At 60.2% G+C, this 115,343-nt stretch carries 97 protein-coding genes, 1 tRNA gene and 11 pseudogenes (2 of these 109 only partly in view); 47 read left to right on the forward strand and 62 right to left on the reverse strand.

The features are described from left to right. The 11 genes and pseudogenes from AAFG07_RS34465 to sfnG form a co-directional block, all read right to left on the reverse strand. Positions 1-1,214: the 5' portion of a bifunctional class I SAM-dependent methyltransferase/DEAD/DEAH box helicase gene (locus AAFG07_RS34465; protein ID WP_342729330.1), read on the reverse strand. 3,109 nt of this gene lie to the left of the window's left edge; 1,214 of the gene's 4,323 nt are visible here — the first part of the coding sequence; the start codon lies at positions 1,212-1,214; its stop codon lies off the left edge, out of view. 183 nt (positions 1,215-1,397) lie between these two features. After that, the gene (locus AAFG07_RS34470; protein ID WP_342724144.1) at positions 1,398-3,515 is read right to left on the reverse strand and encodes a ParB/RepB/Spo0J family partition protein; all 2,118 of its coding nucleotides are present in this window, start codon (positions 3,513-3,515) and stop codon (positions 1,398-1,400) included. Between the two features lie 109 nt (positions 3,516-3,624). After that, entirely contained in the window at positions 3,625-4,581 is a 957-nt protein-coding gene (locus tag AAFG07_RS34475; protein WP_342724145.1) for a zincin-like metallopeptidase domain-containing protein, read from the reverse strand. 825 nt (positions 4,582-5,406) lie between these two features. Continuing rightward, a pseudogene (locus AAFG07_RS34480) lies at positions 5,407-5,565 on the reverse strand (thermonuclease family protein); the annotation flags it as partial. Between the two features lie 61 nt (positions 5,566-5,626). Next, entirely contained in the window at positions 5,627-6,823 is a 1,197-nt protein-coding gene (locus AAFG07_RS34485; RefSeq protein WP_342724146.1) for an acyl-CoA dehydrogenase family protein, read from the reverse strand. Between the two features lie 22 nt (positions 6,824-6,845). Continuing rightward, positions 6,846-7,634: an ABC transporter ATP-binding protein gene (locus tag AAFG07_RS34490; RefSeq protein WP_342724147.1), complete on the reverse strand. Its 789-nt coding sequence runs from the start codon at positions 7,632-7,634 to the stop codon at positions 6,846-6,848. 60 nt (positions 7,635-7,694) lie between these two features. Next, positions 7,695-9,032, reverse strand: coding sequence for an ABC transporter substrate-binding protein (locus AAFG07_RS34495; protein ID WP_342729331.1), 1,338 nt, complete (start codon positions 9,030-9,032; stop codon positions 7,695-7,697). Between the two features lie 21 nt (positions 9,033-9,053). Further along, positions 9,054-10,094, reverse strand: coding sequence for a branched-chain amino acid ABC transporter permease (locus AAFG07_RS34500; RefSeq protein WP_342724148.1), 1,041 nt, complete (start codon positions 10,092-10,094; stop codon positions 9,054-9,056). Positions 10,095-10,097: 3 nt separating this feature from the next. Continuing rightward, positions 10,098-10,988, reverse strand: coding sequence for a branched-chain amino acid ABC transporter permease (locus tag AAFG07_RS34505; RefSeq protein WP_342724149.1), 891 nt, complete (start codon positions 10,986-10,988; stop codon positions 10,098-10,100). Beyond that, on the reverse strand, positions 10,988-11,905 hold the full coding sequence (locus AAFG07_RS34510) for an ABC transporter ATP-binding protein (protein WP_342724150.1): 918 nt from the start codon (positions 11,903-11,905) through the stop codon (positions 10,988-10,990). The genes AAFG07_RS34505 and AAFG07_RS34510 overlap by 1 nt, the downstream gene beginning before the upstream one ends. Positions 11,906-11,921: 16 nt before the next feature. Next, a complete protein-coding gene (gene sfnG / locus AAFG07_RS34515) occupies positions 11,922-13,022 on the reverse strand; it encodes a dimethylsulfone monooxygenase SfnG (RefSeq protein WP_342724151.1) in 1,101 nt (366 codons plus the stop codon). Positions 13,023-14,335: 1,313 nt separating this feature from the next. Here sfnG and AAFG07_RS34520 point away from each other — a divergent pair. The 3 genes from AAFG07_RS34520 (at position 14,336) to AAFG07_RS34530 (ending at position 16,977) form a co-directional block, all read left to right on the forward strand. Beyond that, positions 14,336-14,590: a helix-turn-helix domain-containing protein gene (locus AAFG07_RS34520; RefSeq protein WP_342724152.1), complete on the forward strand. Its 255-nt coding sequence runs from the start codon at positions 14,336-14,338 to the stop codon at positions 14,588-14,590. Beyond that, entirely contained in the window at positions 14,590-15,900 is a 1,311-nt protein-coding gene (locus AAFG07_RS34525; protein ID WP_342724153.1) for a type II toxin-antitoxin system HipA family toxin, read from the forward strand. The genes AAFG07_RS34520 and AAFG07_RS34525 overlap by 1 nt, the downstream gene beginning before the upstream one ends. A gap of 513 nt (positions 15,901-16,413) precedes the next feature. Then, on the forward strand, positions 16,414-16,977 hold the full coding sequence (locus AAFG07_RS34530; protein ID WP_342724154.1) for a hypothetical protein: 564 nt from the start codon (positions 16,414-16,416) through the stop codon (positions 16,975-16,977). 335 nt (positions 16,978-17,312) lie between these two features. Here AAFG07_RS34530 and AAFG07_RS34535 read toward each other — a convergent pair whose 3' ends face one another. Beyond that, on the reverse strand, positions 17,313-18,221 hold the full coding sequence (locus AAFG07_RS34535) for a tyrosine-type recombinase/integrase (RefSeq protein ID WP_342724155.1): 909 nt from the start codon (positions 18,219-18,221) through the stop codon (positions 17,313-17,315). Positions 18,222-18,358: 137 nt separating this feature from the next. On the opposite strand from AAFG07_RS34535, the gene AAFG07_RS34540 reads away from it, so the two are divergent. Next, positions 18,359-19,498, forward strand: a complete 1,140-nt coding sequence (locus AAFG07_RS34540; RefSeq protein ID WP_342724156.1) for a hypothetical protein — start codon at positions 18,359-18,361, stop codon at positions 19,496-19,498. Here AAFG07_RS34540 and AAFG07_RS34545 read toward each other — a convergent pair. From AAFG07_RS34545 to AAFG07_RS34560, 4 genes are all read right to left on the reverse strand, one after another. Next, entirely contained in the window at positions 19,475-20,992 is a 1,518-nt protein-coding gene (locus AAFG07_RS34545; protein ID WP_342724157.1) for a pentapeptide repeat-containing protein, read from the reverse strand. The genes AAFG07_RS34540 and AAFG07_RS34545 overlap by 24 nt on opposite strands. Positions 20,993-21,248: 256 nt before the next feature. After that, positions 21,249-22,420 (reverse strand): IS3 family transposase gene (locus AAFG07_RS34550; RefSeq protein WP_342724158.1). Its coding sequence is split into 2 segments (ribosomal slippage): positions 21,249-22,135 and positions 22,135-22,420, totalling 1,173 coding nucleotides; the frame shifts between segments, so codons are not numbered across the junction. 27 nt (positions 22,421-22,447) lie between these two features. Continuing rightward, positions 22,448-23,338 carry an AAA family ATPase gene (locus AAFG07_RS34555; protein ID WP_342724159.1) on the reverse strand — a complete coding sequence of 297 codons (891 nt, stop codon included), beginning with the start codon at positions 23,336-23,338 and terminating at the stop codon, positions 22,448-22,450. Between the two features lie 633 nt (positions 23,339-23,971). After that, positions 23,972-24,811 carry a hypothetical protein gene (locus tag AAFG07_RS34560; protein ID WP_342724160.1) on the reverse strand — a complete coding sequence of 280 codons (840 nt, stop codon included), beginning with the start codon at positions 24,809-24,811 and terminating at the stop codon, positions 23,972-23,974. Between the two features lie 114 nt (positions 24,812-24,925). Between AAFG07_RS34560 and AAFG07_RS34565 the strand changes: the two genes are divergently transcribed. Then, positions 24,926-25,819 carry a hypothetical protein gene (locus tag AAFG07_RS34565; RefSeq protein ID WP_342724161.1) on the forward strand — a complete coding sequence of 298 codons (894 nt, stop codon included), beginning with the start codon at positions 24,926-24,928 and terminating at the stop codon, positions 25,817-25,819. A 5-nt stretch (positions 25,820-25,824) separates the two neighbouring features. Beyond that, complete coding sequence (locus AAFG07_RS34570; protein WP_342724162.1) at positions 25,825-27,183, forward strand: M20 family metallopeptidase; 1,359 nt, start codon at positions 25,825-25,827, stop codon at positions 27,181-27,183. Positions 27,184-27,707: 524 nt separating this feature from the next. On the opposite strand, the gene AAFG07_RS34575 is transcribed toward AAFG07_RS34570, so the two are convergent. From AAFG07_RS34575 to AAFG07_RS34585, 3 genes are read right to left on the reverse strand one after another with little or no spacing between them, the layout of a single operon-like run. Beyond that, on the reverse strand, positions 27,708-28,244 hold the full coding sequence (locus tag AAFG07_RS34575; RefSeq protein ID WP_342724163.1) for a hypothetical protein: 537 nt from the start codon (positions 28,242-28,244) through the stop codon (positions 27,708-27,710). Further along, the gene (locus AAFG07_RS34580) at positions 28,237-28,686 is read right to left on the reverse strand and encodes a hypothetical protein (protein ID WP_342724165.1); all 450 of its coding nucleotides are present in this window, start codon (positions 28,684-28,686) and stop codon (positions 28,237-28,239) included. The genes AAFG07_RS34575 and AAFG07_RS34580 overlap by 8 nt, the downstream gene beginning before the upstream one ends. 45 nt (positions 28,687-28,731) lie before the next feature. Then, positions 28,732-29,601, reverse strand: a complete 870-nt coding sequence (locus AAFG07_RS34585) for a S1/P1 nuclease (protein ID WP_342724166.1) — start codon at positions 29,599-29,601, stop codon at positions 28,732-28,734. A 217-nt stretch (positions 29,602-29,818) separates the two neighbouring features. Between AAFG07_RS34585 and AAFG07_RS34590 the strand changes: the two genes are divergently transcribed. Beyond that, a complete protein-coding gene (locus tag AAFG07_RS34590) occupies positions 29,819-30,592 on the forward strand; it encodes an HAD family acid phosphatase (RefSeq protein WP_342724167.1) in 774 nt (257 codons plus the stop codon). A 71-nt stretch (positions 30,593-30,663) separates the two neighbouring features. Then, on the forward strand, positions 30,664-31,305 hold the full coding sequence (locus AAFG07_RS34595) for an SGNH/GDSL hydrolase family protein (protein WP_342724168.1): 642 nt from the start codon (positions 30,664-30,666) through the stop codon (positions 31,303-31,305). A gap of 430 nt (positions 31,306-31,735) precedes the next feature. Here AAFG07_RS34595 and AAFG07_RS34600 read toward each other — a convergent pair whose 3' ends face one another. Next, positions 31,736-32,080, reverse strand: a complete 345-nt coding sequence (locus tag AAFG07_RS34600; RefSeq protein ID WP_342724169.1) for a hypothetical protein — start codon at positions 32,078-32,080, stop codon at positions 31,736-31,738. 904 nt (positions 32,081-32,984) lie between these two features. Between AAFG07_RS34600 and AAFG07_RS34605 the strand changes: the two genes are divergently transcribed. From AAFG07_RS34605 to AAFG07_RS34615, 3 genes and pseudogenes are all read left to right on the forward strand, one after another. Next, positions 32,985-33,338, forward strand: a complete 354-nt coding sequence (locus AAFG07_RS34605) for a type II toxin-antitoxin system RelE/ParE family toxin (RefSeq protein ID WP_342724170.1) — start codon at positions 32,985-32,987, stop codon at positions 33,336-33,338. 47 nt (positions 33,339-33,385) lie between these two features. Beyond that, positions 33,386-34,233, forward strand: a pseudogene (locus AAFG07_RS34610) (IS110 family transposase); the annotation flags it as partial. Between the two features lie 5 nt (positions 34,234-34,238). Next, positions 34,239-34,550: a hypothetical protein gene (locus tag AAFG07_RS34615; RefSeq protein ID WP_342724171.1), complete on the forward strand. Its 312-nt coding sequence runs from the start codon at positions 34,239-34,241 to the stop codon at positions 34,548-34,550. A gap of 182 nt (positions 34,551-34,732) precedes the next feature. Here AAFG07_RS34615 and AAFG07_RS34620 read toward each other — a convergent pair whose 3' ends face one another. Beyond that, on the reverse strand, positions 34,733-35,065 hold the full coding sequence (locus AAFG07_RS34620) for a hypothetical protein (protein ID WP_342724172.1): 333 nt from the start codon (positions 35,063-35,065) through the stop codon (positions 34,733-34,735). Continuing rightward, on the reverse strand, positions 35,062-37,581 hold the full coding sequence (locus AAFG07_RS34625) for an MBL fold metallo-hydrolase (protein ID WP_342724174.1): 2,520 nt from the start codon (positions 37,579-37,581) through the stop codon (positions 35,062-35,064). Before AAFG07_RS34625 ends, AAFG07_RS34620 begins: the two co-directional genes overlap by 4 nt. 504 nt (positions 37,582-38,085) lie before the next feature. Here AAFG07_RS34625 and AAFG07_RS34630 point away from each other — a divergent pair. Together AAFG07_RS34630 and AAFG07_RS34635 are read left to right on the forward strand one after the other, a co-directional pair. After that, positions 38,086-39,075 (forward strand): patatin-like phospholipase family protein, encoded by a 990-nt coding sequence (locus AAFG07_RS34630; RefSeq protein ID WP_342724175.1) that lies wholly within the window; start codon positions 38,086-38,088, stop codon positions 39,073-39,075. Positions 39,076-39,083: 8 nt separating this feature from the next. After that, positions 39,084-40,145: a DUF2252 family protein gene (locus AAFG07_RS34635; protein WP_342724176.1), complete on the forward strand. Its 1,062-nt coding sequence runs from the start codon at positions 39,084-39,086 to the stop codon at positions 40,143-40,145. A 40-nt stretch (positions 40,146-40,185) separates the two neighbouring features. Here the strand turns inward: AAFG07_RS34635 and AAFG07_RS34640 are convergent. Continuing rightward, positions 40,186-40,281: pseudogene (locus AAFG07_RS34640) on the reverse strand (antirestriction protein ArdC); the annotation flags it as partial. A gap of 582 nt (positions 40,282-40,863) precedes the next feature. On the opposite strand from AAFG07_RS34640, the gene AAFG07_RS34645 reads away from it, so the two are divergent. Beyond that, entirely contained in the window at positions 40,864-41,367 is a 504-nt protein-coding gene (locus AAFG07_RS34645; RefSeq protein WP_342724177.1) for a hypothetical protein, read from the forward strand. Between the two features lie 70 nt (positions 41,368-41,437). Here AAFG07_RS34645 and AAFG07_RS34650 read toward each other — a convergent pair whose 3' ends face one another. Next, positions 41,438-42,358 carry a WYL domain-containing protein gene (locus AAFG07_RS34650; RefSeq protein WP_342724178.1) on the reverse strand — a complete coding sequence of 307 codons (921 nt, stop codon included), beginning with the start codon at positions 42,356-42,358 and terminating at the stop codon, positions 41,438-41,440. Positions 42,359-42,502: 144 nt separating this feature from the next. Between AAFG07_RS34650 and AAFG07_RS34655 the strand changes: the two genes are divergently transcribed. The 5 genes from AAFG07_RS34655 to AAFG07_RS34675 all read left to right on the forward strand — a co-directional run bounded on the left by AAFG07_RS34655 (position 42,503) and on the right by AAFG07_RS34675 (position 48,321). Further along, positions 42,503-43,741, forward strand: a complete 1,239-nt coding sequence (locus AAFG07_RS34655; RefSeq protein ID WP_342724179.1) for a metallohydrolase — start codon at positions 42,503-42,505, stop codon at positions 43,739-43,741. A gap of 15 nt (positions 43,742-43,756) precedes the next feature. Beyond that, the gene (locus tag AAFG07_RS34660) at positions 43,757-46,033 is read left to right on the forward strand and encodes a ThiF family adenylyltransferase (RefSeq protein WP_342724180.1); all 2,277 of its coding nucleotides are present in this window, start codon (positions 43,757-43,759) and stop codon (positions 46,031-46,033) included. Continuing rightward, a complete protein-coding gene (locus AAFG07_RS34665; protein ID WP_342724181.1) occupies positions 46,030-46,677 on the forward strand; it encodes a hypothetical protein in 648 nt (215 codons plus the stop codon). The genes AAFG07_RS34660 and AAFG07_RS34665 overlap by 4 nt, the downstream gene beginning before the upstream one ends. Before the next feature lie 47 nt (positions 46,678-46,724). Next, on the forward strand, positions 46,725-47,759 hold the full coding sequence (locus AAFG07_RS34670) for a hypothetical protein (protein WP_342724182.1): 1,035 nt from the start codon (positions 46,725-46,727) through the stop codon (positions 47,757-47,759). 343 nt (positions 47,760-48,102) lie between these two features. Then, positions 48,103-48,321, forward strand: a complete 219-nt coding sequence (locus tag AAFG07_RS34675; RefSeq protein WP_342724183.1) for a hypothetical protein — start codon at positions 48,103-48,105, stop codon at positions 48,319-48,321. A 391-nt stretch (positions 48,322-48,712) separates the two neighbouring features. Here the strand turns inward: AAFG07_RS34675 and AAFG07_RS34680 are convergent, their stop codons facing one another. Together AAFG07_RS34680 and AAFG07_RS34685 are read right to left on the reverse strand one after the other, a co-directional pair. Beyond that, positions 48,713-49,960 carry an HNH endonuclease gene (locus tag AAFG07_RS34680; RefSeq protein ID WP_342724184.1) on the reverse strand — a complete coding sequence of 416 codons (1,248 nt, stop codon included), beginning with the start codon at positions 49,958-49,960 and terminating at the stop codon, positions 48,713-48,715. 59 nt (positions 49,961-50,019) lie between these two features. Beyond that, on the reverse strand, positions 50,020-51,555 hold the full coding sequence (locus AAFG07_RS34685) for a Fic family protein (protein WP_342724185.1): 1,536 nt from the start codon (positions 51,553-51,555) through the stop codon (positions 50,020-50,022). Between the two features lie 296 nt (positions 51,556-51,851). On the opposite strand from AAFG07_RS34685, the gene AAFG07_RS34690 reads away from it, so the two are divergent. From AAFG07_RS34690 to AAFG07_RS34705, 4 genes are read left to right on the forward strand one after another with little or no spacing between them, the layout of a single operon-like run. Beyond that, a complete protein-coding gene (locus AAFG07_RS34690; RefSeq protein ID WP_342724186.1) occupies positions 51,852-52,196 on the forward strand; it encodes a hypothetical protein in 345 nt (114 codons plus the stop codon). Next, positions 52,189-53,331 (forward strand): HigA family addiction module antitoxin, encoded by a 1,143-nt coding sequence (locus AAFG07_RS34695; protein WP_342724187.1) that lies wholly within the window; start codon positions 52,189-52,191, stop codon positions 53,329-53,331. Before AAFG07_RS34690 ends, AAFG07_RS34695 begins: the two co-directional genes overlap by 8 nt. Further along, entirely contained in the window at positions 53,331-53,915 is a 585-nt protein-coding gene (locus AAFG07_RS34700; RefSeq protein WP_342724188.1) for a hypothetical protein, read from the forward strand. The genes AAFG07_RS34695 and AAFG07_RS34700 overlap by 1 nt, the downstream gene beginning before the upstream one ends. A 23-nt stretch (positions 53,916-53,938) precedes the next feature. Next, complete coding sequence (locus tag AAFG07_RS34705) at positions 53,939-55,078, forward strand: hypothetical protein (RefSeq protein WP_342724189.1); 1,140 nt, start codon at positions 53,939-53,941, stop codon at positions 55,076-55,078. Between the two features lie 1,650 nt (positions 55,079-56,728). Here AAFG07_RS34705 and AAFG07_RS34710 read toward each other — a convergent pair. Then, positions 56,729-57,103 carry a hypothetical protein gene (locus AAFG07_RS34710; RefSeq protein WP_342724190.1) on the reverse strand — a complete coding sequence of 125 codons (375 nt, stop codon included), beginning with the start codon at positions 57,101-57,103 and terminating at the stop codon, positions 56,729-56,731. 342 nt (positions 57,104-57,445) lie between these two features. Here AAFG07_RS34710 and AAFG07_RS34715 point away from each other — a divergent pair, with 342 nt between their 5' ends. The 4 genes from AAFG07_RS34715 (at position 57,446) to AAFG07_RS34730 (ending at position 61,639) form a co-directional block, all read left to right on the forward strand. Then, on the forward strand, positions 57,446-58,642 hold the full coding sequence (locus AAFG07_RS34715) for a Fic/DOC family N-terminal domain-containing protein (RefSeq protein ID WP_342724191.1): 1,197 nt from the start codon (positions 57,446-57,448) through the stop codon (positions 58,640-58,642). Positions 58,643-58,745: 103 nt separating this feature from the next. Further along, positions 58,746-59,528: a hypothetical protein gene (locus tag AAFG07_RS34720; protein ID WP_342724192.1), complete on the forward strand. Its 783-nt coding sequence runs from the start codon at positions 58,746-58,748 to the stop codon at positions 59,526-59,528. An 824-nt stretch (positions 59,529-60,352) separates the two neighbouring features. Next, positions 60,353-60,586, forward strand: coding sequence for a hypothetical protein (locus AAFG07_RS34725; protein WP_342724193.1), 234 nt, complete (start codon positions 60,353-60,355; stop codon positions 60,584-60,586). Positions 60,587-60,625: 39 nt separating this feature from the next. Then, complete coding sequence (locus tag AAFG07_RS34730) at positions 60,626-61,639, forward strand: hypothetical protein (RefSeq protein ID WP_342724194.1); 1,014 nt, start codon at positions 60,626-60,628, stop codon at positions 61,637-61,639. Here AAFG07_RS34730 and AAFG07_RS34735 read toward each other — a convergent pair. Further along, complete coding sequence (locus AAFG07_RS34735; protein ID WP_342724195.1) at positions 61,555-61,881, reverse strand: inorganic diphosphatase; 327 nt, start codon at positions 61,879-61,881, stop codon at positions 61,555-61,557. The two genes, AAFG07_RS34730 and AAFG07_RS34735, sit on opposite strands and share 85 nt — an antisense overlap. Positions 61,882-62,313: 432 nt before the next feature. Then, positions 62,314-62,673, reverse strand: a complete 360-nt coding sequence (locus tag AAFG07_RS34740) for a Fic family protein (protein ID WP_342729332.1) — start codon at positions 62,671-62,673, stop codon at positions 62,314-62,316. A gap of 112 nt (positions 62,674-62,785) precedes the next feature. On the opposite strand from AAFG07_RS34740, the pseudogene AAFG07_RS34745 reads away from it, so the two are divergent. Further along, positions 62,786-63,208 (forward strand): annotated as a pseudogene (locus AAFG07_RS34745) (site-specific integrase); the annotation flags it as partial. A gap of 116 nt (positions 63,209-63,324) precedes the next feature. Here AAFG07_RS34745 and AAFG07_RS34750 read toward each other — a convergent pair. The 4 genes and pseudogenes from AAFG07_RS34750 to AAFG07_RS34765 all read right to left on the reverse strand — a co-directional run. After that, a pseudogene (locus tag AAFG07_RS34750) lies at positions 63,325-63,552 on the reverse strand (TrbC/VirB2 family protein); the annotation flags it as partial. Between the two features lie 72 nt (positions 63,553-63,624). Continuing rightward, positions 63,625-64,172 (reverse strand): annotated as a pseudogene (locus AAFG07_RS34755) (ATPase, T2SS/T4P/T4SS family); the annotation flags it as partial. Beyond that, on the reverse strand, positions 64,173-66,134 hold the full coding sequence (locus AAFG07_RS34760; protein WP_342724196.1) for an EAL domain-containing protein: 1,962 nt from the start codon (positions 66,132-66,134) through the stop codon (positions 64,173-64,175). Between the two features lie 473 nt (positions 66,135-66,607). Then, positions 66,608-66,883 (reverse strand): annotated as a pseudogene (locus tag AAFG07_RS34765) (CopG family transcriptional regulator); the annotation flags it as partial. A 246-nt stretch (positions 66,884-67,129) separates the two neighbouring features. On the opposite strand from AAFG07_RS34765, the gene AAFG07_RS34770 reads away from it, so the two are divergent. From AAFG07_RS34770 to AAFG07_RS34785, 4 genes are all read left to right on the forward strand, one after another. After that, positions 67,130-69,298, forward strand: coding sequence for a phage infection protein (locus AAFG07_RS34770; protein ID WP_342724197.1), 2,169 nt, complete (start codon positions 67,130-67,132; stop codon positions 69,296-69,298). 62 nt (positions 69,299-69,360) lie between these two features. After that, a complete protein-coding gene (locus AAFG07_RS34775; protein ID WP_342724198.1) occupies positions 69,361-69,732 on the forward strand; it encodes a type II toxin-antitoxin system RelE/ParE family toxin in 372 nt (123 codons plus the stop codon). Then, positions 69,729-70,070 carry a helix-turn-helix transcriptional regulator gene (locus AAFG07_RS34780; protein WP_342724199.1) on the forward strand — a complete coding sequence of 114 codons (342 nt, stop codon included), beginning with the start codon at positions 69,729-69,731 and terminating at the stop codon, positions 70,068-70,070. The genes AAFG07_RS34775 and AAFG07_RS34780 overlap by 4 nt, the downstream gene beginning before the upstream one ends. A gap of 20 nt (positions 70,071-70,090) precedes the next feature. Then, on the forward strand, positions 70,091-71,404 hold the full coding sequence (locus tag AAFG07_RS34785) for a DUF2130 domain-containing protein (protein WP_342724200.1): 1,314 nt from the start codon (positions 70,091-70,093) through the stop codon (positions 71,402-71,404). A 235-nt stretch (positions 71,405-71,639) separates the two neighbouring features. Here AAFG07_RS34785 and AAFG07_RS34790 read toward each other — a convergent pair whose 3' ends face one another. Further along, on the reverse strand, positions 71,640-72,122 hold the full coding sequence (locus AAFG07_RS34790) for a hypothetical protein (protein WP_342724201.1): 483 nt from the start codon (positions 72,120-72,122) through the stop codon (positions 71,640-71,642). A 78-nt stretch (positions 72,123-72,200) separates the two neighbouring features. On the opposite strand from AAFG07_RS34790, the gene AAFG07_RS34795 reads away from it, so the two are divergent. Continuing rightward, entirely contained in the window at positions 72,201-72,410 is a 210-nt protein-coding gene (locus AAFG07_RS34795) for a hypothetical protein (RefSeq protein ID WP_342724202.1), read from the forward strand. Here the strand turns inward: AAFG07_RS34795 and AAFG07_RS34800 are convergent. The 4 genes and pseudogenes from AAFG07_RS34800 to AAFG07_RS34815 all read right to left on the reverse strand — a co-directional run bounded on the left by AAFG07_RS34800 (position 72,367) and on the right by AAFG07_RS34815 (position 74,431). Continuing rightward, positions 72,367-72,627, reverse strand: a complete 261-nt coding sequence (locus AAFG07_RS34800) for a hypothetical protein (protein WP_342724203.1) — start codon at positions 72,625-72,627, stop codon at positions 72,367-72,369. The genes AAFG07_RS34795 and AAFG07_RS34800 overlap by 44 nt on opposite strands. Positions 72,628-72,693: 66 nt before the next feature. Next, a pseudogene (locus AAFG07_RS34805) lies at positions 72,694-72,918 on the reverse strand (integrase core domain-containing protein); the annotation flags it as partial. A 69-nt stretch (positions 72,919-72,987) separates the two neighbouring features. Next, complete coding sequence (locus AAFG07_RS34810; protein WP_342724204.1) at positions 72,988-73,629, reverse strand: hypothetical protein; 642 nt, start codon at positions 73,627-73,629, stop codon at positions 72,988-72,990. Positions 73,630-74,044: 415 nt separating this feature from the next. Continuing rightward, on the reverse strand, positions 74,045-74,431 hold the full coding sequence (locus tag AAFG07_RS34815; RefSeq protein WP_342724205.1) for a hypothetical protein: 387 nt from the start codon (positions 74,429-74,431) through the stop codon (positions 74,045-74,047). A 528-nt stretch (positions 74,432-74,959) separates the two neighbouring features. On the opposite strand from AAFG07_RS34815, the gene AAFG07_RS34820 reads away from it, so the two are divergent. Both AAFG07_RS34820 and AAFG07_RS34825 read left to right on the forward strand, forming a co-directional pair. Next, positions 74,960-75,868, forward strand: a complete 909-nt coding sequence (locus AAFG07_RS34820) for a hypothetical protein (RefSeq protein ID WP_342724206.1) — start codon at positions 74,960-74,962, stop codon at positions 75,866-75,868. A gap of 444 nt (positions 75,869-76,312) precedes the next feature. Then, the gene (locus tag AAFG07_RS34825; protein WP_342724207.1) at positions 76,313-77,506 is read left to right on the forward strand and encodes an amino acid aminotransferase; all 1,194 of its coding nucleotides are present in this window, start codon (positions 76,313-76,315) and stop codon (positions 77,504-77,506) included. Positions 77,507-77,790: 284 nt separating this feature from the next. On the opposite strand, the gene AAFG07_RS34830 is transcribed toward AAFG07_RS34825, so the two are convergent. Beyond that, positions 77,791-77,967 (reverse strand): hypothetical protein, encoded by a 177-nt coding sequence (locus AAFG07_RS34830; protein ID WP_342724208.1) that lies wholly within the window; start codon positions 77,965-77,967, stop codon positions 77,791-77,793. A gap of 294 nt (positions 77,968-78,261) precedes the next feature. On the opposite strand from AAFG07_RS34830, the pseudogene AAFG07_RS34835 reads away from it, so the two are divergent. Beyond that, positions 78,262-78,669: pseudogene (locus AAFG07_RS34835) on the forward strand (transposase); the annotation flags it as partial. A 176-nt stretch (positions 78,670-78,845) separates the two neighbouring features. Here AAFG07_RS34835 and AAFG07_RS34840 read toward each other — a convergent pair. After that, positions 78,846-79,277: pseudogene (locus tag AAFG07_RS34840) on the reverse strand (TrlF family ATPase); the annotation flags it as partial. Positions 79,278-79,397: 120 nt separating this feature from the next. On the opposite strand from AAFG07_RS34840, the gene AAFG07_RS34845 reads away from it, so the two are divergent. Beyond that, on the forward strand, positions 79,398-80,558 hold the full coding sequence (locus tag AAFG07_RS34845) for a hypothetical protein (protein ID WP_342724209.1): 1,161 nt from the start codon (positions 79,398-79,400) through the stop codon (positions 80,556-80,558). Between the two features lie 39 nt (positions 80,559-80,597). Here the strand turns inward: AAFG07_RS34845 and AAFG07_RS34850 are convergent, their stop codons facing one another. The 3 genes from AAFG07_RS34850 to AAFG07_RS34860 form a co-directional block, all read right to left on the reverse strand. Beyond that, entirely contained in the window at positions 80,598-81,677 is a 1,080-nt protein-coding gene (locus AAFG07_RS34850) for a DUF3616 domain-containing protein (protein WP_342724210.1), read from the reverse strand. Positions 81,678-81,697: 20 nt separating this feature from the next. Beyond that, complete coding sequence (locus AAFG07_RS34855; RefSeq protein ID WP_342724211.1) at positions 81,698-82,807, reverse strand: hypothetical protein; 1,110 nt, start codon at positions 82,805-82,807, stop codon at positions 81,698-81,700. 84 nt (positions 82,808-82,891) lie between these two features. After that, positions 82,892-83,635: a hypothetical protein gene (locus tag AAFG07_RS34860; protein WP_342724212.1), complete on the reverse strand. Its 744-nt coding sequence runs from the start codon at positions 83,633-83,635 to the stop codon at positions 82,892-82,894. Positions 83,636-83,909: 274 nt separating this feature from the next. Between AAFG07_RS34860 and AAFG07_RS34865 the strand changes: the two are divergent. Continuing rightward, positions 83,910-84,620 (forward strand): annotated as a pseudogene (locus AAFG07_RS34865) (IS481 family transposase); the annotation flags it as partial. A gap of 31 nt (positions 84,621-84,651) precedes the next feature. On the opposite strand, the gene AAFG07_RS34870 reads toward AAFG07_RS34865, so the two are convergent. Beyond that, complete coding sequence (locus AAFG07_RS34870; protein ID WP_342724213.1) at positions 84,652-85,353, reverse strand: GDSL-type esterase/lipase family protein; 702 nt, start codon at positions 85,351-85,353, stop codon at positions 84,652-84,654. A 99-nt stretch (positions 85,354-85,452) separates the two neighbouring features. On the opposite strand from AAFG07_RS34870, the gene AAFG07_RS34875 reads away from it, so the two are divergent. Further along, the gene (locus tag AAFG07_RS34875; RefSeq protein WP_342724214.1) at positions 85,453-86,712 is read left to right on the forward strand and encodes an endonuclease/exonuclease/phosphatase family protein; all 1,260 of its coding nucleotides are present in this window, start codon (positions 85,453-85,455) and stop codon (positions 86,710-86,712) included. Positions 86,713-87,650: 938 nt separating this feature from the next. Here AAFG07_RS34875 and AAFG07_RS34880 read toward each other — a convergent pair. Beyond that, positions 87,651-87,725: transfer RNA gene (locus tag AAFG07_RS34880), tRNA-Glu, on the reverse strand. A 504-nt stretch (positions 87,726-88,229) separates the two neighbouring features. Between AAFG07_RS34880 and AAFG07_RS34885 the strand changes: the two genes are divergently transcribed. Together AAFG07_RS34885 and AAFG07_RS34890 are read left to right on the forward strand one after the other, a co-directional pair. Then, positions 88,230-88,682 carry a (2Fe-2S)-binding protein gene (locus AAFG07_RS34885; RefSeq protein ID WP_092124185.1) on the forward strand — a complete coding sequence of 151 codons (453 nt, stop codon included), beginning with the start codon at positions 88,230-88,232 and terminating at the stop codon, positions 88,680-88,682. A gap of 1 nt (position 88,683) precedes the next feature. Continuing rightward, positions 88,684-91,011 (forward strand): molybdopterin cofactor-binding domain-containing protein, encoded by a 2,328-nt coding sequence (locus AAFG07_RS34890; RefSeq protein ID WP_342724215.1) that lies wholly within the window; start codon positions 88,684-88,686, stop codon positions 91,009-91,011. Between the two features lie 289 nt (positions 91,012-91,300). Here AAFG07_RS34890 and AAFG07_RS34895 read toward each other — a convergent pair whose 3' ends face one another. The 3 genes from AAFG07_RS34895 to AAFG07_RS34905 all read right to left on the reverse strand — a co-directional run bounded on the left by AAFG07_RS34895 (position 91,301) and on the right by AAFG07_RS34905 (position 94,201). Continuing rightward, positions 91,301-93,031 (reverse strand): methanol/ethanol family PQQ-dependent dehydrogenase, encoded by a 1,731-nt coding sequence (locus AAFG07_RS34895; RefSeq protein WP_342724216.1) that lies wholly within the window; start codon positions 93,029-93,031, stop codon positions 91,301-91,303. Between the two features lie 60 nt (positions 93,032-93,091). Continuing rightward, the gene (locus tag AAFG07_RS34900) at positions 93,092-93,739 is read right to left on the reverse strand and encodes a Rieske 2Fe-2S domain-containing protein (RefSeq protein WP_342724217.1); all 648 of its coding nucleotides are present in this window, start codon (positions 93,737-93,739) and stop codon (positions 93,092-93,094) included. 126 nt (positions 93,740-93,865) lie between these two features. After that, entirely contained in the window at positions 93,866-94,201 is a 336-nt protein-coding gene (locus AAFG07_RS34905; RefSeq protein ID WP_050402671.1) for a hypothetical protein, read from the reverse strand. Positions 94,202-94,264: 63 nt separating this feature from the next. On the opposite strand from AAFG07_RS34905, the gene AAFG07_RS34910 reads away from it, so the two are divergent. Together AAFG07_RS34910 and rpoH are read left to right on the forward strand one after the other, a co-directional pair. After that, the gene (locus tag AAFG07_RS34910) at positions 94,265-95,245 is read left to right on the forward strand and encodes an RluA family pseudouridine synthase (RefSeq protein WP_342729333.1); all 981 of its coding nucleotides are present in this window, start codon (positions 94,265-94,267) and stop codon (positions 95,243-95,245) included. A gap of 217 nt (positions 95,246-95,462) precedes the next feature. Continuing rightward, positions 95,463-96,359 (forward strand): RNA polymerase sigma factor RpoH, encoded by an 897-nt coding sequence (gene rpoH, locus AAFG07_RS34915; protein ID WP_021077401.1) that lies wholly within the window; start codon positions 95,463-95,465, stop codon positions 96,357-96,359. 184 nt (positions 96,360-96,543) lie between these two features. Here rpoH and AAFG07_RS34920 read toward each other — a convergent pair whose 3' ends face one another. Beyond that, positions 96,544-96,786 (reverse strand): hypothetical protein, encoded by a 243-nt coding sequence (locus AAFG07_RS34920; protein ID WP_342724218.1) that lies wholly within the window; start codon positions 96,784-96,786, stop codon positions 96,544-96,546. 1,314 nt (positions 96,787-98,100) lie between these two features. Here AAFG07_RS34920 and AAFG07_RS34925 point away from each other — a divergent pair. After that, positions 98,101-98,274, forward strand: coding sequence for an OmpA family protein (locus tag AAFG07_RS34925; protein ID WP_342724219.1), 174 nt, complete (start codon positions 98,101-98,103; stop codon positions 98,272-98,274). Between the two features lie 216 nt (positions 98,275-98,490). Here the strand turns inward: AAFG07_RS34925 and AAFG07_RS34930 are convergent, their stop codons facing one another. The 4 genes from AAFG07_RS34930 to AAFG07_RS34945 all read right to left on the reverse strand — a co-directional run bounded on the left by AAFG07_RS34930 (position 98,491) and on the right by AAFG07_RS34945 (position 102,539). Then, complete coding sequence (locus AAFG07_RS34930; RefSeq protein ID WP_342724220.1) at positions 98,491-99,675, reverse strand: helix-turn-helix transcriptional regulator; 1,185 nt, start codon at positions 99,673-99,675, stop codon at positions 98,491-98,493. Further along, the gene (locus AAFG07_RS34935; protein ID WP_342724221.1) at positions 99,659-100,513 is read right to left on the reverse strand and encodes an arylamine N-acetyltransferase; all 855 of its coding nucleotides are present in this window, start codon (positions 100,511-100,513) and stop codon (positions 99,659-99,661) included. Before AAFG07_RS34935 ends, AAFG07_RS34930 begins: the two co-directional genes overlap by 17 nt. Before the next feature lie 80 nt (positions 100,514-100,593). After that, positions 100,594-101,913 (reverse strand): nucleotide disphospho-sugar-binding domain-containing protein, encoded by a 1,320-nt coding sequence (locus AAFG07_RS34940; RefSeq protein WP_342724222.1) that lies wholly within the window; start codon positions 101,911-101,913, stop codon positions 100,594-100,596. Next, a complete protein-coding gene (locus tag AAFG07_RS34945) occupies positions 101,910-102,539 on the reverse strand; it encodes a TetR/AcrR family transcriptional regulator (RefSeq protein WP_342724223.1) in 630 nt (209 codons plus the stop codon). Before AAFG07_RS34945 ends, AAFG07_RS34940 begins: the two co-directional genes overlap by 4 nt. A 584-nt stretch (positions 102,540-103,123) precedes the next feature. Between AAFG07_RS34945 and AAFG07_RS34950 the strand changes: the two genes are divergently transcribed. Continuing rightward, positions 103,124-103,276, forward strand: a complete 153-nt coding sequence (locus tag AAFG07_RS34950) for a hypothetical protein (RefSeq protein WP_342724224.1) — start codon at positions 103,124-103,126, stop codon at positions 103,274-103,276. Between the two features lie 115 nt (positions 103,277-103,391). On the opposite strand, the gene AAFG07_RS34955 is transcribed toward AAFG07_RS34950, so the two are convergent. From AAFG07_RS34955 to AAFG07_RS34975, 5 genes are all read right to left on the reverse strand, one after another. Next, the gene (locus tag AAFG07_RS34955) at positions 103,392-104,252 is read right to left on the reverse strand and encodes a L,D-transpeptidase (protein WP_342724225.1); all 861 of its coding nucleotides are present in this window, start codon (positions 104,250-104,252) and stop codon (positions 103,392-103,394) included. A 483-nt stretch (positions 104,253-104,735) separates the two neighbouring features. Next, the gene (locus AAFG07_RS34960) at positions 104,736-105,353 is read right to left on the reverse strand and encodes a peptidoglycan recognition family protein (protein ID WP_342724226.1); all 618 of its coding nucleotides are present in this window, start codon (positions 105,351-105,353) and stop codon (positions 104,736-104,738) included. A gap of 50 nt (positions 105,354-105,403) precedes the next feature. Continuing rightward, complete coding sequence (locus AAFG07_RS34965; protein ID WP_342724227.1) at positions 105,404-106,618, reverse strand: GGDEF domain-containing protein; 1,215 nt, start codon at positions 106,616-106,618, stop codon at positions 105,404-105,406. Between the two features lie 638 nt (positions 106,619-107,256). Next, a complete protein-coding gene (locus tag AAFG07_RS34970) occupies positions 107,257-107,868 on the reverse strand; it encodes a LysE family translocator (protein ID WP_342724228.1) in 612 nt (203 codons plus the stop codon). 136 nt (positions 107,869-108,004) lie between these two features. Further along, the gene (locus tag AAFG07_RS34975) at positions 108,005-108,406 is read right to left on the reverse strand and encodes a response regulator (protein WP_342724229.1); all 402 of its coding nucleotides are present in this window, start codon (positions 108,404-108,406) and stop codon (positions 108,005-108,007) included. A 157-nt stretch (positions 108,407-108,563) separates the two neighbouring features. Between AAFG07_RS34975 and AAFG07_RS34980 the strand changes: the two genes are divergently transcribed. Then, on the forward strand, positions 108,564-109,445 hold the full coding sequence (locus tag AAFG07_RS34980) for an SDR family NAD(P)-dependent oxidoreductase (protein ID WP_342724230.1): 882 nt from the start codon (positions 108,564-108,566) through the stop codon (positions 109,443-109,445). 223 nt (positions 109,446-109,668) lie between these two features. Here AAFG07_RS34980 and AAFG07_RS34985 read toward each other — a convergent pair whose 3' ends face one another. From AAFG07_RS34985 to AAFG07_RS35000, 4 genes are all read right to left on the reverse strand, one after another. Further along, positions 109,669-110,517 (reverse strand): FRG domain-containing protein, encoded by an 849-nt coding sequence (locus tag AAFG07_RS34985; protein WP_342724231.1) that lies wholly within the window; start codon positions 110,515-110,517, stop codon positions 109,669-109,671. A 169-nt stretch (positions 110,518-110,686) separates the two neighbouring features. Beyond that, positions 110,687-111,493, reverse strand: a complete 807-nt coding sequence (locus tag AAFG07_RS34990) for a lytic murein transglycosylase (RefSeq protein ID WP_342724232.1) — start codon at positions 111,491-111,493, stop codon at positions 110,687-110,689. 84 nt (positions 111,494-111,577) lie between these two features. Further along, a complete protein-coding gene (locus AAFG07_RS34995; protein WP_342724233.1) occupies positions 111,578-112,471 on the reverse strand; it encodes a DUF4231 domain-containing protein in 894 nt (297 codons plus the stop codon). 270 nt (positions 112,472-112,741) lie between these two features. Further along, positions 112,742-113,152, reverse strand: a complete 411-nt coding sequence (locus tag AAFG07_RS35000) for an ester cyclase (RefSeq protein WP_342724234.1) — start codon at positions 113,150-113,152, stop codon at positions 112,742-112,744. Positions 113,153-113,678: 526 nt separating this feature from the next. On the opposite strand from AAFG07_RS35000, the gene AAFG07_RS35005 reads away from it, so the two are divergent. Next, positions 113,679-115,343, forward strand: the 5' portion of a protein-coding gene (locus AAFG07_RS35005; RefSeq protein WP_342724235.1) for a CHAT domain-containing tetratricopeptide repeat protein. Its footprint extends 1,185 nt past the window's final position; the window shows 1,665 of its 2,850 coding nt (coding positions 1-1,665); its start codon is at positions 113,679-113,681; the stop codon falls past the right edge of the window.

Here is a 115,343-nt window from a genome sequence, read left to right on the forward strand (position 1 = left end):
TGCAACGCATATTCCTCATAAAGCGCATCGGTCAGGCGGGCGCCTTCCGGCGGCGACCATTCGATCGTTTCGTACGCAAGCTCTACGCGTTCTGGTGCTGTGCCTTCGGAGGTGGACGATGAGCGTGGTGCAAAGGCACCAGCCGATCGTGACATCGCAGGGCGCTTAATGACGTCAACCAGAACCGGCGTGGAGACAGGCTCCCGCGGAGGCACATGCTGGGTCACCCAATCAAGCAAGGTGGCGACATCGCCTGCGTTGCCTTTCGAGGCGGGAAAGACCTTCGGATCTGAGGCAGGCAGCTTATCGATCACCAGCAGCCTTGTGTCCGTCTGAGTTCCGTGCCTGGCGTAGACGGCGCCGTCGATCGCGGCAGAAAGCACCACCCGCCCACGGTCCTGAAGCCGAACAAAGGCGTCTCGCCATGCCGGATTGTCCGGCGCGAAGGTTGCCCCGGTGATGGCGACGAGACGTCCGCCGTCGCAAAGGCGAGCCAAGGCTGACCCGATGTGCCGGAGAGCCGCGTCCGCCATCCGTTGGTCGACATTTGGCATCGCCGAGAACGGCGGATTCATCAGGACGACGCTCGGTACGACACTCGCATCGAGATGATCATCGATCTGGGCCGCGTCGAACCGGGTGACTTTACCGTTGGCGAAGAGATGATCGAGCAGCCGCGCACGGGACTCGGCCAACTCGTTCAACGTCAGAGCGCCGCCCGCGAGCTCGGCAAAGATGGCGAGCAAGCCCGTCCCCGCAGAGGGCTCCAGAACGCGGTCGCCGGACGTAATGCCGGCCGCGGTGCATGCGGCCAGCCCGAGCGGGATCGGCGTTGAGAATTGCTGAAACGCCTGACTATCTTCGGAACGGCGCGCATGTGTCGGCAGGCAGCTCACGATTTTCGTGAGCATTGGCAGCATCGCGGCCGTCGAGCCAGCCTTGGCGCGCATGGCCGGGCCAAACTTGCGAAGGAACAGAACGGTTGCCGCCTCGCAGACGTCATAGGCGGTCTTCCAATTCCAGGCGCCGGCCGCGTCTGAGGCGCCGAAGGCAGCCTCCATTGCGCGGCGCAGGACGCCGGCTTCGATGCGCCGGCCGCGTTCCAGCTCGTTCAAGAGCTGTCGGGCGGCCCTGATGGCGGCGGAGGTGATGCTTGCAGCGGCACGCATCGAGAGCGGTGCGGCGGAGGCGCCGCCGGCGAGAGATTCGGGCATGGCAGGATTTCTTTCGGAGAGCGGGAATGGGCGAACCATCAGGCGCTCTCCTTGATCCCGACGGCTCAAACCCCTCCCGGCCCGGCTCTCCCTCTGAGCCCTCGGCCATAAGAATGGGGACCGGCGCTGCACACCGGTCCCCAAGCAACTGCGGGCTGGCCGGAGCCATCCCGCTCTCTTATGTCACTCGGCCGCGTCGAGCTGTTCCGGCTCGTCGTCACCGGCATTCTCCCGATTCTCGGCGTCGCCAAGGAATTCGGGCAGCGGGTCCGCTTCACCCTCCTCTTCCGCCAGCGATACGGTAGCGTCGGTGAGACGCAGCGGCTCCGGCAACCAGCCCGAACCATCGAGAAGACGCTCGGCCTCCTTGGCCATGTCGGCCTTCTTCAGGTGCTCGATCAACTGCGCAGAAGATTCGTCCCTTGCTTCCCGCACGGCCTCCAGAATGCGAGGCTTGGTGACCCGACCGAGATAGTTGTCAACGGTCGGTCTCCAGCCAGCTCGAACCATGTCGAAGTCGACGGCGCGCGCCAGCACATCGGCCTGATCGAGACGGGTCTGAACGCCATGGGCGGAGATGCGGCCCTGATTGGTGCGGTTGGCCGGCTCATGGACGGCATTGACCGCAAATGACGCACAATGAGCGAACAGCGACGCTTGTGCATCACCGTCGAGGGCGGTGAGCGCATCCCAGAGATCGTTCTCGCCCTGTGGCAATCGTGCCTTCCAGGACTCGTGCCGTGCCTCGACGGCCTTCGCGGACGCGCTTTCCCTCAGGCCCGGGGCTTGAGCGGGGAAGGTCGGCGTACGAAGTCCGATCTCAAGGCAGCTTCCGGATGACGCGAACCGGTAAAAGGCCGTCAGCACGAAGTTGTGCAATACTGCCTGGAACGCGATCGCTGGACTTTCTGCCAGCGCATCCCGCAACGCCAGCGTACGATGCGCCGTCAGCTCGGTAATCAATCGATCGGGCAATGGCCTTGTCACATCGTCATCATCCCCGTCGGATTCGACCGGGCTACCCGCGACCGAGACCACGGTGCGCGGACCGGAAGCACCGACCTCGCGTCCCTCGGTCGATGACGTATCGGCGCTCCGGCTGACGTCAGGATCGGTTGCCGGAAGGTCGTCCTCTGGCCGGACGTAACCGCGGTCCACTGAGAGGCGTCCTTCGGAATCGATACTGACGAAGACGCCAGCGCGGACAATCTCCGCCGGATCGTAGAGCACCGACCTATCTTCGAACGCCATCAGTGCCGCCTCGATTTCGCCGAGACGCTGATCGACCTCGTCGGGCAACTCATCGGCATGCTGGTAATCGGATTCAAGCTTGGCGTGCTCGGCGTTGAGAGCGTCGATGGTGGCATTTTCCTCAGGTGAGAGATCGACAGGTTTGCCCTCGATTTCTCGCAGACCATCAGTGTGACCGTAGGGAAAATCGCGCGCCACCGAGATCCACTTCCAGCCTTCCGCGGCAACCGTCTCGGCTTCGGCCTTGAGTTTTTCTGTCACCAGGCGGTCGAGCAAGGCGACGTCTTGGAGCCAGCCGCCATTATCGTGCTCGAACAGGTCCCGCAAAACGCCGCCGCCAGCCTGCTCATAAGCATCCAGCCCAACGAACTGCGCGCGGCGATCGGACGCGCGCACGGCATTTTCGGTCAGCATTCGCCGGATCTGATAGGGCTCGTCATAGCCAGATCGGCTGACGTTCTCCCAGACCTGCTCCTGTCTGGCGTGGTCGGCTGTAACAGAGAAGGCCATGAGCTGCTCCAGGGTCATGCCATCTTCGGCATAGACGTCGTGCAGCTTTGGCGACACGGACGCCAGCCGGAGTCGTTGCTTCACGACGGCCGGCGTCACGAAGTGCCGAGCAGCGATATCCTCCTCGGACAACCCGACGCCACTCAAGGTCTGGAAGGCTCGGAACTGATCGAGCGGATGAAGCCCTATCCGCTCGTCGTTCTCGGCGAGCGAGTCGTCTTCAGCGATGCCCCCCTCACGCACGACACAAGGAACGGCCTGCGTCTTCGCCATGCGCTTTTGCTTCACAAGAAGTTCCAGCGCGCGAAAGCGCCTGCCGCCGGCCGGCACCTCGAACATGCCGGTTTCATTGCCTTCCTTGTCCACAACCGCTCGCACGCTGAGACTTTGCAGGAGCGTACGCTGCGCGATACTTTCGGCGAGTTGCTCGATCGAAACCCCCGCCTTGACGCTCCGAACGTTCGACTGGCTGAGCACCAGCTTGTTGAACGGAATGTCGCGCGAGGGCGACAGGGTGATCTTCTGGACAGACTTCGTCATGTCGATTCTCCACGACGGGCGGCCGGGAGCCTCTCTCTCGGCCTCCAACCCGTCGCGAAAGACCGCGGCTCCCCTCTCACTCTCTTTTTCGAGGTGACCGGCGAGAACTTCACGCCGCCTCCTGCTCCGCCCCCTCCGTCGTCGTGTCGACAACGGATCCCGGCAGGAATCCAAGAAGATAATCCGCAACCTTGCTGGCCTGTGATGCGGCACGCACAATCGCCCGATTGTCCTCTCGCAGCACGTCCAGCCAGCAACCGATATAGTCCGCATGCCGCACCGTCGGCGCAATACCAAGCGAGGCGCAACTGAACGCCGACGATATCTCTGCGACGAGTTCCTCGAAGGCGTACTTCCTGGTGCCGTAGCTGCCCGACAAGTCACGGTTGAGACGCGACGGATGGCCGCTGGCATGCGCCAACTCGTGCAAGGCCGTTCGATGCCAGTTGATCGGCTCGAAATAGGCTTGCGGCGGCGGCACCTGCACATAGTCTTCTGCTGGTACATAGCAAGCGCGGTTGCCGCCGATCCGGAAGTTGATACCGGTTGCCTTGATGAGCTTTTCGACCCGCGGCTCGATCAGACCTGGCGGCGGGGGCGGCGCCGTCATCGCGACCTCCGGAGGCAGATTGTCGCACTGATCGGTATTAAAGACCGTGAAGCGCTTGAGGAATGGAATGGCCTGCGCTTCGTCACCTGTTTCGCTCGCTCGCCGCTTTTCCTCGGCCGGTACAAAGCGGTCGGCATAGACGACGGTCGTGCCGCGCTCACCCTTGCGGACGTGGCCGCCGAGCGACAGCGCCTGGCGGAACGTAAGCCAGCTCTGACCTGTAAATCCGCGTTCGGTGGCAGCGCCCCAAAGAATTAGAACGTTGATGCCGCTATATTGACGACCGGTCGTGGCGCTCTTCGGCATGGCCAGGGACGCGTTCGCCGCCGAGGTACCCCAAGGCTGCACCCACGGCACTCGGCCGGCCTCAAGTTCGCGGATGATCTTGCTGGTGATCTCATCATAAAGGCTCGTCCGGTCTTCACCGGTGCGCCGTTGAAGATAGCGTCTCGACATCGCGAGTCTCCGCGACGGGCGCCGCAAGCCTCTCTCGCAGCCCATAACCCGTCACGTCAAAACCCGCGCGGCACTCTTACTCTCAGCCTCCAAGGGAGAGAATGCGAAATCTGCGACGCAGCCCGCCTACCGTCCGATTCTTCATGGGATTTGGCCTTGATAGGTGCCGAGGGCCGCAGGCCCCGGCCAGGCGTGCGCCAACGGCGCATCGCCTCAAGGATATGGCACCCGCAGGAGCGTGAGCATAGCGACGCCGAAGGCGGCACGCGGGACCGAGTGCAGCGACGAGACCGGTTAAGAGGGTACCCGGGAACGGGGCAGTGATAGCGACGCCGTCATACTTGATGACGGCGGGACCCTTTCACGAGTGCCCCCGGCGAGGAGCTCCGCAGTCCTGCGCGAGGGATCAAAGCCGGACGGCCCAGACGCAAAGCGGCTGGGTTCACGAGAGCCCGATGCGGCGGCAGCCGCACGCGCACAAGCGGACGAATCCTCCAGTCAAAGAGTCTAAACTTCCTCGCGCGCGTTCGTCTGCGCGTCATAGATCCTGATCTGAAGCCTGGGAAAACGTCTCTTGAGTTCTTCTCCACCTGCCCTGGCGCCGTCTCTGGTCGCAAATTCGGTTTTGAGTCGACCGTCAACTTCAAGCGCGTAACCAGAGGTCGGCAGTTTACGGGTAGCTGCAACCATGTCATTCCCATCATTCAGTGAGGTGGCTGGAAATGATGGGTAGCGTGAGTCGCCCAACCCACGCCAGAGCCGCCTGCGAAACTGTGGTGATCGGCCATCGGACGTTTGTGGATTGACACCCGACAGTCGACTCCATCAAGGACGGGCATTTGCATCGTCCGAACAGGCGGACGGGTTTCCGCTTGCCCGGATGCATGCACGATAGAGCCAGGGCTCGACGTAGCTGCCCTCCCAGAGTCCCTGGCCGGTACGCTCAGCTTCGCGCTGAGCTTCGTGATATCTGCCTTTTGAGTATTACGAGGGATCGCCACAATCTTGGGTGCGGCCGATGCCGGCAAAGGCACGCAATTTCGACTTATTCTCCGCCCTCGTAGAACAGTTCCAACGGCAGGCCGACCAGCGCCTTGCCGATCCAGTCGCGCGCGATGACATTGGACGGCCCCATCGCGATCGCCGCGCGCGCGTCGCGATAGGCACGCTCGATCGGGCCGCGGTGATAACCATACCCGCCCGTCACCGTCAGCGCCGCCGCCGCAACCTTATTGGCGACCTCAGCGGCGTGCACCTTGAATTCGGTCAACGGAATCAGGATTTCGCTTTGCGGCTTGCCGGCGCGCCAGAGCGCGTCGAGCTTGCCTGCGAGCTCGTTGCGCCACGGCCGCAGCGTCTCGACCAGCACCTTGGCAGCGCCGAGCTCCTGGCGGATCGCCTGATAGTCGGAAAGGCTCTTGTTCCTGTCCTTGTGCACGAAGCTCGTGGTGTGGGCGACCGCCGCGTTTAGCGCGCCGCGGGCGACGCCTTCCCAGACCGCCCCGAGCCCGATCAGATAGACCGGCGAAACGCCGTCATAGATGATTTCCTTGCCCTGCCCTTCGGCGCCGAGCCGGTCGCGTTGCGGCACAAGCACATTGCTGTAGCGGATCGGGCCCGAATGATTGGCGCGCACGCCGAGCGCATCCCAGGGACGGGACTCGATGCCCTCCGCGTTGCCATCGACGATGAAGAAGATGATGTCGGCCTGGTCCTTGGCGCCAGGCGTGCGGGTCTGCACCACATAATAGTCCGCCTGGCCCGAGCTCGTCGTGAACGATTTCTCCGCATTGACGCGATAGTCGTCGCCGTCGCGCGACGATTCCGAGAGATTGTACCACCAGTGACCGCCGGTGGCGCGCTCGCTGGTCGAGTAGGTGCCGAGCAGGCTGTCGCTACTGGCCTTCAGCCAGCGTTCCTTCTGATCGGTGTTGCCAAACAGGTTGATGGTCTGCGCCGCGCCGACATGCATGACATAGACGAGGCCGGTGGATGCATCGGCCTGCCCGATCCGGTAGGCAGCCTCGGCAAAATCCGAATGGCCGAGGCCGAGCCCGCCGAACTGAGGCTCGTTCAGCACGCCGGTCCAGCCGGCTTCGGCAAGCGCGCGCAGATTCTCGCGCGGAAAGCGGCTCTCGCGGTCGTTGCGGTCGGCATTCACTTTCACCGTCGCATCGATGGCGGCATCAAGCCTGGCGTATACGTCGTCGTCGATCTTGCGTGCGAGATTGTCGTTGGCCATGGTCATTCTCTCCGGGTTGCAGTCATGCGACAGCCTCTGTCGGCTGCCTCCGGCTCTGATCGCCTTGAGACGATCCGCCGAGATAATGTGTCTTGATGTCGGCGCGCTGGCGCAGCTCGGTGGCCGCGCCGGCCAGCACGCTGCGGCCGTTCTCGAGCACCACCGCGTAATCGGAAAAGCGCAGCGCCACCGTCGAGTTCTGCTCGGCGACCAGGATCGACAGCCCCTGCTCGCTGTTGAGCTGCTTGAGCGCGCGAAAAATTCCCTCGACGACCAGTGGCGCCAGACCCATCGATGGCTCGTCCAGCACCAGAAGCCGCGGACGCGACATCAAGGCCCGGCCGATCGCCGTCATCTGCTGTTCGCCGCCCGAGGTCAGACCGGCGAGCGAGCGGCGATGCTGCTTCAGGTGTGGGAACAGCGCGTAGATGCGGTCGAGATCCGCTGCTATCTCCGCCCGCCGCGCATCGCGCCCCATCGCGCCGGTGATGAGATTTTCTTCCACCGTCAGCGAGGCGAAGCAATGCCGCCCCTCGAGCACCGGCACCAGACCGGCGCGCACCAGCGTCGCCGCCGAGGTGCCCGCGGCGTCGCGGCCGTCGAAGACGATGCGGCCCGCGGTGATCTGGCCGCGGCGGGCGGCGAGCAGCGCCGAGACCGCCTGCAGCGTGGTCGATTTGCCGGCGCCGTTGGCGCCGAGCACGGCGACGATCTCGCCGCGCTGCACGGCGAACGATACGTCGCTGACCGCGGCGATCGCGTGATTATAGGTGGCGGCCAGTCGCTCGACTAAGAGCAGGGTTTCATTCATCTGTTGATCCCTGGCGTTGCAGGCGCGGGAGCCAAAAGCGCTCCCGCGCCTGTCGCAACATCAGTTGCTGACCGCTTCGTCGCCGGAGGTCCGCACCTTGATGCCATGCTCCTTGGCATAGGCGGCCGCGGACTTTTCGATGATCGGGCGCAGGAAGGCCCAGTCCGGCGCGATCCAGCCCGAGACCACCTTCCATTTGCCGCCGTCCCACTGCTGGAACGTGACGCGGCCGTCGCCTTCATGATTGTCCCAGGTGACGTTGATCGAATGGAACAGATCCTTGGCGCCGAGCGCCTCGACCCGCGCTGGATCGAGCTGGAGGTGCTCAAAACCCCAGCGCACCTCGTCACCGGTCAAAGTGCGCTTGCCGAACTTCGCCTGCGCGATCCGGATCGCCTCGACATTGAGGATGCCGTTCACGATGCCGAGATTGTGGTAGACGCTGCCGATCCGCTTCTTGTCGTCGAGATTGCCCTTGCCGGCGCCGTAGACCGTCTTGATCACCTCCTGCAGCACCGGATATTGCTCGCCGGAGGCCTGCGTGGTGATCGCGATATAGCCCTTGGCGGCGTCGCCGGCCGGGATCACGTCTTCCTCGGAATTGGACCAGACGTTGCCGATGATATGGTCGGCGGGAAAGCCGACCTTCTGCGCGGTCTTCAACGCCACCGGGTTCATCACGCCCCAGCCGCGCAGCACCACGTAGTCAGGCTTCGCGCGCCGGATCGACAGCCATTGCGACTGCTGCTCGTTGCCGGGATGCGGCACCTCGATCTGCTCCAGGCTGAACTGATACTTGTCGGCCAAGAGCTTGTAGATCGGGATGGTCTCCTTGCCATAGGGCGAGCCGTGATAGAGCACGACGAGCTTCTTGCCCTTCAGCTTGTCGACCCCGCCCTCGCGGCTCGCAATGTAGTTCACGATTCCCGAGGTCTCGCTGTAGGGATTGAGCAGCAGCGGGAAGACGTAGGGAAACACGCGGCCGTCGGTCGAATCGGTGCGGCCGTGATTGATGGTGATCAGCGGCACCTTGTCCCTGGTGATACGATCGATCATGGCGTAGGCGATGCCGACCGACAGCGGATTCCAGGCGGCGACGCCGGGCCTGCCCTTCAGCCGCTCATAGACCTCGACGCCGCGCTCGACCTCGTACTGGGTCTCCCCTTCGTCCCAGGTCAGCTTGACGCCGTTGACGCCGCCATCGCGGATGTTGATCAGATTGAGATAGTCGATGAACCCGCCGAAGAAGCCGGTGCCGCCGGCCGCATAGGGGCCGACCCGGTAGCTTTGCAGGGGGAAGAACTGCTCGTCGGCCCGGGCCGCCGGTAGCCCGGCCAGCACCGAGGCAACCGCCGCGGCGAAAGCAAATTTCAGAACTCTCGACTTAATCATCGTCAGCTTCTCCAGTGGTGCGAAATGTCATGTGTTCCGAGCGGCGACTTGCCGCGTGAGGGCGGTCCAAAACCGGTCCCAGAGCGCGATCAGGCCGCGCGGTTCGGCAATCAGGAACGCGATGATCAGCGCGCCGACGACGATGCGCTGGCTCATCTCCAGAACGCCGGAATCGAACACGCCGCCGAGCAGGGCCGCGCCGGCGCGCGACAGGATCAGCGGAAACACCACGATGAAGGCGGCGCCGAGAAACGCGCCGCGCAGCGAGGCCAATCCGCCGATGATGATGATGAACAGGATCTGGAACGAGTGATCGAGATTGAAGCCGGCCGGCTCGACCGTGCGCAGATAGGCGAAGGCCCACAACACCCCCGCGATACCGATCAGGAACGAGGAGACGCCGAAGGCCAGCAGCTTGGTGCGCAACAGCGGCACGCCGATCACCTTGGCGGCGAGCTCATGATCGCGCACCGCGACGAAGTTGCGGCCGCTCTGTGAGCGCAATAACCGCAAGGTCAGGAAGGTCGCTGCTGTCACGACACTCAGCGAGAACACATAGCGGCCGGCCGGGCTGGTGAACGACAAACCAGCCACGTGCAGGACCGGGGCATCGATCACGCCGGACGGATTGTCGTTGGAGAACCAGCCGAACTTCGTGAGCGCCCATTGCACGAAGAATTGTGCGGCCAGGGTCGAGACCGCGAGGTAGAATCCTCGCAGCCGCAGGCTGGGCAGTCCGAACACGATGCCGATCGCGGCCGCGATGAGGCCGGCGAGCACCAGATCGACGAGCAGCGGCAGTTCGGGCAGCCGGAGGTGGAGATTGTAGGTGGCATAGGCGCCGACCGCGAGGAAGGCGGCGGAGCCCAGCGACACCTGGCCGGCATAGCCGGTGAGAACGTTGAGCCCGACCGCGGCGAGCGCCAGCGCCAGAAACGGCGTCAACACCGCATCCAGCAGGTAGTCGGAGCCAAAGAACGGGATGACGCCAAAGGCGATCACGGCTGCGACGGCAATCGCGATGGTCTCTACGCCGGCGCGCTGTGCTGTCGAGGTTGCTGCGCGCATCGCCTAGACCCTCTCGACCAGCTTCTGCCCGAACAGCCCCGACGGCCGGACCAGCAGCAGCACCAGCGCCACGACATAGGCGGCCCAGGCCTCGATGCCGCCGCCGAACAGCGGCCCGACATAGACTTCGGCGAGTTTCTCGATGGCGCCGATCAGAAGACCGCCGATGATCGCGCCGGCAATTGAATCGAAGCCGCCAAGCACCAGCACCGGCAGCGCCTTCAGCACCACGAGCGACAGCGAGAACTGCACGCCGAGACGCGCACCCCACAACAATCCGGCGACCAGCGCGACGACGCCGGAAGCCGTCCAGACGGTGGCCCAGACCCGCGGCAGCCGCAGGCCGACGGCGAGCGCCGCGAACGGATCTTCGGCGACCGCACGGAACGAGAGCCCGGCTCGCGTGTAACGGAAGAACAGCGAGAACAGCGCCACCAGGCTTCCCGCGACCACTGCTGCGAACAGGTCGAACCGGCTGATGAAGACACCGGCAATATCCAGCGGCACGTCGCTGATCCCGATGTCGAGGCCGTGAACCTGGGTGCCCCACAACAGCTGCGCGGCGCCCTCGATCACGTAGGACAGCCCGAGGGTTGCCATGAACAGAGTGATCGGCGGCTGGTTGATCAGCGGCCGCAGCACCGTGCGCTCGACGGTCACGCCGAGCACCACCATGATCGCCAGGGTGATCAGGAACGCAAGCGGAAACGAGAGGCCGCGCTCGACCAGGCTGACGAAGGTCAGCGCCGCGAACAGCAGCATGGCGCCCTGCGCAAAGTTGAGCACGCCCGAGGTCTTGTAGATCAGCACGAAGCCGATCGCGACCAGCGAGTACATCACTCCCGACAGCAGACCGCCGACCAGCACCTCGATCAGAAACTGATAATCGAACATCAGACCGCGAGCTCCGTGACGTCCTGATGCGCAACACCGAGATAGGCGTCGATCACCGCCTGGTCGGACCTCACCTCGTCGGGCGTGCCGTCGGCGATCTTGCGGCCGTTGTCGAGCACCGCGATTCGGTCCGACAGTCCCATCACCACGGCGATGTCATGCTCGATCAGCACGATGGTGGCGCCATAGCTGTCGCGCGCATTGCGCACGTGCTCGGACAGTTCGCGCTTCTCGCTCAAGGTGACGCCCGCGAACGGCTCGTCGAGCAACAACAAGGTCGGCCGCGCGACCAGCGCCCGCGCCAGTTCGACCCGCTTCTGCAAGCCGTAGGGCAAGCTTCCGGCGGCGCGCTCACGGACGTCGCCTAAGTGCAGGAAGCCAATGACATCCTCGGCGGCGGCGCGGTTCTCCGCCTCGATCCGGCGCGCCAGCGGCGAGCCGATGATCTGGCGCAGGAAACCGGCGCGGACGCGGTGCGCGAGCCCCATCAGGACATTGTCGAACACCGACAGCCCCTTGAAGATCGCAAGATTCTGGAACGTGCGCGCGACGCCGTGCGCGGCGAGATGTGCCGTCGGCACGTGGACAAATGCGCGCTCGCCGAGCCAGACCCGGCCGCGATCGGGACGGTAGAGCCCGCTGATGACGTTGAGCAGCGAGCTCTTGCCGGCTCCATTGGGCCCGATGACCGCGCGGATCTCTCCCGGTGCGACCGCAAGATCGACGTCGCGCAGCGCCGCGACGCCGCCGAATGCGAGCGAGATTTCGTTCAGCGCCAGCACCGGCCGTACCGCGCGATCGCCGGCCTGCGCGAGCACCCGTGTGGGGGCATCGGCAATCGCCGTTGCGCGCGCCTTCCCTTGCGCCGGAGCAGCCTCCAGCGCAAGGACACCGGTATTCGTCGCCACCGCGGTCACGTCGCCAGCCTCCCTATCACTCGGCAGCCTGGGCGTGCGCCGCGGTTTTCGCCTCCAGCGCGCGAACCAGCGGAATGACGCGACGGCCGAAATACTCGACCTCTTCCTGGAAATGCAGGAAGCCGAGCAGCACGAGGTCGACGCCGACCTGCTTCAGCGCGACGATGCGCTCGGCGATCTGCTCCGGCGTGCCGATCAGATTGGTCTTGAAGCCGTCATTGTATTGGACAAGGTCCTCGAAGCTCGATTTCGCCCAATTGCCCTGGCCTTCCGGCGAGGCCTTGCCGGCATTCTTCACCTCATGGCCGAAGGCATTGACCGCCTCCGGATCGGCCTTGACGATGATCTCGTCCAGCACGGCGCGCGCTTCGGCCTCGCTCTCGCGCGCGATCGCAAAGGCGTTGACGCCGATCTTGACCGAGTGATTATTGGCGCGCGCCTTGGCCCTGATATCGTCGACCTGCTTCTTGATCTCCTCGACCGAATTGCCGTTGGTGAAGTACCAGTCCGACACCCGCGCGGCCATGTCGCGCGCCGCGCGCGAGCTGCCGCCCTGAAAAATCTCGGGCAAGGGATGGGCCGGCTTCGGCTTCAGCGTGTAATCGGTGAAGCGGTAGAAATCGCCACGGAAGCTGAAATTGTCCTGCGTCCAGATTCCGCGCAGCGCACGGATGAATTCTTCCGAGCGGCGGTAGCGCTCGTCGTGGTCGAGCCAGGACTCGCCGATCGCCGTGAACTCGCCGCGGAACCAGCCGCTGACGATGTTGACGGCGACACGGCCCTCGGTGAGCTGGCTGATGGTCGCGATCTGCTTGGCCGCCACCGCCGGATTCCAGGGCCCAGGCAGCAGTGCCGCGATCACCTTCAGTTTCGTGGTCGCCGCGAGCAAGGCGTGGCTGAACGCGACCGGCTCATGCTGGAATTCGGCGCCATAGCCGGCGGTGAAGCGGATCTGGCTCAGTGCATAGTCGAAGCCGCTCGCTTCCGCGATCTGCGCCAGGCGGCGGTTGTAGTCGATGTCCCATCCGGTTCGCTGCTCGATCTTGCTGATGACCAATCCGCCGGAGACGTTGGGCACCCAGTAGGCGAATTTGATCTGATCATGGCTGGCGGTCATTGCAATTACCTCAAATGTTGGACGTGGAGGACGTGACGAGGCAGCACGAAGCGTTCGCGCGGCGCCGGGCCAGCGGGTTACGAAGCGGCTCATGCGGGCCGCCGGCGGATCTTGAATTACGGGAAGGTTGGCGCGATCAGCGTCCCTGATCCGCGCCGGCACGCGCTCGGAGCGTCAACAACACGCCGTGCGGCACGACGTCAGCGGCGCGACGCGGGTTCGAGATCGGTCAAACAGGTCAGTGCAAGTCATCCGCATTCCCCTCGCAAGCACCATCCGGCGAGCAATCAATATTTTCAGAGAAAGCAGAGACGAGCGAGTCCAAGGCAAACTCTTTTTCGGCGATTCCGGGAAAGCGGTATTCTTTTGTTGACGCAAAACGCATCGTTTGATGCTGAGCGGCCGAATTTCTATCCGTATCGGCGCGCCTATGCGGCGAGATCATGCGGCTTGCAGTAACATGCCGGCCCCCCTGAGATGAAGGAGAGGATAGTTCTGATGTTCGAAACGATTCTTTCCTGCACGCCGGACAGCGTAGATGTAAAATCACACGGCAGCGCGTGTCATCTTAGAGATTTATCTCTTGTGACGGCTCGACTGCGCTCAGCCAGGAAAATTGCGGAAACCAACCGGACCGGACTCGCGTCAATGACATGGAGATGGCGTGCCAAGCTTGCGCCCTGGCGTCGCTCGCCGTGACCTGATGACCAAGAGATCGCAAGCGCGTCTATCAAAGTAAGCGCTTTTGAAGCGGAGCGCGAAAACGGCGCCAAGACAAGCTGCCCTTTCAACGATCGTGATTTTCTCCGATAAGCTTGAGAAACACCGCCTGCCAGACTTCCGACGACGCCCCGATCGTGGATTTGCGTCAACATGAATGGTCCTTCTTGGATATCTTATCGCTCGAGGAGTTCTCCTTGACCTCTTTGCCCGGGATAGGCCGCTTGAACTGCGACGCTCGTCGACATTCGCCCCAAACGATCGGCTGACTTTTTCTTGGAGGCCGGCTCGTTTCGAGTTTCGAGAGATTTGGAGCCAGCAAATTCGCTAAAGCTTCTTCATTTGGAAATGTCGGGCGATCGACCATGGGGGGCGGCGACGGCGCTATCGAGGCGCCCGTGCGCGTTGATTGCGGACGCCCTCTTCAACTTTCACGTCGGCGGCTTTGGGAACAGTTCCCCCTTCAGCCGGAGGCCGCCGTATCCGCGATCGCGTATATAACGGATTTATACGCGATTGCGCATAGGCGCTGTTTATACGCGAATATTGATGATTTATGCGCGATTGCGCATGTCTTGTCCAAGAGGCGGGGGATGACCCAACAAATCGCACGAACAGAAAGGCAGCTCGGCGCCATCCTGCGCCGGGCTCGCAAAAAGGCCGGGCTGACGCAATCCGATCTCGGGAAAGTCATACATCTGCGCCAGGCGACGGTGTCCCGGCTCGAAGGAGGGGCACCGGCCATTCAACTGCACACCGTCATGGCAGCATTGGCCGCGCTTGATTTTGAGCTGGTCGTTCGCCCGCGGAGCAAAGCCAGTGCAGCCGATATCGAGGATATCTTCTGATGGCCCGTCCGCGAGCCAAGGAGCCGTTGAACGTGTTCGTGAACGGACGCCAGGCAGGGGTACTCAACCGCGAGTCCAGCGGGGCTATCGATTTCCGATACGATCCAGCCTGGCTCGCCTGGCAATCGACGTTCCCGATTTCGCTGTCATTGCCGCTCCGTGAAGATCGGTACATCGGCGCAGTGGTGACCGGTGTCTTCGACAATCTATTGCCGGATAGCGAGCAAATGCGCAGGCGTGTTGCGGAGCGCGTCGGAGCCAATGGTACCGACGCCTACAGCATGCTTTCGTCCCTCGGCCACGACTGCGTTGGCGCGCTCCAATTCTTGCCGGAAGGCATCGATCCGGGCCGGGCGGGAACGACCGATGGCACATATGTGAGCGATGAGGACGTTAGCAAACTCATTCAAAACCTGGCCACAGCGCCGCTTGGCCTCGGCGAGGACGAGGATTTTCGTATCTCGCTGGCTGGCGCTCAAGAAAAGACGGCTCTGCTGCGCCGAAGCGGCAAATGGTACAAACCGTCCGGGACAACGGCGACAACCCATATTCTGAAGCCGCAGATCGGTCGCTTACCAAATGGGGTTGATCTCTCAAACGGCGTCGAGAACGAATATTTCTGTCTCAAGCTGATCAAGGCGCTTGGCATACCGGCTGCCAATGCAGAGATTGCCGACTTCGGCGGCCGACGCACACTCATCGTCGAGCGCTTTGACCGCCGCTGGACTCAGGACAAACGTTTGCTCCGGCTTCCGCAAGAAGACTGCTGCCAAGCGCTTTCCGTCCCGCCGACCCGAAAATCTCAATCCGACGGCGGTCCCGGCGTGAAGGAAATCTTTGATCTGCTAAAAGGCAGCGATTATCCCGCTGAAGATATCGCGGTCTTCATGCGCGCGGGGATCGTATTTTGGTTGATCGGCGCGACGGATGCCCACGGCAAAAACTTCAGCGTCTTCCTTCATCCCGGCGGACGTTTCCGTCTCACGCCCCTTTATGACGTGTTGAGTGCGCAGCCGAGCCACGATGCAAAGCAAATCCAACCCAAGGCACTTAAACTCGCCATGTCGGTCGGCAAGAGCCGCCACCATACCGTAAATGAGATGCGGCCGCGGCACTTCATCCAGACGGCAGAAATGTCGGGCGTCGGGATCGCTGTCGTGCGCACGATTTTTGATGATCTAGCCACGACATTCGAGGCGAACTTCCAGGAGGTCGTCAAAGCTTTGCCTACAGGCTTCCCGAGAAACCTCACGGAATCGATCCGGATCGCGGCTCTGCACCGCATCAAACTCATCAACGAAGCAAACTAGGCTGGCCGACTGCCGGTCGATGGCCGCCCGCTCTATGGTGATGCGCTGGCCGAAGCTGGCGTGCGTCTGGGGATCCCAGAACATGAAAGCCGTTCGCAGGTTGTTGGCGAGACGGTTCAGATATCGGCCGCCGGGATCCAGTTGATCCGGTCGGGCCAAGATCGCCGACACCGGCAGCGGGTCACTTCGGCGACCATGCGAGCGATTCCAGAGCTCTCAGAAATGCCGAGAGGTGCTCTATGCCTCCGAAGATCGGGCTGTCGTCTGCGCCGAACGGCGCGGCGAGGCTCGGGCATGTGCGATGATGCGGCACAGATCGGATCTCGTAAAGATAGCTTGGGCTTCAAGCCGATCGTCTGTCTAGCCGTCGACGGCGCGCCGTAATCGATTCTTTGGTAGGCATCCGACCTGCCGCGCGGATCGGCGCTATGATCGTCCTCGCGACACCGGTGCGTTGAGAGCTGAGATGGACGCCCGAGCCCTCGAGCGCAACGCGGTTAGCCAACGTCTCACATGACGCGCTCACAGATAGACGGCTTGATGCACAATCGCGGTCACGACATTCACGCATCGATCTTGCTCGGCACCGCAGGCATTCCGATCGCCAAGGCAGCGCCCAATGAGGGCAGCGATACGGCACTCGTTGCCGCCCGTATGGCGATCGAACTGCCGGCCCGTTACCTGGATATCGCTAACAAGCCTGTTGTCATTTCGGTCACGCAATTCCTCGCCGACGGCAATGCGGGCAACGTTATCACCGCGGATGCCGATGTCAGCGGCACCATTCGCAGCTTCGAGAATATCTCCCTGGGCGAGAACGGCGAGCCCTCACTTGAGGAAAAGCTCGATCAGCTAGTCTCGCGAATGGCATCGGAGGCGGCCGTAAATTACGACTGGGCGGTCCGACCGGGTGCGCCGGCGACACGAAACGACCCTGCGCTGTTCGAGCAGATCATCGCGCCTCTCGGGCGGACATGGCCTGGGATGCTCGATACGCCCTGGGCGTGGCATGTTCTCGGAAGCTTTCTCATATTATACCGGCGTCATGCCCGCCCTGTACTTCTCCATCGGAGTTAGCAAGGACGGACGCGGACTCGCGGTGGTGCATACAAAGGAGTTCGACGCGCACCCCGATAGTTTCGCCCACGGGCTTCGTCTCATGACGACGTTGGCAGTTATTGGGACGACCGACAAAATGGACTGGTAGTAGACAACCGGAAGATAGCCTCTAAAGATGAGCCGCGGGTGTATTATTGCGGTTTCACCCCCATCACTGCGCGCCCACCGGCGCGGCGAAAGTGGAAGCAGTGCTTCGCCGAAACCCAATGACGAACGCCCATGATCTGGCGCTTCAACATAGCCCACACACTTTCAATCGTCTGGCGACTACATCTCCTCCGCGCTGCGATGGGCTATGCTACCAGATTGGCCAGTACATCAGCCCTTTCCAAACTAGCCCTTAACGCTTCATCTGACACATGGGTATAAATTTCGGTCGTCGATATGCTTGAATGTCCAAGTAGCTTTTGAACGAACCGAATATCAACGCCACGCTCGATCAATAGAGTTGCGGCCGTATGGCGTAACATGTGCGGCGTGATACGGCGTCTGTTGCTTGATACTTCAGAATAACGACGAAGCGCTCTTCGAACCGATTGGGGTCTCATCGGCCGCTTAAGTCGGTTCAAGAACAGATGCGCAACCTTGATCGGCTCTTTCGCGCGACACTCCAGCAACTGCAAGATCTCAGACTGAAGCACCGCATCGGAGACATAGACATGCCGGTCTCTCGCTCCCTTGCCGCAAATCCTGACGCGCGTTCCTTCCGGGGCGACATCAGAAATGCGTATCTTGCAAAGCTCACCCACTCTTATGCCGGTTGCGATCATTAGGCGAGCCGCGATTAGAACCGGCCTGATGGACGTGCTGACCTTCCCGCCCGTGCTTGCCAAGCTTGACAATACGCCTCGAACTTCTGAGCGCGAGAGACAACGGGGCAGTCCCTTGCGGCGCGGAAGTTCTAGACGCCAGCCATGAAACGGATCTGCCGCCCGGGCCAGGGTGGCCGTCCGTCGAAAGAATGTACGCAGACAAGCGAAGCGTCGACGTGCAGTTGAAATCGAAAGCCTTCGACGCTCCAACAGATCGGTGAGATAAGCGCCGAGATCTGCACTGACTATTGAGGACACCGAACGATCGACACCCAAGAAGCGATGAAAATCGTTCAGATCCGCAGCATAGGCTTCAAGGCTGTGCGTGGACAGCTGCCGTTCGATCGCACAATACCGCAAGTAGTCGGTAACTGCTGAGCTGATCAGCATCAGAAGTACACTCCATTACCCAATTCAGCCAGTCTCTATCGCAAAGACGGCCCGAATTGGCATGGGCTCAAACTCCTTCATGGTAAACGCGATCACAATTTGCGGCTGAAAGGCACATAACTCGGAATTATTGCTTTTTGACCAGCGCTTTTCGGGTCCAAGAAAACGCATTCCTCGATGAGCTCAATGATCTTGTCGAAGAATACGCTCGCAATCATCGTCGAGAACCAACCGACGTATCCCATTGGGATCCGTCTCCCGAATTCGTGCAAACAGTTAGGGCAGCTCTGCCGTTCCCCAAAACGATGGACCCCATCCCGTACAGGTACTCGTATCACCTGCTGACCAAATCGGCGGTGCTCAGAAAGTTGGGGTTGGATTCGAACGAAGTCGGCGCGTTGTTCACCGAGAACGGATCGGAGTCAATTTCATCCGTTTCCAACGCTCTCAAGCTCACGGGGGTGACGGATGTGCATATTCTTGATCCGAGCTATTTCACGACTCATCACAACCTGAGCCGGCTTGGAATCCGTGTCCACCGCACAACGCGAGCGCGGCTTGATGATACACTTGGCGCTCTGCGTAACCTTCCTCCGACTCCTGATCATGCCATCTGGGTTACGGATCCGATCTACAATACCGGCGTCTATCTGCCGGAAGAATTCATTGACGCGTTAGTCGTCAAAGCGAACGAGGGCACAAAGGTGGTCGTCGATGAGACGCTTTCAATTTTTCCAGGACGGTTGGCGAAAGCCATGGGTCCATCCCATCAATTTTTCGGAATTTATACGCCTCATAAGGCGATTTGTGTGAATGGAATGAAATTCTCTATCGTCGTGTTCCGGAAAGCGCTAGAGAGTTCGTTCGAAGATTGGGCCGACGTCTTGTCCGGTGGACTCGGTATCTCCTCGCTCGCTGCGGTCGAGCATTTTCTATCCGATGACTACGACCAATACCGAAAGGCATTCCTCGAGGCGATCGATCCAGTCAGAAAATGGCATACCGAGCTGGTCGCGAGCTTCGGACATAGAGTAGCCTTGGATAAATCCTCAACCGGACATTTTGCGACAGTCTACTTCCGCAACATAAGCGCCTCCCTCGGCACATCAATCGATTTTTTGAGATCCGTCATTGAGCATACAGGCACATTCTTCATTCCCGGAAACAGGAGTGGATTCAGCCCGGACTTGGGATTTTGCTTCCGGATAAACCTCTCCAGGGATTCCTTGCAATTTCGGGGAGCCCTTCAGCGCCTATATCGTCACCTGGCCAATTGAGCGGTTCGCTTCCTGGTCTATTTCGACGCGCAGCAGTTTCGGCGTGAATTGTTCCAGGTCAGAGATAATGCGCTTGGACTGCGAATTTGACGCGAGCTCGAGATACTTCTGCAACTCGCGCGTTACGGTCGGTGACGAAGCGGCGATAGGTTGGAGCGCGCGCCGCCGGATGGCGGCAGGCAAGTGCGGGGAGAAAAGTATCTTCGCGCGAGCTCTGATGTAGATAACGCGCTCCACTATTCTTTCGATCATCGAGAGACAGATGAGAACACTGCTCAAGGTTGCCACCGAAAGTGACAGCATCTCAATATACGAACCTGACCTTGCTTCTATGAGTCTCGGTGCAAATCCGGGAAGCACGCCGCTCCGATGGAGACCGCCAAGCCAATCGCTGAAGGAAATCGATGGCTCGGTATCGAATACGAAAGAGACCAGCAGCTCCTCTGAAGGCGACATGCTCTCCAGCGGCTCTAACAACGCCTCCATTGCGGCAAGCTCGGCGTGCTCGGCATCCTTCAACGCGTGAATCAGTATTTTTACAGCATCGCCAATGTGGCGGCGAGCACCTTCCGCTATGCTACAGACTGTCTCCAGTCCTCGCGCAATCGATAGGAACGGCAGTCGCGACTGCCGCGACAATAGCTCGACAACACGACTAAGAAACTTCAGTTCATCAGCGCCGACCGCGCGTCGGCCATTCGGCTCGCCGGCAAGACTAGAGAAAGCCAATTCAAGCGAATCTATGGGTGTCAAGAGGCCAAAATTCAAACTCAGCATCGCTGCTAGGAAAGGCCAGTGACGGGCCTCGTAAGTTGTACGAAGATCTCTGACGAGGCCAGCGCCACTCGAGTGCTCCAAAGCAGCGCCTCGCCAGACAAGCGTCAATGCATCGAGGTTGTCCGTCGACAAGCCGAAGGTCAGTCCCACAGATTCGGCATTGAAGCCACACCTGTCGAATCCGCATTCTATAAAGAGGTGATACTGCGAAGTGCAGTCGGAAAGATCGGTTCGCTCGAAGCGAGTTCTCTCGAAGCGACAATGCAAAAGGGTAGCCCTGTGAAAACTGCAGTTGACCAGGGCCGTCTCTTCGAGGTCGTTTTCCTCGAAGGTCTGCAATTCGAAGACGCACTCGCGAAATTCGCAGCTGCTGTAGCGACTGGACCTGACGGATCCCTGTTGGAACGAACAACCTTCGAACACAGTCTGAACTGCATCAACGGAACGGAAGTCCGCGACGCTGAAATCGCAATTCGAGAATATGCAAGACTCGAAGACAGCCGCCTCGAAATCCGACCGGCTGAAATCGCATCCTCGGAAGCTGCAATCCCGGAATAGCGTTCCCGAAAAAAGAGACTGTCGGGCGGTGCGTCCCTCTAGGCTGACGCCGATGAGAGTTTCGCCGGTAAAGTCGCTCTTGTCGTCCCATTTCGAAAGGATATCCGCGTTCGAACGCGTCGCAGCCCGAAGCTCATTATCGTTCTTCTGAACTACCATAATTCCGAGTTATGTGCTGTTAGAGATGCCGAATTGGCCGCTCCGAAAGCCCTGATACTAGTAATCCGCGAAGAAAAGGCAATAGAACAACCGCTGGTAAATGGGAATTGTCTCCTCCTCGGGACTAGACCAATGAACGTCTGGGTTGAGCCGCCAAGTCTCGGGCTGCCCTTCGCGCGCCACAGGTCGCAGCCTTACCGGGCCAACAGCAAGATCTCTCACCGGGCCTGATCTTCCCCCAAAACAGTGGACAGGGTTAAGCTGTTTTTAGCTCCATTTCGATCGGGGCGATATATCCGATGGCGGAGTGGAGACGGATCCGATTGTAGAAGCCCTCGATGAAGGTGAAGATGTCGCGCTGGGCCTCGGCGCGGGTCTCGTATTGGCGATGATGAACGAGCTCGGTCTTCAGGGTATGGAAGAAGCTTTCCATCGGGGCATTGTCGTAGCAGTCGGCCTTGCGGCTCATCGATGCGGTGATGCCGGCGGTCGACAGGACCGCGCGATAGTCCTGTGAGGCGTACTGCACGCCGCGATCGGAATGATGGATCAATCCGGCCTCCGGCCGCTGCTGGCGGATCGCCATGGTCAAGGCGGACGAGGCGAGTTCGACCTGCATGTGATCGCGCATCGCCCAGCCGACGATTTTGCGGCTGAAGAGGTCCATGATGGCTGCCAGATAGAGCCAGCCCTCTGCCGTCGGAATGTAGGTGATATCGGCGAGCCAGATTAGGTTCGGAGCCGCAGCTGCAAAGTGACGTTCGATGAGGTTCGACGCGATCGGCATGCCATGACGGCTGTCGGTGGTCCGAACGCGACGCGGTGCTGCCATGATGGCGCGGATGCCGTGCCGATGCATCAAGCGTTCGATCCGGCCACGACTGACGCCACCTCCCTGCGCCCGCATCGCGGCATGGATGCGTGGGCTGCCATAGCGGCCGCCGCTGTCCTGATGGACCTGTCGGATCGAAGCCAGGAGCGCAGTATTAGTGGTTGTACGGGCGCTCGCCGGCCGCTCCCGCCAAGCGTAATAGCCGGCCGCCGAGACCCCGAGCACAGCGCACATCAGCCGCACCGGATAGGCATCGCGATGGTCCTCGATGAAGCGGAAGCTCATGTCCGTGTTCCGGCAAAGATCGCGATCGACTTTTTTAGAATGTCCCGTTCCATGCGCAGCCGCTCGTTCTCCTCGCGCAGCCGGGCGATCTCGGCAGCCTGGTCCGCCGGCATCGGCGCCGCCTGCGTCGCGGGGCGCCGCGTCGCCGATGCCGGCACATGCCGCAGCTTCTCCACCCAGCGCCGCAATACCGAGTCGCGCAGACCGAGTTCCTTGCCGACCGACGTGATCGACCGACCACTCGAGACCACCAGTTCAGCGGCCTGCCGCTTGTACTCCTCGGTAAACGACCGACGTTGACGCTCTTGCATCCGACACCTCTTGGCTCTCAGAGCCTACTACAGGTGTCCACTCATTCGGAGGAGGTTCAACCAGCTCGCCTCCTCACGCAGGATCTTTACGAGTTCTGCCCTTGCCTCGCCTCCCTCGGCGGCTTTCGCTGCATCGACGCAACTCGAGGGATCGATCTCCTCGAACGTTCGGCCCTCACAGAGGGGTCTGAGCAGTTCAATGCCGCTGAGGGCGGAATGCGCCTTCGCAAGCATCGTTGTTTCGGCTTCTGCCGGATCGTAGGCGTCTCCGACGAGCGCCGTGTAGGCCTCCCTGATGTTGCCTCGGGCGCGCTGGACGGACACGGCCGCGCTGTTCTGCTTGGCTTCCTTGCTGGCGACACCAAAGTGATTGTTGAATGCCCTCGTGTTTGTCAGCGAGGCCAACCCCTGTCGCAGCGACGAATAACGCTTCAGGCCTAGCAGCCCGGCGAACGACCGGCCGCGCTTCTGCGGCGCAAAATCGATAAAGTCCTGAAATGTCTTTCCATCGAGAAGGACGAATTCGGGATTGAGGTCCGCCAGAATCGCATGTCCGTCTGCACCTGCACTAGCCGCAACGGTTCGCCCGCCGTCCGCATCGTGCCGGACAGTCACATCGACCTCGGCGCCGCCGCTGGCAGGCACAAGAGTCAGGGTGATCGTTCCCACACCACCCGTATGGAAGCGATTGAGATAGTAGGACGAGCCTTTTTCGGCCGCGGGCAGTTCGTCGAGCTTGGGGATGCGACCGGTAATCGCGTAGACCACCGCGTCAAAGATTGATGTCTTTCCCACCCCGTTCGGTGCGGATACTGAATTGACGCAGTCGGGCTTGAGTTTAAGAACGAGGGGGGCACCCTCGTTGTTGATGCCGCGAAAGCCTTCGATCGAGATTTTCTGAAGATGCCAGCCGCTCATCGCACAGTGCTCTCCTCGGAGAGGAGGTCGTCCCGTGGGGTTCGACTGGCGCGGTCGCTGCGTATAGCGCGTCCAGGAGCGCATCCTGATCGAGGACGATTTCCAGGCTGAGCTTTGAAAGTGCCCCGGACAGCACGTCCGCCAGAGCATCGTCGATTCGTTTGAGCGCGGTCGAGAGCGACGAGATGTTTTGATCGACTGTTTTGCTGTCATCGATCTCGACCGCAATTTCGCTATTAGCCACTATAGTCCCCCAGCAAATGATCTTCCGTCATCCCTAGTCGATGCCGAACCAAGTTTTCTTTGTCGCCGCTTCGATGTCGCGCAAATGGTATGGATTTGATCTCTACTCAAGACGAGTAGCGCGTTATCTACATCGTAGACAGCGCATGTTGCGTACGTTCCGTACAGAATCGATTCTGAGCGGCTTCATCGCTCGCGCGAGCCATCTTCCTTGCGGCCAGGTGTCGCCGTTCTGGCATGCGACAATAGGTCGAGAATCCGCGGAGCGCCTTCGAAATACAAGCGTCGTCGAGCCCACATAGTGCCCTGCTCGAGTGACGGTAACGCTCCACCTTGTCTCGGCTCGCGGCTGTTAGCCCGCTTTGCCGATCGCCCGAGAACTCGAAAAGCTCATTTTCCAGACCTGACAATCTGGACCTCGAGCTTGCACGCATTAGCCTTGAGCTCGAGCAAGATGGGCCTACAGAAACCGCTCGGGGCTTCGAGCATCATCTGTTCGCCGGTGGACCGAGTTCCCTGGAAAACATATCGTCCTTGCGCTGCTTCCAGGGGCCGTTTTTCGGAGTTCGCCATCAAGTACCCGTAGTTCTTGTCATGGCAACCGCGGACGCCGGCATCTAGGTCAGGTAGCTTTCCGGCACAGGCGAACTGCCAGGCTATCTCATCGCCGGATCGCGGTTGATAGTTCGAGCCATCGTCCGCTTGTATCGTGGTCTGGATGGATGTGTCCCCTCCGAACACGACCGAAAAGCGGGCGCCGTTGGGGTCTTGACGCACAGCCGGCCTTACCGATCGCCCGGAGACAATCCGTTTCAACGAGACGACCAGATGCTCGATAGCCTCATCGCGGGCAGGCGCCATAACAAGCACAAGCGCGGCCTGCTGGTCGAGCTCAGCTTGGAGCAGCGTGGCGAGTTTTTGCCGCTCCGCGATCGAGCGAGGATACCCGGCATTTCCCAGATAGTCCGTCCACGTCTGCCCGAGAGTTTTGCCGCCGGGATAGTCCGCTCGGTCAAATGCGCTTGGCCCGAAGTCCGAGACAAACTTCTCTCGGGCAGCGGACAGGGCGGCTAACAGCTGCTGCGCAACCTCTATTTTGGACGATTGAGACTGGACCGCGGGGTTGGCGGACTGTGCAAGGATGGGGCGTTCAGCGGAAAGGAAGATTGCGCCTGTCAGACTTAGACAACAGAGAGATCTTTTAAAGAAAGAGACGAAAAGAATGTTCAAGCAAGCCTCCCAAACACCTTAACCCGAACCACAACCTATGATTAGATAAAATGGGGCGCGCACCCAATTTGCACCCGGCAAAAGCTTACCGCAACCATTAATTGCAGAAATATTATGATCGAAGAGATTGGCGCTTTTTTAAATGCCATACCAGCGGCGGCGGCGAGCCCTCTGGCCCTTATCGCGTATCTGGCAACGGTGCTCGCCTGGACACTGATTGCGTGGCGGGTGAAGCGTTTCCAAATCCTTATGGACAAAATCGAGAAGCTGAAGGAGGAGGATCGGCTGGAGGCGATACGCATTGAAACGGGTCGCATCGTTCCAAAGGGAATGACCGCCGAGCAGTATTTGCGCTCGCGTATTCATTTCTTCATGTTCGCGGGGTTCCTTGCTTTCTGCGCCACCGCGGCTTTTGTTGCCTCCATGGCTCTCATTCGTGTGTACGAGCAGAAGGCTCGTGCAGACGGATACATCAACGAAATACTTGGTCAGCCCGCCTCGTCAACGCTTGAAGCCCCTTCACCTTACAAGAGTGCGATCAACACACTGAGCAACGGCCGAACCATGATCGCGGAGGCACAGGACGAGTTAAAACCTAAAGCAGATCTCGACCGGATAGTTGGCGAGCTGCGGCTGCAACATTTCTCAGGGGATCAAATCAATGATCGGCTCAGCGAGATTGCTGGAACGGCACGGCTGAAACGGGCTAACCAGAAGCTGAACGAGGTCGCAAGCAGGCTCGAGGCGATCTATGAGAAGCTCGCAAATTGCTTTCGAGCAGCGGAATGTAGGCCTGGCGATCAATTCGGGCGAATGTGCAATGCAGTCAAAAGCATCCTTGGCACCATCGACGAGATTAATACGGCAGCGATTGCGATCCCGGGTGTCAATTTCAATGCATCCGGAACGGTTGCGACATTCGGCGGCGGATCGATGGACATTGATTTCACCAATGTGGCTACGCCGAACGTAGCCTATCTGGCGACAGTGGTTTGCGATCAACGTTAGCCCGAGTGGATCGGCTCGTCGCGACTGGAACGAAACTCGACGAACCATTTCGTCCTCTTATGGAGGGGGCACCGGTGCAAAGAACAACGATCATTGGACTCGGCCTGCTGGCGCTTCTTGGCTGCACACCGGCAACCGCCGCAGATTTGTCGACCACAATCGCATCGATGACCGAACCCGCACAGGGCGCCTACACGTTCCTGCATGAGCATCCCGAACTCGGAAAGAAGGAATTCAAGGCGCAAACTTATCTTGAGGATGCGCTGAAGCAATTTGGATTCACCGAGTTTATCGCCTCGACCGAGGCACCGACGGCCGTGATCGCAATTCTTGATAGCGGCAGGCCGGGCCCAACTATTGCGTTGAGAGCTGAGATGGACGCCCGCCCCCTCGAGCGCAACGCGGTCGAGCCAACGTCTCACATGCCGCGCTCACAGATAGACGGCTTGATGCACAATTGCGGTCACGACATTCACGCATCGATCTTGCTCGGCACCGCAGGCATTCTGATCGCCAACAAGGAGCGTTTTTCAGGAAAGATTGTCTTCTTGTTCCAGCCGGCGGAGGAAACTCCGGGTGGGGCCGATGACATCGTGCACGAGAAGATCCTCGAGCGCCTCGGGGTCAAAGCCATCTTCGCCGAGCATGTCGCGCCCGGCATGCCGATCGGGACCATCGGCATCGCGCCAGACTTTGCTCTGGCCGGGAGCAACTACTTTCATCTCAAGATCAAGGGCAGGGGATCGCATGCGGCAGCGCCCAATGAGGGCAGCGATACGCCGCTCGTTGCCGCCCGTATGGCGATCGAGCTGTCCGAATATCCGGCCCGTCACCTGGATATCGCTAACAAGCCTGTTGTCATTTCGGTCACGCAATTCCTCGCCGACGGCAATGCGGGTAACGTTATCCCCGCGGATGCCGATGTCAGCGGCACCATTCGCAGCTTCGAGAATATCTCCCTGGGCGAGAACGGCGAGCCATCACTTGAGCAAAAGCTCGATCTGCTAGTCTCGCGAATGGCATCGGAGGCGGGAGTAAATTACGACTGGGCGGTCCGACCGGGTGCGCCGGCGACACGAAACGACCCTGCGCTGTTCGAGCAAATCATCGCGCCTCTCGGGCGGACATGGCCTGGGATGCTCGATACGCACCCTGGGCGTGGCATGTTCTCGGAAGATTTCTCATATTATACCGGCGTCATGCCCGCCCTGTACTTCTCCATTGGAGTTAGCAAGGACGGACGCGGACTCGCGGGGGTGCATACAAAGGAGTTCGACGCGCACCCCGATATTTTCGCCCACGGGCTTCGTCTCATGACGACGTTGGCAGTTATCGGGACCGCCGGCAAAATGGACTGGCAGTAGGCAACCGGAAGACGCCTCAAGATCAGCCGCGGGTGTATTCTTGCGGTTTCATCACCCTATCATTGTGCTGGCGTGTCGATATTGGAAGGATTAAAGCTCGCTGTCCTATTGGTTGCCGCCGGTTCACGAACCGCTTTCATATGGTCCTTGTAACTTCTCTCTTCAGGCCAGCACACGTGGGAACGTCTGCAGTCGCGGTGGCCCGTCGACAAATCTAGATGCGTCTTAGATAGCGGACGGATCCATAACGTTGTGGGAATGGGGCTGTGCGTCGCCCTGCTCGAAACCGGGGCTGGCAAGCGCGGGGGCAAAGTAACGGCCGCGTGAGATTTTCCCAGAGATTGTCGCGCTGCAAGCACTTGTCGGACCGGTCAAAAGAATCTTTCGGCTGCCACAGAACATCCTTGGCATCCTGGTCTCAGCCAAGTCGTGTATATCCCCGGCAAACTGGTTTCTTGCAATAGCGTAGCGCCGCGCGGATCACGGCGCTGGCGTAGTCGTCACCCACTCGAAAGTGAGGCGATCTAGCGTCCAAGGCCCCGCGAGATGAGGGTACCGACCACAATCTGTTGGTTGATCTCAGCCTGCACCTGGCGGAACTTTGCCAACGTCATCTCGACGCTGGCGTTCTCCACGATGGCGGCAGTTTGACCAAACGAGTCGGCAAAGGCTTGCAGCATATCGCTCTGATCGGATGCAGGAGTAGCCTTGAAGGGACCGAGAAATTGGAGCAGCAATTGCTGCTCAGGCGCCTGAAGCCGAGACATGTCAAAAGGCTTTCCCCTTAATATCGGCGCTGCACGCGAATATTCTTCCCGGCTTGCGCGGAACTCCGAGACCGACTTGGCGAATAATTGTTTCGCCTCGCCCGTGGATCGCTTTTCGAGCTGTGCCATGCCAGCGTAGAAGCTCTCATGTCCCGTGAAGGCATGGGCCGCAGCCGACCGCGTCGTCTCTTCAGCCTGGCCTCCGTACGCATTGCCAATAAACTCAGCCCTCGCGGACGTCGTGCCCTGAAGGAGGAGAACGACGCCAGCAACAACTAGCGATTGTCTACGCATGGCAATCACTCCGTCTTATGCGCGCGAGCGTCTGGAACGGCCCGTCGGACTTATCGGGCAGACGCTTGCTGATCTGGGGTAGCCTGACAAGAATGCAAAAATCAGCGATTAGGCTCCTGCGGAATTCCGCAGAGACATACTCCGAATTTCTATCGACAAGCATGGAGTTGTAGAAATTGAGAAGAACCCCGATCTGCGAAGACAACTTCGCACGATCCTTAGCGTCCAGATTGGAAATGTCATCTGCCTGCGCCGAAACAAGGGCGCTAGGATTGTCGGCAAGAAACTTCAGAATATCGCGCGATTCCTTGTAAACACCCTGCTCGGTCGTGAAGACGAGCGTGCGGTTCGCCTCGCGAATTTGGTACCCGGTAAAGAAAAGACCGGCCACGGTCAGACCGACACCAGCCAGCTTTAGATATGCTTCCATGTCCATGGGCATCGTAATTTACCCCCGCGAGCTTCGTACAGCGTACCGTCGATCCGCTTACTGGTTCAACGCGTCATCCAGGATCGCCCTCAGCCGCGCCGCTCCTTTGAGCAGCTGGCTGTCCAAATCCGCCTTTGCCGAGGTGGGATAATCGTTGTTGATGGTCACAGGGTGATCTTTGTCATTTTGCACCGGCGTTCCGGGCGGTAGCCACTGATATGCCTTGATGCCGATCGCATGCGTATCGTTGGCCCAGCCGGCGACCTTTGCCTCGTCGTATGGAGGGGCGTCGACGGTTGGCAGCGGCGTGGTGTCGAGGGCGTCGGCGTAGCCGCCCCAAGAGTAGGCTTGAAGATCGACGAGCGAGTCGTCCCACATGCTGTGGAAGGTGGAAGACCTCGTGTAGTCGGAGCCATCGGAACGTTTCGCCTGCAAAGTCACGTATAGCTTGTTGCCACCTTCGTCAGCGGTCCGTTCGCTGGCATGTAAGGGCTGATCGACATCGCCCGCGAGATGTACAACAAGCTTCAACGCTAGAACGCGCTCTTCTTTCGAAAGCGACTTGTCCTTCAGCATCGTGATGGCGGCCGGAAGGCCTTTGACGATGCATGTACCCTTACCATTCTTCTCGAGGCAATCGACCGCAGCATCATAGTTCGGATGCGCGACGTCGATATCGACGAAATGCCATCGATACGTTTGCTTGCCGGCGGGCGTGAACTTGTAGTCATCCGCCCAAACCGAGATGGAGGCCAAGGACGTTTCGCCGATCAAGGCCTTGACGTTCGCGAGAGCTGTGGGGCTGAGATGGCGCTGCGCCAGTTCGGCGATAATGGAGTGACCAAGCTGGCCCCACGCGTGGGCGGGGCTTGCAAAGCCTGCGATGGCGACGCTCAGGAGAGAAAGGGCAATACGGGACGACTTCACGGGGCAATCTCCGCGCTGAAGCAATAATGCAATACAACTATCAAACGACCATAGCGCGATGTCTATATGAAGCAATATGACGAGGGGCCACCTTACTCGAAATTTTTTAAACATACACCTTCTGATAGAGTAGATTTTTGGAATGAACGGCGTACCCTGTCGTCACTTGCACCGGTCGGCGTACGGTCGCGTCCGTTGCGAAACACAGGAGCAATAGGTGACCCTTGCTGCGTTTCATCCGTGCTTCGCGACCTTTTCGCGCCACTTTCTGATCACTGCCGGGTTTGCCCTTTCCGCGCACTGGGCAACGCCGGATGCGCAGGCGCGGGATTGGGACTGTGCCAAAAAACATACGATTGATCCGTTGCAACCGACCAATATCGGTCAACTCAAGGACGTGCTGCGGGAATACCGGTATTGTGGCGGCTATGACAAGGAATTCGCCAGCGTCATCAGCAAGGCGAAGGACGAGCTTCAAAAGCAGGCTTCGCAAACCCAGAACCCGGCTCTCGTTCTCGACATCGACGAAACATCGCTTTCAAACTGGCTCGAGATCGAGTTGGACGATTTCGCCTTCATCCCGGGCGGCACTTGCACGCTAGAAACCGGAGCAGCCTGTGGGGACACGGCATGGGAACTCAGCGCTCGCGCAGAAGCCCTGGCGCCGACGCTTGATCTCTTCAACACGGCAAAGTCACTCAACGTAACGATATTCTTCATTACCGGTCGTTCCGACCGCCCCGATCTACGGGCCGCGACAATCCAGAATCTTAAGCAGGCTACTTACGACGGTTGGAAAGAGCTATTCATGCGGCCGATATCGTCCCCGGGTGCAAATGTCACCGAATACAAAACCCGGATGCGGGCTCACATTGAGGACGACTTGCAATACCACATCATAGTCAATGTGGGAGACCAGCAAAGCGACCTCAGTGGCGCACATACGGGTCAAGCGTTTAAAGTGCCGAATCCCTTCTATTTCATACCATAGCAATAGCGATGACTGATTTGGACTGCCATACACCCCAGGACTTGTGCCAACTCGGGGGCGAGCTTAATCACATGCGCGCCGCGCTCCAGGAGGCCGCCGACGTCAACATCGTCGCGATCGGCTCTTCGTCGACCAAAGGCGAAGGTGCCAAGGACGAGGCGAGCAGCTATCCCGGCAGGCTATGTGCCGCCTTTGCTGCCCGATTTGCTCGACCGATAATTCACGTGCTCAATCGCGGGGTCGATGGCGAGGAAGCCGGGAACGAGGAAGCACGGTTCGACAAGGACGTGTTTCCCCATAACCCGCCGCTCGTCATCTGGCAGGTCGGCACCAATGGGGCCTGGAAGGAAAAGGATTACGTTCTGGCCGATGTGCGGGATGCCATTCTCCGGGGCCTCGATCGACTCGCAGCAACGCAGACTGACGTCGTCTTGATGAACTTGCAATACGCCCCGGCACTGCTCGACGAGGATCGGCCCAAGCCCCGTACCCAGGAAATGCAGGATATCATTGCACAGATTGCCTCGGACCGCCGGATCGGCCTCTTCAGGCGCTTTGAGATCATGCGCTACTGGCACGTCAACGACGGCGTACGATTCGACCAGATGATCAGTAACTTCGACGGCTTCTGGCTTCACCAGAATGACTGGAGCTACAATTGCGTCGCCCAAGCCTTGTGCGAGGGCATAATCTCTGGAGTCACCAGCGAGTGATCGTCTGACGAAGACCTCGATCCCTCCACCTGATTTTCGTGCCTCAGAGGGTAAGGCCGAAATCAAGCGCCGCCACCCAGCGGAAGCTCGACCAGCAAGGGCAGCCGACGAAAGGGCAGTGATAGCGACGCGGGCATGCAATGACCGCGGGCACCGAGGCGACTGCATTCGCAAGACCAGTTAAGAAGGCACCCGGCGCGCCGCATCAGTGATAGCGATGCCGCAGGCAAATGCGTGGCCGAGTACTTCCGGCAAGGAGCGCATTATGCCATGCGTGAGGGATTGTGAGCCGAGAGGCGAAGATGGCGCAGTGGCTCCGGGTGAAGCTTAAAGCCCGGCCGAAGGCCACGCCAGCTTCCCGACTGCCGCTGGATCGCATGGTCGTAGTCGCGAGTGTAATGGTCCGGCCTGAATGTGTCTCTGCGCTGGCTTAAAACACCATTTCGGGGGAGCCAAGCTGCGCACGCGCCTTTTCAAGCCGGGTGATCGAATATATAGCCTCAAACGCGGGGTACGCCTTCTGGAAATGAACAAGTGCCGCTTGGCGGAAACGATCCCTGATATTCGTGAACTTGCCCGACATCGTCTCGTAGTCCTTGATGGCGTCATCGAGACGGGAGCCCCGACAAGTCAGCGGTATCACAGCTGCCAGCGGCGTAAACACCGCGGCCCAGTCCAGCTCGCCGGCGCGCCGAAAACCACGGGGCGCCGCAAGGCGGAAAGTCCTGCCCCAACGGAGCCAGCGCAACTCACCAGCCGTCGCTTCGACGGCCACCGAACCGGCTTCTCTCCTGAGTCAATACAAGTTGCTACGTGCCGTCGTTGACGCGCCGTGGGCCACGCGCTTGGATATGAAGATTAGCAGCCACCGAATATTACCAGCCACGTCATAGATCGCTATTGGAGAAGTTGCGATTGCGCGGCGGAGCTTGATTTCAATGCAGCGCCTGCAGTGTAGCTCGCCGCCATTGGCCGGTTCAGAGAGGATGAACACCTCGTCTGGCGGGAACTCTTCGTCGCAGTGATCGCAGTGCGGGTTTTTGGACATACCCTATTTGCCTGCAGTGACGAGCCGGTTGTGACAAATGCCGCATCCGGTCTATGCACGCGGCGTCGGTGAACAATCTAGACAAACATTTTGGTAAACGGGTCTATCGCGGTTGAATACCTAGTAGGTTTTCCAACTCCGACCGTAAAGAATGGAAAGAAGTTTTTGACCGTCTCGATGTAGCGTTCGCGAGGAGTGGATGGCCTCTCGCCTACGACTCCACCCCTTGGCAAATTATCAATCCATTTGAGCTGATCGCATAGCGCGGATACGTCTTTGTCGTCGAAGGTCAAATGACTTCTGTCGTGCGCAACGAAAGTTCGAATGTGGCGTATCGCAATAGATCATCTCTCATACGTGGTCCGTAAACGCCGAGAGCGTAAGCCATCCGAATCTTGACCGCGAAGTTCATGGAGCCGTCATCGCTTCCACTAAACGATTATTTCTGTTCGGCTTCCGCCTCAGGAGTGTTCCACCCTAGTACGCAGTGCGAGAGGATGGCGAGCTCAAGACCCTGCTCCAGAATTGAACCAAGCAGCAAGCAGGTTGCGCGGTCAGCCATTTGGATGCTCGGTTCACCGACTTTCAATTACCCACATTGACCGGCGCGCCATTTCGATACAAGCCATGAGTGTTGCAGCTCTCGGTCTGTTTGCTCGCGATTGCGGCCTGTGTCACGCGCAATATGAACGACAATAAGCGCGCCGTCGCGTTATCTGCACAAGCTCAAGAAGATCTGTTGGATATCTGGCACTACAGTGCGAACAGTGGTCGCCAGAACAAGCCGATCGACAACTTAGGTGAGATGTTTGAGCGCCTGTCGGACAACCCCAACTGGAGCCACCTACGCGATGACCTCATCGCCGGATTGCGTTCGGTCGTCGTGCACCCTCATCTGATCTTTTATCGCCGATCATCCGGAGCAATTCACATTGTCCGCATTCTACATCAACGCCTCGACACGAGTATGCATTTCCGTCAATAGGCCAGGCCGAAATACGGCTCAACAGAGCTAAACAATCGTAAGACCGTATGTCCGCCTCTGCCGATGAGATGGCTCGCCCTACACCGCGCGTCCGAGGGTTGCTCGGGCGGACCGAGCCGATCCTCATCACAGGAGGACGAGCCGTGGCAGATTATGAGGAAGCATTCGTCGGAATCGATGTAGCCAAGCCGAGAAATGCCGTCGCGATTGCGGATGCAGGCCGGGAGGGGGAGGTTCGGTCCTTCGGCGAGGTCGATGCTTCGGCCACCAACATGCGCCGCGTCTTAGGGCGGATCGCCAGCCGGTTTGACCGCGTCCACTTCTGCTACGAAGCCGGCCCGACTGGCTATGGTCTTTATCGCCTGATCCGGTCGCTCGGCCACCAATGCACGGTGGTGGGCGCCGTCGCTGATCCCAAGGAAGCCGGGTGATCGTGTGAACACGAACCGCCGGGACGCCGTTTCTCTCGCGCGGCTGCTACGCGCCGGCGAGCTGACGGCTGTATGGGTTCCCGATGAAGGTCACGAAGCGATGCGCGACCTCGTTCGCGCTCGATCGGCAGCGGTTGAGACGCTGCGGATCCACCGGCAGCAGGTGAGCGCCTTCATGCTCAAGCATGGCCGCACCTATCCCCGCAAAAAGGGCTGGACGATGCGCTATTTTCGTTGGCTCCAGGAACAACAGTTCGACCACCCCGCACATCAGAGCGCTACAAGAAATGGTCGAAGCAGTTCGCGTCGCCAGGGACCGGGTCGACCGGCTCGAGCGCACGATCGAAGAGTTCGTCTCGACCTGGTCTCTGGAGCCGCTCGTGCGGGCGCTTCAAACATTGCGCGGCGTCGATCTGGTCGTCGCAGTGACATTCGCGACCGAGGTCGGTGACGTGAGCCGTTTTCTCTGATGGCGGACTGGCTCGCATCGGCCACCGACAGCGCCTTTGCGGCGGCTGCAGCGTCCTCCGGATTTGCTCCCACGCCGGCGGCACCACCGGTGCGCAACCGGGCGTCCGAGCTTCTTGGATTGAACCCGCAGTATGTCGCCTGCATCACAAACGTTCCTGCCGAGGACGAGACGTCACAGTCCAACTGGCCGCGGATCATTCGGGATGACTTTGCCTACATTTACGTTCGCGATCTTGGGTCAGCGGGAAGCGTCGTCAAATACACGTCGGCAGCAGGAGCTGATATCGAGAGCAAGGCTTTACGATCATAGCCAACGTGGCCGACCAGCTGAGTGACTTAGCCGGAGGCCCCGCCGAATGACATTCAAGGTCGCGGATCCCGCCTACTTCATTCCTTGAAGCTAAGCGCTGTCGAGACTGCCAGACTGGCACAAAAGAAGCCGCCGCCGAGACGGACCCTCGGCGGCGGCTCTTTGCTTTTGCATTGCAGCAACTAGCCCTGTGACCCGACGATCTTATTTCCGGACAGCACAAAGGTCTTGGCGTTCACGTCGGTATCGCGAGAGCCCTTCTTTTTTGCCCGCACCAGTGTGGCGTGTTCGGAAGACGAGCCGGAACCGGCCGAATCCGCGGCATACTTCCGAGCAACTTTGGTCCATTCCTGAGCTACTCTGTCAGGTTTGGAGGGCGGAGCACTCGAATCCCGCCCTTTTGGAGGTGAATCCAAGGGTTCCCAGCCTTCGAGCGGGCCACTGAAAAAGTCCGATTTTCCCGCCATGACATCACCTGTCGTAAATGGGTCGGTCGCCATTATATAGTCTTTCACCAGCCTAGTCCAAGACAGGTAAATTGTCTCAGAATCTTGTTTTCAATCGCGACTTCCTCGATTTTGGTCCTGCCGTGCGGCATGCCCTTTATGTAGTCAATTTTAGCTTGAAAGAGCGCTTCGGCGGGGCGTTTCCCAGCAAGAATTTGCTTCCAAAATGCTGAATGTATCGGTGCTCCGAAGAAGTTGAGGTCGCCATCGACGGGGGAGTAGTGCGCTCCGGTGCAGCCGACGAAGGCGTTGGCGCCTGCCGCCAGGAATGAAAGGGCTATCGACTGGGCTGGGGTGACGACCTGAATAGGGTCGCCGGCCCGATAGGCTAAAGCGCGCGTACGTACGGTCAACGCACCCCAGCAGCATCCGGCAAAGATGACCGCTCCGCAGGGAGCGGGGACGTTGTTAACTGTCATCGCTTCAAGCATGTCTCCCTGGGTCTCCCCCCAAAAGCGCGAGGTGTCCGTATCCGACCCGTGGAGCATGAGATAGATGTGCTTCGCCGAAAGATCGCCGGGGATGGCATCCGAGCGCACCAGCTCGGAGGTGTGCATAAATTCGGCGCCCGGGAGCCCAGAGTAGATTTGATCTGCGAACGGGCGCACAAAGTTGCGAAGGCCAAAACGGTTGACCGGAGGTGGCGAAGCGGTTTCGAACGCCGCCTGCACAAGGTGCGCTGTGTGCCCATCCGGTATCCTGGAGACTGGCACGTCGGCGAGATGGTCACCATCCAGATCCCCGTAGCTCTGATCGCTCCAGACGATAAAATTGTCCGGATCATTCATGGCGCTCGGCCCGATGCTGGCACGCAGGCTCGGTGGAAGTGTGTCATAGCGTTCGGACGGAACGACGTCGTAGCCTCCAACGATGACAACGCCTTTAACGTTTGCATTGCGCGCTTCCCGCTGAATCGCAGCGAATGCATCATTTTCGCCCGCCAGATCCACCATCGGCTGTTTTGGGCGGATCGTGTCGAGAATCCCGGCCGCCTCCTTCTGGCCGATGTTGTCTGCCAGGCGCTTTGAATTTGTGACAAACAGGAGAGGCGGCAGACGATCAATGTTTTTTTTTACAGGATCGCGCGGAGCCGCCGCGGCGACGGCAATTGTTTCCGCAGGATCGATCTCGACGGTGATCGTCACCCTCGTCTTGGTGTGAGGGATTCTTGCGATGATCTCGACTTCCTCTCCGGCGATTCGGCGCACCACCGCCTCTCCGCGCTTTGCGGGAGGTTGAGCCGCTTCTGACAGGACGCGCCGTACAGGCGGCGGTGGCGGGGCCCCCTGTGGTTCGGGACTTTCGCCTTCCTCGGTGATGGCCACGTCCCTTGCATTCGGAGTAGGATCATCGAGGTCGCCCTCGGCAATATCGATCTTGAGCTTGGAGCGTACAAACGAGACCGTTATGACTCCGTTCCGATCGGTCCGCGCCCAGTGATACTTGTCGCTGATGCTCCTGAGCAGCTTCAATACGCCGGGATCCGGATGGCCGGGATCTCCCCTGCCCGTCGAGATTCCGAACGCCTGAGCCTGGTCAAAGGCTTTCAGGACATCCTCGTCGAAACCATTGTACGAGGCGTGGTGGGGCAATTTGACGAACTGATACGGCCCACCTTCCTTGATGGCGTCGATCATCGAGGCCATGTCGTCGTCCAGTCCCGGAACTTCCGGGACCGCAAGCTGCATATCTCCGGTGAGCAGGATTCTCTGCCCGGCCTTGCCGACACTGAGCACGATGCTTTGGTCGTTCAGGGCGGCTCCTGGACCGACGCGATCGAGATACTCGCGTATGTCATCGGTGGCTGCATCGGCACCTTTGACACCGGCCCCCGACAACAACCTCTTGTAGATATCAGCCGCGTCCAGACCTGCATCCGCGTGCCGCAAACTGTCGCTCGCGCGGCGGGCCTTGGTCTTGAGTCTCTTGAGCTCCTCACTACAAATTTTCAGGTGATTGGCGCTGGGACCGAGGATCTTCAGATTGAAGTCCGCGAAGTCCTTCTCGATCTGGGTCACCTTTGCAGATGGGCCGGTGTACCGGACGATCTTTGTGCGGTCGGCCTTCAACTTGGACAGCATCGCCGAATAGTTTTCTGACAGGTTGGCAGCATCGGTGAGGAATTGGTCCAATGCCGCCCGGTCAAGGTCGCCTTGCGGCTCTTCAACGATTGCAGCCACCACTTTGGCGGTCTCGCCATCAAGCGGCGCGTCCTCGCCGTCCGTCGGAAATCCGAGATTCTCGTCGGCCACGAGGGCCTGCTCGAAGGTAATCGTACCGTCCTGCACCAATTTGGGCAGGCACCCGATGTGGTCCGAGTGGCAATGGGTGACAACGAGCAGATCGACCTTGAACGGAGGCTCACCGAGGATCTCAGCGATCTGATCGGGGATCGACGGTGTATCTCCGCTCGACTTCCAATCTCCGGGATGGGCTCCGTCGATCAGAATGCTTCGATCGCCCTCAACGGCGACAATGCAGTCTCCATAGATTTTCGAGCCCATATCCAACAAATACAGCTTCATCAAATGCTCCTTCCCAAGCCCTAACAACGCTCGCGCTTAACTGGCCGCTCTTTCCAGTCGAATCCGTGCAGGCTCAAATCGGTACAACAGCGCTCAAGACACTTTCGTGACGCGCATCTCCAGCTGTCATCTTATCGGGTCGTCGCTTTGGGCTTCGGCATCTATGGGGGTGATCACGACAAATGCTTGAAGAAACAAGCCAGCAATCACTTGATGCTTCTCAAATGCGGTTGTATCGTACTACAATCGCTACCTACTTCAAGCGCTTATTATTGTATTCGTTTCGCCGACCGGCCGATCTCGACGGCCGGAGAAGGACGCAAAATGATGCTGTGTCACTGGGATTGCTCGTCAGTCCGAAGATCGATTTCCAGCAAGCGCTAGAATGACCGAAGACGTGAGCCAGGACGGTTTGCTGCGGACTTCGCGATTGCGGACGTCCTGGAGGGAAAGAAGCTTGAGGAGGGGATCGCCCTCTGCCTGTGCGGTGGCGGTTTTCGCGCGATGATCTTCCATCTCGGAAGTCTGATCTGCCTCAACGAGCTCGGTCTTCTGCCCAGAATAGACAGAATATCAAGTGTCTCCGGAGGATCCTTGGCCGCCGGCATACTCGCCTCGGGCTGGTCTGAGCTCCGCCTCGATTCACAAGGCTTCGCAGAGAATTTCCACGACGCCGTTTCCATCCCTCTACTGCGGCTTGCCCGAATGCGCGTCGATATACCGACGATAGCTCTCGGCTTGCTCCCATTCGTGCACGCGGCGAATGTCGCGGCGTGGATCTATGACCGGGTCGTTTTCCGCAGGAAGACCCTGCAGGACTTGCCCCAGAGGCCCCGCTTCGTCTTTACCTCGACCAGCTTGCAGACCGGCGTTTTGTGGCGCTTTGCGCGGGACTACTCAGCCGAATGGCGCGTCGGACAATGGACGGCCCCTCGGCTTCCCCTCGCTCTTGCGGTCGCTGCATCAGCCGGGTTTCCCCCACTTCTGTCACCGGCCACGATAGATGCGGCGTTCTCGGCCAGGCTCGTGCTCACGGATGGCGGTGTCTACGACAATCTGGGTCGCGAACTGGTATGGAAGCGATACCGGACGCTTCTCGTGAGCGATGGCGGTGCCGTCACACAACCTTCCGGCCGCCCTGCAAGCAACTGGTATTCGCAATTCAGGCGCGTTCTGGATATCTCGCTCCAACAGGGCATCAACACGCGCGTGCGCATACTGAACGGCCTTAACAGAACGCAAGCGCGCAATGTCGCATACTGGGGCTTAAGCACTCCGGTGAGCAGCTATGGTTCAAACATTGCGTTGCCGTTCCCGACCGAACTATCAGAACGCGCCGCCAGCATGCCGACGCGCCTGACGAAGTTTCCTGACGGGGTGCGACGGCTCCTGTTGGAAGCCGGATACGCGCACGCCTCGGCGGCAATCGACGCGAGCCGGGTTCCCGTACTTCGTCGCTCCGCGCCAAATTTCAGCGCACTGCCGAAAGTGTAGGGACGTAGATGTCATTCCTGGCCGCTAACCGCTCATATGAGAGTTGGATGAGAACCCAATGCGAGGTCGTCGAGGACGACCTGGACCGCAAGCACGAGCGGATGAAGGAAAGTTCTTTTCTGTTCCTGAGAGCGACGTTCTTCCGATGGCCTTACTTCCTCAAACATGCAGCTGCGGACGTCCTGAAAATGCCGGCTCCACTCGCTGTAGGAGACGCACACGTCGAAAACTTTGGCACTTGGCGAGATGCAGAGGTCCGATTGGTCTGGGGCATCAATGATCACGATGACGCCTCGTATATTCCCTACGGGTCAGATCTGTTGCGCCTCGCGGTCAGCGTTCGCCTCGCCTCATTCGGACTGGCAAACATCGACGCGGCAACAGCGATATTGGAAGGCTATGAACATGGCTTGAAGTACCCTGGTCCGACGATTCTGGATGAGAACGAGCGCTGGATGAGGAAGTACGTCGCGGTAACTGACGATGAGCGCGATGATTTTTGGGATGGCATTACAAAGTGTCCTGACGCCGACCCTCCGAAAGAAGCGCGTTCCGCACTGCTTGGTAGCCTGCCGGCGAGCGCCCGGGTCGAGCGGTTTGCGCGACGCCGAAAGGGAGGAGGTAGCCTCGGAAGACCGCGGTTCATCGTTATCGCGGGCTGGCAGGGCGGCCAGATCGTTCGCGAGGCTAAAGCGCTCATTCCATCCGGATGGGAATGGGCCACGGGAAATCCCGGACGTCCGAGCCGGTTTGAAGAAATTGCGAAGGCTTCGACACGGTCGCCGGATCCCTTCCTCGGAGTGCGCAACGGCTTCATTGTTCGTCGCCTATCGCCCGATGCTCGTAAGATCGAGAGAAGTCCGGAATTCGACCGCAAGCTGGACTCCAAATTGCTAAGAGCAATGGGATCCGAAGTTGGATCAATCCACGCGTACAGCTCCGAGATAGCCGAGGCGATAGTGGATGACCTCAAGGGGCGCGACGGGAGCTGGTTGCATGCGGCCGCGAAGGCGCTGATCGCGCTCGTTGAAGCGGACTATCAAGAATGGAAGGATTCCGAAAAGAGTTGAGTAGGCAGCCAGGCGAATCGCAGTTGGGAAGCGATTTATCCCACGGCGCGCGACCGGCCTCCAGCTCGGCGAAGATCTGATCATAGAGGCTCGCTTGGTCCGATCCGGGGCGAGCGGTGGCGGACTTTCTGGACATCGCGGGTCTCCGCGACGTGCGCCGGAGGCCTCTCCCCAGCTCTCAACCCGCGCCGATCCCGGTCCGCACTCTCGCTATCGGGGCGTTGCGGGGCGTTCCCGCAGAAGGGGTCGGCCGAGACCTTGGCTCGGCCGCAGGCGAAGGCTTTCCCCGGCTATGCTTCGAGATCGATTCAACGGCTTCCAATCAGCGGACTATTGACCTCCAGGTGGCAGGTCAGACCATCTGAACGCGACGAAGCGCACATAGGATGGACCTTTGCGGTTTTGGCTGGCGGCGCATGGTGGCGGCTGCTTTTTGAAGCAGTGCGACACAAACGCTATCCGACCGGGCACTGCCGCTGGGTTTGCCAGCGTGGATATCTGTCCTCCGACGAGCAATCCAGCGGGACATGCCAACTGCGGCCCCAGATCAGGCGCGTCATTCAAAATAGCCCGCTCGGCTTTCTTGCTCCTGCCGGAGCGTCTGCAGTGCCACCTTATTTGAGGTCGCATCAAACCTCTCGATGAAATGCGCACGGTCCGCAGTCTCAAGGACCCCGTCCGACTGTGTCTCATCTTCGAGAAAACTACGCAGACGTCGTTGGACCGCCGCACTTTCGCGATGGACATGCCGGTTAGTCAGAAGGTCGCGGGCCGCTGCCGATTGCGTATTCCCAGCAAGCCGCTGCGGCGCGAAAACGGGATCGCGCCGTTCAGCACTTCTGGCGATGAGGATTGTGCGGATGCACCACAGCGCACGCTTGGTCAGCAGGGTTGCGTTGAGTTCGTCACCAAATCGGGCGAGATACATCCCGAAGTCTGTCGCCCGATCGATCTCGTCTTGGTAGCTCGATCGGAATTGGAAAGCAGATCGAAGCTTGGCGAGGTAATCGTCTGGATCGATGAGCGGCCTCGCCTCTCGCGCCAAGTGGCAGACGAACAGATCGCCATCGCGTGCATCCTGTTGCAGTTGATGCCATGGGTACAAGAAAAGCGAAAGATGACCGACAGAAACATGGCGGGTTTCCTGGTCGAGGCTCACCATAAGAAGATCAGTGTCGGACCCTTCCGCGTGGTCAGCACGCGCGAGGCTCCCGAACAGTAAAGTTGCGACTACGACCATGATGGCCGACAACCCTCGAGCGGTAGCAGCAGACGTTGGCGTCCGTGTCTGATCATGTGGAAGACCGGGATGCCGAAATTCTTGCAAGAGCTTCAATCGACATCTTTCGCGACAGTGCGCGGGCTTGCGTCACCTCGTCTCGGTTCTGCAAAATGATCTGCTGCTTTTGCGGCTTCAGAACACCGGGTTCGACGTCCAGATTGTATTCACTCATGAGATAGAAGCTGAGACTGAGACGGCACGGACGAATGAGGCGGCCATCTTTCATGCCGTGTTCCGCGGCAACACGGACTTGGTGCTCCGCAGCTAGCTCCGGGTTTGGAATGATCACAAGATTGATAATGTGAACCCATTCGAAATCCAAAGCCGGATCGACCGACGCAGGCCGATGATCGGACACGGACAAAATTCTGTTGAGGTTGTAGTCGCGAAAATCGTTGTGCTCGCGTGACCAGGCGCGGACGTACCAGCGGCCAGCGCTGTGCGAGAGGGCATGAGGAGCTATCGCCCGCGACGGCTGGATGGAGCCCGTCAATGACGCGTATTCGATATCAATCTCGAATTTTTTGCTGATGGCGTCGAGTACACGTAAGAGCACGGTCGGATCGGTGGAGCGCCGACCGAGCGTCAGCACCTCGACCGGCGGGATGGTGTCAAACCAGGTGTCCTCTGGACGCATCCAACGGTTTTCGATTGCGACCAATTGCAGCAGGTAGCGCTCGATCGTCTCGCCGATGAAGGCGGGCGAGAACGCCTCCGTTCGCGTGTACGCCTTTTCCGCCCTGTCATAGCGCAGGTTTCGGGCGGCGAGCTTTTCGTATTGGGCGATGTCGGCGGACGCTTGCTGCGTCGAGATGCCGAATGTGTCCGCCAAGTCGCTCCGATTGAAGCGACCATCCCAAAAGAGGCGGAAATCGATGAACTCGAGCCGTCGGCGAACCCCCCAACGCAGTTGTTCGCCACCGTCCTCCATATGGATCCCTCCAAAAACTCGATTCTCCACCGAATCTCGCGTCTAGTTACTTGACCAAAACCCGGCTTATCCCCATATCTTATGTATGGACGCGGGGGCCGGCAACCTCGTCCTTCTGAAACGAGGTCGTCCGGATGGAAACATTTGAAGAACATCAACAACTTGAGAGAAAGAACAGAGACGCATCACATGACTGCTTCCATCACCCTCTTTCCCGTTTCCAACGGCGCCATGACTCTCATATGTCTTGATAACGGCCAAAACCTGCTGATCGACATCAATATCCGCACCGACGCGGACGATGAAGACCACGAAATGCCGAACGTAGCCGAGGATTTGAAAGGGCGGCTCAAGCGAGACGACGCCGGCCGACTTTATGTCGACGGATTCCTCCTGAGCCATCCCCACTCCGACCACATCACCGGCCTTCGCAATCACTTTCATCTCGGGCCGCCAAGCGAGTGGAAGGAAAAAGACGACAAAATACTCATCCGCGAGATGTGGTCATCGCCCGTTGTTTTCCGGCGGGCGGACGCAAACGGAGAGAGTCTTTGCGAAGACGCCAAGGCCTGGGCCAAGGAAGCACGGCGGCGCGTCGCGCTCTTCCGTGAAAAAGGCTCGTCGACCGGCGAAGGGGACCGCATTTTAATCATGGGCGAAGACGTTGACGGCAAGACCGACGACATTCTCGACATCGTCATCAAGCTGAACGCAAGGCTCACAGCCTGTAACCGCCTGGCTGACGGCGCATTCGAGGCAAGGCTTCTCGGACCGCTGCCGCCGGAAGATGAAGACGACGAGGAGACCCTTCGGCACAACCAGTCTTCAGTGATCCTTCGCTTCTCTCTCAGGGGCGGCGGCATCAGCGACCGTTGCCGGTATCTGACCGGTGGTGATGCCGAAGTCGAAATCTGGAAACGCTTGTGGAAGTCTCACGGCAAAACCAATTCCGACTGGCTTACTTACGATATTCTTCTGCCGCCTCATCATTGCTCGTGGCGCAGCCTGAGTTCCGACCGCTGGAGCGAGCTGGGCGAGAAGGTCAAAGTCGATAGTGATGCGCGAAATGCGCTTTCGCAAACGCGGAAGGGCGCAGTGATCGTCGCGAGCTGTAAACCGATCAAGGCGGATGACGACAATCCGCCTCACGAACGCGCCAAGCGGGAGTATGTCGATATCCTTGATGACGACGCAGAGCGCTTTTTCTGCACCGACGAATACTGGGCTGAAAAAGAAATGGCGCTTACATTTGAGATAAAATCCAGTGGCATCGTCCGTAAGATCGGGACGGCTGCGGCGCTCGCGGCGCCCGCACTCGGCATCAGCGCAACTGCGTCGCATGCCCGCCCCCACGGATCCGCAGGGGAAGATCAAGGCAGTTAGCGGGCAAATCGCAGCATGGCCGAGGAAGAGCTTCGCAGCCACGGCGAGCAGTTTTTGCTGGCGGCGCAAACCCATGCGGAATGCCGCGCGGGAAGATTGATTAAGGTCGCTGACGACGGCTGCCTCATCGAACTCGACCTTAACGTCGAAATGCCGATTGACTACAAGGTCGATGGCGCAAGCCCCAACGGCATACGGACGACCGAGGCCGTCACCGTTAAACTATGGCCGAACTACCCTTGGTCGTCTCCATCCTTTTACTTGCGCTCTGATTTTCCACGCAATCTTCCGCACCTGCAACCAGGTCCTTTGACTCAGCTGCCGCGCCCCTGCCTCGTCGACGGCAGCCAGCGCGAGTATTTCTTTCAGTTCGGACTGGTTGAACTTGGCATCTTTCATCTCGTGCATCAGCTCGTTCTTTGGCTTCAGCGCGCGGCGGAAGGCACATTGATTCACCACGGCCGCGGCTGGGAGCCGACGCTGCGCCGCGATCTCTCTGATGTCATGGTAGTTGATGCCGAGGCGTGCCGGACGGCCGTGGATCGCAACGGAGGATATCGCGTACTCAAGGCAGACTTTGTACGATCAGGCACGGACGAATCCCTGATCGGCCGGGACGCCTGGACGTGGCTGAATGCCAGTCAAGAACAAGTACCCCTCAAGCGCGACGACAAGGAATTATTCGTTCGCCGCAAACGAAACGGCCTCTGGTCCGGCGACACCGTGTGCTGCCTTATCTGGCCCGATAAATTGCCGACTGGCGTCGAGTTTGTCGCCGCTTCGTACATGCCCGAGACAGTTGACAGCTACCGTCGGCTGCTGGAGCGGGCAGACGAACTACACTGCGGCCGTGCGCTGCGTGTTTTTCTCGATAATCTCGAACGGTGCTTTCGGGGTTTTAACCTTGAAGCTCCCCTCCCTATCGGAATCATTCTGTGCGCACGCCGCCCAGCGTCGCTGATTGGATCAAAATCGAACATAGAATTGCTTCCATATGCCTTCGATATCCGGGCGATGAAACAGCGCTCGTCGCTGTTCGCTGCCGGAGACAATGAGCCGGTTGCGCCTGTGATGCAGATCGACGCCACGAACGCAACGTTGCTGCGCAATGTTTCCGGTGCGCCGGTGGTCCCTCCCGTCGCCGTGATCGGATGCGGTAGCGTCGGATCGAAAATGGCGATGCATCTCGCGCGATCCGGTATCAAGATTTCTGTCGTAAGCGACAATGGGCACCTGCGCCCCCACAACATGGCGCGTCATGCTCTTGCGCGTGCGGAATGCGCAAACGCAAAAGCGCCGGAACTTGCAAAAGAACTTGAGCTGCTTGGCCAAAAGCCTGCGGTGCAACAGGGTGACGCTGTCGTAGACCTCGCGGTGAGAGAAACCCGCAAATTGATCCTGCCAAAGGAAGTAGGCTACGCGATCAACACGACCGCCTCTCTCAGTGTCCGTGAAGCTTTGTCTGTACTCCTGGCAAAGGATGTCAAACCGCGCCTTGCAGAAGCCGCGCTATTCGGGCGCGGGGACGGCGGCTTTCTTCTCGTTGAAGGGGCATCTCATAATCCGACCCTGTCTGATCTTGTGGCAGAGCTCTACGCCAGCATAACCGACAATCGCCTGCGCAAGCTGCTCTTTGACCCAGCCTTCGGACTGACCGAAGTCCAGATCGGGCAGGGATGCGGGGCGCTGACCATGCCAATGACCGATATGCGTTTGTCCGCCATGACTGCGGCGCTGACCGAGGAGTTCGTTGGATGCACACAAAACACGATTGCCGCAGGCTCGATTATTATCGGCAGTAAGGCGGAAACGTCCTCGGATACAAAGTGGCAACGGCAGGACGTCTCACCTTTTCAGGTCGTCGACATAGAAGGTCCGGAAGGCTGGACCATCCGGTTGTCCCAAAACGTGTTGACGAAAATCCGATCCGAAGTCGCGCTCTACCCGACTGTCGAAACCGGCGGCCTTTTGATCGGAATGTGCAGCGCACGACTTAGAGCGATAACAGTTGTTGACGTGATCGACGCCCCACCTGACAGCGTGCGGACCGCATCATGTTTTGTACTCGGAACACAAGGCCTGAAAGCGGCGATCAAGGCCCGGCATCGTGAAAGCGGCAATACGCTGTTTGATGTTGGCACATGGCATTCGCACCTTGCCGACCAAGGGCCGTCCGCACTCGATCGCGCGACGGCGAAAAAGCTCGCGATGGAACGGCCACCGCCGTCCGTGCTGCTTATTGCAGCGCCCACGCGGCTTTACAGTTTGATGCACAAGGGGGCGTCTAAATGAGCGCTGCAAAATCGCTGAAGGAGCAAAACGCTTGGCTTATCAGGACCGCCTTGGTTGTCCATGCGGTAGCATTCGCTTATGTTGTTTTCCAACCCTTTCCGATCGTTCAATTCGTAGAGCCGGAGTTGACGCGGAAGCTGCAAGCTTTTTTAGCGCCGGGTTCGATTTCGCTTGGCCTCATCGCGTTGACCCGACTCGTCCTTCTTGGGCTGATACCGCCACAATTGCGCGACCGTTTAATTCACTGGCGATGGTCTAATCCTCTACCCGGTGCGCGCGCCTTTACGAAAATCGGCCCGTCGGATTCGCGCGTTGACATGAGCAAGCTTCAGAAAGAATACGGCGCGCTGCCGATCGATCCAGCCCAACAAGACCGGCTATTCTATTCGATATATAGGAAGCACGCCAACGACGTCGGTGTTCTCGACGCGCACAAGTCGTATCTCGCGGCGCGCGATATAGGCACAATTAACTTCCTGCTGATGATCTTGCTGCTGCCGGTCGCGGCATGGTTCGCCCAGGATGGAAAAACGCTCGCCATCTACGGCGTTTTCCTCGTTTTGGCCTATACCCTGATGTGTCTCGCGGCAAAAGCCTACGGCATGCGGCTGGTTCAGAATTCGCTGGCGGTCGCGTCGCGTTGAGGCGGCTCGATAGAATCGGATAATATTCTCGTAAGGAGCCTTGCTTCATGCGTGTTGAACTCTTCGATGTCGGCCACGGTCAATGCGCCGTGATCACCGCGCCAAACGGCCGGCGGATGATGATTGATTGTGGTGACCGCTGGGGCGAGGAGACATTCTGGACTCCCTCGGTGCATTACTTCGGGCAAACCATAGACCTTCTTGCGTTGACGAATCTAGACGAGGATCACCTCAGCGATTTCAAAGGCATGGTCGAATACTGTAACTTGCCGTGGATTCTCACGAATCCCACCATTGGAGCGCGGGAATTCGCGGTTCTCAAAGAAGATGGAATGGGATCGGGGTCCAAAGCTCTGGCAGCATGGCTTGCCCGTCCGCGAGGATTGCCGGGTGCGCAGCCGGATTTCGGGCCGATTCAAATCCGATGGTATTCATGGTCCTTTATCCCCGGCGCTGCGAACAAGACCAACGATCTGAGCCTTGCCATAGTAGTGCAGTTCGGCGCTTTCAAGATCGTGTTCACCGGTGATCTCGAGGTAGCGGGCTGGCGGCGGCTGCTGACGATACCCGAGTTCCGCGCCGACTTGCTTGGCACGACCGTGTTTGTTGCCTCCCATCATGGCCGGGAAAACGGATGCTGCACGGAACTGTTCGATCTGATCCGGCCGCAGCTCGTGATCATCTCGGATGACGAACACCAATATGACAGCCAGGACACCAACGCCTGGTATCGCAGCCGCTGCACTGGAGCAGTGTTCGCAAACAACGCTCTGGAACGGCGCTATGTGGCGACAACACGTAAGGATGGCTCGATGAGGTTGGATATCGACGCCAATCAGTGGACGATACAGCGTGTCAAAGTTCGAGATTGGCAGCGGAAGTCTCCTACGCCAGCTCCATCGCCAGAATTGGGCGCGCTGAGTGCGCTTCTTGGCTCTGGTCAAAACTCGTTCGGCGCGGGTTTGGCGTCGTTTGCGCCGGGATCGGGTCTCGGCGCGCTCGGCTTGCTGAACACGCACGACGATCCACTATCAAGAGCGCTTGGTCTTGGTGCTCTTTCGCCATTATTGACCAAACGCTGACCTCGTTGCGCGCAAGATCGGTGCCGCCGACGATCGTCGGAAATTCAGGGAGCATTCAAGAAATGGACGTCCTCGAATACTGGCACCCCAACATGAGTTGGACGGGCTTCAGACGGGGAGCGGTCTCAGAGCGGATGTGGGGGTATTGTTGTCAGCTCGTTCAACTCTGCCACGCCCGCGGCCATTGGCAGAAGGTTACGCAAGACATACGCCTGACACCGCCACGTCCGTCGGTTTACGGACCCGAAAGCAAGTATCAGCGTAACAAGCGCCGTATCGAGTGGAAGGTGCGGAGGGACACATGCACCGAGCCGCTTACCTGGCCGCCGAGAGGATAGCGGGCATGTCGCATCTTCTGACCAATGACGACGAGGGCAAGCCCGACTGGAATATGTATTGGGCGCTGCGCATAGCGGTGCGGCATCAGCCGAACCATACGCAAGGACGGTGCAAGGTGGCAGCGTTCAACGCGTTTGAAGCCGATGCTGAGTTGCAGGGCGATCCTCTGGAGATCGCCCGGCGATGGTCGGCAGCGGCGGGCTACCACGACCTGTCGGTGTGATTCCGAAATTGATCACGACCAGCGATCCCGTTTCCGCCAAGGGGGGTACGGGTACTCTCTAGCGCTGGCCTTCTGGCTGCCCGCGGCAGGTGAGCCCCGTAGGGGATTGATGATCTGGATTCCCGGGAAATCATGCTCATTGTCGGTGGCAACGACGTACTCGTTAGCCTAGTCTAGTCACGTCCATATTTGCGCTCGTAAGCCATCGCTTTCTTTTCGCTGACGACGCACGCCCCCTTGCACAGGCCGCAGAAGTCACCTGCGAAGCCGCTCGTTCCCTTGCCGCCGCAACGCGGGCACTTGACTTCGTCTATGCCATCAGCGTCGTACGACTCGAACCTTGCGCTGCTGACGAGACAAGACCCTTTGCAATAGGCACAATAGTTTCCAACTAGCCCCGTAGTGCCTTTTCCCGTGCAGTGTGGACAGTCAACCTCATCGACATCGTCCGGGTCATAAGCTTCGCTTTTGCCTGGCTGACTGTGCACGAACCTTTGCAGTACGCGCAGAAGTCCCCAGCAAGCCCTGTCGTTCCCCGTCCGGTGCACCGGGGACAGGGCACTTCATCGATCTCATCGGGTTCGTAAGCTTGAGCCTTCGCGTGGGATACCACGCAGGACCCTCTGCAATAGGCGCAGAGATCGGATACGAGCCCTGTCGTGCCTCTACCATTGCAGTGGGGGCAGAGAACCTCGTCGATCTCGTCGGCATCGTATGCATCTCGCTTGGTCTCGATGACAACGCACGAGCCCTTACAATATCGGCAGAAATCACCGACGAGACCTGTAAGGCCACGACCACCGCAATGCGGGCAGTCTACCTCGTCGATTTCGATCAGGACTTCTTCGACCTCGGAAACCAGACGCTTCGCTTTCGCGCGTGAGGCCTTCTCGGTCTGCTTGGCTGGCGCCTCGGCTGCGATAGCTGCCAATTTCGGTGCGACCTTCACAAGCGCCTTGTCGGGCTCGGTCCCGGGCGCATCCTTTTTGGCTTGCGCTTGGGCAGCCTTCACTAGGCCTGGAACCTCCGCCAGAAGACCATTCAGCTCCGCCAAGTGGATCGTTTTGAGATTTTTGCTCTTTGCCGTGCCGATCTTTTCTTCAACCGATTTGACGAACTTGATCAGCGACAGTAGCGACTTGGTTGCAAGCGATTCGTATTTCAGCAACCGAAACCGGGCATTCCTCTTCAGCAGTTTCGCTGCTTTGATCTCTTCCGCCGTGACATTCGAGTTTACCTTGAAACCGAGATCGTATTTGGTGTGGTGATTGGGACAGAGATAGATGAGGTTGCTTGGTGCATTGTTCAGCGTCGTGGCTACGGCTTCGATATGAGCGACCTCGCCATTGTCCATGTGACCGCACACGGCGCATCCGTGATAGGACTCTTCCTTCACGTCATCTTTGAAGATTTTCGGAATGTTGGGACGGGTGCCTTCTTTCGGCAGCGGCCATGGCTTCGTCAGATATTCGGCGTAAGACGACAGTTCCCCTTCGTTGAAGATCGGGCCTTCGTTCGATTTGACAAACTTAAGCTTGCGGCTCTCGCCTGGCTTAGGACAATTCTTAGTAAGATATTCGACGGTTTCGACCCGCATGCCCAGATGCATGGCCGCGTCGATCAGCGACAAATACGCCATCGGCTAATTCCCGCCTCACGGATTCTCGCTACGAGTTAGATCGACTTGTCGAAATTCGATCATTCGCTCTCCTGGAACGAGGCTCGGTACAACTCCTCGATCTTCTCCACTTCCTCTGCGGTCAATTGCGAGAACTCATTCTCCCTTGCCCGCCTGGAAAGCGTGCCGCTGTTCTGCCGCAGGAAACCGAACAGGTTGTTGAGCGTCCGCTCGGGCATATCGAACATGTTCTCGATGCCAGCACGGAACGTGTCGAAGTTACGAAGGAAGTTAGTTTCGTTGGGCAGATCCTGCTCAATCGTCTGGCGCACGCATTCGTACAAAAACTCAGCATGCGGCGTCGCATCGAAGAAACGGTAGAAGTCGGCCGTATCATTGAGAACCCTTACGTTGCCCTTCTGGGTAGCTTCCCATTGGACGCAGGGAAGCAACCTGCTGGAATAGCTCTCCAAGACAGTCTTGTACTCCGTAATCCTATCGAGGATAGCCGACGACACCGGGAAATGCAGCCCAGCAGGATTAAACCCTCGGCGCGCGAGAACGTGATGCATCAGGTAGCGGTGGATACGCCCGTTGCCGTCTTCGAACGGATGGATATAGACGAACCCAAATGCCAGTACTGCCGCAGCGATGATGGGATCGAGATCGTTCTCGGCATTATGGTCGAAAGCAATCAAGCCCGCCATCAGCGACGCAATATCTTCATGCCGCGCGTCAATGTGATCGGGAATGGGCCGCTGCGTATCCCGGTCGTACTCACCGACGAAGCCGCCTTCCTGGCGGAAGCCCATCTTCACAAAGCGCTCGTCGCCGATGACGATGCTCTGTAAGCGCAAAAATTCCTGCTCATCGAGCGGCGCGCGACCCGCCTCCCCGATAGCGCGGCCCCACCGCTGAATACGATCCTGTGGCGGCCTTTCTCCCTCGATCACGTAGCTGGACTTCGAATCCTTCAGTAAAAGAAACGCAGCCGTCCGCGCGAGCAGGTCCTTAGGAACTGCGCTGACGACCGCGCGCGCGCGCTCCCTCCAGTCCTGCGCGATAAACTCGCTCAGCGCAGCAGACTTGAACACCAGCGGGCAGAAGTCCGGCGTACCGGGAAGGTTGTTGCGGACACGATGCCGGGTCGAATTCTCGCCGGCCCCTGCGAACTGGAGTTCGGTATCGACCGCATCCACATATGAGACCTTGTCTGCGGGCGGCAGCTTTAGCTCACGGCCAAGCAGCCACTCGTACAGAAACCAGATACGACGGGCGTAGAGACCGGTAGGCTTCTGCCGTACAAGCTCCGCGATCTCGGCTTCCTTTACCGCGAGAAAAAGTCGCTTCAGAACGGCAAGGTCCACGCCCTCGTTCTTGAGAGCAAAAGTCAGGTGCCCCTCAAGAGAGGCCTCCGGCGCGTGCCGCGGCGTATAGATGCGCCAGCCACCCTGCTCCATAATTCGGTGCTTGGTGCCAATCGCCGAAAGGGTCCGGGGGACAGGAACGGGCAACTTGTAAGCGTCGATCAGGGCAGCGTAACCCACCGGGACGGCAGCTTCCGGCAGCCTCCGGTCATGAAAAACGCTCACCGATCCTGAAAATACCACGCTCACCCAAACTCCTCTGAAAAACACTCTCTGCGGTTCCCGAAATTCCTTCTCCAAAGACGCCATTGTCCGAATTTCAGTTCTATATCATGAAAAACCTTCTCTCAATTAGAAACACCTGAAAAACATTGCAAAGTCGCGACATTTCCGCCCGATCACGCGTCCCAAAATCCAAACGGCTTCCATTGTACCCGGCACGAAACGGGAACACCCCCTTGACGCGGCTGTTCCGTATCGACTATCTATTGTTACTTAATAGGTAACACAATTGCCCAAGTATATGATTACTAAACAGGTACCATATGGAAATGCGAGCCAAAGGCAAGCTCAAGGCGGCGCTCGAAAGTGAAGCGGTATGTCAGAAGCAATACGGCCGCGACATGATGAAGAAAATCATGCTGCGACTGAGTGAGCTGCGGGCCGCCGTGTCGCTGGCGGACTTATGGCCACCTATGTCTGGGCCTGAACGTTGCCATGAATTGAAAGGAGAACTTGCGGGCACCTTTTCGATCGATCTGAAACAGCCCTATCGACTGCTATTCGTGCCAATCGAAGAGAATGCCCCGAAGGACCGCTCTGATGAGCAAAAGCGGTGGGCATCGATAACGAAGATCGAAATCGTAGCAATTGAGGATACCCATGGATAGCGATCAGCAAGCTACTCTGCTCCAGCCGACGGCTGTCCCGCATCCTGGCGAGGTCGTGGCGGACTATCTTGAATTTCACGGGTGGGCGCAGCGCGATCTGGCGCGGCGTACAGGCCTCACGCCAAAGACCATCAGCGAGATTTGTAATGGAAAGGCGCCGGTTACGGCGACGACGGCACTTGCCTTGGAGAAGGTACTGCAGCGCCCCGCCCATTTTTGGCTGAACCTTCAGCGTCAATTCGACGAAGCTGAGGCGAGACACTTCGAGCTCGCGCAGTCCGCTCAATGGTCGGACTGGGCTCGCAAATTCCCTTTGAAGGATATGCGGAAGCTCCGCTTTTTGAAGCCGGGGCAGTCTGAAGTAGATGCCTTGCTCCACTTCCTCGGCGTCTCATCGCCTGAAAGCTGGAATGCTGTGTGGAGCGCTTCTCGTGTGGCGTACCGACAAACCCGAAAATTCGCGACCAGCGTCGAAGCAGTTTCCGCGTGGGTCCGCGAAACGGAGCTTGTGGCGGCAGAACTTCAGACGGCGGATTTCAATGAGCACTCACTCCGCGCGTCGATCGAAGAATTGAGGCGCCTGACCAGAACACGGGCCAATGAGATCATGGAACCAATCCAGAAGATTTGCGCGGCGGCAGGGGTTGCTGTGGTGTGGGTTCCAGAACTGCCTCACTGTGCGATAAGCGGCTGTGCGCGATGGCTGTCCGACAGGAAAGCCCTCATTGCTCTGACGCTTCGGTACAAAACTGACGATCAGATGTGGTTTACGTTTTTTCACGAAGTAGGCCACGTGCTCCTTCATAGAAGGAAGCGATCGTTCGTCCTGGATAACGCAGCCGATAATCTTTCGGATCAGGTCGTAGATCCTGAAATGCAACAGTATGAGAGCGAAGCCAATCAGTTTGCCGGCGATACGCTGATTCCACCTGCCGCTCTGGGCGAGTTCGTCCGGAAGAAAAGCTTTACGAACGAAGCCATTCACGACTTTGCGGAAGCGATCGGAATCGGTCCGGGCATCGTTGTCGGTCGATTGCAGCATGAGCGCCTATTGGCGCGTCATCAAGGAAACGCCCTCAAGCAAAAGCTCGATTGGCAGCTTGCTGAGGATGGCGACCAGACTTGGAGGCAATGATGATTGGAAAAATCTTTATAACCAGCAGCGGCTACGATCCGCAGCTTGGGAAACATGTAAAAGACCCTTACCTCGGACCAAAGGCGAGCCTCGGAGCTTGTCGCCCTGATATCAGGCGCCAAGTCAAAGAAGGGGACCATTTGTTCGTGATATCCGGCAAGCTTCCCAATGTGCGCCAATTCGTGATGGGCGGCTTCGAAGTTGCGCAGAAAATCGACGCCCTACAAGCGTACGAGCGGTTTCCTGATCAACGCCTTCGAATGCGTGACGACGGTCAACTGATTGGAAACGTTGTCGTCGATGCGAGCGGCGCACAGCACGAACTCGACACTCATGATCCGGCGACGTTTGGCAAGCGGACCCCCAATTATATCGTGGGCAGCGATTGCATTTCCTTGGTTGATTCAGCGGAGATCGCGCTCGGTCGCGAGCAAACGCTCGATATGCTTCGGGAAATCTTCAAGAAGAACGGCGGATCACCGTTTGAGATCGTCGGCCATTACGGCTCAAAGCTGACTGAAGACCAAGTCATTAAGCTGCGTGAATGGTTGCTTTCACTGAAGAAAGTGACCGAAGCGGCCTAGGATTTTCAAATGAAGGCGCGGCCATGAGACAGCTTGATATGTTTGCCCCGCCAAAAAAAGCGGCGTTAAAGCAGGCGGGTGGTTGCGATATTACGCCTGTCGGAAAACGGCGTGACGGTGGCACGCGATACTGGTGCCTTACACACAAAGCCGATGCCACCGCCAAGTACGGTCGGCCCGCGATGGCATGCCGTGCGGCGCATCTTCCACCGATTTTGCCTCATGAGATTCTCGATCTTGATCTCGACCAATATCCCGGCGGAGTGGGCCTATGGGGCGCTGTTCCACCCGTGTATGATACGACCCGCCTTCCCTTGGATTTTGGAATCCATGTTCACGCGCGGAGGGATTCCGACGGGGACAAAGACATAGACGCTACCTATCGGGCGGTCAGGGTGATTGGCCATCAGCTTCCGACGGAAGGCTTGCTGATTTCTGAGATCGACGCCGTGTACTACATGGTCAGCAGCGAATTCGGATTCGATATGCGTGACGTCCGGTGCACCTATTGTGGATATCCGCATCTCGACAAAGACTGGTTCAGCGTCCACCCGCACCGCCGTCATCTGTGCGCAGGTTGCGGCAAGAATTTTGGCGATTCCGTTGTTGGGATCGGAAATCCTGTTCGCGCAACACAAGAAACCTTGGGGCTGGTCCCGCGAAAGCCTGTTCAAGCTGCACGGGTCCTCAAGCTCCAGCAGAGCGATTATCCCGGTGGCATACAAGTCTGGGGTTCGAACGCCGCGATCATTTGGTCCTCTGAGAAGGCGGAGGAAGAAGGTATTCACGTGCATGCATACAAGGCAGACGGTGAAATAGCCAACCCTGACGACACATTCTCCGCCGTGGAAATAGATGGCGTGAGATTGGACCCCGCCATGGTCCGTACACTGATGGCGCAAAACTCGTTGCCGCATCTCGAAGCGCGTGTCGTTCCCCTGAAATGCAGCCGTTGTCACGAAATGGAATTTAGCCGTGGCGAGCAAGCCTTTACTCCGGTCGTCGGTCGCATTTGCTCGAAATGCCGGGGCGAACTCAGTGGGCCAACTCGACTGCGACGCACAATCGGAAATCCGTTGATAGCTACGCTGGAGCAATTGTCGGCAAGTGCACCGCGCCCGCCGCAGAAGCATGCCACGGGCCTGCTGCCAGAAACGCTATGAGTCCGTACCGCACTCGATTGCCGGTCAAAGGCCGGGCGAGACCGGGGTATCAAGGGCGGCCGGGGCGGAGGAGGATCACCCGGCCTGCACAAGTGGATGTCGGTATAGGTCTTGTCGAAAAGTGGTCCGCGCGGAAGGTCGGAGAGACCGGCCCGGCCGGTCCCGACGCTGCCAGGAGCTCACCCTTGTCCGCGCGAGCGGCGGAGCCCTTCCATGTCCTTTTGCAAGTAAAAAGATGTGCGAGAACGCTCGCCGTGCCGAAGGCAGGGCGACAGAGAACTCTTTTTCCTGTTGGGTCGGGGCGAAGCGCCGATGGCGACGGTCGATCAATCTTCCATTCGCGGGTTGGATAACGCATGAGCGCTTTTCGTCGCGGCCTACCTCTGACTTAGGACGGGCATCGGATTGAACCGGCCCACTGGGCTCTCGAGGATTGCCTGACCGTGCGCTCGGCCCCCGGCCGAACAGGTCGGCGGATTTACATCATAGGCACGGCGACCTCACAGCCAATGGCCCAAACAAAGCCGCTGAGCTCGTGGGCGATGGCGGTGACGACCACGGTGGGCTTTTTGCCTGCGGCGGAGAGCCTGCGATAGCGGCCACGGAGACGAACCTGCGCCTTCCATGCGATGTCCCATACCGGCTCTGGCTGGCGTTCCACAACGTCGGTCTTACCCCACGAGACGCGCGGCTAATAGTGATAGCTCCAGGCTGGCTCTACAAGCATGCGGCGACGCGCCAGGCACCGCCAGGAGTGGCGCCATCGAATCGTCCCCAACTCGAACGACCATCTCGGCGAGCCAGGACGTCCGACGATCCGGTCGTGCTCGACGATCTGCCGGAGCTCGTTCCCACCACCACGGCGGACTGGACACGATCCAGATCTACCTGGGCGACCTGATCGATCTATTCATCGCGGACGCCGCCGCCTCCACCGAAGCCAAGTCTGTTTCGGTCCCCAAGGCCCGGAAGCCGACCATCGCCGAGCTTGAAAAAGTTATCCGGTCGGTTCTCCAAACCGGGCGAACCGTGATCTTCGCGGTCAAGCGGGAGTTAGCACCGGATGATTCAGACAGAACGCCTCCGACATCTCCGGTCGAGATACCCTCGCTATGCTTCGATGACGAGTGCAGGCCGGGCGACGATTCCTTCGACTTTGCGGATGCCGTCGAGACTTGATCACGCCGGCCGGCTAAACCCGGTGCGACAACTCACCATAAGATGTCTGCAAGCCGCGGCCGCGGAAGGAGGAGCGGGGTGAAACCATACCTCGATCAGAGCAAGCCTTTCGGAGGCTAAGTGACCGTGGTTGGCTCGGCAACGAGCCGGCCCCGGCATGGTCCGCAACTCGCGCAGCGAGCCGAGCGCGAGCTTGATCCTTACGTTAATCTCGCTGAGATGTACAACGCTGCGGAAGTGAGCTGGCGCGCGGCGACTTCCACGTCCTAACCGAACGCGCGCGCCCGATGCGAACGAGTTCATAGCACTGACCTGTACTATAGATGGAAAGCGTACTGTAGTTTCTACTTTAAGACCACAAGCGGCAAGCTTTCGGGTGTCGAGTTCGAGAGCGAAGCGGGCGCCACGGCCGATGAAGATGGGCACTATCGCTCCACCGTGGCGCTATGGCAACTGTGCTCGACGATCACCTCACTTTTGCCGTCCCAAGAGTGCCCAATTAGCATTTTCTCTTTCTTTCGATGTCAGACCCCGGATGACCCGAGCGCGGTTCTCCGAAAGCCGCGCCAGCCTCGCCGCCAGGCTGGGATCGCGCGCCGTCATCGGCATGTTGAGCCGAGCCAACCCGGTCCCCGCCGACATACCCTTTCGGCCGTCGGCGATGTGCGTGATCGCGCCATCGCGAAAGCACGCCAGCACGACCAACGCGTTGCGGCCGTAAGAAAAGCTCGGCACGGGTTCGGCGACGTACCGCGTGGCGTCGTACCGGTTTTCTTCGGCGTAATTCAGAATAATGTCACGCCGGCCCTCGGGAACGTGGAGGACGTAAGCGGTTGCGGCAGGCATGAGAGAGATCCTTCAGCCGGAAATTCGACCGGTGGCGCAAACCGCAAAGGTAGGTTCCATGGGGACACGGTTGTAAGGGGAGCCCGCCACAATTGGGTGGGCTGCAGCCCGAGAACCGCATTTGGCTCTCCGTTTAATGAGCAAGAATAAGAACACTTGCCGCCCTAATGAGACGCTGGCTACCCAACGGGACAACGTTTCAAGTGCGTTTCCTAGACAGGCCGGAAAGGCGAAAGTCGTCGAATTCCTTGCAATCAGAGCTGACGCCGGGCTCTTTATTGAAGTTTTTATAAACAACCTTTAATAAGGATATATACTGAACCTCAGTACCCAAGGTTTCCCGTGAACCGCGACCATCTCAGCCATGCCATCCGGGAGCGACTGAAACGGCTCCCGCTGCCGTTCGACGCCCATTACGGGGTCGTTCCACTGCCACCGCCCGAGGAGGGGATTGCGGTGGGGCCGGTCCTCGCACGGCTGAAGGCGGCGGACACGGCCCTTGTCAGGATTGAGACACTCGCGGCGGACCTCAAGGACCCCTATCTCATCAGCCGCATATTGCCCCGGCGCGAGGCTGTAAGCAGTTCGTCAATCGAAGGGACGAACAGCACACTCGACGAACTGCTGTCAGTTGAGGAAAGCGAAGATTCCCCGCAGGGCGAAGCCGCCGCGCAAGTGCGCGACTACGCGCTCGCGCTCGATGATTTTCTACCCCGCGCGCGCAAGGAAAAGCTGAAATTGTTCACGACCGCTCTGATTCAGGATTTGCATCGTGCCGTTATACGTGGCGATGCTGATTATAAGGACAAGCCCGGCGATTTCCGAGAGCGGGTGGTTTGGATCGGCGGCAGAGGCGACATCGCGTATTCGACCTATAATCCAACGCCTCCCGCCGATATCGCGGCCTGCCTCGAAGACACCACGAAATACATGCGCTGCGAGGGGATGCAGGCGATGTACCAGAGCTTCGTCGTGCGCATGTCAGTGGCGCATGCGCATTTCGAGGCGGTCCATCCATTCCGCGACGGCAACGGCCGGGTTGGGCGCCTGCTGTTACCGCTGATGATGGCGGCAGAGGGAATGATGCCGATTTATCTCTCGCCCTACATCGAGGCCCACAAGACGGCTTATTACGACTCCCTCAAGGCGGCGCAGCAACGGCTGGAGTGGCACGAGGCGGTGGGGTTCATGGCAGATGCAGTGGTCGGCACGACCGATGAGCTACTCAAGATGCGCGAGGCCTTGGCCACACTTGGCGCTATGTGGCGCGAGCGTCGAAAATTCCGGCAGCGCTCTGCCAGCCTTCGCGCGCTCGATGTATTACCCCATTATCCAGTTCTAACCGTGAAGCGCCTGGCTAAGCTTCTCGACATCACTGTGCAGGCAGCTTCCCAAGCGGTGGAGCAGCTTGTCGAGTGCAAGATTCTCGTGGAGCGGACCGGCTATGCCCGCAACCGCGTATTCACTGCGCCTGATGCGCTGTCGATTATCAACCGCCCATTCGGTGAAGATCCGATTCTTCCCAGCCCACCTTCATGACGATTATCAGTCCATGATGATCTGATGGTTCGTTCATGCCGGAGAGTGTAGCACAAACGTTCGCATGGTATTGTCCACATACCATTGCTGAGCCAGTGCGATCATGAGCGATTTCTCGAATTTCCGCGCGATCTATAACGAGTTGACTGACGCTGTAACAAGCGCAAAATATCAATTCTTCAAAGACCATTTGGAAAACTTCCTCCGCAACATCGACGACACGCCAAGAGCGCACCGCGTCGTTTCCGACCTGGAGAAGCGTGTCGATTTTCCGACATGGTACGCGGAGTGCAAGGAGACGATTGGGTCCATGGTCGGGAGCGGCACGCTCACATGGCCGAAGGACAAGACCGACAGACTGGCCATGCACATCGCGCTGCTCCGGGCGCTCAGCAATGGCGAGCTGGATATCTATGATTTCTGTGCCGCCTTCCTCTACACGGCTAACGATTACGATACTAATGTCTATGACATATCCCGGCAACTCTTCCTGCCGACGACGCGCGAGTTGATACGCTACATTGAACAGCGTTTCGATGCTGCCGACATTCCGGCATCCGACCGCACCGTCACTATCAATCACAACAGCAAGGAGTATACCGATGCCGACGAGGCGATGGCGGAACTTGAGAAAGCCATCCGCGAAGCCAACGACTTTGACGATCCGGCAGAGAAGGAGCAGCGCGGGGCGGAAATCTCCGCCGCGCGGCGCCTCATAAGATCGAACCGGGTTCGCGTCGATCTGGTCGTGGATCTGATCAAACCAACTGTCGTGCAGTATGCGACAAAAGTGAAGGACGGCATCGTCGCCAACGCAGCCAACGCGACCGTGACCGCATTGGGCGTGTTGCTCGGGTACGCGTTCAAGGCGTTACTCGGCCTGTAACGTTATAGGGAGCATCCGCGTCGACACGGCCCATGTTCAAGGAATGCAGGACCATAACCATATCCAGCGGAAAGGGGCTGAAGTCGCCGTCATCAAGCGAAAAGTGAATGCCGGCCGTTCATCGAGAGCTGGTAGTCGCAGAAGAACAAAGCAAAGAAACGCGGTCATTGGAACGAGGATGCTGGCGCCTATCCATGCAAGAAAGCAAATGCCGGCCACATTCAGAAGCGCGAGTTTCCAATTGAAGTTCATAGTTGGATGGGTCGCAGACTGCATATTGTGCGTTGACGAGGCTGCGCTGCGCTTTTCTGCCAGAGATAGAGCGCTCCCCTGCGAAGGTGGACGTTACTCGTTCGAATCGTATGGGCGCGCCCCTCTCTCTCGAAGAAGTTGGCAATCTTGGCGTCAGTAGCGCCTAAGCGGCAAAGCTTCGCGGCTTGGTCTACATACTCAGGGAGATAAACGGACAAGCGTCCGGGGTTGCGGGCGGCGGTTTGGCCACGCCACTATTACGCGCACGGCTTTAGTGCTATTGGCAAGCATTGCAACCTGCGAGCCATTTCTCCAATGCCGCCGCCCTATCCAGTCCCGCTTTTCACAGGGCAGCGCATCATCGATGATGTCGCTGGTCATGGAATACAGCCCCAAAGCCTTCTCGGACCTGGGCGAGGAAGCCTTGCGCTTCCACTTCCTGGTGCAGCTCAACGGGCAGTACGAGGGAGAAGCAACCGGGTCAGACCTTCAATGGCGAGGGAAAGTCGGACATCATCATCCGGCAAGGCGGGGCCAACGTCTTCATCGCCGAATGTAAAATCTGGCAGGGTGTGACCGCCTTCACCGCCGCCATCGACCAGCTCCAGCAATACGTGACCTGGAGAGACACGAAGACGGTGTTCGTCATCTTCAACCGCAACAAGGGCTTTAGCGACGTGGTCCAGAAGGCACGGGAGGCGGTTCGAGCCCACCCGCAATACAAGTCCGGCCCGCTGGTCCAGGGCCTGCCCGGTTCCGGTACGTCTTCCGCAACGCGAACGATCCCAACCGGGAGTACGCGCTGACCTTGATGCTCTTCAATGTCCCCAAACCGGACGATGCCAATGGCTAGGGCGAAAGAGCCGCCCCTCTGGGCACCGATGTTCAGCCTACCGAACGTCCACGTCAAATTCCCGATCGACGTGGACGGTTTCGCTCTGGTTGCCCCAGACGAGTTCCGCATCAAAGCCATCAAGAAGCAGCAGCCCCGGCTGTGCAGCTTCCTGAAGAAATTCAAGACCGAGTTCGGCGATCCCGTCCAGCCAAGCACCATCATCTGGCGCAAGGACAAGCCGGACACCTATCGCACCATCAGCGCTATCTCCGGATTTCGCGACCTCATATCGATGTCGGTCATTCCCTTGAGCTGGGCCAAGGTTCACCAGTTCGGCCATGTCCGGGGGCCAATGTATTTGGACACATTCGCCGTTTACCCATGGATGGTGGGCAACAAAGGAGAAGGTCTAGTGACCCAGACGCCTTCCCTGCTTGGCTACCATGAGGTCCGACGCCTCCGCGGTCAGACCATGCCGGCGTTGGCGACGCACCAACTCGACCGGCGCGACGTCGATATCTTGCTGATGGCCGGACTCCTGAAACGCTGGGAGCGGTGTTTCGCGAATGACAGCCCGTCCATCGAGGATGAGCGGCTGTTCCGTTCCCTCAACATGGCGAACGCGGCAGCAATGCTTCCTGCGGCCGCTGACGCGAAGCTGTATGACATCGTGAGATCCGTGGCGCTATGGGCCAGCGCGTTTGAAATCCTCTACCCAGCGAAGAAAGAAGCCTACAAGCGCATCTATGCCGCACTCAATGGCATCTCTTGGAACAACTCGGCTTGCTCCACGAAAAGGTATAAGGCCTACGGCGACAAGAGCGGCGCATTGTATGCACGCGTGCGCAGGCGCAGCCACACATCAAGAAGGACGGCAAGCTCTGTCTGGGCGGAAAGCCGGTGCCCGGCGACGGCATCGCCACCGTCAAAAGAGCGCTGTCAGAAGCTTTCCGTCTCCTTGGCGAAAACGAGACCAAACAGCACGACGACGACTTCCGCGAGGATTTCGGCCTCTATTGGCTGAATTGGTCGAGCACGACCGAGCTGATCGCCGAGATCCTGCCCGGACTCGAGGGCATGACGCGATGTAGGCTCGTTCGCGCGGTACAGACGAAGACCGAGGTAACAACGCAGGCGCAAGGAGATCTGTACGTTCGATCGCTGGGTCAACTGTGACGCCGACAGTGCGATGATCTTCTCGTCGTCGCCGCCGTCATCATCCATCTTCAACAAGCCAATCCGCCGCACTTCAAATGCGATCTCCACTTGGCCTGGTCGCAACCGTGGCTCGCCATTAATTTTGACGGTGGAATGAACTCAGCCGGCTCCAGGACGAGCAGTCTTAGGCCGACCGGCTCCCGCGCCTCCTGGACGACAACCTTCTCCTTTCTTGGCGCCGATGCGTTTCGTCAGCTTGCTGCCCCAGCGTTTGAGCGCAGAACCTCGTTACAACGGTCACAAGGACGTTCGCGGCGGTCATCATTCGCCGAACACTTTGTCCGCCTTTCGCCATCACCAGGAGTTCGATCGAGCTTTTCAAGTTTCTCGGTCAGACAGGACTGGGTAAGGAGCAGCCGTGCGAAAGTATCGTGCAAATCCGGCGCTTCAACGAGAACGGCGTTAACTTGACGAGCCAGGTTGGTCGAAAGCTGGCGCCGAGCAGTACGCCGAAGCTTTGTTGGCCACGACGGACCGATCCTAAGCGCGGATCCAGAACGCCGCGATCTTTCCGCCCTCGGCGCCGCAAAGACGTCCGCTTGGTGCTTGGCTCAAGACCGCATGCACGACCATGATCGCACGGCCGTTGCCATCCAAGAATGGGTGTCCATAGGCGAGATCGCCCATCACCTCGCCCGGCTTCTTCACCATCACAGCCGGATCGTTGCCGAGCTGTAGGCCGTATTCTACGGCACGCTGGGCTTGCCCGGGATGGGCAAACAGTACGTCACCCTTGGTGACTGCGGTGTTGGGTGCCGTGGCGGCGCGATCCTCGCCCGCCCATGGGCAAACGTCCTCGAACAGCTGTTTGTGGGTACCAAGGACATCCTGGTACGAAATCTTACTGCGCTTCGTGAGGTCAGCGACCGCATCATCATGTTTGTCAAGGAAGGCGCGATGCTCGAGCTCTTTGACCGCCGTGGGATCATGGCCGACCGGTCGACGATGTCTCTATCCATCGACGTCCTTGGCTCAGGCGCGCGAGATCTTCAAGCGCGACTATGCCGACGTGATCCAGAAGGGCCGGAGCATCAAGATCGCAACAGACACCCGCCCCGGCACGGTCGCCGACATGTTCGAGGGCTATGTCGCGTCGCTCGAGCCCGCCGGCAAGCCGTCCTGGAAGGAGACAGAGAAAGGCCTCAACAAGATCGCCGACACGCTCGGGCGCCACCGCCTCGCGCGTGAGATCGAGTCTGACGAGATCGTCGAGCTTATCCGACCGATTTACGAGCGTGGCGCCCGTTCAATGGCCGACCACGTGCGATGTTACATCCACGCGGCCTATAGTTGGGGGATGAAATCCGACAACGATTATCGGAACACATCCCTGCGCCGTTTCCGTATCCCATACAATCCGGCCTCGGAAATTCCGTGCGCGCAATGCTTACCAAGAAGCGCCTGAAGGCGGCGGCATGACCAAGCGCCCGTCCAAACCCACGGCTCCGCGAAAAGGCGCGAGACCCGCGACCGAGATCGACGCACAAAGCTATCGCCGAACGCCGGCGTCAGACCGGTCACGGTGATGATGATGACCGACGTGATCTTGGCGACCGGACCTTGCACCGACTCCAGGATCTGATTGAGCGGCGTCTCCCAGGGCATCGAGGAGCCGGAGGCGTAGGCCGCAGGGGCTAAAGCGATGGAGATGAAGGCAATCGCCGCGAGTTCGGTGAAGCGGCGGCGAAGGTAGTGAATCGCGGGAGGGCACTGGATTATGATGGGTCCTTGGGTAGCGAGGATTGGCCGCCCGCCCCGGCGGACTGGACGCGCTAATCGCCGGTGGTGGGATCCGAGGCCGGCGACGAGAGCGAGTTCGGCGAGGTGGCGTTCGCTGCCGCGGCCGCGCAGCACCGCGACAAGATCGATGGTCTCGGCGATCAGCGCCTTGGGAACGGTGAGGACGGCTTCCTAGATGAGCTGCTCGAGGCGACGAAGCGCGCCCAGCGCCGTGCCGGCGTGAATCGTTCCTATCCCACCGGGCTGGCCTGTGCCCCAGACTTTGACGAGCTCCAAGGTTTCGCTGCCCGCACCTCGCCGACCGGAATCCGGTCGGGGCGTAGGCGCAGGGAAGACCGAACCAAGTCAGACAGGGACGCGACGCCGTCCTTGGCGCGCGGCGCGACCAGATTCGGCGCGCGGCACTGCAGTTCACGCGTATCCTCGATCAGGACCACGCGATCGGTAGTGCCGGCGATCTCGGCCAGCAGCTATGTCAGCGTGGTCTTGCCGGTCGAGGTGCCGCCGGCGACAAGGATGTTCTTGCGGGCGGCGAGGGCTTCGCGGAGCACGACCGCCTGGCCGACCGTCATGATGCGGGCCGCCGCATAGTCGTCCAGTCAAGCGGCAGGCGTCGACCGTTGCTTGTCTTGATCGAGCAGAGCGAAGATGTGGTCGGCCGCGACCGGTCGACCGATGAGGTATCCCTGCACTTCATCACACTTGGTTTGACGCAAATAGTCGAGCTGCTCGGTGGTTTCGACGCCTTCGGCGACCACACCGATCCGCAGGTCCTGCGTTAGTGTGATGATTGATTTTACGATCGCCGCGCTATCCGGTCGGCTCAACATGTCCCGTATGAAGGACTGATCGATCTTGATGCGTGTGTAAGGCAGTTTCAGCAAATAAGTCAGCGACGAATATCCCGTTCCGAAATCGTCGAGTGCCACCGTCACCCCCAATTGCAGGAGTGAGTTCAGGATCGTTGACGCCGGCGCGTACTTCGAGATCAGCATAGACTCAGTTATTTCGATTTCGAGACGATGAGGAGCAACTCTGGCTTGGGAGAGGGCCTGCACGATTGTCTGTAGGATACTGGTGTTATGGAATTGAGCTGCCGAGAAATTCACGGCGACCCTGAGGTCCGACGGCCAGTTTGAGAGCGTCGCGCAGGCGCGTCGGACCACCCACTCGCCGATTCCGTGAATCAGTCCGGTTTCTTCGGCGATTGGGATGAACTCGGTCGGAGAAATTACTCCACGGACGGGATGCCGCCAGCGCAGCAAGGCCTCGAAGCCAGTGACGCGGTTCTCGCGAATATCAAAGAACGGTTGGTAGAGGAGGAACAGTTCATCTCTGTCGATCGCGAGCTCCAGATCCCGCTGCAGCGCCCTGCGCTCGTGCGCCGATTTGCCATCGCTGATCTCAAAGAAGCAGATCGTTCCGGGCCCCGCTTGCTTGGCACGATAGAGCGCAATGTCGGCATTCCTCAGGAGCTCATGAGGCACGTCGCCATCACGCGGGGCCACTGCGATTCCGACGCTGATCGTCCCCGCGATCTCGCATTTTTCGATCGCGAATGGTTCGGCGAAGGCGCCGACGAACCGCTCGGCGACTTCCAAGGCGTCCTCGACCTTGGTCAGACTGGCCATAACAAGCGCAAATTCGTCGCCACCGATGCGCGCAACAGTATCAATCTGCCGCACGCATCGCTGCAGTCTCGCCGCGGCCTGCACTAGAAATTCATCACCCGCGGGGTGGCCAAATTTGTCGTTCACTTCCTTGAAGCGATCAAGGTCGAGAAGAAGAACCGCGAACTCCTCGCCCGTGCGGGCGAGGCGGTTGAGAGCGCCTTCGAGGCTCTCATTGAAGGCAAAACGGTTCGGCAGTTGCGTCAGGGGATCCCGTCGGCCCCTCCTTTCGGCTTCCAGTTGAGCAATCGTGCGTCTGGTAAATTCGAAAGAATGGGCGAAAACTCCGCGCAGGAGCACGAAGCCATAGGCCGCTACCAGGAGAGCAACGAGCAGATAGACGAAATCGTCGTTTCTGCCGAGGCAAATCGCCGTACCCACAAAGATCGGAGCCGTGAACGCAACTGCCGCCACCGGAACAGCGGCGAAGGCGAACGCGCCACCCGCAAGCATCCCTGAGCAGAGACATGTTATGACGAGCTGCCCGCCATTGGAGGCGTTCGCGAAGAAGGCCACTGGTACAATTGCCCAGGCGGTTCCGAGGGCCAGCGCATTGCGTACCAACCGGTGCATGGCCTGGCGTGACACGAACTGGGGCTTGGTCATCAGTCGTGATGAACGCGCTCTCAAGCCGATCGATAGCGCGCCGCAGACGACGGTCACAGCCCAGATCAGCGCAAAGTTTCTGTCGGGCGAATGCCAAAGCGCAATTGCGAGCACGGTCGCATTGCAGACGTTGGCCAGCATGATGCCCAGCGAATAGCTCAGCACGAGGGAGAGCTGCTCGGCACGAATGTATCCTGCGACCGCTTCATCCGTGGACGGCCCGCCGAATGCCGCCAGATCCCCGGCCAGCAGCTTCGAGAGATAGGAGTTCAGATATGCTTTCATTCTGAGACCCTGCAGGACTGGCTATGGCGTTGGCGCCGACTCTGGAAAGTCGCGGCAAATCTTTGACAAAAGATAAACTTTCGATTGTATCAGCCGCCTGGCGACACCTCACGGCGCGACGAATTCTCGTTGAGGGCTTGGACCGGTTAAAAGTTGAAGACCAACTCTGTTCGTTTCGTACAAACCTATTGCTTGATAGATCGCAAATTTGCGCTAACCGCAGGGTGACAGCCTGAGCACCAAGCGGAATGAAGCGGCGGGGTGTGAGGCCGGTCGGGCTCGACAAAGGTTTAGGTGGGGCACTTGCTCCAGCGACTTTCTCTTTGCGTGACCCTTGCGGTCCGCTGTCCTGCCGCGCGGCACCCGGCGAATAAAAAGGCGGTCTTTTGGTAGCGGTGACGACGATTTTCATGGTGTCATAATCGCACTGCAGCTCTCAGTTGCTGTCCATCCCGATGATTGAGACGGCTGTCTCACGTCGACTCGCTCTCCTGAATATCCTCCAGGATCTCCTGCCGCAGCTTCGGCCCTTGACTGAGCCGGCGCCCGATCGCAGCGACGAAATTGTCGTAGCGCGCGGCCGCCTGTGTCCTCGCCGCTTTTGCAGCCTGTTCAGGGAGCGGCGGTGTCGCAGCGAGCCAGAACCGAACGAATAACGCCAAGGTCTCGATCGAGATCCCCATGTCGCGTTCGAGCCGCACGATGCGGCGATCGACTTGATCAAGTCGCTTCGCAATGGCGGCCTTCCGGGAGACGGTTGGATGCCTTGCGCGTTCGCGCCGCTGGCCTATGACCGACATCCAGGCCGGGAGCATGTGGCTACAAACCGGGGCGGCTCAAAGTAGCACAGCACGCGTTCGAACCCGTCCGCGCTGGAGACGGAATGGTACACTCGATCGCGGAATCGCAATTGCGATTGCACGATGGCGATTGCGCGCGCTAAACTTGAGTCGGATGGCGTTCATTGGGCGAACATGAGCGCTGGGGGAACACCTATGAAACAGCTTAGCGTCGAGCTGCAGCACTGCTACGGCATAAGGGCACTCAAAGAGCAGTTCGACTTCAATTCAGGCAGCGCTTGCGCGATCTACGCACCGAACGGCGCCATGAAATCATCCTTGGCGAAGACGTTTCAGGACATCGCGGACGGCAAGGCTTCAGGAGATCGAGTGTTCCCTGAACGTCCAACCGCCCGGAAGGTCGTCGACGAAACGGGGGTGGAGATCGCCCCGGAATGCGTATTGGTCGTCCGCCCCTATGACGAGGTGTTCGGTCACACCGAGAGGACATCCACCCTTCTCGTCAATGCGGCGCTTCGTGAGGAGTACGAGAAGCTCCACCTAGACATTGATGCCGCCAAGGACCGCCTGCTTGCGGCTCTGAAGGTTCAGTCCGGCACCAAAAAAGATATCGAAAGGGAGATATCACTCGCTTTTACGCGCGAAGAGCAGCAATTTTACCGAGCCTTGATCCGGATCAGAGACGAGCTAGCCTCTCAAAAAGGGCATCCGTTCGCGGACATCAATTACGACATCATCTTCGACGAGAAAGTGCTGACGCTCCTCAACACCAAGGACGTCAAGACAGCGATCGAGTCGTACATCAAGAAATACAACGAGCTGCTTGCCGCCTCGACCTATTTCAAAAAAGGTATCTTCAATTATTACAATGCCTCGACCATCGCGAAGAGCCTTGCGGACAATGGATTCTTCAAGGCCAAGCATTCGATACGCCTGAACGCCGATAAGGCGATAGACATCGCGGACGAAAAGGAGCTTGAGAAGCTCATCAAGGCGGAGAAGGACCAGATTTCAAGCGACAAGGATCTGCGTAAGAAATTTTCCGACCTGGAGAAGCTCATTCAGCGCAACGCCACGGTGCGGGAATTTGATGAATACGTCTCCAACAACGAACACCTGCTGCCGGAACTGTCCAATATCGACAAATTCCGGGAAGAGGTTTGGAAGTCCTATTTGAAGGCCAACTGGGACACCTACGTCGATGTGGTCGACAAGTTTCAGGCGGCGGAAAAGCGACGGGCCGAGATCGAGGCCCAAGCCGCGACCGAGCGTACACAGTGGGAAGAGGTCATCGACGTCTTCAACAGCCGGTTCTTCGTACCGTTTAAGCTGGAGGCCAAGAACCGCCTTTCGGTGATGTTGGGGCAAGAACCCATGCTCTCTTTGGGATTCCGCTTCGAGGACGGCAAGGATTCAGCGGAGGTGCAAAAGGAGTCGCTGGTGGAGGTCCTGAGCACCGGCGAAAAGAAGGCCCTCTATGTTCTCAACGTCATCTTCGAGATTGAGGCCCGCCGCAAATCCGGGCAGAAAACCCTCCTAGTGGTCGACGACATTGCCGACTCCTTCGATTACAAGAACAAATACGCGATCATCCAGTACCTGATGGAAATCGGCGAGGATTCGATCTTCACCCAACTCATTCTGACGCACAACTTCGACTTCTTCCGCACCATCAACAGCCGCCTGCTCGTCCCGTACTCTCAATGCTACATGGCGTCGAAGAGCGAGGCCGGTTTGCAGCTTGCGCGCGCCTCTGGGATTCAGAACGTTTTCGTCCGCGACTGGAAAAAGGCGTTTTTCAACGATCCCATGAAGAGGATCGCGTCAATTCCGTTCATGCGCAACCTCATTGAATACACCAAGGGCGAAGATGATCCCGATTACCTTCGCCTGACTTCCCTGCTTCACTGCAAAGCCGATACAGCCTCAATCACCGAAAGTGATCTCGACAAAATCTATACCGGCTTGTTTGGTGGCAAGGGCGCCTGGAAGAAGCCCGGCGACACGGTGGTCGCGTCGATCCAGTCCCAAGCGGCGCAATGCATCAAGGACGGCAGCACCTCCAAGCTTGAAAACAAGATCGTGCTCTCCTTAGCCGCGCGCTTCTCTGCGGAGAGCTTTATGGTCAAGAAAATCAATGACCAAAAGAAGGTCGACGCCATCAAGGCGCTCCAGACCACGAAGCTCCTTTCCCTTTATCAAGCCTGCAAGGATTGCGATGACGGCGCTGTGCGGGTCATTCAACGGGTTGTGTTGATGACGCCGGAAAACATCCATTTGAATTCGTTCATGTACGAACCCATCCTGGACATGTCCGACGACCATCTTCGCGCTCTTTATCAGGATGTGAGCAAGCTGAGCTAACCGACACTGGTTTGCCTTGGGAGCCGTTGACATTCCATCTATAGGTATATTACTATAAGAACGTGAATGATCTACTGCGCGCGATCAAACCCACCGTATTCGTGGGTTCGAGCAAAAAGGACCTGCGGGCATTTCCCGCAGCCGTCCGAAGCGAGATCGGCCAGTCCCTTTTCGAAGCGCAGCTCGGCGAATACCCGCGCAACGCGAAGCCCCTGAAAGGCTTCAGCGGGGTTTTGGAGATTCGCGACAATTTCGACGGTGATACCTACCGCACCGTCTACACAACGCGTTTAGAGGGCGTCCTGTACGTCCTGCACGCTTTTCAGAAAAAATCGACCAGCGGAATCGCAACTCCGCGGAGGCATATTGACCTGATCCGGCAGCGCCTGCGCGACGCCGAGGCAATCCACAAAGCAACAAAGGGAGACCGATGATGAGCACGAAGAAGAAGCTGCCCGCCCACAGCCGGGGCTCCGGCAACATTTTCGCCGACCTCGGCCTGCCGAATGCCGAAGAGCACCAGCTCAAGGCTGCCCTGATCGTTCAGTTGAAGCGGCTGATGGCCGAGCGGGAAATCACCCAGACCGAGGCCGCGAAGCTGGTTGAGATGAAACAGCCCGACCTCTCCAAGCTCCTGCGAGGGCATTTCAAGCTGGTTTCGGTGGAAAAGCTGCTGCGGATGCTCACGGCGTTCGACCAGGACGTCGAAATAACGGTAAAGCCACATCGGAAGCGTGGCGAGGCCGGCCGGATCACGTTCATTCCGGCCTAGGCCTGCCGAAAGGAGGGTTCATGACATTCAACGCGACGGTGGCCAAAACCGCCCATGAGCCAATCCTTCACTGCCCGAACTGCAACCACGAGATCCCGCTGACCGAGTCGCTTGCGGCTCCCCTCCTGGCGGAGACACGCCAGCGTTTCCAGGAGCAACTGGCAAGCAAAGACGCGGAAATCGCGCGGAAGGCCGAGGCGCTCCAGCAAGAGCGCGAGAAACTCCAAAGGGATCGCGAGCAGATCGACGACGTGGTCACTAGCAGATTGGCGGCTGAGCGCGGCCAACTCGTTGCTGCGGAAGCGAAGAAGGCCCGCGAGGCGGCTGCGGCCGACGTTCAGGCCCGGACGAATGAGGTAGCCGAGCTCCGTCAGCAGCTCGAAGCGAACAACGCCAAGCTGGCAGAAGCGCAGCAGGCGCAGGTCGAACTCATCCGCAAGCAACGCGCGCTGGATGATGAGAAGCGCGAGCTTGACTTGACCATTGAGAAGCGCGTTCAGGCGCAGATTGACCCGATCCAGATCAAGGCCAGGCAGGAGGCCGACGAGGCTGCACGCCTGCGCGTAGCCGAAAAGGACCAGACGATTGAATCAATGACGCGCACCATCGAGGAGCTGAAACGCAAAGCTGAACAAGGATCGCAGCAGTCCCAGGGCGAAGTGCTGGAGCTTGAGCTAGAGGAATTACTTCGCGGCCGGTTTCCGACCGACACAATCGAGCCGGTTGGAAAAGGCGAGCTTGGCGCCGACGTGATCCAGCAGGTCAACGGATCGATTGGGCAGCCTGCCGGCATTATTCTATGGGAGACCAAACGTACCAAGGCGTGGAGCGACGGTTGGCTTGCGAAGTTGCGGGACGACCAGCGCCGCACTGGCGCCGACGTCGCCTTGATCATCTCCCACGCTCTGCCCAAGCATATCGAGCAGTTCGACTTGGTCGACGGCGTTTGGGTGGCCCATCCCCGCTGCGCATTGCCCGTGGCGGTCGCGCTCCGCCAGGCGCTGATCGACGTGAGTACCTCGCGCCTCGTCCAGCAAGGTCAACAAACTAAAATGGAGCAGGTTTACCACTACCTGACGGGAACGAAATTCCGGCAGCGTGTCGACGCCGTTGTCGAGAAGTTCAACGATATGCGCGAAGATCTCGACAAGGAACGCAAATTCATGGGCCGGCAGTGGGCCAAGCGGGAAACTCAAATCCTAGCGGTCATAGATTCCACTGTTGGAATGGTTGGAGACCTTCAGGCCATCGCGGGCAAGGCCATGCCGGAGATCCCGAGTTTGGACATGCCGTTGCTGGAGAACGAGGTCGCCCCCGAGCGAAAGTTAGGATGACGAAGGACCGCGCGCACGCCTGGCGGCCAGGGCCTTGGTATCGTCACTCAAGGCGTCGTTGAACTTTTCTCTATTACAGACCCCTCGGGGTAAGCTTTCTAAAGAGGTCCGGTCGAGTATAGGCTCCCCGGGCCTCTTTTCATTTAACCCACTGAAAATACGAGCCAATCCCTAGCATAGCATCCATTTAAAGTCGATTTCGTATCGACACCGCCGCCGCCCCTCACGATAGCTATCAAAACGCTTTTAGCGACGCGCCTGACAGCTTCTCGTGCTTGATCGCGGGATCGAGCCGCGACCTCCAGTCATTTGCCTGGCGGATAATGCGCGCGCGCTGTTCCAGTGCATGCGCCGTATTCTGCACGTCAGGGCGTGTCTGGAAGCCTTTGGCGGCGTCCTTGCCGGACTCGTAGCCATAGACCTTGGCTGCGACCACCACGTCGCCGATCGCTACGTCCTTCACGCCGCCGGCGACGCCGACGAACAGCGCAACATGGGGCTTGTAATGCTCAAGCGCCCGGACCGCGATTGCGGCAGCGCCCGCATTGCCAGGGCCAGCCTCGACCACCGCAATATCCCAGCCGTCGAACTGCCCTTTGAAGAAGCCGGTACCGTTGACGGTCTCGACCGTGTGCCTCCCGAGCTGCCGCAAGACCGCGCGCGTCTCGACCTCGAGGGCGGTGACGATGACAGCAATGGGGGATTGGCGTTGTGGCACGCGGCAGCTCGATTGGTATGGGGATACACCCCGACATATAGTTGCTCGTCCGATCTTCGCCTAGCGATAATCGCAGTGATGGCGATCATCGGCATGCCGATGATCGCCCAGCAGGTGCTGGTGCTGCGGGTGTTGGTGATGCCGCCGGTGCCGATGATGATGATGATCTTGATGCCGATCGTGCTGCTGGTGCTGCTGCTGGTGATCATGATGATCATCGGCATGATCATCATGGTCATCCCGGCTAGGTCGCCTTGTCCCCGTCCTTCAAGGCGAGGGCTTCTTTAGCTCGCGGCATCAGGAATTCCGCAAGCGTTTTCGCCACATCCGTCAGCAGGCCGGGGTCAACCGCAACCTGCTTGGTGAACGCCGCCCACTGATCCTTCTTGCCGGCGTCCTCGGTAAAGGCCGGGGTGAACGCATCCGGCAGCGCGGTCGGAATCTCGGTCTTGCGGCGCGCGAAGGTCGCCTTGATGGCGCGTGCTAGGGTGTTTAGTCCCGGCATTTGCTGGAGCGGATTGAGGGTGAATCGTTCGGGCTCTGTTGTCTAGGCTTTGCAGATGTATTCTTAGGGCGTGAGGCCCTTCAGGGTCTTCAGCCGCCGAGCGTAGTTGTAGGCGTTTACGAAGTCGGCAAGGTGTGCTTCGAGCTGAGCGTGTCGATCGTAATGGTAGCGCTGGACGGTCGCTTCCTTGATCGTGCGGTTCATGCGCTCGACCTGGCCATTGGTCCAGGGATGCTTGATCTTGGTCAGCCGATGTTCGATGCCATTCTCTTGGCAGCGCATATCGAACAGCCGCGTAAAACTTGTCCCATAGCGCATCCTTCGAATCGTGCGATAAGAATGCACCATCAAAGTTTGGGACTATACACCTAGAACGCCGTCGATTCGATCGGCGGGCCAAGCGGCAACCCTCGGTACCGTATAGGTGTGCAACTCCTTAGCTTTTTCTGCGATTGCCGCACCGGCACTGTCGTCCGAGACGAGCAGTCGTGAGGGGTCTTGGGCCAACGACACAAAAGAAGACAATTTGGCATAACCGTACGTGTGCATTGCAGCCATACGCCCCATGTCAATTTCGTCGATGTCGTCGTTGCTGAACGCCCTGGAAACATGCGGGCTGGTGTGGCATCGTAGATTTGCCATGGAACGTACATGCTCTATCGCGCCGACTTCGTTGTCCACACGCGGCTTGCTGTGTCTGCTCTGGTTCTGAAAACGGTGGAGCTCGAGATACGACGATGCCAGGACCTCATTTAAAACGCCCTTGGCATCGACACTGCCTGCGGACGATCCAGACGTTGTCGACCACCGTGTCGTTCGCTGCTCGGCCAACCTGATCTCGTAACTGAGCGCTCCAACGTTCGCTCCGGCGAGCGATGCGGCTAGTTCGGCGCGCGCCTTGACGAAGGCCGCCGCCCTACACCGTTCGCGCTCCGGGATAGCACCCGCTCTCATATTGCCATTCATCACAGTCGAAGATGATCCACCTTCAAAGTCTGTCAAGACTGAATCTGAAGGCTGGTGGAGCGACCGTAACTCCCTTAACTGCCGGTCAAAGACCGTTTGATCCGGCGACGGGCATGCCGGTGAGGTGGCGTGCGTTCTCATGTCGCCGGGTTGCAGTCGAGCCGAGTCAGCGAGGCTCCATGCATTCCTATTCATTCTGCTTCCCGTATGAGCAAGGACCCTATTTTCTCAGATAATGAAATCAGCTGTCGAGAAGCTGACGAGCCCACAGTTTGGGAAGCGTGGAAGCCTCCCTTTCGGCGCCAACAACGGCACTCCTGCATCACCACCGCTCGCGCGGATCGTCTTCCCGCGGCAAAGCCGGTGGGGATGCGCCAAAGAAGCGCGTCCCAATGGGAAGCGACGTCGGCGCGACTGAAAATTATTCCGCCGGACCGCTTGTCGGCCCATCCTAAGCCGGTGGGTATTCAGAGGGGAAGTACCAGCCAAATCGGTTATTCAGCGGCACGCCATGGCCTGCCTCTTTCCGATAATGCGCTTCCCACATCTTGAACGCCGGGGAATCTCCGCTCACAAAAACCAGTGGGGTTTTCTCACGCCCCAAGCCTTCGCACTCCTTGGGATCAATCCCCAGCGCAGCAAGGCAATCCCTCAGGGTCTCGTTTTCTTCGATGGTTTCGAAGAAGTCGTCAGTTGGGACTCCTTTGCGCATCGCATCGGCCACCAGCTGAAGAAGCTTTGGATCCTCCTCTTCGACCAGGCGATACATTATTCGCATCTGACCGCGCGCCAAATACCGGTCCCCCATGCCGGGGTCTCTGTCGTCGGCCTGCTGCATGACCTTCGCATAGCGTGGGACGTCTTGGATATAAGGAGCGCTGTGCTTCCGAACGGAGGCGGCAACGACTTGCAAGATCGCGTCGACGAGAATGGGCTGGCCGTATTGCTTGATCCAACCGATCTAGGCCTGAATCTGGGTGACGGATTCTCATTGTGAGTCTCTCTGATGCCCGTCAGCTTCTCGACAGCTAACCCTCCTAGAATGGAAACGCACGGATCCGAGTACTCGGACCTGCGAAGTGACCGCAGGGATGGACAATTTGAAGATATAAACCCATTGGATGGTCCAGACGTCTGCCGGACGTACTTCGCCATGCACCCGGAGCAAGCGAGCTTTGAGCAGCACCTGAGCGGATCGCAGCCGGAGGCGGAGAGATGGCCGCGCCGGCAGAGCGTAGAAACGCTTTGCTCGATTGCGCGGGATCGCGATTGTAAAAGTAGCCTTCGAGGACGAATTCGCGGCGCGCCCGGTCAGGTAACTGTCACAAGAGCATCGATATCAACAAGGCTGCCAAGCGAGAATGAAATGGCCCCGTTTAACAACGTCAACCCATCCGCCGCTAGCACGTACTACGTCGAGCCGCACCACGAAGAGGCAGGGCAAGCAAACTTTGAGCAGCGACTTAGAGAGACTCAGCCAATCCACCGAACATCAGCTTCACTCGGGGCTGGATCATCCCGGATTGTGACGGAAGGCAATATGAGAGCGCGGGCTATCCAGAGTAACGAACGGTCCGCAGCCGCATCCTTTGTCAGAACGCGCGCTCAGCTTGCTGCAACGCTCACCTGTGCGAACGTTGGGGCGCTCAGAAGGGAAATCGAACTGGCTGCGCAACAATCAGCACAGTGGCCAACAGCGACTGGGCCGTCAGCCGGCAGTGTCGATCGCAGCCGCGTTTTCGATGACGTAGTGGCATCGTCGTATGCCGAGCTGCAGCGTTTTCAAGATCACGCCACCCATTGCAAGCCACGTGTGTTGGACCATCAGAGCGCGATGGACCATTTGCGTTCGATGGCGTCTTTACGTTACGACGCCGCCCCTTGGAATATTTGGGGAGGGCAACAACTTGATCTGGGTCGCGCGGCGGCAGAGCACATGAGGGGGGATACCGATTCTTCGCCTTTTGTATCACTGTCCGAGGACGCCTCGCGACTGCTCCTTTCGCCGGACGATGCCAATGAGTATGGCGCGAAAGCGATCGCGGAAAGCGCCATTGAGTTGCACACCTACACGGTGCCGAGGGCCGCCACTTGGACGTCCGAAGAGATAGTCAGGATTCTTGAGGACGGGACTGAGAATGATGAACCCAATCTAGCATGGGTGAGCGATACCCCAACTGAGGAGCGCGAGGTACTGTTTCTGGGCGGGAACCTGGATGACTATCGGACCGCTAGCGGACCGAATCCATACAGGAAGTCAGGGACAAAAAGATGAGTGGAGAAGATCCAGAAAGGGGCATTTGTCCTTGTTCCGATACTCGGAAGAATCGGAAGCAGGGTTCGCGGCATTATAGCAGACTGATGGGAGTGGGCAGTGGGGCGACGAGAACCATCGTCGCCCTCAGGCAGAAACCCCACTCAAGCTACTGTCCGAATTTGGGGAGCCAGCTCTCTGCTCATACAAGCTCTCGACGTCGCCTAGCCGAACGATTTAGGTCCCAATCAGAGCGGTGTCACCGAACCTGGCATGCTAATTCCTGATAGTTCGTCGGCGGGCAAAAAGCGTACTGGTGTCGACAACTTCGTCGCGCAATCTAGAGCCTAACGATAGATTGCACGACTATGACGCGAGACTTTGAGCCGCGACTCTCTGACTTCTGAACGCAGCCTACCATCCGGTCAAATGCGGCCCGTTCCCGCTCGATCAAGAAAGCCGACAATGTTCGAAACACTAAGCCGTAAACCCAACGATCCCCTGCTTGCGCTGATTGGGCTCTTTGACGCAGATCCCCGACCAGACAAGATCGACCTTGGGGTCGGCGTCTATCGCGACGAGGCCGGTCATTCGCCGATCTTTCGTGCCGTAAAGGCTGCGGAGCACCTGATTTGTGAGACCCAGAACACTAAGGCGTACGTGGCGCCGGAGGGTGATCAAACATTCCTTGATCTGCTGTGGTCGTTGGTTGGCGGGCATACGGCAACCATCCACGCCTCTGGTGTGCAGACACCCGGTGGCTCGGGTGCTTTGCGGCTCGCTGCCGATCTGATTCGCGGGACCGGAAGGGGTAAGATCTGGCTGGGTCAACCGAGTTGGCCGAGTCATGCAGGAATTTTCTCGGGTGCCGGTCTCCCGGTCGAGACTTACCCATTCTTTGATGTTGCCTCGCAGACCATTCTAGTTGACAGCATGATGAATGCACTACAACAGGCCGAGCCCGGCGACGCAGTTTTGCTTCATGCTTGTTGTCACAACCCGAGCGGCGCTGTGCTGACGGCGGACGACTGGCGTCGGATCACCGCGCTGATCTCTGCGCGCGGGCTTACGCCGTTGATTGATCTTGCCTATCAGGGTTTCGGTGCCGGGCTCGACGAAGACGCCGCCGCGCTTCGTTCGACAATTTCTGCTGTTCCAGAGGCGCTTATCGCGGTGTCATGCTCGAAATCATTTGGACTTTATCGCGAGCGTACTGGCGCGGTGTTTGCGGTCGCGTCTTTGCAATCAGCTTCTGAGACTGCTCGGTCCAATCTTGTTGCTATCGCCCGCGCCAGCTACTCAATGCCGCCCGATCACGGCGCCGCAATCGTCAAGACCATCCTCTGCTCCCCCGAACTATGCCGGGACTGGCGTGAAGAGTTGGAATCGATGCGTCATCGCCTCCTCACGTTGCGAAAATCTTTCGCCGACGCATTGGTAGGAAGATGGTCGAATGCCGTCGCCATCGGCTCGCAAGAGGGCATGTTTTCCATGCTGCCCCTCTCTCAGACCGAGGTGCTGAAACTAAGGGAAAAGCACGGCATCTACATGCCGACATCTGGCCGAATCAACGTCGCCGGCTTGAAGCGCACCGATGTGGCGCGTGTCGCAAGCGCGATCAAGGGGGCGGTGAGTTCCGCACCGGGACATGGGCCTTGATAGAGGCCTCAGACCGCCGTCAAAGGTTCGATTCCCTAGACGGCATTCACGATCAGAGCGCCACCAGCAGCCGGACGGTGGAGAGTGGAGTGCTGAGGGATCGAACCCGTTCTACATGTGCTCAGGTTGATAAGTCCTAGCACACGAGCAGCTTTGCGATCGAAGACGAAAGGCAGCGGGCTACGAAGCCGGCGAGCAAGTCAAGGGAGGAAACGAGCTCTGACCGAAGACGGCAGCGAAGCTGCCGCCACGTGCCAGCTATCACTCAATGAGCTAGTGGCTCGTCACAGCGATTTTGACAGTTCGATACGGCGCCAGCTTAGGATCGGCAAGTCTTCCGGCGGCACGAGGATTTCGATGCTTCTGGGGGCGCCGGCTTGACGGCGAATGAGACCGTCTCGTTCGAGCGTGACGATCATCTGGTGGACCGAAGGCGAACTGACGCGGAAGTGGCGCTGCATGTCGGTTTCGCCGGACCTGCGTCCGAACATGTGCGAGTAGGTATGGATGAAAGCCAGACAGTGGCCCTGCTTCTCGGTAAAGCGCGCGCCTGATTTTTTGACTCATGGATCGATCCGTCCGGAGTCGTCCGTGAAGAATGCGTATCGGCCCGATAGATAAGCAGAAGTTGTCTCGATAAAGTATTCGATTTTGCAGGAAGCCGGGTGTTGGGCCGCGGTTTCTTGCGTTTTGGGATTTCGCTTTCGAGGGATTCGTGATTCCCTGACGGCGGGTCATCGGCATTGGGGAGGGCGATGAGCAGACCGCGGGATGATCGCCAGAAAGACCTGTTGCTTCCGGCGCTCGATCAAATCATCGACATGGGCCACCCGCTGGTGCGGTTGGCGTCGCTTATCGACTGGAAGTTTCTGGATGACCGCTTTGGTTCGGTGTGCCAAACCGGGCCGGGGCAGCCTGGCCTGCCGACGCGGCTTGTCGCCGGCCTGTTCATCCTGAAGCACATGCACAATCTCTCGGATGAGGTGCTGTGCGCCCGCTGGATCGAGAACCCCTATTATCAATACTTCTGCGGTGAGTTGAGCTTCTGCCACCGGCTGCCGTTCGATTGATCGTCGATGACGCGCTGGCGCCAGCGGCTCGGCGAGGAGCAGCTCGTCGCGCTGACCCAGGAAAGTCTGTCGGTGGCGCACAAGACTGGCGCGCCAGATTTGAACGTCGTAGTGCCGTCGCGCCAAGACTGAACCGCCTGGTCGGCAGCATCAAAGGTCCTGCCCTTGGCGATGATGGCACGGTCATAGTCGGATAAGCCCGCCAATGAAGATTTGATGGCCTCGGCCTGTTCGCTGAGGGAGCGCTCTTCGAGCGCCCGCTGATCGAGGGTACGCGCGAGCGTGCGCTGGCGGCGGCGTGACGCATAGGTCTGCCGGATGCGCTCGGCACGATCGGCGCTTTGCTGCGCGACGCGGCTCAATTCAGAGCGGATGGGTGCGGTGATAAATCGTGAGAGTTCATCAATGCGCACGCTGACGCCACTTAGCTGCTTTTGGCTGTAACCCTGGATCGGCAGCAGCGCGCGTACCTCGTCCTCCGAACACGGACGCATGTCGGCATCGGCGATCTTGATCTGAAGGCCTCCATCGCGGCTGTCGCGCCGGACGACGTGAGGAACGCCGTTCACCTCATAACTTACCTGAACTGTGGCGTTGACTGGCTTTAAGGTTTGTTCGATGAGCCGCGCGCGCCGTGCCAGATAGTTCGGTGCATCTTCGTCGGCGATGCCGGGCGGTTGATCGCAAAGTGCCCAACGCAAGTATTCGAGCAGCGTCGATTTGCCGGTACCACGACCGCCGCAGTGAAACCACGGCGATACTTCTCACTAAGCAGGAATATTGCTACGCTTTCTTCTTTGTCGCGGCGGGATAGGGCTCAATTGATGGCAGCTTATGGGTTTCTGGGAGACCTTTCGACCTGGTTGTTGGTACTGAAATATTTGGGCCTGTGCCTCGCGGCCGGCTCTTCCATTTGGGGCACCGTCAACGACCTCGCCATCAAGGGGCCAAATGGCGAGCGGCGCCTGACCAAGGCTGGGGCGGCGGCTATTGGGTTTACAGCACTTGGCCTGATCATCAGCCTTGTGTCTGAGGATTTGCGGCGTCGACAGGATAGTGCCTCGCACGCCGCACAGTTTGTCGCCGAAGCAAAGCGCACGAACGAAATCATCATTTCTGGCCAGCAGTTGGCCGGCCTTTCGTTCCGCTGGGAGTTCACAAGCAGAAGTGCCGCGCTACGGAAAGCGATGGATGATGGCACCAAAGGTCAGTACGAAAACGCCTTAACGTCGCAAGGTGGGGTGCCGGTCACTCCGTTCGAAGTTGTCGACTATGAGGCACTCCTTCTGCCGCTTATTTCTTTTGTTGCCGATCCCAAAAATGGCCTGAACGCGACGCTGCCTCCGCCCGCCGACGCGGCCACCGAGCAAGTGAAACAAAGCGAGAAAAAGCAAGGCTCGACGGTCGTGCTGATGTCGTTGGATGCGTCATCCAACGCGATCCTGTCGTTTGGGAGTATCGGCAAGGATGCCGAATGGGCGTCAAATACTGGCGACAAGATACCCTCGGCTGGTTTTGCAGGGGAAAGCCCGAAGCGCAACGGGGATTCCCTTCCGCAGGTTGTCCATCCGGGAAAGTCGCCGAGTCCGGGGACGGAATTTACCTATGCGATCAGCTGGGACTTGGATCCGGGCACGCTGGCCGGCGTCGTCGACCGCCGAAACCCGGAAATTGCCCCGACTGCAAAGCTTCCAAAGGTGTTCAAGATCGCGATTCTGAACGGCGGACTGGTGTTGCCCTTCCAGAAATTTAACTTCGCAGTCCCAGCTGTCACCCTTTGGGGTAAGCATCAAGACGCTGCTGTCGCAAAGGACGATTTTGTGCCTGACGATGTCAGCAATATGAAAATCACGCTTGTGGTCAACGGCTCCGAGGACGTGCGTTATGACTATTATCTGAAGCGTGTATCAAAGATTGATCTTACCGATGACGACATAGACGTCGATACGGAGTGCACCATGCTCGAATTTGAAGCGAATTAGTCCGCAGGACGCACGAGGCCGGTCGAGCGTTACCCCAGATCAAGGCAGCGGAACGGTGACGGGGGTGGGCGCCCCTTCTTTGTCACCATCAAATAAAATCAGCACGCGCAAGCCCGCGGGGCTTTTGTCCAACGGAAGCAGTGCTTCAGGCTTACGTTCGGCATCAAACGAAGTCAGCTCGGCGAGTAGCGTGACATTCTCGCTCGCCCCATCCCACGAGAAGATGGCATAGACTCCCGGTCCGTCGGCCATCGGGCCAGCCAAAATCAGAATGCCGTCTCCGAAGCGTGCGAGGTCTCGAACCCCGCGGCCCTTGCCCAAGGAAAGACGGAACGGTTCGGCCGCTCCGGGCGGGCCGCTGAACAAGGACTCGACCGCAACGGGGACTACAACGGCTCGCTCATCGCCCAGGATCGGACCGCGCAAGCCTGCCAAGAGGGTGCCATCGCTCTTGATCGCAATCCCTTCGATTGTCAGCCCGTTTTCCTCAAGGCGCTTATCCATTGAAGCGGCCAGGATCGGACTAGACGCAAGAACATTCCGCAATTCATCCGTACGCTCAATGCCATCCGCGGACGTGCCCTCCGTACTGGCAGGAACGCGAACGACTTGGCTGCTCGCACTTATCCGCGCCTTGATTTCATCCGCGTGTTTCTTTGGGTCAAGCTTATGTTTTTTGTCGCGGGGATGCCCGTGCGAGCCGATGACATAGTAAAACCCGTTTGCAAAAGCCACGCCTTCGCCATCAAGTTCAAGCGGTCGGCCTTCGAAAGTGTTGTCGATAAGGTCGATGGTCTTGCCGGCGATGAGCTCGCCATCGTGTAGAGTTACAAGTTGGGCGGCCTGCATATCATCGTCGATGACAAGGCATGAGCGAGGAAAGCCGGTAGCGGTGCTGCAGGCAATGCCGCTGACATCCTTGGACTTTCCGCCATCCTTACCGACCAGTGTTTTCTTGACTGGCCACGCCTGCTCTTCGCGGCAATGCCCCGGATCGGCAGCACAGGCCAGGATCAACAGCAAACAGACGGCCGCGGCGCGGCTATATGACGTGACCATCAATTCCACGGGTTTCAAATCATTTCTCATCAAGGGTTTGACAGTGGCATGACGCGCCAACCTGGAACTCGCTCGCCCGGCTATCGGCGGTTCATCCGCAGGGTACCGATCTTTAAGGGTTCGGCAGCCAGCGCAAAGGTGAGGTTCTTCTGAGACTGTGCTTCGTGTTCGCGTAAAGCACCGATGATAACGGCATGATCTATCGTGAAGAGCAGCTTCTTATCGAGGCAAGCTTCGACGTCGCTTCGAGGCCTTTTATCTGATACGAGGCCGAAGGTCAGGATCGGTCGGATCACGGGTTTTACATTGATGCCGGGCGTCGTTGCCTTGATCTCCTCCATAACGGGATCTGTTTCCCAGTATTTTTCGACATCAAAGAAGATCATCGGTGTTACTTCGTCGAGGGTCTTGGCGTAGTAGTTGCGCTCCACATCCTGATAGACTTCGCGCATTGTTCCGCCGCCCCCACGGCCGTAAACGATGCCGGCCCGCGAATTGTTGACGAGCGCTTCCTCGCGGAGGCTGTTCTGGAAGTACTTTGCGTAATGGGTTGCAAACGGCATGGTTGGCTCCGCGCCGTAAAGCCAGGTCGGAATCGCAAGGCTTACGGGAAGCGTGGCAGGAGCTTTTCGGCGCACTTCAATCGCAGCTTTGAGCCAATCCCGTGCCTCAAGAAGGGCTTTCAGTTTGCCCTCCTTGATGGTCCAATCAGGGGCGAAGAGATCGTCGAGCATCGGGGCCTTTGGTGCCTTGCCCAGCGCCTCAATCGCATCGTCGAGCTCCTTGGTCGTTTCGGTGGAAGAGAACGTCACACCGAGATGCGCAGCCTCCATCACGCCGGGCCCGCCGCCGGAGACGAGAAGAAAATCCTTCCGGGCCAGGTCGCGGGCAAGATGGGCTATGGCCTTGTACGCCGGGTGGTTTCGCGGAAGGCTATGCCCACCCATAATGCCTACGAGCGGCCGCTGGACTGTCTTCAAGAAGGCCCGCAGTGCATCGGCAATTGCCGCGTCATGCGCCGCCTGTTCGGAACGGATGGCGAGCGAGGCGGGTAACGGCCCGCCATTGGCAACGAACTCGCGGTATATCGCAAAGTCCCGTGACAGCGTGTAGCCCATCTTGTCCCACGGGTTGAATCCGCCAAGCAGGTCCTCCGCTGTGTAGAGTTGGCTGGGCATCGTGACGGACATTGGCGGACACTCCTGGACTGTGAGGAACTCTTCCGATCGCGTTGTATACTGGATGCCGTATTGCGCGAGCGGCACCAGCGGCGATTAAGGCTGGCACAGTTGATCGATTGGGAGGCACAGGTTGCAAGCTCCGGTCGTCGCCTGCTTGCAGCAATGTTGCGCTTTTTGGCAGACCTTCGCGTCATGTGAATCAGCCAAAGAGAAGCTGGCCCTTCTTCCGATGTCGCGACCAACATCCAGCGTGTAAGTTGCATTCTGGTCGGCTATCGGCTTGGAAAGCAATCCAACCGTTAGGCGATCTTTCCTCTGGTTGGTAACTTCAAGCACAGTCAGCTTATCCGGCGGATAGGCCATAACGTCCGACAGGCCGACTTGCGAGAGATCGACACCGCCTCGCGCGACCACGTCAACGGACACGTTCACCCACGAATTTGTCGTCCTGCCGCCCGGCCAAGCGACCGCGATCGCGGGCCCCTGAGTAATCTCGAAACGACCCTCGGCACTTCCATTCTCCGTCGCGACGATGATCGTGCGTGGGCCCAAGTCTGCGTTATCGGAGAGATCGACAGAAAGGTCTAATCTTGTCGCGGACGCAGAGCGAATGCGAACATCCGTCACGTCGTTGTCGGGGCGAAGAGAAATCTGCGAGACCTTCACCTTGGTGAAGTCGATAGAAGAGCCAGATTCTATCACCAGACTGTCAATATATCCTGTCGTGACGGTAGCTGGTGCGACCGAGAGGTCCAGACCGTGGGCGGCACGCCCGCCAGCTATTGCAATGATGGCGCCGATCAGAAGTATTGAAATATGATTACGTGTACCAGTCATAACGGCATCCTGATGAAAATACTATTGGAGGTAACACGTTCTTACCCGCCTCAAATGAGAGGCAGCAACGCTCGCTGTTTCCCATGACAATCGCAAGACAGAGTTTGTGTTAGATCCTCCGCTATAGGGCTGGCCTGGCATTGGAAGCCATTTCCGTGCCGCCCGGGGAATGTCGAAATCGCTTCAGGTCGCGTTATACACGAGATGCACGTATTGCGCGAGCGATATAATCGTGCATTATGCCCTGTGGGTCTGTGGGGGAAGTCATGGTCGCTGCGGTTATGCGCTTCAGCCGACCATCCCACATCTGACGCGATCATCCCTGCATCGCTGTCTCCAGCGCCACGGCATCAGTCGATTGCCGGAGGTCGAAGGCAGTAAGCCTCCGAAGAAAAAGTTCAAGGCTTATCCGATCGGCTATTTCCACATCGACATTGCTGAGCTCCAGACCGCTGAAGGCAAGCTCTATCTCTACGTCGCCATCGATCGCACCAGCAAGTTCGCCTTCGTGCAACTGGTCAGGAAGACGGGAAGGACCTCCGCCTCCGCCTTCCTCGAAGCTCTGATCGCGGCTGTGCCCTACAAGACCCATACGGTTCTCACCGACAATGGGATCCAGTTCACCTTCTTGCCGCGCTACGCGGACGGCCCGACGGCAAGATACGTGACACATATGTTCGATATGCGCTGCCAAGAGAATGGCATCGAACATCGGCTGACCAAGATCAAGCATCCCTGGACCAATGGGCAGGTCGAGCGCATGAACCGCACGATCAAGGAAGCGACCGTCCAACGCTATCATTACGATCGACACGATCAGCTCGAAGCACACCTTGCCGACTTCATTAACGCTTACAACTACGCTCGGCGGCTGAAGACCCTGAAGGGCCTCACGCCCTACGAATATATCTGCAAAGCCTGGACAAAAGAGCCCGAACGATTCACCCTCAATCCGCTCCAGCAAATGCCGGGACTAAACACCTAGCGCGGTGGCGATCGAAACGACAGAACGTATACTAACCCACAGGCGGCAGGGCAGCGGCCCTTATCATCACGTCCGCGAGCGCTTCGGCCATGTGCGTTGCGCTCCAATCGCTGTGATGTAGCCGATCGGCATCCGATGGATCGACCATCCGGTCGAAGGAGATTTTCTCGATCTCATGCCATTGACGCATCAGCTCAAAGCGCTTGAAGACATTTACTGGTACGCGCGCGCCCGCCGCCGCGTCCTCAATAAGCTGTACCGTGGCACGGGCGCTTGCGATCTTTTCCGCTGTCAGTACGGCCGGCGTGAATTGGACATCCATAAGGATGATGTCGACGAGCGCATCGGCGAGCAGCGCCAAACCCTCCCGAAGGGCCGCGGCCACCGGCTTGAGGTCCTGGTTTTTCCAAGCGGCGTTGGTGCCGACCTGCCAGATCACGACCGACGGATGTTCGGCGATGACATCCGTCTGCATGCGGCGCAGCTCGTCCGGCGCCTCTTCTCCCCCCACGCCGCGGTTGAGCACGTCAAAGTTCCGACCAGGGCGGCGCGCACGCAGCGCGCTCTCAAGCCGATAAGGATACGGAACGATGCCGCCTTCTCCTGCGGTAGTCGACGAGCCGATCGCGGCGATCTTGATGGTGCCCTGCCCTGCCAACTCGCCAGCCAATCGGTCCATGCGAAGGCGAAACGGAATGGGCTGGGCCGGGATCACGTCGAGCGTCGTATTCATCGCGGCACCATCCTGATCTCGCGCGGTCTACCGCCACTGTCGAAGCGTCATCAAGCAATGGTCTAGTCCGCGACTGTAGAGTTCACTCTGGAGGTCGATATGAAATTGCACGGGCTCATTGCATTGGCAACCCTTCTAGTCCTCGGAGTATCGCAAGCGGCGCAAGCGCGCGATCTGACGGTCGCGACGTGGAATCTCGGGTGGCACCTGAGCCAAGCCGAGGCCAAGGACTGGATACGCGACTGCGGACAGCCCTTTGCACTCAACCCGGCGACCGGGCTTTTCGAGCCCTCCACGACGGGGGCGACGAAGCCGGGCTGGGAGCTTCGGTGGGGGCGCGACGCCAAGATCAAGTGGGACATCGCGCTAAAGCCACCATGTGACGTGTTTCAGACCGGCTCGCACAAGATCGTACCAGTGACGGAAATAGCGTATCAAAAGCGAGCGCAGCAGATCAGGGACTTCATCAAAGCGAACGTCGATGCCGACATCCTCGCTTTTCAGGAAGTGAGCGGCGAGACGGCGGTTCGAGAGATCCTGCCCAACAATGGTGCCGACTACGACATTTGCTCGTTCGATAGTTTCAAGGTTCAACGTCTTGCAATCGCCTGGAAGCGGGCGTTGGGTGCGGCGTCCGGTTGCGCGGCCGAGCCGACGCTTTCGCTGCCGCAGCTCAATCCGACCGATCAAGTGCGACCCGGCCTGTCGGTGCTGCTGCAAATCGATGGCAAACCCCTGAGAATCATGACGGTGCACCTCAAGTCTTCGTGCGTCAGCCCGCTCGAGGACAGAGGTAAACTTGACGGGGGTGGGCCTGCTTGTCCGATTCTTCAGCAGCAGGTTCGTCCGCTTGAAGCATGGCTTGAGTCCCGGTCGGCGGGCAATCCGGTCATCTTGATGGGTGATTTCAATCGCAACCTCTCGCATGAGAAAAGTTCAATTGCTCCGTCGGCGGTCCGGTCGGACGGCAGCGACCCGGCCTCGACCCTGCCCGCCGGTGTCCTCGTCCGCAGCCTTTCTGGCGAGGTAAACGACAGCACGCCGGCGGAAAGCGCATTGACGCATCTTGAACCCGAATGCCCGGTGAACGCCGTCGCCAAGCAGATGTGCGAACGCTCAAAGCGTGAGCTGTTCGACCAGGACGCTCTCAAGCCATTGACGCGCGCAGATAGCCTTGGCTGCCGCAACCCGATTGGCCTTGACCAGATGCTTGTTAGCTCCAGCCTGACGGCTGGCGGCCCTGCCACCAAGGTGGCCATTGGCCGTTTCGGCGGAACGCGGCCTGCAACGGCAGAGCATCCGGACCCGCTGTTGGCAATCTCGGATCATTGTCCGCTGAAGGCCACCTTGAATTTTTAAAGTCGTCAAACCGTGCCAGTCGTTTCGACCAAGGCGGCCCGTGTAATTCTACGCCGATCACATTGTGGAGAGCGTATCCGTTAGACGGTTCGCAAAAGCACCGTTTGAAAAGCCGTTTTAGCCAGCTCGTCTGCGGTGGAAGAAAGTCAAGGAGCCGCATGAAGGGACGATCCCGATCTTTCGGAGGCGAATGAAATCCGTGGCGCCCATACCCATTCCGCCGAATTCTGGCAGGAGCGTCGTGCGGATGATGCGGTGGTGGGCGGACGAGTTCGACCGGCTAAGGGAGCACGGCGTGTCATCAAAATGAGTGCCTGAGGAAGAGCGCGTTCAAAGTGGGGCTGCCCCCTTAAGTCGCACGTCCATTAGTTCGACATGTTGGTGTCAAGGAGCGCCAGAAGTGAGCGCACCATTACTAGTCGCCGACGTCCGATCGTTGTCGTGACGATACGCCCAGTTCCTATCAACTCGTAAAGCTTCGTGCGTCCCAAGCCGGTCACTTCGCATGCATCGTCAATCGTGCAGGTGAGCCGCTGGGCGAATGGTATCGTGCTCGGTTCTGCGGCTATCGGAGGGGATAGACTGACGTGTGACTGTTGTCCGCCAGCTTTCTCTCTTCGATTGCATCTCACACGGCCCTCCTATTCGCACAAAGCTCGACAGGACAAGAGTTGATTGTGCGGCGAGCAACGTCAATGCGAACATGCGAGGGGGCTCGCGTACGACAGCGCACATCAGCGGCGGTTTGAATATTTTCGGACACCAAGGGCGACGAAGAAATTTTTCGCGAATGCCCCAACCAAAGTGAGGCATCGCGCCGTGGCTATTTGGCGAATGTCAGCAACAAATTCCGCAAGCGTTCGCCGCTGTTCACCTGCGTCTTATTCAACCATTATTCAACGAACGCGGCTGATGGCAACCTAAGTGCCTGAGTTTGCTGGCGCTCCCTAGGGGAATCGAACCCCTGTTTCAGCCTTGAGAGGGCCGCGTCCTAACCGCTAGACGAAGGGAGCGTTGAGGGGGAAGGCAATAGCCTTGAAATCGGCCTGCCGCAAGATGGCTTGTGCGTTGCGGTGGGGATTTTGTCATCCATGCTTACCATGCCGTGCCGGCGATTTCGGCACGGGAGCGGCCCCGGAACGCCCCCTGCGGGGGCCTCAGCGCGCCGCCCCCGCACGGACCAGCGACGCGGCCGCGCCACGCGCATGATGGCCACCTCCGGATGTCATGTCTGCATCGTGCACGGCCCTGCTTTCGCCAAACGGAAATGCAAAACACCTGGCTGTGAAGTCACCCGACGGCCTGCCTCTGCTAACATCGCAGTTCTTCACCATGCTGCGCCGGGCAAGGCGCTCGAGACGCGAGAGGAGTGCTTGGAACAAAGCGCAAGCCCGCAGGCACGACAATTTGGCTCACGAATATCTTGGCAAAAACAAACATCAACGCGGCCGCAGGCCATGGAAGACGTTCCGCCCTGCCCGCACCGGTCAATAGCTTAAGCAGAGCGAGGACAGACCATGATCAAACTAAAAATCAACGGCCAGGAACAGAATTGGGACGGCGACCCGGATCTTTCGCTGCTGTGGTATCTGCGTGACGAAGCCGGCCTTACCGGCACCAAGTTCGGCTGCGGCCAGGCCCTGTGCGGCGCCTGCACCGTGATCATCGACAAGGAGGCTGTGCGCGCCTGCATCACCTCGGTCTCCGACGTCGCTGGCCGCGAGGTCACCACCATCGAGGGGCTGCACCCGACCGGCGACCATCCGGTGCAGAAGGCGTGGCGCCAGGTCAATGTTCCGCAGTGCGGCTATTGTCAGGCCGGCCAGATCATGCAGGCCGCGGCGCTGCTGGACCAGAACCCGAAGCCCAACCACGACCAGATTCGCGAAGCCATGTCGGGCAACATCTGCCGCTGCGGCTGCTACCAGCGGATCGAGAATGCCGTCCATCTCGCATCGACGGGGGTGTGACATGAACATCCGCACCAACATACCTACCAATTCTGGCAAGCTTCGCGGCTTCGAGAAGCACGTCAAGGTCGAGAATCTTTCGCGCCGCAGCATCCTCAAGGGTCTCGGCATCGCCGGCAGCTTCGTGCTCGCCGCGCCCGTGATGACGCGCCAGGCATTCGCCTATGAGACCGGCGCGGGCAAGATGCCGCACGGCGTCGTGGTCGATCCACGCGTGTTCGTCGCGATCGCCCCCGACGGCGTCGTCACCATCCTGGCGCACCGCTCCGAGATGGGCACCGGCGTCCGCACCAGCCTGCCTTTGATCGTCGCCGAGGAAATGGAGGCCGACTGGTCGCGCGTCCACGTCCAGCAGGCGCATGGCGACGAGGTCAAGTTCGGCAACCAGGACACCGATGGCTCGCGCAGCACGCGGCACTATCTGATCCCGATGCGCCAGATCGGCGCCTCGGCACGCGCGATGCTGGAAGCCGCCGCCGCCAAGAAATGGGGCGTGCCGGTCGCCGAGGTGAAAGCGCAGAACCATGAGGTCGTCCACAGCGCGAGCGGACGCAAGATTGGCTTCGGCGATCTCGCCGCCGATGCCGCCAAGGAGCCGGTGCCTGATATCAAAGGCCTGAAGCTGAAGGATCCGAAGGACTTCCGCTATCTCGGCAAGGGCCAGGTCTCGATCGTCGACCTGCACGACATCACCACCGGCAAGGCGCATTACGGTGCCGATATCCGCCTGCCCGGCCTGAAATATGCCGTGATCGCGCGGCCTCCGGTCACCGGCGGCAAGGTCAAGTCGTTCGATGACAGCGCGGCGATGAAGGTACCCGGCGTCGAGAAGGTGATGGAGGTCAAGGGCTGGCCCTGGCCGTCCAAGTTCCAGCCGCTCGGCGGCGTGGCCGTGATCGCGCGCAACACTGGTGCCGCGATCAAGGGCCGCGACGCGCTGAAGATCGTCTGGGATGACGGCGCCAACGCCAAGTACGATTCCGTCACCTATCGTTCGTCACTTGAGGAAGCTGCGCGAAAGCCCGGCCTCGTGGTGCGCAAGGAAGGCGACGTCGATGCGGCCTTGAAAAGCGCCGACAAGGTCATTGTCGGCGAATATTATCTACCGCATCTCGCCCATGTCAGCATGGAGCCGCCGGTCGCGGTTGCCGACGTCAAGGGCGACAAGGCCCAGATCTGGGCCCCGGTGCAGAGCCCCGGCGGCACCCGCGAGGATGTCGCCAAGACGCTCGGAATCCCCGAGGACAATGTCACCGTCAACGTGACGCTGCTCGGCGGCGGCTTCGGCCGCAAGTCGAAATGCGACTTCGCGCTCGAGGCGGCATTGCTGTCGAAGGAGCTCGGCGCGCCGGTCAAGGTGCAGTGGACCCGTGAGGACGATGTGCATCACGACTTCCTGCACACGGTCTCCGTGGAACGGATCGAGGCCGGTCTCGACAAGAGCGGCAAGGTGATCGCGTGGCGGCACCGGAGCGTGGCGCCGACCATCGCCTCGACCTTTGCCGCCGGCGCCAATCACGAAGCGCCGTTCGAGCTCGGCATGGGCCTGATCGACAACCCGTTCGAGATCGCCAATCTGCAGTGCGAGAATCCGGAAGCGGCCGCGTTCACGCGGATCGGCTGGTTCCGCTCGGTGTCCAACATCCCGCGCGCCTTCGCGGTGCAATCCATGGTCGGGGAAATCGCGCATGCGACGGGCCGCGACCAGAAGGAGATGCTGCTGGAGCTGATCGGGAGCCCGCGGATCGTCAACCTGTCCTCGGTGAAGGATCCCTGGAACTACGGCGAGCCCTATGACAGCTACCCGATCGACACCGCGCGGCTGCGCAAGGTGGTCGAACTGGTCGCCGAGAAGGGCGAGTGGGGCCGCACCGTGCCGAAAGGCCATGGTCTTGGCATCGCCGTGCATCGCTCCTTCGTCAGCTACATCGCGACCATCGTCGAGGTCGCTGTCGACGACAAGGGCAAACTCACGGTGCCGCGGGTCGACACCGCGATCGATTGCGGCACGTACGTCAACCCGGAGCGGATCGCCTCGCAGATCGAGGGCGCCGCGATCATGGGGCTGAGCCTCGCCAAATATGGCGAGATCAGCTTCAAGGACGGCAAGGTGCAGCAGAGCAATTTCGACGATTTCCCGGTGATCCGGATCGACGAGTCGCCTGCGATCACCAACGTCTACATCGTGCCGCCCACAGCGGACACCCCGCCGAGCGGCGTCGGCGAACCCGGCGTGCCGCCGTTCGCACCGGCGCTGAGCAACGCGATCTTTGCCGCCACCGGCAAGCGCATCCGCGCGCTTCCGATCGGCAAACAGCTGGAGACGTGAAGGCGATCGAGCGCTGAACGAAAGACTGGACGCCCGCGAGACACATTGTTCGCGGGCGTCTTGCTTAAGCGGCTGGAAAAATTTGAATCATTGCACCGCTCAATCCACAAGCCGTCATTGCGAGGAGCGAGAGCGACGAAGCAATCCATCTCTCCGCATATGCGGGCCGATGGATTGCTTCGCTTCGCTCGCAATGACGTGGACAGACAAACCGGAAGCGGACCGGGAAGCGGCGGGCTCCCCTCTCGCCGCTTCCCGATCGCATCGCCCCCTATCGGTGGTTCGCGCCTTACTTCTTGTTGAGCGCGAACACCCAGATTACGCCGCCTTGCGGGACGTTGTTCTCGAAGCCCGCGACCTTGCCGGCGAGCGCGTCCTGGATGCGCTGCGCGTCGACGCCCCAGCCCGACTGGACCGCGATGTACTGCGTGCCATCGACCTCATAGGACATCGGCATCGCCATGATGCCGGAGTTGGTCTTCTGCTCCCACAACAGCTCGCCGGTCTTGGCGTTGAAGATGCGGAAGGCGCGGTCGTTGGTGCCGCCGGCGAGAACGAGATCGCCCGCCGTCGCGGTCACCGCGCCGAACAGCTGCGACGTCTTGTAGTCGTGCTGCCAGACCTTCTTGCCGGTCGCCGGATCCCACGCCTGCAACTCACCGAAATGATCGGCATTGGGTGCGGGCGTCAGGCCGATGTCCTCCGGCTTGGTGCCGAGCCAGAGCTGACCGGGAACCAGCGGCTGCTTCTCGCCGGTGAAGCCGCCGCAGAAGTTTTCGTTGGCGGGAACATAGACGAGTTTGGTGTTCGGGCTATAGGCCGCCGACGGCCAGTCCTTGCCGCCCCACAGCGACGGGCAGAACTCGACGCGCTTGCCGAGCACGGGCTTGTGGTCGGGATCGAGGATCGGCCGGCCGGTCTCGGCCTCGATGCCCTTCCAGACATTGGTCTTCACGAACGGCCAGCCGGCGACATAGTTGATCTTGTCCGGCTTGCGCTCCAGCACCCAGAAGATCGCATCGCGGCCGGGATGAACCAGGCTCTTGAACGACCGCCCGTCGCGCTGCATGTCGATGAGCATCGGCGCATCGACCTCGTCCCAGTCCCAGGAATCGTTCTGGTGATACTGGAAGTGGGTCTTGATCTTGCCGCTGTCGGGATCGAGTGCGATCACCGAGCTGGTGTAGAGATTGTCGCCGGCATGCATCGAGCCGGGCCATGGCGCGGCGTTGCCGACGCCCCAATAGACCGTCTTGGTGTCCTTGTCGTAGGTGCCGGTCATCCAGGCGGAGCCGCCGCCCGACTTCCAGTCGTCGCCGCTCCAGGTCTCGTGACCGGGCTCGCCTTCGCCGGGGATGGTAAAGGTGCGCCAGAGCTCCTTGCCGCTGTTTGCGTCGTAGGCGACGACATAGCCGCGCACGCCGAACTCACCGCCGGAGCCGCCGACGATCACCTTGCCGTCGACCACCAGCGGCATCAGCGTCAGGTACTGTCCCTTCTTGTAGTCCTGGACCTTGGTGTCCCAGACCACCTTGCCGGTCTTGGCATCGAGCGCGACGACGTGATCGTCGGTGGTGGCGAGATAGAGCTTGTCCTCCCACAGGCCGACGCCGCGGCTGGTCGGATGCAGCTGGAACAGATCGTCGGGAAGCTGCCGCTTGTAGCGCCAGTACTCGTCGCCGGTCTTGGCGTTGAGCGCGATCACCTGCCCCATCGGGGTCGCGACGAACATCACGCCGTTGTTGACGATCGGCGGCGCCTCATGGCCCTCGATGACGCCGGTCGAGAAGGTCCAGGCCGGCTTGAGGTCCTTGACGTTGGATGTGTTGATCTGGTCGAGCGGACTGAAACCCTGTCCGTCATAGGTCCGGCGATAGAGCATCCAGTTGCCGGGTTCGGGATTTTCGAGACGCGCAGAGGTGACGGAACTGTAGTTTTCGATCGGCCCTGCGACGGCGTAGGTCGAAATGAGGCACGTGAATGCGACACAACTCGACAGTAACCACTGCTTGCTTGTCATGAGATGCTACCTCCCTGTTCTGTTTTGTTTTTTAGGTCATGCAGAAATCCCGATGCGGCCTCATCCTCCCTGCTGAGCACCCACCTTCCCGACGAATGGCGCTGCGACCGTGATCGCGCCGTCGGCAACCGTCAGCGGCAATGCCGCGAGGCGACGTGGCGCCGGCCCGAACACGACCTGCGCATTCTGCCGCGGATCGTATTCGGAGTTGTGACAGAGGCATTTCAGAACGTTCTTGTCGCCCTGATCTTGCTTCAACCAGGCAGTGATCGGACATCCGGCATGCGTGCAGATGACCGAGTAGCAGACGATGCCGTCAGGCGCGCGGGCGCGCGTGGCATCGTCGAGTTCGCTCGGATCGAGCTTGACGAGCACGACCTCGTTGAGCCGCGAGCCCTTGCGGACGACCGAGGTCTTCGGATCCTGCGGCCAGGCGCGAATGGGCGGTCCGCCGAGCTTCAGATCATCCGACTTGATGACCTGGCCGGCCTTGTCGCCTTCGGCGCGCACCAGGACGTCGGCCTTTTGCGGTCGCTCACTGGCACCGGGCTGATCTTCATCGTCGGCGGCTGCGGGCTCGATCGCGACGAGACAGGCGCAGCCCGCAAGCGCGGTCAGCAGCGCGCGACGCGTCGGGTCGGTGCACGACGCTGCCGCTTCGGATTCACCGCACTGTTCGCTGGAAGCGCTGGGGTTGGACTCCGACATGGCGCAAGCTGAGCGTGCAACTCGGCCGAAAAGATGGCGGCACACATTCTCGATGCGCGAACGCATGCGCAAAAAATACGCTGCAGCTTTTGGTTGATCGACCGCGCCGCTTCGCGATTGCTTCGATCAGGGCTCGTTGACGAAGCTCAGCCTGCCGACAGGTTTCAGTGTCTTTGCATCAAATGTGCGGATCTCTGTTGCACCGCCTATATCAAGCGTGAGCACCAGCCGCTCGCCGGCGACGCCGGTTGCGACGATACGGGCGCCCTTCGGCAGCGCAGCAGTGACGTCGGATACGGAAACGGGGCTTCCCTCGCTGCGATAAAGGCGGTAGCCGATGGCAATCAACACGACGGCCACGGCCAAGGCCGAGGTCAGGCCCGCGATCAGCATCATGCGCCGCACCCGCGCGATCAGCGCGGCCTGGTCGGGGGTCGGTTCGGTCACAGCGGTGTCGGTCATCACAAGGCTCTATCTTTGCAACAGGTCGATTTGAATCAGGTCTCTTCGAATGGCGGTCGGAAGCTGGAGGTCATCGTCGCAGGCGACGAGGGCTCGGCCCGGCTTGACCGCGTGCTCGCACAGCGCACTGCGGAGCTGTCGCGGTCCCGGCTGAAGGCGCTGATCCTTGCCGGTTCCGTGGCCGTCAGGGACGCCGTCGTGCGCGACCCCGCTTATCATGTCGCCAAGGGCGATACGATCATAATCGACGTGCCGGAGGCCGTGCCCGCCGAGCCTCAGGGCGAGGACATCGCGCTCGATATCGTGTTCGAGGACGACGACATCATCGTCATCAACAAGCCGAGGGGCCTTGTCGTTCATCCCGCGGCCGGCCACGCCACGGGAACGCTGGTCAACGCGCTGATCGCGCATTGCGGCTCGAGCCTGTCGGGCATCGGCGGGGTCAAGCGGCCGGGCATCGTGCACCGCCTCGACAAGGACACCACGGGACTGATGGTGATTGCCAAGAACGACCAGGCCCATCAGTCGCTGACCGCGCAATTCGCCGACCACGGCCGCACCGGTCCGATGGAGCGCGGCTACATGGCATTCGCCTGGGGCGTGCCGAACCGGCCCCACGGCACCATCGACGCGCCGATCGACCGCCATCCGCATGCCCGCGAGAAAATGGCGGTGCGCCAGAGCGGCCGCGAGGCGATCACCCATTTCGAGGTGCGAGAGAGCTTTGCCGGCCGCGACGGCAAGCCGGTCGCCTCGCTCTTGGCCTGCCGGCTCGAGACCGGCCGAACCCACCAGATCCGGGTGCACCTTGCGCATCTCGGCCATCCCCTGATGGGCGACAACGTTTACGGCGCCCACTTCAAGACCAAGGCCGGGCAGCTTAGCATGGAAGGTAAGGACGCACTCACCGCGCTCGACCGCCAGGCCCTGCACGCCTATCTGCTGGCTTTGGAACACCCCCGGACCGGGGAACTTTTGCACTGGGTGTCGGCTTTGCCGGAGGATTTGCTTCTCCTGCAGCGGGCGCTGGCAGCGGCGGTATGACGCACCCCCTTCTGAAAAGCCTTGCCATGACAACAGGTTATAGCTGCCACACGGGGACGTGACGTCAGCAATCCTTCCCTATCACGGACAGTTTGGTGTATGTTGCACCTGCGTTGAATATCCAACGCGGAACATCGCAGCATGGCCGGCTTTAACCCAGCGGCCACCTGCCGGGCCCGCCGCTATCGGGGGCCTGAACCACTGGAGGGCGCAAGTAATGGCCCGTACAGCTACGTTGCCGGTCCTCAATGGAGAATCCGGCCTTTCACGTTACCTCGCCGAGATCCGCAAGTTCCCCATGCTGGAGCCCCAGCAGGAGTACATGCTCGCCAAGCGTTGGCGCGAGCATGACGATCGCGACGCGGCGCATAAGCTTGTCACCAGCCATCTCAGGCTCGTGGCCAAGATCGCCATGGGCTATCGCGGCTACGGCTTGCCGATCTCCGAGGTCGTCTCGGAAGGCAATGTCGGCCTGATGCAGGCGGTGAAGCGATTCGAGCCCGAGAAGGGCTTCCGTCTCGCTACCTACGCCATGTGGTGGATCAAGGCGTCAATACAAGAGTACATCCTGCGTTCCTGGTCGCTCGTGAAGATGGGCACCACCGCGAACCAGAAGAAGCTGTTCTTCAACCTGCGCAAGGCGAAGAGCAAGATCTCTGCTCTGGAAGAGGGTGATCTCCACCCCGACCAGGTCAAGCTGATTGCCAAGCGCCTCGGCGTGACCGATCAGGACGTGGTCGACATGAATCGCCGCCTCGGCGGTGACGCGTCGCTCAACGCCCCGATCCGCGACGACGGCGAAGCCGGCGAATGGCAGGACTGGCTGGTCGACAACTCGCCCAACGCCGAAGCCTTGATGGCCGAGAGCGAAGAGTTCGATCATCGCCGCCAGGCCCTGAACGGTGCGATCGGCGTGCTCAACCCGCGCGAACGCCGCATCTTCGAGGCGCGGCGTCTGGCCGATGAGCCGATGACGCTGGAAGACCTCGCCGCCGAGTTCGGCGTGTCGCGCGAGCGCGTGCGGCAGATCGAGGTCCGCGCGTTCGAGAAGGTGCAGTCGGCCGTCAAGGGCACGATCGCCCGGCAGGAAGCAGCACTCGAGGCCGCGCACTAATCGCGCGGCGGCAAGCCAACAGACACGAAAGCCGGCGGCAACGCCGGCTTTTTTGTTGCCATTGATGGCGCGCGATCTGACTTGGGCGCGCCCGCGAATCGCTCTCAAACGAACAGACTTGTCGCAAGTGTCGCCGCCGAGGTCAGCCTTCCTGCTCGCCGCGGTTCTCGATCTTGCGTAGCGCTCACTTGGTCGGATGGAGTTCCCGCGTTCGGGCTTCCAGTTCAGATTGATCGTGCCGCGTGTGACGTAGCGGCGGTTCTGCGTGTTGCTGCTGGTTTTGTTCGATGACGCTCAGGACGCCGCCGTTGACAGACTCGATGGAGGACGGGTCGTGGGCTTGTTCGGCCCGATTTTCAAAGGGATCGGATGAGTTCGACATGCAGGCGGGGCGAGAGATGCGGAGATCGTCGTTGATGACGACCATCGCAGGCTAACCGGCTGTTGCAGCACGGCAACGCCGTGAGGGATTTTGCCAATCCTCCTTCAAACGGAGGAAGCGAGACGCGCCGCGTCTCTGGGATACGAAGTGGGATGAGGTGGATCAGATAGGAAATCCGCGACCTGCTCGACTGAAGCGCAGCTTCTTGAAAAGGAAAAATCATGACCAGAAAGTACGTTTTGGTTTTCGCTCTGGTGTCATTGTTTGCCCTTCAGATTGATGCGGCCAGTGCATGCAAGGTAATCGGCCGATCGAGGAGCGGTGAGCCACTTTGCATGACGGTCAATGATGGTGCGGGACGTCCATACAAAGACGCTCGACCTGTTGTCTCCCGTGCAGAACAAGCGCGGCGCGACGCTGAAATGAGGAGAGGCGGAACAGTGATGGGAGGCATTCTCGTGTCGCCTTATGTTCCTGGCAGCAGGGCGGATAAGGCGTGGCAGGCGGAGCGCAAGCGACGGGGATTCTGACGGTTCGTCGACGGACGCGGTTGCGCTGCACGCCGTTTTGGGGCGAGGCCGACCACCGCATCACCAATGCTGAAATAAATCTCCGCAGCTCCTCCAGATGGAGGAAGCGGGTTGTGCCGCAGTTATGGAAACGTTGCAGGCGTTGCTTTTCAAATTCCACATTGGAGTAGCCTATATGCGCGCCTTCAACATCAAGTCTGCTCTCATTGCGGCGATGTTCGCCGCCGGGACGCTGACCACGACATCGATCGCTATTTCGACGCCAGCTCAGGCTTGGGGCGATGGTCACTGGGGTGAGGGCCAGGGCAATCGGGGCAGTGGTTGGGGCGGTGGTGGCGAGAGCAGTGGCCGAGGCAGCCAGGGCAGTCGCTGGGGTAAGCGCCCAAATAGTGGTTGGGGCGGCGGTTATGGCGGGGGCAGTAGTGAGAACGGTGGCTGGGGCAACCGGGGCGGTGGCGGCTGGGGTAAGCGCCCAAATGGTGATTGGGGCGGCGGTTATGGTGGGGCAGTGGTGAGAGTGGTGGCTGGGGCAGCCGGGACAGCGGCTGGGGTAAGCACCAAAACAGCGGTTGGGGCGGCGGTTATGGCCGCGGCAGTGGTGAGAACGGTGGCTGGGGCAACCGGGGCAGCGGCTGGGGTCAGAGCCGGAACGGTGGTTACGGCGGCGGTCATGGCGGGGGCAGCGGCTCTGAGTATTGAGTGGACTGCAGGCCTTCGTTCTCAAGAACCGTGCATTGCATCTGGTGGCGATCCGCAAGCCTGAAATGGCTCGCGCGATCTGGGAATATCCGGAATTTGGCGCGCATTTCCTGCCAAAGATGATCGCAAGATGGATCTGTCGTCGCGACGCGCGCAGAGCGTCGCGACAGCGTTGACACAGGACTACGCGTTCGCGGCGGGCCGCCTGACCGCGTCGGGAGCCGGCCCGACTATGCGAGGTGCTCCGAACGACACCGAAGAGGGGCGAGCCAAAAATCGCCGCGTCGAACTGGTCGCCAAATGATGGATATGATGTCGGCGGCAATGCACGGCAATCCGCGATCGTCGCATGGACCAACCGAACGCCCGGCCGCCGTGACAGGGCGCCCATAAACGGCGGCACGAGAACCGCGACCGTCACTCCGCGATCGCGATCATGGTCGTTGAGGGGGATTTCGGAAGCGCCACACTGGAGTTCTGGGCGAACGCGCTTCGCGGCGGGCAAGCTGCTCAGCGCCCATTACGGCCTGACGATCGCCGACGTTTGCATCGCGACGCGGATCAGATCAGCCTGCCGCGCCACGCCGGTCTTGGCGAAGACGTTGTCGAGATGGGTGCGCGCGGTGGTTCTTGCGACTCCAAGCGCGCCGGCCACTTGTTGCAGTGTCTGGCCGGCGAGCAGCCCGGCCAGGATACGTGTTTCCATGGGGGTGAGGCCGAAGGCGACCGACATCGCCTCCGCTCCGTTGGCATCGTTGGACACCGCTCCGACAAAGACAGCCGCTGCTGCGTTCGGTTGGACCCGTGCACGAGCTTCGCTCTGTTTGAGCGGCAAGACATGCGCGAGCATCGGCGGCTCTCCGGGATTCGTGAGCCTGACCCCAAGCCCGGTCTTGCCGAGCGCCGCCTCTTCCCGGTCGACGAGCGCGATGGCCGAATGGAGCTCCTGCGTGGCGGACGGCAGGTTCGTCCGCAGCATCCCGCCGGTGCTGCGGATCGGGCCGTCACCTCGCATCATCGTTTCCGCGGCGCGGTTGGCGTGCAATATCCCGCCTTCCGCATCGGTCATGATGACGCCAACGCTCAGGGCGTCCAACGCTTGGTTGGTGCGCTCGGTCTCGACCATCTTCAACTCGATCAGGTCGCCGATCGCAGCCGCTCGCCTAAGGCGCGGCACCAATACGCGCGCAAGCGCAATCTCGCGCTCCGTGAAGACGCCGACATCCTTGTGTCGGCCGAGCCTGAGCAGCGCGTGGCGGGTTGGTGAATCCATCAGCACCAGCGACATGGAATCGACACGGCCCTGCGGCTCGGCCCATTCCCTTTCCATGCGCGATTGCTCTCGGACTTCGACAGGCACATGACGCGAAATCACCTGCGGCTCGTCGAGCGGCAAGTTACGTACGGTCGCCAGCCGCTGCCAGGACGCGACCTCGGCCGCATGGAATGGGAGGCGCTCCAGCCAAAAGGGGGCGATGCCGACGCTCTTTGTAAGTATGGTGTCGCCGCTGGCCAGATCGGTCATGCCCAGAATAACGTCCTGGCAGCGAAACATCTCCTTGAGCTCGACCAGCGTCGCATCCCAGAGGCCGGGGTCGAGCGCGCAATCGTAGATCGCGCCAATCAGCGCCGAGACCGCCTCGATGGATGGCAGGTCGTGGGCTTTTTCAGCCCAGTTCTCAAAGGGATCAGATGACTTCTGCATGGTGGCGGGACAGGATCGTCTGGATTTTTTCCCAGACGCTTCCAGGCTTCGGAACGTCGAGGCCGAAGATCGTTTCGAACGTGTCGGCAAGATGATCCGCGCTCGTGATGCACTGTTCGCTGACGCTGTCCGCCGTCACACTTCGCAGACAATCGTTGTGCAGGGCGATGTAGCCGTCCGTGGTGTGGCGCAGGACCGCCAGCGCGTTGGTGAACGGCGAGCCGGGATCCTGCGTCAGCCAGCCAAGCGTAGCGGCTATGGCGGCCTCGTCGCTGTGATCAGGCCGGAAATCGAAACTGTGCGCCATGCCGCGCGGATGGTTCCTGAAACGCAGCCAGCCATCGTCTGTCGGCACGATCGAAAACTCGAAACCACGTTGGCTGATCGGTCCGACTGCAAGAGGTACAGGTTCCACGATGGCGTCGGACACACCGACGTCGGCAAGGTACGCGCGGTCGAGATCGACACGCAGGGTCAGATGGTTGCCCATGACGATGTCGCCCAGCGTTTCACGATTGACGCCGCCGCACAGGCGGGTCACGTGGAAGCCGAGCGCGGCGAGTGCCGCGCCGAACAGGCCGTTCATCTCGTAGCACCAGCCGCCACGCTTGCCCTCCACCATTTTTGCGAAGGCGGCGGCCGGAGCGATCGAGGACGGCCATCCCATGAAAGCATCCAGCGCCTCCCAGGTGAAAGCCATGATATGGGCGCGGTGCAGCTTCGACAGGCTGGCGACGTCGAGAGAAACCGGCCGACCGACCCCGATCCTGGCGAGATAGGCGTCCAGTTGGCCGGACGTCAGGGTCATTCCACTTTCGCTGGAAGAGACGTGCGTCATCCTTCGGTCTCCTTTCGATGAACCGTTCTCGAGGTTTTCGATGCCGTGTTTCGGGGCCTGCCGCGATCAGCGGGTGCCAGTCACGCGGCGGATCGAGCTCTGTGGGAAGACCTCCGTGCGAAGTCCTCGATTTCTGCGACGAGCCGCGCCGGCCCCGGACCTTCCTCGGCAATGGCACGCCCAAGCGCCACGGCCCGCTCGGCGAAGCCCGGTTCTGAAAGGACGCGCCGCACGGCCCCGCCGATCATTTGCGGGGGCGCTGAAGAATCGAGGCGCAGGCCCGCACCGTGATAGTCCACGCGCGCGGCGTTGTCGTTCTGATCGCGCCCCATCGGCAGAACGACGAGGGGGACGCCGTGGCTCAGCGATCGTATGACCGTACCGTGCCCGCCGTGGGTGACGACGACGCAGGCTTTGGTCAGGATGTCGTCATGCGCTGCATTGGGAAGAATTGTGACATTCGCCGGCGATTGCAGGCGAAGCCCCTCAAGCGCTTTGCCGAGGGTGACGACCACCTCGACCGGCTCCCCTGCCAAGCCGGATATCACTCGCTGGAGCACATCGGCCTGCCCTTGATTGGTGGTGCTGAACGATACGAGCACGAGTGGCCGTATCTCGCGCGCAGATCGGCTCGTCCAGCGTTCGCGGGCCCAGCTCGGCATCTCCAGCAGCGGCCCCACGTAGCGCACACGGTCTGGCAGGCGCTCGGTGGGAAAGTCGAAGCTGCTGCTGGTGGCCAAGAGATGGCGGCCGGCGCTCAAGGGCTGTTCGTGGACATGGGCCAGCGGCGCAAGGCCGAAATGAGCACGGGCGGCGTTGAGGCGAGGCAGGAAACCGTCCCATAATTGCTCGGCCGTTGCCGAAACCTCGGCGTCGCGCGCTCTGTCGGCCGCCGACCGGGCGGGCTGAAAGCCCGGACCGAACGGCGGATGTCCGGGGAGCGGCCAGAGCGAGATGTTGCTTGCGAGCAGGGCTGTCGGAACCTTCGCAACTTCGCCGGCAAGCATGCTGCCAAACAGCATATCCGTGCCGAGAAGGATATCGGACGGCTCCGTTGCCAGTGCTTCGAGTATATCCTCGGCGTGGGATTGCGCTGGTCCGACGAAGACCCGTTCGCACCCTCTTTGGAAGCCGGCCACGGGATCGGTGGTTTCCCAATCACGCACGTAGCAGCTCTCAGGTGAGCGATCAGCACGGTTCGGGGCGCGCTTCCATGGCAGGAATCGAGCCCCCGCTTCGATCGCCTCCACGCGCATCGTGTCGTCGGCGATCAGGCGCACGTCGTGGCCCCGGCCGGCGAGGGCTCGGACGGCCGCGAGCGTCGGCGGCACGTTGCCGCCGCCTTCCCAGCAGACCGCCAGGATGCGCAGACGCGGCGCCGCATCCGTCGTCTTGATCATCGCCTTGGCCCTTTCTCGATAGAGACCGGATCAGTCGTCGTATCCTCACGCAGCAGGCGCTCGATCGCCTGCGTCATGAGCCGGTGTGTCTCCGCCGCCGAATGTCCTTGCGCCCTGCGCAGCAGATGCCAGATCCAGACATCGGTCTGCACCAGCAACTGCGCGAGCCGATCGCCGCGGGCCTGGCCGTCGAGCTTGTCGAGCCAGGCCTTGAACATGTCCTTGATCCACCCGCGATGACCTTTGCGTCCGCGGTCGAGGACAGCGGCGAACTCTGGAATGCGCGCTTCCTGCCCGAGCGTTCGCACGATGATGTCGCCGGTGCGTTCGTAATCGTCGATCAGGAGCGTGACGATCTCCGCCACGCTTTGCGCCGGCGTGCTCCAGCGTTGGGACTGGATCGAGACATCCATCTGGGCCGCCATGGCGCTGAGCACGCCGGTCTTGCTGCCGAACCGCCGTATCACGGTTTGGCGGGTGGTGCCGGCCGCGGCGGCGATGTCGTCGAGCGTGATCTCGTCGAACCAGCGCTCTGCGAGGAGCGCGTTCAAGGCGCCGACGATCTGCTGCTCGGTGTCCTGAACCGCATTGGCGCGCGCCGACTGGCGATAGGCTCGCGGAGACATCGTGTCGCCCCCAATTTCATGTTACTTAATGTAACTCTAAATTAAGGGCATGTCAAACGGGAGCTGGCGACGTGCGGCAAGCAAACGGACACGAGAGCCGGCGGTAACGCGGCTCTTTGTTGCCATTGATGGCGCGCTGCTACGCTTGTCGCAGGACACTTGCTGGTGTATGTGCTGCCCCCCGCGCAATATCGCGCCTTTTCTGTTCAGCGCTCACAAGGGAGGCGGCATGAAATCCAGATCGATACGTTCCGACCGCCGCCCATCTGTGATCGGCTAGCGATCACGCGCTGAACGCCGCTTCGCGGCCGTTCATCCATTCATCCAATCTGGCTACGAGGGGCGTGACGCAACACGGCGTCGCGCCGTGTCGTCATGTATTTGCGGTTCGTTACACCGCTCATCCACCCGCACAGCCGCGTGGAGAGCGGCTTCTTCCGTGCGTCCTGGTACATCCACCGGAACGGCTGTCCGGATTGGATCCGGCAGGAGCTGTCGGAGCAGTTCAACTGGTTCGGGCAGCATCTGCCGATTCCGGGCCGCATCGCGCGGCACTTCAAGCGGCGCGACTCGATCTGGGGGATTTGCTGGTTCGACCCCGACGCGCATGGCTGCTCGAAGAGGGCGGGCTGCCGGTGCGCACGATCACGACCTCGCGTCAGCGCGAGGTGATCTGGCGCGATGCGCACCAGATCGTCACCAAGCCGTCGGCCGATCTTCCCAAGGCCTTCGCTTGAACAAGGCGTTTGCCTAGACAAAGACCTTCCCCTCAACAGGGGAAGGTCCCGGCCGCGGAAGCCAAATCCCCTCCTCGCGGCCTCATTGCAGTGAGCACGAGCGCCCCGACGGTGGTCAGCTTCGCTCAGACGACAGCAACTGCACGTTCGTTGCCGAGGGCCGGTTTGACAGCGACGCGGGGTCCTGCGTTGAGACGGCGGCGTCGGGCGGCGCTCCCTGGGATGGTCGATGGGCAGCTTGTGCCGGAAGCACGATCACCTTCGCTCCGACTTTCACCCGATCGTAGAGGTCCACGACGTCCTCATTGGTCAGCCGGATACAGCCGGACGAAACCCGCTTCCCGATCGTGTCGGGCTTGTTGGTGCCGTGAATTCGATATTCGGTCTCGCCCAGATACATCGCCCGGGCGCCGAGCGGATTGCCGGGACCCCCTGCCATGAACCGCGGCAGATAAGGCTGGCGCGAAATCATCTCTGCCGGCGGACGCCAATCCGGCCATTCTGTTTTGCGGGCCACGGTCTGTTCACCGGACCACGTGAAACCTTCGCGGCCGACGCCGATGCCATAGCGCATCGCCTGTCCGTCGTTCAGAACGAGGTAAAGGAATGTGTTTCCGGTATCGATGACGACGGTGCCCGGCGTCTGATGACTGGCGTAGTCGACCACCTGCCGAACAAATTTTCCGGGAGCGTCGGCGGCTTTTGGTATTTCGATCCGGGGCGCCGGGACCGGGATTGGAACCGGAGCTGGCGCTGGTGCCTGCACCGGCGCCGCTACGTGAATAGGCGTCGATGGCGCAGGACTAGATGGCGCCGCGACCTGATGCGCGGCTTGCTTCCGTACCGGTTGAACGCTCGCCGGGCGCCACAGCAAACCGTACCCCAATGCGACAGCCGCCACGGCGCCAATCGCAACTCTTCCCGCCACCGGCAGCGCGAGCGCCTCAGTCTTCTTACGTTTGGCCCGCTTTGCCATGTCTTTCCCCCGATCCCTGGACTTGGAAGGGGTACCCAGCAAATTTTAACAAGCTTCGAAGCGATTTCGTTCAGGCTGGAAATCGCCAAGTGTCGTTAACGCCAGCGCTTGTCATGGAAAGGCTCAGCGAAAGCGGGGAACCCGGTACGCGGCGGCGTCAAGCCGGGCGATGACACCGAGATGACGTACGCAATGACGGTGCGTGGTATCGTGCGAGAACCATCCTCATCGTCGTCCCTGCGAAAGCAGGGACCCATAACCACCGACGTTCATCGTTGCGCGATGCTGGAACGGCGAGTCCCGTTCACGACAGATGTCTCGGCGTATGGGTCCCTGCTTTCGCAGGGACGAAGCCCGGAGAAGCCGCGGCCTTTCGGTTCAAGCACTGGCGTCTCTGGAATACTGGATCGCCCGACCGAAGCCGGGCGATGACAGCTGTTTGCTAGCCCGAGCGTCCTCGTCCACACATGACGCGTACCCGCCCTATTCCCCCCACTCCCGCGCCATCGTCGCGAGCGCGCAGCCTTCGCAGTAGCGGGCGTCCTTGAAGTCGATCCAGTTGTGCGCATAGACGTGGTCGAGCGGAATGCCGTAACGCGCGCGCAGCACCCTTACCAGCACCCGCCATGCGGCGATCTGCGCATCGGTCGGGCCCTTCGTGACATCGGGAAAATTGCCGGCGAACTCGACGCCGATCGAGGTGTCCTTGTTCACCTGGCGATAGGTCTTGCTGTTGTCGACGTACTTGTTGTCGTTGCGGTCGGCACCGTCGGTGTGGGTCGGGACCAGATTGTCGGCGACCGCCCAATAGACCGTGCCGTCGGTCTCAACCCAAACCATCACGCCGCGGCGGGTCGGGTTCCTGTGCTGCTCGGCGGCGCCGTTTCGTGCCGAGCCGGCCGGGCCTTCGGTCTGGTGCACGATGATGTTGCGCCACGGGTGGGATTTGGCGACGTCACCCCAGGGCGACAGCCAGACCATCTTCAGCCCAGGAATCTCCGGCGTGCCCTGCGATCGCGCGATCGCTGCAAGATCGGATTGGGCTGATACGGCGAAGGACAGCACGAGCGCAAGGAGTGCGGTGAGCAGGCGAGGCATCATCACGGAAGATCCAGTGTCGCCCCTCGTTAGCACGTCCCTCGTTAGCACGCTCACGCGCGCTTGCGCAGGGTCTCATCCACGAGAGCAACCATCTCGGGCGGCAGCTTCGGCTCATAGGTCGCATAGCCGTTCTTGCCGCCCTTCTTGGCGTCATAGAGCGCATGGTCGGCGGCGGCGACCAGGCGGTCGGGATGCAAGCCGATCTCGCGGCTCCATTGCGCAACGCCGATCGAGACCGCGATCGGAATGTCGTTGCCGGTGCACTGCTCGGCGTCGGCGCGGCAGACTTCCAGCACGCGGCGGGCAATCATCGCGCCCTCGCGCAGCGTCGAGGACGGCAGCACAATGCAGAACTCGTCGCCGCCGGTGCGGGCCAGCATGTCGCCCGGGCGGAGCCTCGTCTGCGCCATCAGCGTGAAGTGCTGCAGGCAGGCGTCGCCGGCGGCATGGCCATGGGTGTCGTTGATGCCCTTGAAGCCGTCGAGGTCGATCACCAGCAGCGCGAAGGCCTCGCCGTTGCGGTCGGAGCGCGCGCATTCCTCGGTCAGCCGCTGCAACAGATGGCGGCGGTTGCCGACGCCGGTGAGATCGTCGAGCAGCGCGAGGTCGGCGACCTCGTTGCGCAGCCGGTCGATCGCCATCAGCAGGAAGCCGAAATTGAGCGCCATCGACAGGAACACCATCAGCAGGATCACCAGCGACTGGCTCGCACTGAAGCGAACGAAAGTGAACTCGCCGGGCTCGAGCACGGCGCCGACGAGGCGCAGCGCATAGATGCAGATCAGCACGGAGGCGACGATGCCGGCAAGGCGCGCGCCGGGGTTGACGCGGCCGTTCTCGGGCGACAGCAACAGCTTCAGCGTCAACGCAAACGGCATGACCTGGGCGACGGTATAGACCAGGATGCGCATCGGCATGCTGTCATAGGCAAAGATGAAGAAGCCGAGGCCGGCGAAGGCGAATGCGGTGGACAGCGCGGTGCTGCGCCAGCCGACCGGCTTGCCGTAGAAGCGCTCGATGCCCATCGCGGCAAGGCCGGCGGCGAACACCATCAGCGTCCCTGCCGCAAGCAGCGGCAGCAGCGAGTCCGTCATCATCACGCGGAGCATCGCGCAGGCGGCGCCGGCGGACGCGACGAAGGTGGACGCGGTCCAGAACCGCGCCGCACCGAAAGCTGGATAGCTACGCGCGACATAGGCCCAGATCAGGCCGAGCGCGAGAAAATTGATAACGAATACCGTCCAAAGCGTCGGAACGCTCAACATCGCCCCTGTTCGAGACCCGTATCGGCCTCGCCTCTCCTGAAATGACCGTCCGCCCCTTAAGGCGTTTTCTCCCAATGGCAATCCCCGTTGCCTTGCGGGACAGGATGCGGCCGCGCCGCTTAACGGACTCTCACCCGCCACGCGCCAATCCGCACCGTGGTTTTGAATTGATGAAGATCGGCGCACCGGCCGTTTGCGCGTCGTTAAGCATGACGGATGCGACGCTGCTGCGACGCGTGACACGCGCACACTGGCGAAAAACTGGCGAAAACACGTAACAGCTGTGGATAACACGATGACAGCGCAGTGACAGCACGCGGCAGCAGCCTCCGAATCTGCTGAGTTTGATACTGAGGATGTTGCGAGGCTGGCCCTCCGCCAAGCATGCCTCGGAGTCGCGTTCAATCCATTAAACCCTGAGAGGATACTATGGCTAAGAAAGCGAAGAAGGCGAAGAAGGCGAAGGCGAAAAAGGCCACCAAGAAGAAGGCCGCCAAGAAGTAACCAATTTTCTCGCCCGGGTAGCGGCTCCTGCCCTGCCCGGGCACCCGATCCGGACCATCCAGGCAGGGACGCAAGGCAGCAGGCGCAAGGCCTGCTTTTTTATTGCCTGCCGCAAGGCGCAAGGGAATGCGACGTCAGCGCTCCGCGAAGGCGAGCTTGGCGCCGAGCAGGGCAAAGCCGGCGGCAAAGCTGCGCCGCAGCCAGGCCATCACCTTCGGCCGGGTGATGACGCGGTCGCGCACCGACGCCGCGAACAGCCCATAGACCGCGAACACCGCAAAGGTCATCGCCATGAACACGAAGCTGAGCTCGACCATCCGCGCCAGCGGGTGGGGTTCGTCGACGGCGATGAACTGCGGCAGGAAGGCCAGGAAGAAGATCGACAGCTTTGGATTGAGGATGTTGATCAGGATCGCGGTCACGATCACCCGGCCGCTCGAGCGCGGCTTGATCTCGGTGTCGACGGCGAGCGCGCCGCGCTCGCGCAGCGCCTGCCAGGCCATATAGAGCAGATAGACCACGCCGCCCCATTTCAGCGCCGCGAACGCCATCGCGCTGGTGTGCAGGATGGCGGCAAGGCCGAGCATCGCCGCGATCATCTGCGGCACGATCCCGAGCGTGCAGCCGAACGCCGCCGCCACGCTCGCGCGCGAGCCCCGGGTCAGCGCCACCGCCAGGGTGTAGAGCACGCCGGTGCCGGGCGAGGCGACCACGATCAGGGTGGTCAGCAGGAAGGACCAGGTCATTTCAAATCCTCAAGGACATCAGCCGCCAATATCACGTCCCGCCCCCAGGGCGGAAGCAGCCAGCGGCTGGTCGGCCCCTCGCCAGCGCTGACAACTCCGTTATGGAGGACCCTGGTCTTGTCGGGATCTGCTCTCGTCAGGACCTGCGCGACCCGCTACCCGACAGCTCCGACGCCTTCATCTCGGCGACCCGGATGACGTCCAGCGGCGCCCAGGGCTTGGACCAGAACAGGGTGCCGTCAGGCAGGCGCTGCCGCAGCGGCTTGCCCGAGGTCACGATCACATCGAGATTGGGGCTGTATTGCTTCGCGACATGAGCGAGCTCGACGCCGGTCATGTTTCCGGCCAGCTCGACATCGGTCAACATCAGCACGACGTTGTCGCCGTTGCTCCGCAGCACCAATTCTGCGGCCTCCGCGCTCGCGCAGGAGATGACCTCGAATTCGCTCTCCTCGAGCAGCAATTCGATCATCTCGCGCTGCATCGGGTCGTCTTCGACAACCAGGGCCTTCGCACGACAGGGTCTCGATTGTCCCATGGCTGGGCCTCCCTTGGATTGAATGCCTCGGTTTGAGAAGTGTGACGAGGGTCAAACACCTGGGCGCTGGATAGTTCGGTTCCAATCTGAGAAAATTGGGGAGTCCCGCCGTGTTCCTCACGGCTCCCACCCCTCGTTGAGATGGAGCTGACCTGACATGACCGCGATCTCTGGATCAGCCGCCGCCGTAACCGGGGCCGCCAGCGGCATCGGCCGCGCGCTCGCGAATGAACTGGCGCTGCGCGGTTGCGATCTGGCGATCGCCGACCGCGACGAGGCCGGCCTACAGGCCGCCGCCGCCGAGATCGCCAAGGCCAACCAGTCCAAGGCGAGCCCGCGCAAGGTCACGGTGCATCGCCTCGATGTCAGCGAGCCTGGGCAGATCACGGCATTTGCCGAGGCCGCCGGCGCCGCCCATCCCGGGCTCAACATCGTCGTCAACAATGCCGGCGTCGCGCTGCTCGGCCAGTTCGAGGAGATCGAGCAGGCGCAGATGGAGTGGCTGTTCAACATCAATTTCTGGGCCGTGGTGCACGGCAGCCGCGCCTTCCTGCCGCTGCTTTCGCGGCAGCGCGAGGCGCATATCGTCAACATCTCCTCGATCTTCGGCATCCTCGCGCCGCCCGGCCAGAGTGCTTACTGCGCGGCCAAGTTCGCGGTGCGCGGCTTCTCGGAGAGCCTGCGCCACGAGCTTGCGGTGGCGAACAGCCCGGTCCGGCTTTCCGTCGTGCATCCCGGCGGCGTCGCCACCAACATCGCGCGCAACTCGCGCACCGGCGCCGGCATCACCGACAATGCCCGCCGCTCCGAAGCGACCGAGCGTTTCGACGCACTGGCCAAGACCACGCCGACCGCAGCCGCGCAGCGCATCATCGCCGGCATCGAGAAGAACCAGCCGCGCATCCTGATCGGCAAGGACGCCCGCTTCATGGACCTGCTGCAACGCTTCCGTCCTGCGACCTACTGGAGGGTGATGCAGCGGCTGATGGAGAAGACCACGGCGCGCCGGCCGGCGCGCGAGGCGGCGAGGGCCGGTTGAATGTGCGGCGTCGCGGGGTGAGGCGTTGCAGCGCAGACGCGGCACACACCCGTCGTCCCGGCGAAGTCATCCGACCCGTCATCCTGAGGTGCGAGCGGAGCGAGCCTCGAAGGATGCACGGCCCGACCGGTGGCCGTCGACCCTTCGAGACGGCCGCTGCGCGGCCTCCTCAGGGTGACGGTGATTCATCTTCAACGCTGTGCTAATCCGCCCAACGCATACCTTACCCTTCCAGCTGCTTCTTCACCCCAAGCGCCAGCCGGAACAGCGGATCGCTTCGCTCCGACGGATAGAGCGCGCTCTTCGTCACCTGCGGGAAATTGTCGTTCTTCCAGAACGACGCCGGCGCGAACGAGAATTTTGCGACCAGCCGCCGGCCGAAATCCATCTCGTAGGGGAAATAGTTTTCCCTCTCATCGGTGCCGGATACTTCAGGATATTCGCCGAGCAGATAGCCCTCCTGGATATGCGGCCGCACCGCCGCCGGCGGGCAGACGCTGGAGAGCCGCACGATCTGCAGGCCGGCCTCGGCGCTCGCCGTGATCGCGCCGCTGAGGTTCGGCACGCCGAGCACATAGAGGAATGCGGTGCCGGTCTCCGCCAGCGAGGCAAAGGAGGCTGCGATCCGGATCGAATGGGTGACGTCGAGCAGCGGCGTGGTGCAAACCTCGTAATGCTGCAGGATCGACCAGCGCAGGATGCGATGCCGTTTCAGCCGTTCCAGCCCGAGCAGCTTTGCTTTGGCGTATTCCGCAATCAGGATCTGCTCGGCGCGGGCCAGCGCCGCGAACCGCGACGCCAGCGTCGCACGGTCCGGATTGCCGCGGCCGGCCCGGAACAGCGTCGGCTTCAGCGACGAGTTGCGCTTGACGTTCCTGAAATCGGCGCCCTGGCCGCGAAACAGCAGCACATGGTCACGGTTGAGGAATTGCAACTCGGCGATCTTGGTCGCGAGCTCGAGATAGGAGCCGACGCGATGGCCCGGCCCCTCCCGCACCGCCGCGTTCTTCGCGATCTGGCATCCGCGGCGGTCGAAGAACGACCAGATTTTTTGGCTGCCGATCGTTTCCATAGCCCCCACACTCTCAACTCGTCATTCTCGATGCGCAATTGCGCATCTGAGGGGCTCGCGAAGCGAGAGCCCGGAATCCATTTCTCAGCACATTATGCGGCCCAATGGATTCCGGGCTCGCGCTACGCGCGCCCCGGAATGACGGGTGGAGATGGCCGCGGCTTCGTCCTCACCGCCCTACGAGCTGATCGGCAAAGTACCCGATGGTCTTGCGATAGATCACCGCCCTGTTCCACTCGCGCATCGCCTCGAAATTGGCGGTGCCTTCGCCGTAGGGCGCGCCCATCTTGAAGCCGCTGGTATGCAGCAGGTTCGCGGTCGAGGCCAGCACGTCGGGCACCGAGTGGCGCAAATCGACATGGCCGTCGCCGTCGAAATCGACGCCATACTTGATGTAGGACGACGGCAGGAACTGGGTCTGCCCGATCTCGCCGGCATAGGCGCCGATCATGTCGTTGAGCCTGAGGTCGCCGCGTTGCAGGATCTTGAGCGCGGCAAGCAGCTCGCCTTGGAACAGGTCAGTGCGGCGGCAATCATGCGCCAGCGTGGCGAGCACGCGGAACACCGGCAGCTTGCCCATGTCGCCCTTGCCGAAATCGGTCTCCAGTCCCCAGATCGCGACCAGGATCTGGCGCGGCACGCCGTATTGCTGCTCGATCTTCGAGAGCAGCGCGGCGTGACGCTGCAACATGGCGCGGCCGCCATTGATGCGCCCGGCGCCGACGCGGGTTGCGACATACTGCTCGAAGGTCTTGTTGAAGGTGTAGCGCTGCCGCCGGTCGAAGGCGAGCACCCCGCCGTCCTGCTGCACGCCGCCGAGCGCCTGTGAGATCACATCCTGCTGGATGCCGGCACTGGCCGCCTCCTGCGAGAACGACTGGACGAAGGTGGGGAAACTGCCGCCGCAGCGGGCGGCATAAGAGGGGGTGGCAAGCAGCAAGGCGCCGAACACAACCGCCAAACGACACCTGAGCATGCAACAATCCCTCCTGCTTCGAATGGCCGATCATGCCACGGAGCAAACGAGGCAGTCAAAGCGTCGGCACCGCCACTTGACCTCTCACGGACTCGGCGTCGCCCCGGGCTTGCCGGTGAACTTGGCGATCCAGGACATGTTCTCGGTCGCGAGGATGTTCTCGCATTCGTTGACGAAGTCCGACCATGACGGGCGCGGCCGATTGGTGCAGTCCTCGAGCCGCCGCGCCGTGGCACGATAGGTGGTGACCAGGAAATCGTAGCGCGAGGCTTCGACATGGGCGAGCACAGCGCCGCCGAGCGTGGTCAGCACGGCCGTGAAGGCGACAATGTCGAACGGAACACCGGCTATCACAGGCTTGGCTTCCACGCCGGCAACCGCGGTAAGCAGGGTTGCCAGTGCGGCGAGCGCGAATTCGACGTGCCGCAGGCGCGATGCAATGACCTGATAGCGGGCGGCCCGCTTCGTGAACCAGCCGATATGCCCCTGCACGCGCTGCGTGATGTATTGCTGCTGTTGCAGGCCCTGGCGGGGCAGCGATCCCTGCCCCGTGGCCTGGACCAGCTGCGGCAGCAGGTCCTCGCCATCGGCCTCGATCTTTCGACCCTCGTCGTCAAGCAAGGCGTCCGCCTTGGCCGCGTCGTCATAGGGGGCTGCGCTGGCGGCAAAGCGATAGGCCTCCCGCTTCAGACGCTCCGAGATCGCGCGCGCACGCACCCAGGACGAGATGCGGTCGGCGCCGAGCAGACGTTGGGTGAAGAAGGTCGCGATGGCGAGGCTCACGGCGCCTGCGATCGCAACCGTGCTGCGCGGCGCGGTCGTGTTGTCCGGCAGCTGGCTGGCCACCGCGGCCAGCACCGCACCGAGCGACGACAGGGCGAACACCGACCAGCGCGCCCGGTCGATGGTCGATTTCAGCTGGTTTGCGGTCTCTGACCACTGCGCCTGGCGGTCCGCAATCGTGTCCAATATGGCCATCGCAAATATCCTCGAGCAACGCGCAAATGATTTCAGGACAACATCGGCTCCAGCGGCATGATCACAAAACAGGTCTTGGAATAATCGATATTCATGCTCGTTTTCAAATATCGTCGAGCAATTCAAAGGATCATTCTTATCCAATTGCAACCTTTGGTCAAGACAACCGGAGCACGAAATCCTGACGCGCGGACGACGCCGATTGGCGGCCCGCGCCGGTCGAGCCGGCCGCCGTGTATCGGAACAGCACACAGGGAGTGTGGCGGAAGCTCAGTCCCTGAGCTGCCGCTCCAGATCGACGAAGTCGATCTCCGCCCAGCGCTCGGAGATCTTGCCGTCGTGAATCCGCCAGAACGTCATGCCGCGGAATTCGACGTGGCGGCCGGTCGGGGCAATGCCGCGCCACGGGCTGCGGTGCCGGCCGCGCCAGACGAAGCGGCCGGCGACGATGTCGCGCTCGGCCACCAGGCATTCCGCCACCGCCGAGAGATCGGCAAAGGTCTCGTGCATGGCCGTCGCATGCGCGATCACTTCCTCCGCGCTCATCCGCTTGCCGGCGGCATGGTCGAAGAAGTCGGACGCCAGCTGCGCGCGGATCGCATCGGGATCGAGCTGATTGGTCTTGGCGTCGTAATGCGCGAGCACCAGCGCCTTGTTGGCGTCGAGGGTGGCGTTGGACATCGGCGGGGCGCCTTCGATCAAAGGAAAAGTTGCAGAAAAGGAAGGATGCGCCTCATACGCGAATCGGACGGGACGGTGCAAGTGACGATGGTCAGAAAAAACCGACGCTTTCGACCCGCGCGCGTTTCCATTGCGAAGCGAAAGGCGGTCGCCCGGAAACCGCGCCGACCTGGGCGCGGGCTGCCGCTCTCGGAGCCCGCCCGATGCGGACGGCACAACCAGCGGCATGCCGGCGGTAACATCATCCGATGGCTTGACCATGCCAGTGGCATGCAAGCGGCGGCGCGCGGCATCCGGCGGCGCATGGCCAGGAGCAATTCGGGGCGCGACGCATGAACGCCACAGGCATCGGCTGCGACCAAGAAGCACGAATTCGGCTCGCCGGTTCCGCGCCACGTGCAACCGGCCGCCGTGTCTTGTTCATGCAAAGGCGCGCCGCTAAAGCGTCGTGAGCCTGTTGCGACGAAGCCGTCATTTGCGGGGAACGCGTTTCGATGACGGACGATACGATGAGGATGCGCCATCGATGACGATCACCGGGGGTCTCGCACGCGCGCGCAGGATAGCCGCATCGCTCAGTATCATCCTCGTGTTCGGCGCTGTTCTGATCGGACCGATCGAGATCGCCGCAGCGCAGAACTCCCCCGCCAAGCGCATGCCGGCGCAAGGCGCAGGCGGCACACAGGCGATCGGCGCGCAGATGAAGAACGCCATCGCGCTGACGCGCGGCGGCAAGATCGACGCGGGCTATGCACAGCTGCTTGCAGCGCTGGATGCGACAGACAGACTCGACGACGCACAATTCGTCATGGAGCAGTATTTCGACGCGACCGCCGCGCTGCGCGCGGTCAAGCGCGACGATCTGGCCGAAAAACTGTTCATCCGCGCGTTCAAGGGCAAGGCGGCGGCGCAATCGCCGCCCGGCAATGCCGACGTGCTCCTGATGTACGCGATCCTCATATCCGACCACGCCAGGATCGCGGAAGCAGTCCCGCTCTACATGAAAGCGATCGCGGCCTTCAACGCCTATTGGGGCGAGGGCTCCGAGGAATCGCTGATCGCCAACGACAAGCTCGCGGTCGCGCTGTCGGCTAACGGCTCGGCGGCGTCGGCGACCAATCTCGGCCGGCACAATTTCGAGCTCTCCGAGAAAGCGCTGGGGCCCGACCATCGCACCACCTGGAAGCTCGCCAACAACTATGCCGACATGCTGCGCGAGATCGGCGCGCCGGCGAAGACGCTCGAACTCGATCTGTTCGCGATCGAGAAGCGCGCCAGGCACTACGGCGAGAACCATCTCAACACGCTGGTGACGGTCAACAACGCCGGACAGGATTTTCTCAATCTCGGCCGTTTCGACGACGCCCGCCGCTATTTCCGCCGTCATCGCGCGATCGCGACCGTGCTCGCGCCGAAGGATCCGAGCTTCGCCGGCCAGGCCGATGCCTGGCTGTTCTACACCGATATGCTCGCCACCGGCGATGCCGCGATGCCGCAAGCCGATCTGGAGCGGCTGGAGGCGATCGTTGCCAACGAGGCGAATTTCGCGGATTTCCTGCGCATCAAGGCAGCTGGGCTGGCGGCCGGCAAGCGCGAGCAGCGCGGCGAGCGAGATGCGGGCATGCGGCTGCGCGAGACGGCGCTTGCGATTTCGACCCGCGCCTTCACCGCGCAGCATCCGCTCAGCTTCGAGATCAAACTCGGCATCGCGACAGCCTTGATCGCAACCGATCCGAACCGCGCCGCGCGCGCGTTCACCGCGCTCGACCGCGAGATGTTCGACTGGATGAAGCGCGAGGTCGGCACATCAGGCGATCGCGCCGTCGCGGAAGCGATCCGCGCCCATGCCGACCATCTGCTGTTTGCGTTCGGCCGCTTCGCCACCTCCGCCGGGTCATCGGTGGCGCAGCCGGCCTTTGCCGCCGCGGTGCTGCGCTGGAAGACGCTCGGCGGCGGCGATGCCACCGCGCTGCGCCAGCTCGAGACGCAGATGGCGGGCAAGGACGAGGAGACCGCGGCGCTGCTGCGCGCGGCGCTGCGGCTCAACGGCGAGAAGCAGGAGCTGTTCTCGTCGGGCAATATCGACGACTGGGCGAGATCCGTGTGGCAGCGGCAGGACGCGGCCGAGAAGGCGCTGAACAAGCGGCTCGACGCGATCGGCGCGAAGCTGCCGCAGGACCCGATCCGCCCC

The organism is Bradyrhizobium sp. B097, from assembly GCF_038957035.1.
GTDB lineage: Bacteria > Pseudomonadota > Alphaproteobacteria > Rhizobiales > Xanthobacteraceae > Bradyrhizobium.

What these genes read in the sequence shown, in the direction of transcription:
- AAFG07_RS34530 (WP_342724154.1), top strand. Translation starts at nt 16,414, where the DNA reads ATGACGCGCTCACAGATAGACGGCTTGATGCACAATCGCGGTCACGAC.
- AAFG07_RS34665 (WP_342724181.1), top strand. Translation starts at nt 46,030, where the DNA reads ATGAGCGCTGCAAAATCGCTGAAGGAGCAAAACGCTTGGCTTATCAGG.
- AAFG07_RS34975 (WP_342724229.1), bottom strand. Translation starts at nt 108,406, where the DNA reads ATGGGACAATCGAGACCCTGTCGTGCGAAGGCCCTGGTTGTCGAAGAC.
- AAFG07_RS34595 (WP_342724168.1), top strand. Translation starts at nt 30,664, where the DNA reads ATGCGCGCCGCGCTCCAGGAGGCCGCCGACGTCAACATCGTCGCGATC.
- AAFG07_RS34875 (WP_342724214.1), top strand. Translation starts at nt 85,453, where the DNA reads ATGAAATTGCACGGGCTCATTGCATTGGCAACCCTTCTAGTCCTCGGA.
- AAFG07_RS34830 (WP_342724208.1), bottom strand. Translation starts at nt 77,967, where the DNA reads ATGCAGCGCCACTTCCGCGTCAGTTCGCCTTCGGTCCACCAGATGATC.
- sfnG (WP_342724151.1), bottom strand. Translation starts at nt 13,022, where the DNA reads ATGACCGCCAGCCATGATCAGATCAAATTCGCCTACTGGGTGCCCAAC.
- AAFG07_RS34955 (WP_342724225.1), bottom strand. Translation starts at nt 104,252, where the DNA reads ATGGCAAAGCGGGCCAAACGTAAGAAGACTGAGGCGCTCGCGCTGCCG.
- AAFG07_RS34500 (WP_342724148.1), bottom strand. Translation starts at nt 10,094, where the DNA reads ATGCGCGCAGCAACCTCGACAGCACAGCGCGCCGGCGTAGAGACCATC.
- AAFG07_RS34690 (WP_342724186.1), top strand. Translation starts at nt 51,852, where the DNA reads ATGGAAATGCGAGCCAAAGGCAAGCTCAAGGCGGCGCTCGAAAGTGAA.
- AAFG07_RS34785 (WP_342724200.1), top strand. Translation starts at nt 70,091, where the DNA reads ATGACATTCAACGCGACGGTGGCCAAAACCGCCCATGAGCCAATCCTT.
- AAFG07_RS34935 (WP_342724221.1), bottom strand. Translation starts at nt 100,513, where the DNA reads ATGACGCACGTCTCTTCCAGCGAAAGTGGAATGACCCTGACGTCCGGC.
- AAFG07_RS34525 (WP_342724153.1), top strand. Translation starts at nt 14,590, where the DNA reads ATGGCCCGTCCGCGAGCCAAGGAGCCGTTGAACGTGTTCGTGAACGGA.
- AAFG07_RS34575 (WP_342724163.1), bottom strand. Translation starts at nt 28,244, where the DNA reads ATGCGTAGACAATCGCTAGTTGTTGCTGGCGTCGTTCTCCTCCTTCAG.
- AAFG07_RS34895 (WP_342724216.1), bottom strand. Translation starts at nt 93,031, where the DNA reads ATGACAAGCAAGCAGTGGTTACTGTCGAGTTGTGTCGCATTCACGTGC.
- AAFG07_RS34520 (WP_342724152.1), top strand. Translation starts at nt 14,336, where the DNA reads ATGACCCAACAAATCGCACGAACAGAAAGGCAGCTCGGCGCCATCCTG.
- AAFG07_RS34885 (WP_092124185.1), top strand. Translation starts at nt 88,230, where the DNA reads ATGATCAAACTAAAAATCAACGGCCAGGAACAGAATTGGGACGGCGAC.
- AAFG07_RS34965 (WP_342724227.1), bottom strand. Translation starts at nt 106,618, where the DNA reads ATGTTGAGCGTTCCGACGCTTTGGACGGTATTCGTTATCAATTTTCTC.
- AAFG07_RS34475 (WP_342724145.1), bottom strand. Translation starts at nt 4,581, where the DNA reads ATGTCGAGACGCTATCTTCAACGGCGCACCGGTGAAGACCGGACGAGC.
- AAFG07_RS34890 (WP_342724215.1), top strand. Translation starts at nt 88,684, where the DNA reads ATGAACATCCGCACCAACATACCTACCAATTCTGGCAAGCTTCGCGGC.
- AAFG07_RS34695 (WP_342724187.1), top strand. Translation starts at nt 52,189, where the DNA reads ATGGATAGCGATCAGCAAGCTACTCTGCTCCAGCCGACGGCTGTCCCG.
- AAFG07_RS34860 (WP_342724212.1), bottom strand. Translation starts at nt 83,635, where the DNA reads ATGACTGGTACACGTAATCATATTTCAATACTTCTGATCGGCGCCATC.
- AAFG07_RS34660 (WP_342724180.1), top strand. Translation starts at nt 43,757, where the DNA reads ATGGCCGAGGAAGAGCTTCGCAGCCACGGCGAGCAGTTTTTGCTGGCG.
- AAFG07_RS34995 (WP_342724233.1), bottom strand. Translation starts at nt 112,471, where the DNA reads ATGGCCATATTGGACACGATTGCGGACCGCCAGGCGCAGTGGTCAGAG.
- AAFG07_RS34970 (WP_342724228.1), bottom strand. Translation starts at nt 107,868, where the DNA reads ATGACCTGGTCCTTCCTGCTGACCACCCTGATCGTGGTCGCCTCGCCC.
- AAFG07_RS34820 (WP_342724206.1), top strand. Translation starts at nt 74,960, where the DNA reads ATGGCCCCGTTTAACAACGTCAACCCATCCGCCGCTAGCACGTACTAC.
- AAFG07_RS34635 (WP_342724176.1), top strand. Translation starts at nt 39,084, where the DNA reads ATGTCATTCCTGGCCGCTAACCGCTCATATGAGAGTTGGATGAGAACC.
- AAFG07_RS34900 (WP_342724217.1), bottom strand. Translation starts at nt 93,739, where the DNA reads ATGTCGGAGTCCAACCCCAGCGCTTCCAGCGAACAGTGCGGTGAATCC.
- AAFG07_RS34680 (WP_342724184.1), bottom strand. Translation starts at nt 49,960, where the DNA reads ATGGCGTATTTGTCGCTGATCGACGCGGCCATGCATCTGGGCATGCGG.
- AAFG07_RS34670 (WP_342724182.1), top strand. Translation starts at nt 46,725, where the DNA reads ATGCGTGTTGAACTCTTCGATGTCGGCCACGGTCAATGCGCCGTGATC.
- AAFG07_RS34940 (WP_342724222.1), bottom strand. Translation starts at nt 101,913, where the DNA reads ATGATCAAGACGACGGATGCGGCGCCGCGTCTGCGCATCCTGGCGGTC.
- AAFG07_RS34615 (WP_342724171.1), top strand. Translation starts at nt 34,239, where the DNA reads ATGGCGGACTGGCTCGCATCGGCCACCGACAGCGCCTTTGCGGCGGCT.
- AAFG07_RS34825 (WP_342724207.1), top strand. Translation starts at nt 76,313, where the DNA reads ATGTTCGAAACACTAAGCCGTAAACCCAACGATCCCCTGCTTGCGCTG.
- AAFG07_RS34870 (WP_342724213.1), bottom strand. Translation starts at nt 85,353, where the DNA reads ATGAATACGACGCTCGACGTGATCCCGGCCCAGCCCATTCCGTTTCGC.
- AAFG07_RS34580 (WP_342724165.1), bottom strand. Translation starts at nt 28,686, where the DNA reads ATGCCCATGGACATGGAAGCATATCTAAAGCTGGCTGGTGTCGGTCTG.
- AAFG07_RS34855 (WP_342724211.1), bottom strand. Translation starts at nt 82,807, where the DNA reads ATGTCCGTCACGATGCCCAGCCAACTCTACACAGCGGAGGACCTGCTT.
- AAFG07_RS34980 (WP_342724230.1), top strand. Translation starts at nt 108,564, where the DNA reads ATGACCGCGATCTCTGGATCAGCCGCCGCCGTAACCGGGGCCGCCAGC.
- AAFG07_RS34795 (WP_342724202.1), top strand. Translation starts at nt 72,201, where the DNA reads ATGGCGATCATCGGCATGCCGATGATCGCCCAGCAGGTGCTGGTGCTG.
- AAFG07_RS34780 (WP_342724199.1), top strand. Translation starts at nt 69,729, where the DNA reads ATGATGAGCACGAAGAAGAAGCTGCCCGCCCACAGCCGGGGCTCCGGC.
- AAFG07_RS34625 (WP_342724174.1), bottom strand. Translation starts at nt 37,581, where the DNA reads ATGAAGCTGTATTTGTTGGATATGGGCTCGAAAATCTATGGAGACTGC.
- AAFG07_RS34700 (WP_342724188.1), top strand. Translation starts at nt 53,331, where the DNA reads ATGATTGGAAAAATCTTTATAACCAGCAGCGGCTACGATCCGCAGCTT.
- AAFG07_RS34535 (WP_342724155.1), bottom strand. Translation starts at nt 18,221, where the DNA reads ATGCTGATCAGCTCAGCAGTTACCGACTACTTGCGGTATTGTGCGATC.
- AAFG07_RS34555 (WP_342724159.1), bottom strand. Translation starts at nt 23,338, where the DNA reads ATGAGCGGCTGGCATCTTCAGAAAATCTCGATCGAAGGCTTTCGCGGC.
- AAFG07_RS35000 (WP_342724234.1), bottom strand. Translation starts at nt 113,152, where the DNA reads ATGTCCAACGCCACCCTCGACGCCAACAAGGCGCTGGTGCTCGCGCAT.
- AAFG07_RS34545 (WP_342724157.1), bottom strand. Translation starts at nt 20,992, where the DNA reads ATGGTAGTTCAGAAGAACGATAATGAGCTTCGGGCTGCGACGCGTTCG.
- AAFG07_RS34675 (WP_342724183.1), top strand. Translation starts at nt 48,103, where the DNA reads ATGTCGCATCTTCTGACCAATGACGACGAGGGCAAGCCCGACTGGAAT.
- AAFG07_RS34565 (WP_342724161.1), top strand. Translation starts at nt 24,926, where the DNA reads ATGATCGAAGAGATTGGCGCTTTTTTAAATGCCATACCAGCGGCGGCG.
- rpoH (WP_021077401.1), top strand. Translation starts at nt 95,463, where the DNA reads ATGGCCCGTACAGCTACGTTGCCGGTCCTCAATGGAGAATCCGGCCTT.
- AAFG07_RS34930 (WP_342724220.1), bottom strand. Translation starts at nt 99,675, where the DNA reads ATGCAGAAGTCATCTGATCCCTTTGAGAACTGGGCTGAAAAAGCCCAC.
- AAFG07_RS34730 (WP_342724194.1), top strand. Translation starts at nt 60,626, where the DNA reads ATGGCTAGGGCGAAAGAGCCGCCCCTCTGGGCACCGATGTTCAGCCTA.
- AAFG07_RS34705 (WP_342724189.1), top strand. Translation starts at nt 53,939, where the DNA reads ATGAGACAGCTTGATATGTTTGCCCCGCCAAAAAAAGCGGCGTTAAAG.
- AAFG07_RS34505 (WP_342724149.1), bottom strand. Translation starts at nt 10,988, where the DNA reads ATGTTCGATTATCAGTTTCTGATCGAGGTGCTGGTCGGCGGTCTGCTG.
- AAFG07_RS34710 (WP_342724190.1), bottom strand. Translation starts at nt 57,103, where the DNA reads ATGCCTGCCGCAACCGCTTACGTCCTCCACGTTCCCGAGGGCCGGCGT.
- AAFG07_RS34990 (WP_342724232.1), bottom strand. Translation starts at nt 111,493, where the DNA reads ATGCTCAGGTGTCGTTTGGCGGTTGTGTTCGGCGCCTTGCTGCTTGCC.
- AAFG07_RS34945 (WP_342724223.1), bottom strand. Translation starts at nt 102,539, where the DNA reads ATGTCTCCGCGAGCCTATCGCCAGTCGGCGCGCGCCAATGCGGTTCAG.
- AAFG07_RS34905 (WP_050402671.1), bottom strand. Translation starts at nt 94,201, where the DNA reads ATGACCGACACCGCTGTGACCGAACCGACCCCCGACCAGGCCGCGCTG.
- AAFG07_RS34470 (WP_342724144.1), bottom strand. Translation starts at nt 3,515, where the DNA reads ATGACGAAGTCTGTCCAGAAGATCACCCTGTCGCCCTCGCGCGACATT.
- AAFG07_RS34485 (WP_342724146.1), bottom strand. Translation starts at nt 6,823, where the DNA reads ATGGCCAACGACAATCTCGCACGCAAGATCGACGACGACGTATACGCC.
- AAFG07_RS34630 (WP_342724175.1), top strand. Translation starts at nt 38,086, where the DNA reads ATGATCTTCCATCTCGGAAGTCTGATCTGCCTCAACGAGCTCGGTCTT.
- AAFG07_RS34800 (WP_342724203.1), bottom strand. Translation starts at nt 72,627, where the DNA reads ATGCCGGGACTAAACACCCTAGCACGCGCCATCAAGGCGACCTTCGCG.
- AAFG07_RS34720 (WP_342724192.1), top strand. Translation starts at nt 58,746, where the DNA reads ATGAGCGATTTCTCGAATTTCCGCGCGATCTATAACGAGTTGACTGAC.
- AAFG07_RS34760 (WP_342724196.1), bottom strand. Translation starts at nt 66,134, where the DNA reads ATGAAAGCATATCTGAACTCCTATCTCTCGAAGCTGCTGGCCGGGGAT.
- AAFG07_RS34985 (WP_342724231.1), bottom strand. Translation starts at nt 110,517, where the DNA reads ATGGAAACGATCGGCAGCCAAAAAATCTGGTCGTTCTTCGACCGCCGC.
- AAFG07_RS34960 (WP_342724226.1), bottom strand. Translation starts at nt 105,353, where the DNA reads ATGATGCCTCGCCTGCTCACCGCACTCCTTGCGCTCGTGCTGTCCTTC.
- AAFG07_RS34770 (WP_342724197.1), top strand. Translation starts at nt 67,130, where the DNA reads ATGAAACAGCTTAGCGTCGAGCTGCAGCACTGCTACGGCATAAGGGCA.
- AAFG07_RS34815 (WP_342724205.1), bottom strand. Translation starts at nt 74,431, where the DNA reads ATGCAGCAGGCCGACGACAGAGACCCCGGCATGGGGGACCGGTATTTG.
- AAFG07_RS34650 (WP_342724178.1), bottom strand. Translation starts at nt 42,358, where the DNA reads ATGGAGGACGGTGGCGAACAACTGCGTTGGGGGGTTCGCCGACGGCTC.
- AAFG07_RS34920 (WP_342724218.1), bottom strand. Translation starts at nt 96,786, where the DNA reads ATGGTCGTCATCAACGACGATCTCCGCATCTCTCGCCCCGCCTGCATG.
- AAFG07_RS34925 (WP_342724219.1), top strand. Translation starts at nt 98,101, where the DNA reads ATGGATCTGTCGTCGCGACGCGCGCAGAGCGTCGCGACAGCGTTGACA.
- AAFG07_RS34490 (WP_342724147.1), bottom strand. Translation starts at nt 7,634, where the DNA reads ATGAATGAAACCCTGCTCTTAGTCGAGCGACTGGCCGCCACCTATAAT.